Annotated in this window: 117 protein-coding genes and 1 tRNA gene (2 of these 118 only partly in view); 57 read left to right on the top strand and 61 right to left on the bottom strand. The window is 61.1% G+C overall.

The features are described from left to right. A protein-coding gene (locus JFT44_RS14445) for an MFS transporter (protein WP_057958276.1) crosses the window boundary here: on the top strand, nucleotides 1-229 show its 3' portion. It extends 989 nt beyond the left edge of the window; the window shows 229 of its 1218 coding nt (coding positions 990-1218); its start codon lies off the left edge, out of view; it ends in the stop codon at nucleotides 227-229. 38 nt (nucleotides 230-267) lie between these two features. Here JFT44_RS14445 and JFT44_RS14440 read toward each other — a convergent pair whose 3' ends face one another. Further along, the gene (locus JFT44_RS14440) at nucleotides 268-819 is read right to left on the bottom strand and encodes an RNA polymerase sigma factor (protein ID WP_057437724.1); all 552 of its coding nucleotides are present in this window, start codon (nucleotides 817-819) and stop codon (nucleotides 268-270) included. A gap of 262 nt (nucleotides 820-1081) precedes the next feature. On the opposite strand from JFT44_RS14440, the gene sctW reads away from it, so the two are divergent. Genes sctW through sctU form a run of 11 tightly spaced genes read left to right on the top strand, consistent with a single transcriptional unit; the run spans nucleotide 1082 to nucleotide 11284 of the window. Further along, entirely contained in the window at nucleotides 1082-2173 is a 1092-nt protein-coding gene (gene sctW, locus JFT44_RS14435; RefSeq protein ID WP_169990135.1) for a type III secretion system gatekeeper subunit SctW, read from the top strand. Then, nucleotides 2170-4266 (top strand): type III secretion system export apparatus subunit SctV, encoded by a 2097-nt coding sequence (gene sctV, locus JFT44_RS14430; protein ID WP_198830825.1) that lies wholly within the window; start codon nucleotides 2170-2172, stop codon nucleotides 4264-4266. Before sctW ends, sctV begins: the two co-directional genes overlap by 4 nt. Before the next feature lie 57 nt (nucleotides 4267-4323). Beyond that, complete coding sequence (locus JFT44_RS14425; RefSeq protein WP_164844827.1) at nucleotides 4324-5229, top strand: FHA domain-containing protein; 906 nt, start codon at nucleotides 4324-4326, stop codon at nucleotides 5227-5229. Next, nucleotides 5226-6584 (top strand): FliI/YscN family ATPase, encoded by a 1359-nt coding sequence (locus JFT44_RS14420; protein ID WP_057958280.1) that lies wholly within the window; start codon nucleotides 5226-5228, stop codon nucleotides 6582-6584. The genes JFT44_RS14425 and JFT44_RS14420 overlap by 4 nt, the downstream gene beginning before the upstream one ends. Beyond that, nucleotides 6571-6996, top strand: a complete 426-nt coding sequence (locus JFT44_RS14415) for a YscO family type III secretion system apparatus protein (RefSeq protein ID WP_057958281.1) — start codon at nucleotides 6571-6573, stop codon at nucleotides 6994-6996. The genes JFT44_RS14420 and JFT44_RS14415 overlap by 14 nt, the downstream gene beginning before the upstream one ends. Continuing rightward, the gene (locus tag JFT44_RS14410; RefSeq protein ID WP_057958282.1) at nucleotides 6993-7451 is read left to right on the top strand and encodes a type III secretion system HrpP C-terminal domain-containing protein; all 459 of its coding nucleotides are present in this window, start codon (nucleotides 6993-6995) and stop codon (nucleotides 7449-7451) included. The genes JFT44_RS14415 and JFT44_RS14410 overlap by 4 nt, the downstream gene beginning before the upstream one ends. Continuing rightward, nucleotides 7448-8470, top strand: a complete 1023-nt coding sequence (locus JFT44_RS14405) for a FliM/FliN family flagellar motor switch protein (RefSeq protein WP_057958283.1) — start codon at nucleotides 7448-7450, stop codon at nucleotides 8468-8470. The genes JFT44_RS14410 and JFT44_RS14405 overlap by 4 nt, the downstream gene beginning before the upstream one ends. Continuing rightward, entirely contained in the window at nucleotides 8467-9120 is a 654-nt protein-coding gene (gene sctR / locus JFT44_RS14400) for a type III secretion system export apparatus subunit SctR (protein ID WP_057958284.1), read from the top strand. The genes JFT44_RS14405 and sctR overlap by 4 nt, the downstream gene beginning before the upstream one ends. A gap of 7 nt (nucleotides 9121-9127) precedes the next feature. After that, the gene (gene sctS, locus JFT44_RS14395) at nucleotides 9128-9391 is read left to right on the top strand and encodes a type III secretion system export apparatus subunit SctS (RefSeq protein WP_057958285.1); all 264 of its coding nucleotides are present in this window, start codon (nucleotides 9128-9130) and stop codon (nucleotides 9389-9391) included. A gap of 10 nt (nucleotides 9392-9401) precedes the next feature. Next, the gene (sctT, locus tag JFT44_RS14390) at nucleotides 9402-10190 is read left to right on the top strand and encodes a type III secretion system export apparatus subunit SctT (protein WP_198830824.1); all 789 of its coding nucleotides are present in this window, start codon (nucleotides 9402-9404) and stop codon (nucleotides 10188-10190) included. Beyond that, a complete protein-coding gene (gene sctU, locus JFT44_RS14385) occupies nucleotides 10187-11284 on the top strand; it encodes a type III secretion system export apparatus subunit SctU (RefSeq protein WP_169990137.1) in 1098 nt (365 codons plus the stop codon). The genes sctT and sctU overlap by 4 nt, the downstream gene beginning before the upstream one ends. Here sctU and JFT44_RS14380 read toward each other — a convergent pair. The 19 genes from JFT44_RS14380 to JFT44_RS14290 all read right to left on the bottom strand — a co-directional run bounded on the left by JFT44_RS14380 (nucleotide 11281) and on the right by JFT44_RS14290 (nucleotide 25690). Further along, complete coding sequence (locus tag JFT44_RS14380; RefSeq protein WP_057958288.1) at nucleotides 11281-11652, bottom strand: hypothetical protein; 372 nt, start codon at nucleotides 11650-11652, stop codon at nucleotides 11281-11283. The two genes, sctU and JFT44_RS14380, sit on opposite strands and share 4 nt — an antisense overlap. Further along, nucleotides 11649-11852: an HrpT family type III secretion system protein gene (gene hrpT, locus JFT44_RS14375; RefSeq protein ID WP_057958289.1), complete on the bottom strand. Its 204-nt coding sequence runs from the start codon at nucleotides 11850-11852 to the stop codon at nucleotides 11649-11651. The genes JFT44_RS14380 and hrpT overlap by 4 nt, the downstream gene beginning before the upstream one ends. Beyond that, on the bottom strand, nucleotides 11849-13990 hold the full coding sequence (gene sctC / locus JFT44_RS14370; RefSeq protein WP_198792288.1) for a type III secretion system outer membrane ring subunit SctC: 2142 nt from the start codon (nucleotides 13988-13990) through the stop codon (nucleotides 11849-11851). The genes hrpT and sctC overlap by 4 nt, the downstream gene beginning before the upstream one ends. Nucleotides 13991-14005: 15 nt before the next feature. Further along, nucleotides 14006-14398: a CesT family type III secretion system chaperone gene (locus JFT44_RS14365; RefSeq protein WP_057437726.1), complete on the bottom strand. Its 393-nt coding sequence runs from the start codon at nucleotides 14396-14398 to the stop codon at nucleotides 14006-14008. A gap of 1 nt (nucleotide 14399) precedes the next feature. After that, nucleotides 14400-14618 (bottom strand): hypothetical protein, encoded by a 219-nt coding sequence (locus JFT44_RS14360; protein WP_057958291.1) that lies wholly within the window; start codon nucleotides 14616-14618, stop codon nucleotides 14400-14402. Between the two features lie 105 nt (nucleotides 14619-14723). Continuing rightward, nucleotides 14724-15314 (bottom strand): type III secretion system stator protein SctL, encoded by a 591-nt coding sequence (gene sctL, locus JFT44_RS14355; protein ID WP_057438025.1) that lies wholly within the window; start codon nucleotides 15312-15314, stop codon nucleotides 14724-14726. Further along, entirely contained in the window at nucleotides 15298-15879 is a 582-nt protein-coding gene (locus tag JFT44_RS28670) for a hypothetical protein (protein ID WP_057958292.1), read from the bottom strand. The genes sctL and JFT44_RS28670 overlap by 17 nt, the downstream gene beginning before the upstream one ends. Next, nucleotides 15872-16660, bottom strand: a complete 789-nt coding sequence (gene sctJ / locus JFT44_RS14345) for a type III secretion system inner membrane ring lipoprotein SctJ (RefSeq protein WP_057958293.1) — start codon at nucleotides 16658-16660, stop codon at nucleotides 15872-15874. Before sctJ ends, JFT44_RS28670 begins: the two co-directional genes overlap by 8 nt. Before the next feature lie 6 nt (nucleotides 16661-16666). Beyond that, complete coding sequence (locus tag JFT44_RS14340; RefSeq protein ID WP_057958294.1) at nucleotides 16667-17041, bottom strand: hypothetical protein; 375 nt, start codon at nucleotides 17039-17041, stop codon at nucleotides 16667-16669. Between the two features lie 63 nt (nucleotides 17042-17104). Further along, nucleotides 17105-17284 (bottom strand): hypothetical protein, encoded by a 180-nt coding sequence (locus JFT44_RS14335; protein WP_081044173.1) that lies wholly within the window; start codon nucleotides 17282-17284, stop codon nucleotides 17105-17107. Nucleotides 17285-17461: 177 nt separating this feature from the next. Beyond that, nucleotides 17462-18385: a sigma 54-interacting transcriptional regulator gene (locus JFT44_RS14330; protein ID WP_057958295.1), complete on the bottom strand. Its 924-nt coding sequence runs from the start codon at nucleotides 18383-18385 to the stop codon at nucleotides 17462-17464. 396 nt (nucleotides 18386-18781) lie between these two features. Further along, on the bottom strand, nucleotides 18782-19882 hold the full coding sequence (gene ychF / locus JFT44_RS14325) for a redox-regulated ATPase YchF (RefSeq protein ID WP_057437736.1): 1101 nt from the start codon (nucleotides 19880-19882) through the stop codon (nucleotides 18782-18784). A 22-nt stretch (nucleotides 19883-19904) separates the two neighbouring features. Beyond that, nucleotides 19905-20489 carry an aminoacyl-tRNA hydrolase gene (pth, locus tag JFT44_RS14320; protein ID WP_032857782.1) on the bottom strand — a complete coding sequence of 195 codons (585 nt, stop codon included), beginning with the start codon at nucleotides 20487-20489 and terminating at the stop codon, nucleotides 19905-19907. 168 nt (nucleotides 20490-20657) lie between these two features. Continuing rightward, nucleotides 20658-21257: a 50S ribosomal protein L25/general stress protein Ctc gene (locus JFT44_RS14315; RefSeq protein WP_057958296.1), complete on the bottom strand. Its 600-nt coding sequence runs from the start codon at nucleotides 21255-21257 to the stop codon at nucleotides 20658-20660. Nucleotides 21258-21395: 138 nt separating this feature from the next. Beyond that, on the bottom strand, nucleotides 21396-22337 hold the full coding sequence (locus JFT44_RS14310) for a ribose-phosphate pyrophosphokinase (protein WP_003171603.1): 942 nt from the start codon (nucleotides 22335-22337) through the stop codon (nucleotides 21396-21398). 45 nt (nucleotides 22338-22382) lie between these two features. Then, nucleotides 22383-22457, bottom strand: a tRNA-Gln gene (locus tag JFT44_RS14305). Nucleotides 22458-22493: 36 nt separating this feature from the next. Further along, on the bottom strand, nucleotides 22494-23342 hold the full coding sequence (gene ispE / locus JFT44_RS14300) for a 4-(cytidine 5'-diphospho)-2-C-methyl-D-erythritol kinase (RefSeq protein WP_115127432.1): 849 nt from the start codon (nucleotides 23340-23342) through the stop codon (nucleotides 22494-22496). Between the two features lies 1 nt (nucleotide 23343). Next, nucleotides 23344-23961 carry a lipoprotein insertase outer membrane protein LolB gene (gene lolB, locus JFT44_RS14295; RefSeq protein WP_057437742.1) on the bottom strand — a complete coding sequence of 206 codons (618 nt, stop codon included), beginning with the start codon at nucleotides 23959-23961 and terminating at the stop codon, nucleotides 23344-23346. A 4-nt stretch (nucleotides 23962-23965) separates the two neighbouring features. Continuing rightward, on the bottom strand, nucleotides 23966-25690 hold the full coding sequence (locus JFT44_RS14290; RefSeq protein ID WP_128593274.1) for a tetratricopeptide repeat protein: 1725 nt from the start codon (nucleotides 25688-25690) through the stop codon (nucleotides 23966-23968). Nucleotides 25691-25872: 182 nt separating this feature from the next. Here JFT44_RS14290 and hemA point away from each other — a divergent pair, with 182 nt between their 5' ends. From hemA to JFT44_RS14260, 6 genes are all read left to right on the top strand, one after another. Beyond that, nucleotides 25873-27162 carry a glutamyl-tRNA reductase gene (gene hemA / locus JFT44_RS14285; protein ID WP_057958299.1) on the top strand — a complete coding sequence of 430 codons (1290 nt, stop codon included), beginning with the start codon at nucleotides 25873-25875 and terminating at the stop codon, nucleotides 27160-27162. Beyond that, nucleotides 27159-28241, top strand: a complete 1083-nt coding sequence (prfA, locus tag JFT44_RS14280) for a peptide chain release factor 1 (RefSeq protein ID WP_057437746.1) — start codon at nucleotides 27159-27161, stop codon at nucleotides 28239-28241. The genes hemA and prfA overlap by 4 nt, the downstream gene beginning before the upstream one ends. Further along, on the top strand, nucleotides 28242-29072 hold the full coding sequence (gene prmC / locus JFT44_RS14275) for a peptide chain release factor N(5)-glutamine methyltransferase (protein ID WP_198830823.1): 831 nt from the start codon (nucleotides 28242-28244) through the stop codon (nucleotides 29070-29072). Next, a complete protein-coding gene (locus tag JFT44_RS14270) occupies nucleotides 29066-29821 on the top strand; it encodes a molybdopterin-synthase adenylyltransferase MoeB (protein WP_057958301.1) in 756 nt (251 codons plus the stop codon). Before prmC ends, JFT44_RS14270 begins: the two co-directional genes overlap by 7 nt. After that, nucleotides 29814-30608 carry a glutamate racemase gene (gene murI, locus JFT44_RS14265; protein ID WP_057958302.1) on the top strand — a complete coding sequence of 265 codons (795 nt, stop codon included), beginning with the start codon at nucleotides 29814-29816 and terminating at the stop codon, nucleotides 30606-30608. Before JFT44_RS14270 ends, murI begins: the two co-directional genes overlap by 8 nt. Nucleotides 30609-30721: 113 nt before the next feature. Next, nucleotides 30722-31240 carry an acyloxyacyl hydrolase gene (locus JFT44_RS14260; protein ID WP_057958303.1) on the top strand — a complete coding sequence of 173 codons (519 nt, stop codon included), beginning with the start codon at nucleotides 30722-30724 and terminating at the stop codon, nucleotides 31238-31240. 161 nt (nucleotides 31241-31401) lie between these two features. Here JFT44_RS14260 and JFT44_RS14255 read toward each other — a convergent pair whose 3' ends face one another. The 12 genes from JFT44_RS14255 to JFT44_RS14200 all read right to left on the bottom strand — a co-directional run bounded on the left by JFT44_RS14255 (nucleotide 31402) and on the right by JFT44_RS14200 (nucleotide 41394). Continuing rightward, on the bottom strand, nucleotides 31402-31707 hold the full coding sequence (locus tag JFT44_RS14255; RefSeq protein ID WP_057958304.1) for a YkgJ family cysteine cluster protein: 306 nt from the start codon (nucleotides 31705-31707) through the stop codon (nucleotides 31402-31404). 54 nt (nucleotides 31708-31761) lie between these two features. After that, the gene (locus JFT44_RS14250; RefSeq protein WP_198830822.1) at nucleotides 31762-32241 is read right to left on the bottom strand and encodes a DUF2878 domain-containing protein; all 480 of its coding nucleotides are present in this window, start codon (nucleotides 32239-32241) and stop codon (nucleotides 31762-31764) included. Further along, nucleotides 32234-33505 (bottom strand): cyclopropane-fatty-acyl-phospholipid synthase family protein, encoded by a 1272-nt coding sequence (locus JFT44_RS14245; RefSeq protein WP_057437758.1) that lies wholly within the window; start codon nucleotides 33503-33505, stop codon nucleotides 32234-32236. The genes JFT44_RS14250 and JFT44_RS14245 overlap by 8 nt, the downstream gene beginning before the upstream one ends. Continuing rightward, nucleotides 33492-34295, bottom strand: coding sequence for a DUF1365 domain-containing protein (locus tag JFT44_RS14240; RefSeq protein ID WP_057958306.1), 804 nt, complete (start codon nucleotides 34293-34295; stop codon nucleotides 33492-33494). Before JFT44_RS14240 ends, JFT44_RS14245 begins: the two co-directional genes overlap by 14 nt. Next, nucleotides 34292-35539, bottom strand: coding sequence for an NAD(P)/FAD-dependent oxidoreductase (locus tag JFT44_RS14235; protein WP_057958307.1), 1248 nt, complete (start codon nucleotides 35537-35539; stop codon nucleotides 34292-34294). The genes JFT44_RS14240 and JFT44_RS14235 overlap by 4 nt, the downstream gene beginning before the upstream one ends. After that, nucleotides 35536-36318 (bottom strand): SDR family oxidoreductase, encoded by a 783-nt coding sequence (locus JFT44_RS14230; protein ID WP_057958308.1) that lies wholly within the window; start codon nucleotides 36316-36318, stop codon nucleotides 35536-35538. The genes JFT44_RS14235 and JFT44_RS14230 overlap by 4 nt, the downstream gene beginning before the upstream one ends. Then, nucleotides 36315-36737 (bottom strand): nuclear transport factor 2 family protein, encoded by a 423-nt coding sequence (locus JFT44_RS14225; RefSeq protein WP_057437765.1) that lies wholly within the window; start codon nucleotides 36735-36737, stop codon nucleotides 36315-36317. Before JFT44_RS14225 ends, JFT44_RS14230 begins: the two co-directional genes overlap by 4 nt. After that, nucleotides 36730-38175, bottom strand: a complete 1446-nt coding sequence (gene phrB, locus JFT44_RS14220; RefSeq protein ID WP_057958309.1) for a deoxyribodipyrimidine photo-lyase — start codon at nucleotides 38173-38175, stop codon at nucleotides 36730-36732. The genes JFT44_RS14225 and phrB overlap by 8 nt, the downstream gene beginning before the upstream one ends. Further along, on the bottom strand, nucleotides 38175-39110 hold the full coding sequence (locus JFT44_RS14215) for a MerR family transcriptional regulator (protein WP_198830821.1): 936 nt from the start codon (nucleotides 39108-39110) through the stop codon (nucleotides 38175-38177). The genes phrB and JFT44_RS14215 overlap by 1 nt, the downstream gene beginning before the upstream one ends. A 3-nt stretch (nucleotides 39111-39113) precedes the next feature. After that, on the bottom strand, nucleotides 39114-40073 hold the full coding sequence (locus tag JFT44_RS14210; protein ID WP_057958357.1) for a DUF523 and DUF1722 domain-containing protein: 960 nt from the start codon (nucleotides 40071-40073) through the stop codon (nucleotides 39114-39116). A gap of 122 nt (nucleotides 40074-40195) precedes the next feature. After that, on the bottom strand, nucleotides 40196-40411 hold the full coding sequence (locus tag JFT44_RS14205; RefSeq protein ID WP_057437771.1) for a TIGR02450 family Trp-rich protein: 216 nt from the start codon (nucleotides 40409-40411) through the stop codon (nucleotides 40196-40198). After that, on the bottom strand, nucleotides 40408-41394 hold the full coding sequence (locus JFT44_RS14200) for an NAD(P)/FAD-dependent oxidoreductase (RefSeq protein ID WP_057437773.1): 987 nt from the start codon (nucleotides 41392-41394) through the stop codon (nucleotides 40408-40410). The genes JFT44_RS14205 and JFT44_RS14200 overlap by 4 nt, the downstream gene beginning before the upstream one ends. Nucleotides 41395-41591: 197 nt before the next feature. On the opposite strand from JFT44_RS14200, the gene JFT44_RS14195 reads away from it, so the two are divergent. Continuing rightward, nucleotides 41592-42491, top strand: a complete 900-nt coding sequence (locus JFT44_RS14195; protein WP_057437775.1) for a TIGR01777 family oxidoreductase — start codon at nucleotides 41592-41594, stop codon at nucleotides 42489-42491. Nucleotides 42492-42505: 14 nt separating this feature from the next. After that, nucleotides 42506-43528 carry a ferrochelatase gene (gene hemH / locus JFT44_RS14190; protein WP_057958311.1) on the top strand — a complete coding sequence of 341 codons (1023 nt, stop codon included), beginning with the start codon at nucleotides 42506-42508 and terminating at the stop codon, nucleotides 43526-43528. Nucleotides 43529-43591: 63 nt separating this feature from the next. On the opposite strand, the gene JFT44_RS14185 is transcribed toward hemH, so the two are convergent. The 3 genes from JFT44_RS14185 to algW all read right to left on the bottom strand — a co-directional run bounded on the left by JFT44_RS14185 (nucleotide 43592) and on the right by algW (nucleotide 47662). Beyond that, a complete protein-coding gene (locus JFT44_RS14185; protein ID WP_057958312.1) occupies nucleotides 43592-44311 on the bottom strand; it encodes a DUF4198 domain-containing protein in 720 nt (239 codons plus the stop codon). Nucleotides 44312-44323: 12 nt separating this feature from the next. Continuing rightward, nucleotides 44324-46432, bottom strand: coding sequence for a TonB-dependent siderophore receptor (locus JFT44_RS14180; protein ID WP_057958313.1), 2109 nt, complete (start codon nucleotides 46430-46432; stop codon nucleotides 44324-44326). A gap of 75 nt (nucleotides 46433-46507) precedes the next feature. Then, nucleotides 46508-47662, bottom strand: coding sequence for a Do family serine endopeptidase AlgW (gene algW, locus JFT44_RS14175; protein WP_057437778.1), 1155 nt, complete (start codon nucleotides 47660-47662; stop codon nucleotides 46508-46510). A gap of 102 nt (nucleotides 47663-47764) precedes the next feature. On the opposite strand from algW, the gene JFT44_RS14170 reads away from it, so the two are divergent. The 3 genes from JFT44_RS14170 to cysN all read left to right on the top strand — a co-directional run bounded on the left by JFT44_RS14170 (nucleotide 47765) and on the right by cysN (nucleotide 51508). Then, nucleotides 47765-48523 (top strand): Nif3-like dinuclear metal center hexameric protein, encoded by a 759-nt coding sequence (locus JFT44_RS14170; protein WP_057958314.1) that lies wholly within the window; start codon nucleotides 47765-47767, stop codon nucleotides 48521-48523. A 159-nt stretch (nucleotides 48524-48682) separates the two neighbouring features. Beyond that, nucleotides 48683-49600 carry a sulfate adenylyltransferase subunit CysD gene (gene cysD, locus JFT44_RS14165; protein ID WP_057437780.1) on the top strand — a complete coding sequence of 306 codons (918 nt, stop codon included), beginning with the start codon at nucleotides 48683-48685 and terminating at the stop codon, nucleotides 49598-49600. 9 nt (nucleotides 49601-49609) lie between these two features. Beyond that, nucleotides 49610-51508, top strand: coding sequence for a sulfate adenylyltransferase subunit CysN (cysN, locus tag JFT44_RS14160; protein ID WP_198830820.1), 1899 nt, complete (start codon nucleotides 49610-49612; stop codon nucleotides 51506-51508). Nucleotides 51509-51675: 167 nt separating this feature from the next. Here cysN and JFT44_RS14155 read toward each other — a convergent pair whose 3' ends face one another. Genes JFT44_RS14155 through JFT44_RS14145 form a run of 3 tightly spaced genes read right to left on the bottom strand, consistent with a single transcriptional unit; the run spans nucleotide 51676 to nucleotide 55074 of the window. Continuing rightward, entirely contained in the window at nucleotides 51676-52575 is a 900-nt protein-coding gene (locus JFT44_RS14155) for an acyltransferase (protein WP_120731668.1), read from the bottom strand. Further along, nucleotides 52576-54675: a phosphate acetyltransferase gene (gene pta / locus JFT44_RS14150; RefSeq protein WP_198830819.1), complete on the bottom strand. Its 2100-nt coding sequence runs from the start codon at nucleotides 54673-54675 to the stop codon at nucleotides 52576-52578. Between the two features lie 60 nt (nucleotides 54676-54735). Further along, nucleotides 54736-55074 (bottom strand): DUF3565 domain-containing protein, encoded by a 339-nt coding sequence (locus JFT44_RS14145; RefSeq protein ID WP_081044174.1) that lies wholly within the window; start codon nucleotides 55072-55074, stop codon nucleotides 54736-54738. Between JFT44_RS14145 and JFT44_RS14140 the strand changes: the two genes are divergently transcribed. From JFT44_RS14140 to JFT44_RS14130, 3 genes are all read left to right on the top strand, one after another. Next, entirely contained in the window at nucleotides 55043-55528 is a 486-nt protein-coding gene (locus JFT44_RS14140) for a peptidylprolyl isomerase (RefSeq protein ID WP_017476012.1), read from the top strand. The genes JFT44_RS14145 and JFT44_RS14140 overlap by 32 nt on opposite strands. A gap of 136 nt (nucleotides 55529-55664) precedes the next feature. Next, on the top strand, nucleotides 55665-56147 hold the full coding sequence (locus JFT44_RS14135) for a glutathione peroxidase (protein WP_057958318.1): 483 nt from the start codon (nucleotides 55665-55667) through the stop codon (nucleotides 56145-56147). A 154-nt stretch (nucleotides 56148-56301) separates the two neighbouring features. Then, complete coding sequence (locus JFT44_RS14130; protein WP_057437784.1) at nucleotides 56302-57405, top strand: NADH:flavin oxidoreductase; 1104 nt, start codon at nucleotides 56302-56304, stop codon at nucleotides 57403-57405. 62 nt (nucleotides 57406-57467) lie between these two features. On the opposite strand, the gene JFT44_RS14125 is transcribed toward JFT44_RS14130, so the two are convergent. From JFT44_RS14125 to cysZ, 4 genes are all read right to left on the bottom strand, one after another. Then, complete coding sequence (locus JFT44_RS14125) at nucleotides 57468-57884, bottom strand: hypothetical protein (protein ID WP_169960577.1); 417 nt, start codon at nucleotides 57882-57884, stop codon at nucleotides 57468-57470. 116 nt (nucleotides 57885-58000) lie between these two features. Beyond that, nucleotides 58001-59179 carry a glycosyltransferase family 1 protein gene (locus tag JFT44_RS14120; protein WP_198792282.1) on the bottom strand — a complete coding sequence of 393 codons (1179 nt, stop codon included), beginning with the start codon at nucleotides 59177-59179 and terminating at the stop codon, nucleotides 58001-58003. A gap of 78 nt (nucleotides 59180-59257) precedes the next feature. Then, a complete protein-coding gene (locus JFT44_RS14115; RefSeq protein WP_162947782.1) occupies nucleotides 59258-60235 on the bottom strand; it encodes a cytochrome-c peroxidase in 978 nt (325 codons plus the stop codon). Nucleotides 60236-60333: 98 nt separating this feature from the next. After that, the gene (cysZ, locus tag JFT44_RS14110; protein WP_029295586.1) at nucleotides 60334-61089 is read right to left on the bottom strand and encodes a sulfate transporter CysZ; all 756 of its coding nucleotides are present in this window, start codon (nucleotides 61087-61089) and stop codon (nucleotides 60334-60336) included. 294 nt (nucleotides 61090-61383) lie between these two features. Between cysZ and trxB the strand changes: the two genes are divergently transcribed. Then, nucleotides 61384-62346 carry a thioredoxin-disulfide reductase gene (trxB, locus tag JFT44_RS14105; protein ID WP_057958322.1) on the top strand — a complete coding sequence of 321 codons (963 nt, stop codon included), beginning with the start codon at nucleotides 61384-61386 and terminating at the stop codon, nucleotides 62344-62346. An 87-nt stretch (nucleotides 62347-62433) separates the two neighbouring features. Here trxB and JFT44_RS14100 read toward each other — a convergent pair whose 3' ends face one another. The 5 genes from JFT44_RS14100 to JFT44_RS14080 all read right to left on the bottom strand — a co-directional run bounded on the left by JFT44_RS14100 (nucleotide 62434) and on the right by JFT44_RS14080 (nucleotide 64841). Then, nucleotides 62434-62772 (bottom strand): HopJ type III effector protein, encoded by a 339-nt coding sequence (locus tag JFT44_RS14100; protein WP_057437794.1) that lies wholly within the window; start codon nucleotides 62770-62772, stop codon nucleotides 62434-62436. Further along, nucleotides 62765-63061 carry a DUF1244 domain-containing protein gene (locus tag JFT44_RS14095; RefSeq protein ID WP_057437796.1) on the bottom strand — a complete coding sequence of 99 codons (297 nt, stop codon included), beginning with the start codon at nucleotides 63059-63061 and terminating at the stop codon, nucleotides 62765-62767. Before JFT44_RS14095 ends, JFT44_RS14100 begins: the two co-directional genes overlap by 8 nt. Nucleotides 63062-63084: 23 nt before the next feature. Continuing rightward, the gene (gene folX, locus JFT44_RS14090) at nucleotides 63085-63456 is read right to left on the bottom strand and encodes a dihydroneopterin triphosphate 2'-epimerase (RefSeq protein WP_057437798.1); all 372 of its coding nucleotides are present in this window, start codon (nucleotides 63454-63456) and stop codon (nucleotides 63085-63087) included. A gap of 55 nt (nucleotides 63457-63511) precedes the next feature. Further along, complete coding sequence (gene folM / locus JFT44_RS14085) at nucleotides 63512-64219, bottom strand: dihydromonapterin reductase (RefSeq protein WP_198830818.1); 708 nt, start codon at nucleotides 64217-64219, stop codon at nucleotides 63512-63514. Between the two features lie 61 nt (nucleotides 64220-64280). Then, the gene (locus JFT44_RS14080) at nucleotides 64281-64841 is read right to left on the bottom strand and encodes a hypothetical protein (protein WP_057958325.1); all 561 of its coding nucleotides are present in this window, start codon (nucleotides 64839-64841) and stop codon (nucleotides 64281-64283) included. Between the two features lie 213 nt (nucleotides 64842-65054). Here JFT44_RS14080 and JFT44_RS14075 point away from each other — a divergent pair, with 213 nt between their 5' ends. Beyond that, nucleotides 65055-66014 (top strand): MerR family transcriptional regulator, encoded by a 960-nt coding sequence (locus JFT44_RS14075; protein WP_057437810.1) that lies wholly within the window; start codon nucleotides 65055-65057, stop codon nucleotides 66012-66014. A gap of 2 nt (nucleotides 66015-66016) precedes the next feature. Here JFT44_RS14075 and JFT44_RS14070 read toward each other — a convergent pair whose 3' ends face one another. Continuing rightward, a complete protein-coding gene (locus JFT44_RS14070; RefSeq protein WP_115127440.1) occupies nucleotides 66017-66622 on the bottom strand; it encodes a hypothetical protein in 606 nt (201 codons plus the stop codon). 58 nt (nucleotides 66623-66680) lie between these two features. Continuing rightward, nucleotides 66681-67148 carry a PAS domain-containing protein gene (locus JFT44_RS14065; RefSeq protein WP_057437813.1) on the bottom strand — a complete coding sequence of 156 codons (468 nt, stop codon included), beginning with the start codon at nucleotides 67146-67148 and terminating at the stop codon, nucleotides 66681-66683. A 103-nt stretch (nucleotides 67149-67251) separates the two neighbouring features. Between JFT44_RS14065 and JFT44_RS14060 the strand changes: the two genes are divergently transcribed. Continuing rightward, complete coding sequence (locus tag JFT44_RS14060; protein WP_057444540.1) at nucleotides 67252-67707, top strand: flavodoxin; 456 nt, start codon at nucleotides 67252-67254, stop codon at nucleotides 67705-67707. On the opposite strand, the gene JFT44_RS14055 is transcribed toward JFT44_RS14060, so the two are convergent. Beyond that, entirely contained in the window at nucleotides 67688-68584 is an 897-nt protein-coding gene (locus JFT44_RS14055) for a LysR family transcriptional regulator (protein WP_169990145.1), read from the bottom strand. The genes JFT44_RS14060 and JFT44_RS14055 overlap by 20 nt on opposite strands. Nucleotides 68585-68676: 92 nt before the next feature. Here JFT44_RS14055 and JFT44_RS14050 point away from each other — a divergent pair, with 92 nt between their 5' ends. The 8 genes from JFT44_RS14050 to JFT44_RS14015 all read left to right on the top strand — a co-directional run bounded on the left by JFT44_RS14050 (nucleotide 68677) and on the right by JFT44_RS14015 (nucleotide 79101). Next, nucleotides 68677-69069 (top strand): CidA/LrgA family protein, encoded by a 393-nt coding sequence (locus JFT44_RS14050; RefSeq protein ID WP_120731676.1) that lies wholly within the window; start codon nucleotides 68677-68679, stop codon nucleotides 69067-69069. Beyond that, the gene (locus JFT44_RS14045; protein WP_057958328.1) at nucleotides 69059-69745 is read left to right on the top strand and encodes an LrgB family protein; all 687 of its coding nucleotides are present in this window, start codon (nucleotides 69059-69061) and stop codon (nucleotides 69743-69745) included. Before JFT44_RS14050 ends, JFT44_RS14045 begins: the two co-directional genes overlap by 11 nt. 153 nt (nucleotides 69746-69898) lie before the next feature. Continuing rightward, nucleotides 69899-70681 carry a class II aldolase/adducin family protein gene (locus JFT44_RS14040; RefSeq protein ID WP_057958329.1) on the top strand — a complete coding sequence of 261 codons (783 nt, stop codon included), beginning with the start codon at nucleotides 69899-69901 and terminating at the stop codon, nucleotides 70679-70681. Beyond that, nucleotides 70681-71625: an alpha/beta fold hydrolase gene (locus JFT44_RS14035; RefSeq protein WP_198830817.1), complete on the top strand. Its 945-nt coding sequence runs from the start codon at nucleotides 70681-70683 to the stop codon at nucleotides 71623-71625. Before JFT44_RS14040 ends, JFT44_RS14035 begins: the two co-directional genes overlap by 1 nt. Nucleotides 71626-71823: 198 nt before the next feature. Further along, the gene (locus JFT44_RS14030) at nucleotides 71824-72735 is read left to right on the top strand and encodes an SDR family oxidoreductase (RefSeq protein WP_057958331.1); all 912 of its coding nucleotides are present in this window, start codon (nucleotides 71824-71826) and stop codon (nucleotides 72733-72735) included. Nucleotides 72736-73218: 483 nt separating this feature from the next. Beyond that, on the top strand, nucleotides 73219-75009 hold the full coding sequence (locus JFT44_RS14025; protein WP_198799883.1) for a DUF1302 domain-containing protein: 1791 nt from the start codon (nucleotides 73219-73221) through the stop codon (nucleotides 75007-75009). A gap of 30 nt (nucleotides 75010-75039) precedes the next feature. Then, entirely contained in the window at nucleotides 75040-76407 is a 1368-nt protein-coding gene (locus tag JFT44_RS14020; RefSeq protein ID WP_169990148.1) for a DUF1329 domain-containing protein, read from the top strand. Nucleotides 76408-76560: 153 nt separating this feature from the next. Beyond that, entirely contained in the window at nucleotides 76561-79101 is a 2541-nt protein-coding gene (locus JFT44_RS14015) for a LuxR C-terminal-related transcriptional regulator (protein ID WP_057958334.1), read from the top strand. Nucleotides 79102-79245: 144 nt separating this feature from the next. Here JFT44_RS14015 and JFT44_RS14010 read toward each other — a convergent pair whose 3' ends face one another. Then, nucleotides 79246-80034, bottom strand: a complete 789-nt coding sequence (locus tag JFT44_RS14010; protein WP_198830816.1) for an IclR family transcriptional regulator — start codon at nucleotides 80032-80034, stop codon at nucleotides 79246-79248. Between the two features lie 119 nt (nucleotides 80035-80153). Here JFT44_RS14010 and hmgA point away from each other — a divergent pair, with 119 nt between their 5' ends. The 4 genes from hmgA (at nucleotide 80154) to JFT44_RS13990 (ending at nucleotide 84819) form a co-directional block, all read left to right on the top strand. Further along, a complete protein-coding gene (gene hmgA, locus JFT44_RS14005; RefSeq protein ID WP_057958336.1) occupies nucleotides 80154-81437 on the top strand; it encodes a homogentisate 1,2-dioxygenase in 1284 nt (427 codons plus the stop codon). 3 nt (nucleotides 81438-81440) lie between these two features. Further along, nucleotides 81441-82739 (top strand): fumarylacetoacetase, encoded by a 1299-nt coding sequence (gene fahA / locus JFT44_RS14000; RefSeq protein WP_057958337.1) that lies wholly within the window; start codon nucleotides 81441-81443, stop codon nucleotides 82737-82739. Nucleotides 82740-82751: 12 nt separating this feature from the next. Continuing rightward, nucleotides 82752-83396: a maleylacetoacetate isomerase gene (gene maiA, locus JFT44_RS13995; protein WP_057958338.1), complete on the top strand. Its 645-nt coding sequence runs from the start codon at nucleotides 82752-82754 to the stop codon at nucleotides 83394-83396. A gap of 67 nt (nucleotides 83397-83463) precedes the next feature. Next, nucleotides 83464-84819 carry an aromatic acid/H+ symport family MFS transporter gene (locus JFT44_RS13990; protein ID WP_057437836.1) on the top strand — a complete coding sequence of 452 codons (1356 nt, stop codon included), beginning with the start codon at nucleotides 83464-83466 and terminating at the stop codon, nucleotides 84817-84819. 77 nt (nucleotides 84820-84896) lie between these two features. Here JFT44_RS13990 and JFT44_RS13985 read toward each other — a convergent pair whose 3' ends face one another. Next, complete coding sequence (locus tag JFT44_RS13985) at nucleotides 84897-85700, bottom strand: SirB1 family protein (protein WP_057437838.1); 804 nt, start codon at nucleotides 85698-85700, stop codon at nucleotides 84897-84899. Nucleotides 85701-85885: 185 nt separating this feature from the next. Between JFT44_RS13985 and JFT44_RS13980 the strand changes: the two genes are divergently transcribed. Further along, entirely contained in the window at nucleotides 85886-86926 is a 1041-nt protein-coding gene (locus tag JFT44_RS13980) for a Glu/Leu/Phe/Val dehydrogenase dimerization domain-containing protein (RefSeq protein ID WP_057958339.1), read from the top strand. 32 nt (nucleotides 86927-86958) lie between these two features. Here the strand turns inward: JFT44_RS13980 and JFT44_RS13975 are convergent, their stop codons facing one another. Further along, nucleotides 86959-87219 carry a YebG family protein gene (locus JFT44_RS13975; RefSeq protein ID WP_003188807.1) on the bottom strand — a complete coding sequence of 87 codons (261 nt, stop codon included), beginning with the start codon at nucleotides 87217-87219 and terminating at the stop codon, nucleotides 86959-86961. Between the two features lie 429 nt (nucleotides 87220-87648). On the opposite strand from JFT44_RS13975, the gene JFT44_RS13970 reads away from it, so the two are divergent. From JFT44_RS13970 to JFT44_RS13965, 3 genes are all read left to right on the top strand, one after another. After that, the gene (locus tag JFT44_RS13970) at nucleotides 87649-87978 is read left to right on the top strand and encodes a DUF6124 family protein (RefSeq protein ID WP_164844828.1); all 330 of its coding nucleotides are present in this window, start codon (nucleotides 87649-87651) and stop codon (nucleotides 87976-87978) included. A 66-nt stretch (nucleotides 87979-88044) separates the two neighbouring features. Then, nucleotides 88045-88233, top strand: coding sequence for an antitoxin (locus JFT44_RS28665; protein ID WP_081044175.1), 189 nt, complete (start codon nucleotides 88045-88047; stop codon nucleotides 88231-88233). Nucleotides 88234-88393: 160 nt separating this feature from the next. Further along, entirely contained in the window at nucleotides 88394-88843 is a 450-nt protein-coding gene (locus JFT44_RS13965) for a phosphate-starvation-inducible protein PsiE (RefSeq protein WP_032857668.1), read from the top strand. A gap of 1 nt (nucleotide 88844) precedes the next feature. Here JFT44_RS13965 and JFT44_RS13960 read toward each other — a convergent pair whose 3' ends face one another. From JFT44_RS13960 to JFT44_RS13950, 3 genes are all read right to left on the bottom strand, one after another. Further along, entirely contained in the window at nucleotides 88845-89162 is a 318-nt protein-coding gene (locus JFT44_RS13960) for a DUF3509 domain-containing protein (protein ID WP_057444533.1), read from the bottom strand. A 269-nt stretch (nucleotides 89163-89431) separates the two neighbouring features. Next, entirely contained in the window at nucleotides 89432-90721 is a 1290-nt protein-coding gene (locus tag JFT44_RS13955; protein WP_057437841.1) for a serine/threonine transporter, read from the bottom strand. 60 nt (nucleotides 90722-90781) lie between these two features. Then, entirely contained in the window at nucleotides 90782-92158 is a 1377-nt protein-coding gene (locus JFT44_RS13950; protein WP_198818078.1) for an L-serine ammonia-lyase, read from the bottom strand. A 138-nt stretch (nucleotides 92159-92296) separates the two neighbouring features. Between JFT44_RS13950 and JFT44_RS13945 the strand changes: the two genes are divergently transcribed. Continuing rightward, entirely contained in the window at nucleotides 92297-93244 is a 948-nt protein-coding gene (locus tag JFT44_RS13945; RefSeq protein WP_057437845.1) for a LysR substrate-binding domain-containing protein, read from the top strand. Nucleotides 93245-93456: 212 nt separating this feature from the next. Then, complete coding sequence (locus JFT44_RS13940; RefSeq protein WP_057437847.1) at nucleotides 93457-93864, top strand: HPF/RaiA family ribosome-associated protein; 408 nt, start codon at nucleotides 93457-93459, stop codon at nucleotides 93862-93864. 123 nt (nucleotides 93865-93987) lie between these two features. Here JFT44_RS13940 and fecA read toward each other — a convergent pair whose 3' ends face one another. The 3 genes from fecA to JFT44_RS13925 form a co-directional block, all read right to left on the bottom strand. After that, a complete protein-coding gene (fecA, locus tag JFT44_RS13935) occupies nucleotides 93988-96333 on the bottom strand; it encodes a TonB-dependent Fe(3+) dicitrate receptor FecA (RefSeq protein WP_057958343.1) in 2346 nt (781 codons plus the stop codon). 90 nt (nucleotides 96334-96423) lie between these two features. Continuing rightward, nucleotides 96424-97368: a FecR domain-containing protein gene (locus JFT44_RS13930; protein ID WP_057958344.1), complete on the bottom strand. Its 945-nt coding sequence runs from the start codon at nucleotides 97366-97368 to the stop codon at nucleotides 96424-96426. Next, entirely contained in the window at nucleotides 97365-97853 is a 489-nt protein-coding gene (locus JFT44_RS13925) for a sigma-70 family RNA polymerase sigma factor (RefSeq protein ID WP_057958345.1), read from the bottom strand. Before JFT44_RS13925 ends, JFT44_RS13930 begins: the two co-directional genes overlap by 4 nt. Before the next feature lie 211 nt (nucleotides 97854-98064). Between JFT44_RS13925 and JFT44_RS13920 the strand changes: the two genes are divergently transcribed. The 8 genes from JFT44_RS13920 (at nucleotide 98065) to dacB (ending at nucleotide 106134) form a co-directional block, all read left to right on the top strand. Continuing rightward, nucleotides 98065-98367, top strand: coding sequence for a DUF3649 domain-containing protein (locus tag JFT44_RS13920; RefSeq protein ID WP_057958346.1), 303 nt, complete (start codon nucleotides 98065-98067; stop codon nucleotides 98365-98367). Continuing rightward, nucleotides 98364-99938, top strand: a complete 1575-nt coding sequence (locus tag JFT44_RS13915; protein WP_120731693.1) for a PepSY domain-containing protein — start codon at nucleotides 98364-98366, stop codon at nucleotides 99936-99938. The genes JFT44_RS13920 and JFT44_RS13915 overlap by 4 nt, the downstream gene beginning before the upstream one ends. After that, nucleotides 99938-100264 (top strand): DUF3325 domain-containing protein, encoded by a 327-nt coding sequence (locus JFT44_RS13910; RefSeq protein ID WP_057437857.1) that lies wholly within the window; start codon nucleotides 99938-99940, stop codon nucleotides 100262-100264. The genes JFT44_RS13915 and JFT44_RS13910 overlap by 1 nt, the downstream gene beginning before the upstream one ends. A 7-nt stretch (nucleotides 100265-100271) precedes the next feature. Further along, nucleotides 100272-100850, top strand: coding sequence for an RNA polymerase sigma factor (locus tag JFT44_RS13905; RefSeq protein ID WP_057958348.1), 579 nt, complete (start codon nucleotides 100272-100274; stop codon nucleotides 100848-100850). Beyond that, nucleotides 100847-101824 (top strand): FecR family protein, encoded by a 978-nt coding sequence (locus tag JFT44_RS13900; protein ID WP_198830815.1) that lies wholly within the window; start codon nucleotides 100847-100849, stop codon nucleotides 101822-101824. Before JFT44_RS13905 ends, JFT44_RS13900 begins: the two co-directional genes overlap by 4 nt. A gap of 102 nt (nucleotides 101825-101926) precedes the next feature. Then, nucleotides 101927-102076, top strand: coding sequence for a type B 50S ribosomal protein L36 (gene ykgO, locus JFT44_RS13895; protein WP_020297337.1), 150 nt, complete (start codon nucleotides 101927-101929; stop codon nucleotides 102074-102076). Nucleotides 102077-102186: 110 nt separating this feature from the next. Continuing rightward, nucleotides 102187-104610, top strand: coding sequence for a TonB-dependent receptor (locus JFT44_RS13890; RefSeq protein ID WP_198830814.1), 2424 nt, complete (start codon nucleotides 102187-102189; stop codon nucleotides 104608-104610). A gap of 69 nt (nucleotides 104611-104679) precedes the next feature. After that, on the top strand, nucleotides 104680-106134 hold the full coding sequence (gene dacB / locus JFT44_RS13885) for a D-alanyl-D-alanine carboxypeptidase/D-alanyl-D-alanine-endopeptidase (RefSeq protein WP_198830813.1): 1455 nt from the start codon (nucleotides 104680-104682) through the stop codon (nucleotides 106132-106134). Nucleotides 106135-106165: 31 nt separating this feature from the next. Here the strand turns inward: dacB and JFT44_RS13880 are convergent, their stop codons facing one another. Beyond that, the gene (locus JFT44_RS13880) at nucleotides 106166-107041 is read right to left on the bottom strand and encodes a helix-turn-helix domain-containing protein (RefSeq protein ID WP_198830812.1); all 876 of its coding nucleotides are present in this window, start codon (nucleotides 107039-107041) and stop codon (nucleotides 106166-106168) included. A gap of 136 nt (nucleotides 107042-107177) precedes the next feature. On the opposite strand from JFT44_RS13880, the gene JFT44_RS13875 reads away from it, so the two are divergent. Next, entirely contained in the window at nucleotides 107178-108089 is a 912-nt protein-coding gene (locus tag JFT44_RS13875; RefSeq protein WP_057437865.1) for a DMT family transporter, read from the top strand. A gap of 57 nt (nucleotides 108090-108146) precedes the next feature. Here the strand turns inward: JFT44_RS13875 and norR are convergent, their stop codons facing one another. Beyond that, nucleotides 108147-109688, bottom strand: a complete 1542-nt coding sequence (gene norR, locus JFT44_RS13870) for a nitric oxide reductase transcriptional regulator NorR (RefSeq protein ID WP_057958352.1) — start codon at nucleotides 109686-109688, stop codon at nucleotides 108147-108149. 156 nt (nucleotides 109689-109844) lie between these two features. Between norR and hmpA the strand changes: the two genes are divergently transcribed. Further along, nucleotides 109845-110327: the 5' portion of an NO-inducible flavohemoprotein gene (gene hmpA, locus JFT44_RS13865; protein ID WP_057958353.1), read on the top strand. Its footprint extends 699 nt past the window's final position; the window shows 483 of its 1182 coding nt (coding positions 1-483); its start codon is at nucleotides 109845-109847; the stop codon falls past the right edge of the window.

The raw sequence follows: 110327 nt of genomic DNA, 5'->3' as shown, positions 1-110327 counted from the left end.
CTCGGCGTTCTCGGCGATTGTGGTGTACGCGCAGGAATTGGTACCGGGCAATGTAGGGATGATCGCCGGGGTGTTCTTTGGCCTGATGTTTGGGTTTGGCGGGATTGGCGCGGCGTTGCTGGGGTATCTGGCAGATATTCATGGCATCGAGTACGTGTACACGTTGTGCTCGTTCCTGCCATTGCTCGGGGTGCTGGCGATTCTGTTGCCTCGCACGAAAAAAGCGTAAAGCCGTAAGGTTTGCCCTATCCCTGGGCGACACCTTTCCTACTGGTAGGGGTGAGACTTTGTCGCGCGTTTGAGCTGTTCCCGCGCCCGGGACAGTCGGGAGCGGACGGTACCAATCGGGATCGCCAGGGCGTCGGCGGTGTCCTGGTAGCTGCCGTCGGTTTCCAATGAGGCATACAAGGTATTGCGCATTTCCAGGGGCAGGTGCTGGATGGCACTCAGAGTATTTTCCAGGCGGCGGCTGATCTCAAATTGGCGCGCCAGATCCTGTTCTTCGTTCTGCCCATGGGAGAGCGCTTCGTCGAACTCGCAATGCACCGGCTTGGCATAGAGGCGGCGGAAGTGATTGCGGATCAAGTTCAGCGCGATCCCGCACATCCAGGTGCTCAGTGACGCCTGCGCGCTGAAGTGATGGCGGTTGCGCCAGGCCTCCAGATACGTCAGTTGCAGGATGTCGTCCGCATCCTCTGGGTTCAGTACGCGTTTATGAATGAACCGGCGCAGGCGCTTGTGGTGGTCGTCGGACAGATCTTGGATGGATTGGCTAGGGTCACGGGGTAAATTAACTAAAACACTGATAGGGATATCCATGATTTTTCCTCAGGGTAGAAGCAGTCGAAATGGTTTCGACGAGAACCCTGTTAGCACCGCTTGTGCCAAGCGCGGAAAGTCTCTATCTGGTTGATAAATATAAGGAAATATCTTGTTTTAGGTGTTTTTCATGCAAGGCCTTGCACAAAGCATCATGAGTTTGTGCAGGTATTTTCATTGCCCTGGGAAATGACGGCGAAGATGGAACTGTATCGGGTGCTGTAGCCACACAAGGATACGAATCTCTTGTCCTGGCACTCCCATGAAAGTCGATCCCAACCTTGATGTGCAAAATCACCCGCAGTTGAATCAGCCGGCATCTACACGGTTCGAGAGTGGGCCGTCGTCGCTGATAAACGCCCCCATCGCTGACGATTTCAGTGAGATGTTCAGCCAGGAGGTCGCACGCAACGCCACGTCCCTGAGCGAGCGTCAACTGGGCTTGCGTACGCCTCCGGCCGAGCAGTTGGTCCAGCTCTATGAGCAACTGGGTCATCCGGCCCAGGCGAAAATGGCGACCATTGCCCGTAATGTCAGGGGGCAATTGCTGCTCCGCGCCGGCGTCGGCAAAATCATGCAGATCACCGGCAACGACCCGGCGCGGGCCTATGTGGTGCTCAAGCACGTGGCGCTCCAGGCGGATGCTGAGGGGCGTACTGCGGAGGCTAGCCTGGCACGCAGTTCCCTGACTGATCTGGAGAACCACTACCAGCCGCAGATCCAGGCGGGCCTGAACACGGCGATGGCGCTGCAGGCCGGCAGCGATGACCCACAGATGCGCCAGGCGGTGCGCAGCCTGTATTACACCAGCGTGGTCACGACCCAATCGCTGGCGACCCTGATGCAGTCGCTGCTGGGGCTGTATGGTGAAGGTGACTTCGAGACGGGGCTGAAGCTGATCCGCCGGGCCCTGGCCGATGATATTGCCGCGCAGACCTCGTCGGTCGATCGGGGCCAGTTGCGCACTTTGCTGTTGGGCCTGAACGACTGCAGCCGGCTGAGCGGCGTGCTCGCGCGCTGCAAGGAGCTGATCGGGCGCTCCCTGCTGTTGTACCCCGAACTGCATCTGGATCCGCTGGGTCTGTTGCAGCGCTTGCTGGGGTATGCGGCCAATGGTCTTACGCCCCACGAAATCAAGCACCTGGCCAGGGACCTGGGGGGGAGTGAGCTGTCTCACCAGTTGAGTTCCCTCGGCGCCTTTTTTCCCGAGCTCAAAGCCTTGCCCCTGGCCTGGTGGTGCGATGCAAGACGGCGCGAAGAGGCCGTGAACAGCTACAAGCAGGTGCTGCTTGAATACGCCATGCAGGAGCGAGGCGCGCGACATACCCACACGTGGCCAGGGCTCAAGGCATGAGTGCGTTGCGGGCAATCAACGGGGTGCTGTTGAAGGTTGCACAGCGTGCCGAGGTGCTGGGCGCGGTGGTCGTCATGGCCATTGTGTTTATCTTTATCGTGCCGTTGCCCACCTGGCTGGTGGATATCCTGATTGCGGTCAATATCTGTATTTCGTGCCTGCTGATCGTGTTGGCGTTGTACCTGCCGGGGCCGCTGGCCTTTTCCTCGTTTCCGTCGATCCTGCTGCTGACCACGATGTTTCGCCTGGCGTTGTCGATTGCCACCACGCGTCTGATCCTGCTGGAGCAGGACGCCGGTGACATTGTCGAGGCGTTCGGCAACTTTGTGGTGGGCGGCAACCTGGCGGTGGGGTTGGTGATCTTTATGATCCTGACCCTGGTGAACTTCCTGGTGATCACCAAGGGCTCGGAACGGGTTGCGGAAGTGGCCGCGCGTTTCAGCCTCGATGCCATGCCCGGCAAGCAAATGTCCATTGACAGTGACCTGCGTGCCGGCCTGATTGATGGCAACCAGGCCCGGGACAAGCGTGAGCAACTGTCCCGTGAAAGCCAGTTGTTCGGGGCCATGGACGGGGCGATGAAGTTCGTCAAGGGGGACGCTATCGCCGGGCTGATCATTGTGGTGATCAACTTGCTGGGCGGTTTTGCCACCGGCATGTTCCAGCATGGCATGAGCGCCGGCGACTCCATGGCGTTGTACTCGGTACTGACCATTGGTGACGGCTTGATCGCGCAGATCCCGGCCCTGCTGATCTCGCTGACGGCCGGCATGATCATCACCCGTGTGGCGCCGTCCGGTCGCAACAAAGGCAGCAACAACATGGGCGCCGAGATTGCCCGGCAAATGACCAGTGAGCCCAAGAGCTGGATGATCGCCTCGGTGGGCATGCTCGCGTTCGCGACGCTGCCGGGGATGCCCACGGTGGTGTTTATCCTTATTTCGCTGATGACCGGCAGCCTGGGTTATTACCTTACGCGCCAGCGTCAGCGTGAGCAGCAGGCGCAGGAACCGGTCGCCGATACCCTCCCGCCGGAGCAGAACGGGGTGGAGGACTTGCGTGGTTTCGATCCGTCGCGGCCTTACCTGTTGCAGTTTCCGCCGGCCCTGCAGGATAGCCCGCTGGTCACTGAAGTGATCCACGGGGTGCGCCAGAGCCGCAATAGCCTGGTGACCCAGATTGGCTTGACGCTACCGCCGTTTGAAGTCGAGTTTGCGCCTACGCTGGCCGACGATGAGTTTCGCTTCTGCGTGCATGAAGTGCCCATATTGAAAGCCACCCTAGGTCACTGGGTCGGCGTGGAGCTGGCGGCACTGTCGGCCGAGCCTGAAAGCGGCAGCAGGGGCCTGGTGGAGCGTGATGAACAGGACTGGGTCTGGTTCACCCCCGATGACCCGGTGCTGGCGGACGAACACCTGGCGCGCTCGACGGCGTACAGCTTGCTCCAGGAGCGGATGACCCGGGCGATGTTGCTCAGCGGCCCGCAGTTTCTCGGGATTCAGGAGAGCAAGGCGATTCTCAGTTGGCTGGAGTTCAACCAGCCGGAGCTGGTGCAGGAGCTGCAGCGGATCATGCCGCTGTCGCGGTTTTCATCGGTGTTGCAGCGCCTGGCCGGTGAGGGCGTACCCCTACGGGCGGTGCGGCTGATTGTCGAGGCGCTGATCGAACACGGTCAGCATGAGCGTGAGCCGGATGCCCTGGCTGACTATGCACGCATAGCCCTCAAGTCGCAGATTCTCCACCAATACAGCGAAGTCGACGGTCTGCATGCCTGGCTGCTGTCGCCCCACACCGAAAACGTATTGCGCGATGCCCTGCGCCAGACCCAGACGGGGGTGTTCTTTTCCCTGGATCACGAAAGCAGTGCGGCGCTGGTCAGCCTGCTCAAGCAAGCCTTTGCCGTGCGCCCCAAGAGCAAGAGCGTGCTGCTGGTGGCTCAGGATTTGCGCAGCCCCTTGCGCACCCTGCTGTTGGAAGAGTTCAACCATGTGCCGGTTCTGTCGTTCGCCGAGCTGAGTGCTTCATCCAAGGTCAAGGTGCTGGGGCGTTTTGATCTGGCCCGGGACGATCTGATGCGCGAGGAGGTGGCATGAGGGCGCTAGTGAGTCTTGCGCGGGCCAATGTCGTTCCAGCGGTGATGAGGCTCGATGATGTTTGAATTGCGCGTGCTTGATGGTCTGCACCAGGGGGCTGCGCTGCCACTGTTTGGCGGGCAATGGCTGATTGGGGCCCACCCGGATGCTGATCTTTCGCTGTATGACGAAGGTATTGCCGAGCGGCATGTGCTGTTGCGTTGTATCGAGCAGCGCTGGTCGGTGCAGGCCGAAGAAGGGCTGGTGCGGGCCGGCGACGGTCGGCTTCTGGCGCAGATTGCCGACCTGGCACTGGGTAGTCCTTTTACGATTGGCAATGTTCGCCTGTGTGTCACCCTGGCCGACCAGCCTTGGCCGCAAGCAGCGACGCCTGCTGCCGATGCGCCCGCGCCCAGGCCGGCCGGCCAGGCGGTGCCGGCGTTAACGTTGTCCTCGATTTCCGGGCCGCAACAGAAGCGCATGCTCAGCCTGGTGCTGGTGATTGCCGTCATCATTACGGCGGTGGGCTTGGCCACCACGGGCGACCACGAGGCACAGGCATCGCTGATGCCGGTGAAAAGTCAAAAAAGCGAGCTGGACTCACCCTACGAAGTCCGCCAGCAACTGTTGAAAATGCTCAACGAGCGTGAGCTGGGTCATCGGATCCGCCTGCAGGTGATCAATGGCCAGGTGGCTCTGGACGGTGACGTTTCCCTGGACGAGGTGGGAGTGGTGTCGCGCATGCTCAGTCGTTTTGGCGAGCAGTTCGAGACCTCCGTGCCGGTGATCAGTCGGGTCAAAGAGCGCAGCGCCGTGTTCCCTTTCAAGATCCTGCAGATCGTTGGCGGGCCCAATGGGCATGTGGTCCTGGATGAAGGCAGTCGGCTGTTTGTCGGGGATGAAGTGGATGGCTTACGGCTGGTCCTGATTGATAACAGCAAGGTGGTGTTCGACGGCGTGCAGCGCTATGAGGTGCGCTGGTGAGTGGCGAGCTGCAGGCACGCCTGGAGGCCTGGCAGCAGGACCGATCGCAGGCCCTGGCCAATTTTGCGCCGGTCTCGGTACGTGGGCGTATTCAGCGGGTCAACGGCATGTTGCTGCAATGCCGCTTGCCCGACGCGCGTATTGGCGATTTGTGCCAGGTGGAAAAGTCCACGGGCGACTACATGCTGGCCGAGATTATCGGTTTCGATCAGCAGGATGCGGTGCTCAGTGCCCTGGGCAACCTGGAAGGCGTGCGCGTGGGGGCCAGTGTCGAGCAGTTGGGGGTTGCGCATCGGGTGCGGGTCGGCGATGACCTGTTGGGCCAGGTGTTGGACGGCTTTGGCCGCCCGATTACGGGGGAGGGGGCCAGCGCCTTTGTCGAGGCGCACGCCCACGATACCAGCCTGGTGTTGTGCGAGGCGCCGTTGCCCACCGAGCGGCCGCGGATCCACCGCGCATTGTCCACCGGGGTGCGTTCGATCGACGGCCTGCTGACCCTGGGTGAAGGCCAGCGCGTTGGCCTGTTCGCGGGGGCCGGCTGTGGCAAGACCACCTTGCTCGCGGAGATCGCCCGAAACGTCGACTGTGATGTGATTGTGTTCGGCCTGATTGGCGAGCGGGGCCGCGAGTTGCGCGAGTTTCTCGATCATGAACTGGATGAGCAACTGCGGGCCAAGGCGGTGCTGGTGTGTGCGACGTCCGACCGTTCAAGCATGGAGCGCGCCCGGGCTGCCTTCACCGCCACGGCACTGGCCGAAGGCTACCGACGCAAGGGCAAACGGGTCCTGTTGCTGATCGACTCCCTGACCCGTTTTGCCCGGGCCCAGCGCGAAATCGGCCTGGCCGCCGGCGAACCGCTGGGGCGTGGCGGCCTGCCGCCGTCGGTGTACAGCTTGCTGCCGCGTCTGGTAGAGCGCGCAGGGCTGACCCGCGAGGGGGTGATCACGGCGATCTATACGGTGCTGATCGAGCAGGACTCCATGAGCGATCCGGTGGCCGATGAAGTGCGCTCGCTGCTCGATGGCCATATCGTCTTGTCGCGCAAATTGGCCGAGCGCGGCCACTACCCGGCGGTGGATGTGCTGGCCAGCCTGTCACGGATTTTGAGCAACGTCGCCGAGCCCGCGCATATCCAGGCCGGGACGGCACTGCGTCGCTTGTTATCGGCGTACCAACAGATCGAGCTGATGCTCAAGCTGGGGGAATACCAGCCCGGCAACGATGCCCTGACGGACCTGGCCGTGGACAGCCGCCAGGCGGTGGATGGCTTCCTGCGCCAGGACTTGCGCGAGCCGGCACCGATGCCGATGACCCTCGATCAATTGATGAGCCTGACCACCCATGTCCCTTTCTGAACTCGACACCTTGCGGCGTCTGCGCAGGCATCGCGCCGACCGCGCCGAGCGCGCGTTGCGTGAAGCCAAGCGGCACCAGCAGGCCTTGTTGGCGCAAATCCAGCAGGCCCAGCAAGCCCTTGAGCAGACCCGCCTGGAGGAAATCCAGAAAACCGCAGAGCTGTTGGAGAAGCACCAGGGGCAGGTGCTCTCGCTGTCCCAGCTCAAGTCCTGGGGGACCCAGGAGCGCACTTTGTCCGCCGGAACCCGGCGCGAAGAAGGGCAGTTGCATGAGCTGCATGGCCGGCGTGAGGAGCAGGTGGTGCAGGTCGCCAGTGCGCAGCAACAGGTGAGCCAATGCCTTAAAGAGGTCGAGAAACTTCAGGAGTTGTCCGTTTTGTTGGCTCAGGAAGCAATACAGGAAGAAATATGACGCAAGTTCCAGCAAGCAAACCCGAACGCCCGCGTCTGCGTGAGCCTCGGGACGACAGGGAGCCGGTGATGGTGGGCGGCTTGGCCAGGGAGCTGGGGCAGTTGTTTACTCATCTGCTTGGCGACACCGACGAGAGCGCCGGTTACGGCCCATCGGCCACGGGTGCTGCGGCGTCCGCCGATATCTTGATGATTGAAGCCATGACCGGCCAGTTGCTCCCCCAGATCCGTGGGGGAGTGCAGTGGCCCCTGCAGGCGTTGCTGTATCTGCCGCGCCTGGGCCGGATCAATGCCAGTGTGCGTCGTGAACAGGGGGCCTGGAGCATAGAGTTGGCGGCAGAACAGGAGCTGACCGCCCGTTGGCTGGGGGGCGTGCGCCAGTGCTGCGAGGAGCGTTTGGCCGAAGGGTTGGGCCAGCCGGTCAATGTGCATCTGGTGCATGTGGGGACGGCATGATCCTGCCGACCTTGCTCATTCCATCGGTCAAAAGCGGCACGGTGGCGGCGAGGCTTCGTTTGGGGCGCGGCTTGCGCATGGGGTTTACGGTCCAGGACCAGCAGGGAGAGTTGCTGCTGGAACCCGGGCGCGCGCCCAGAAGCGCTGCCCCCCTGTATTTCGACAGTGCTTGCGGCCTGCTGGCCTTCAGCGAGCCGGGGCCGATGTTCAGCCTGCTGGGGGAGTGCCCGGTGACGCTGGCAGAGGCTGGCAATGATCCGGATTCCTGGTTCTGGGAGCTGTTCCAGCACCACTTGAGCCCTCAGGTGCGAGCGCTGTTCGGTTACCTGCGCCTTCGCACGCCTCCTGGAAAACTGAATTTCGGTTGCCGGCTTACGGTGACGCTGGGGCCCTCCAGGGTGGTGGGGTATCTGTTGCTGACCCCTGAAAGTCTGTTGGCGCTGTGCGAGGCGGGGCAATGGCAGCCGACGGCCCAGCCATTACCGGCCTCGTTTCAACTGGCGATTGCCGTGACGCTGGGGCGCTTGCAGCTACCCCTGACCCAGGTTCGCAGCCTGCGTGTCGGTGATGTGGTGATGCTGGAACAGGCCTTTTTCGATGTGCACGGCAATGGTCGGTTGCGGATGGGAAGGCATCGCGTGCATGGGCGCCTTGATGATGAATCGGGGTCTGTGTGCCTGACACTTATATCTATCGAGGAGACGTCTGTGGACGAGGATCTTTCAGCACAACATTACTCAGGGTATGACGAGCATGATCTTGATGAACCCGTGGTAGATGTTTTTGGCCATGAGCCTTTCGATGAGTTGAGCATGGCCTTGAATGTGCGCTGTGGGACCCTGAACCTGACCCTCGGGGAGCTGCGCAATCTGGCCCCCGGCGCGGTGTTGAGCATCGCGGGCTACGCCCCGGGCATGGCAGGGCTTTACTACGGCGATCGACCGATTGGTCAGGGCCAGTTGGTGGAGGTGGATGGACGCCTCGGCTTGCAGTTGTCCCGTGTGATTTTCGCGCGATGACTTTTCAGGGGATCGACCCCATTGTCCTGGCGTTGTTTCTCGCGGCATTGTCGTTGATGCCTATGTTGTTGATTGTCTGCACGGCCTTTCTGAAAATCGTCATTGTGCTGATGATCACCCGCAACGCGATTGGCGTGCAGCAGGTGCCGCCCAGCATGGCGTTGAACGGCATAGCGCTGGCGGCAACCCTGTTTGTCATGGCGCCCGTGGGATATGAAATGGCACAGAATGCCAAGCAATTCCCCGTGGACATGAGCAGCGTGCAGCGCCTGCAAGAAACGGGGCTAGAGGCGATAAAGCCGCTGCGCACCTTTATGAGCCGCAACACCGACCCGGACGTCCTGACCCATTTGGTGGAAAACACCGCGCGCATGTGGCCGCCGGAGATGGCGCAAAACGCCCATCGCGATGACCTGTTGCTGCTGATCCCGGCTTTTGTGCTTTCGCAGTTGCAGGCAGGGTTCGAGATCGGCTTCCTGATCTATGTGCCCTTTATCGTCATCGATCTGATTGTTTCCAACCTGTTACTGGCGCTGGGCATGCAGATGGTCTCACCCATGACCATTTCCTTACCCCTCAAGTTGTTGTTGTTCGTGCTGGTGTCCGGGTGGTCGCGCCTGCTCGACAGCTTGTTCTTTTCTTATCTCTGAGTGGCCTATGGAACCGATCCTACTCTTCAAACAGGGCATGTTGCTGGTGGTGGTGCTATCGGCACCTCCGTTGATCGTGGCAGTGATCGTCGGCGTGATGACATCTCTGGTACAGGCCCTGATGCAGATACAGGACCAGACGCTGCCCTTTGGCATCAAGCTGGTGGCGGTTGGCATTACCCTGATCCTGACGGGGCGCTGGATTGGCGTGGAGTTGATCCAACTGATCAACCTGATGTTCGACATGATCGCCCGTTCGGCCTTGAACTGAGGTACGACCGGTGCTGCCTTATCTCGACTTCCTGGTCAGCCTGGTGATCGCCATGGCACGCATCTACCCTTGCGCGTTCCTGGTGCCGGCCTTCTGTTTTCAACATATACGCGGTATGCCCCGGCATACCATTGTGATCGTCATGGCGTTTATGCCGGCGCCGATGATCCATGCTGCGCTGGCGGGCAACGAATACTCGGTGCTGATGCTCGGTGGGCTATTGCTCAAGGAGGTGGGCCTGGGGGTTTTGCTGGGTGTCTTGTTGTCCATGCCATTCTGGATGTTCGAGTCGGTAGGCGCGCTGCTGGATAACCAGCGTGGGGCCCTGGCGGGCGGGCAACTGAACCCCTCGCTCGGCCCGGACGCCACGCCCGTGGGGCATTTATTCAAGCAGGTGGTGATTTTCCTGTTGATTGCCACCCTTGGGCTGGGCGTATTGACCCAGGTTATCTGGGATAGCTACCTGATCTGGCCCGCCACGGATTGGCTGCCGGTGGTGGCCGTCAACGGTTTCAGCGTGTTCGTTGGGATGCTTGGCGAAACCTTCACACACATGATGCTTTACGCTGCGCCTTTTATCGCGGTGCTGCTGTTACTGGAGTTCGGTTTCGCCTTACTCGGGTTGTACAGCCCGCAGTTGCAGGTCAGTACCCTGGCAATGCCGGCAAAGAGCCTGGCGGGACTGGCCTTTTTACTGCTGTATTTTCCATTGCTGCAAGATCTGATTGTAGGGCGCATGGGGCTGCTGGGCGACCTTAAGCATGCCCTTGGCCTGATGTTCCGGGGCGTGAACCAATGAGCGATTCCGGCGAGAAAAAACACGCGGCAACGCCCAAGAAGCTCAAGGACCAACGCAAGAAAGGCCAGGTTGCACAAAGCCAGGACGTGCCCAAGTTGCTGGTGCTCACCGCGATCAGCGAGATCGCGTTGCTCACCGCCGAAACCAGCATGCAGCGCTTCCAGCAGTTGATGGTGTTGCCGTTTTCGCGCTTGGACCAACCGTTTGTTCGCGCCCTGGAAGAAGTGTTGCTCGATGGCCTGGTCGTTTTTTTCTCGTTTGGTCTGTTGATGTGCGCGGTGGCGATCGCGACGAAACTGATCAGCAGTTGGATGCAGTTCGGCTTCCTGTTTGCCCCGGAAAGCCTGAAGCCGGATTTCAATCGCCTCAATCCGCTGAACCAGCTCAAGCAGATGTTTTCCGCCCAGTCGGTGATCAACCTGTTGATGGGGCTAGGCAAGGCATTGCTGCTCTCGCTGATTCTGTATGTGGTTATCACCCCCTCTTTGCAGGTGTTGATCAACCTGGCCACCAGCGATCTGCAAAGCTATATCGTGGCGCTGATCACCTTGTTCCGCCACTTGCTGCATGCCTGCCTGGGGCTGCTGCTGGTGCTCGCGCTGATCGACCTGGCCATGCAGAAGCACTTCTTTGCCAAGCGCATGCGCATGACCCAGGTGGAGGTGGTCAAGGAGTACAAGGACATGGAGGGCGACCCCCACGTCAAGGGGCAGCGGCGTTCCCTGGCTTACCAGCTCGCCCAGGAAGAACCCAAGATCAAGCTACCCAAGCTGGAAGAGTCCGACATGCTGGTGGTCAACCCCACGCACTATGCCGTGGCGTTGTACTACCGCCCCGGCAAAACCCCGCTGCCGATGCTGGTGGACAAAGGCACGGATGCCCTGGCCCGTAAGTTGATTGAACGGGCCAAGTCCGCCGATGTGCCGGTGATCCAGTGTGTGTGGTTGGCGCGCATGCTGTATGAGCGCAAGCTGGGCGCGCCGATTCCCCGGGAGACCCTGCAGGCAGTGGCGCTGATCTATCGCACCTTGCGTGAACTGGATGATGAAGCCAAGCGCCAGACCCTGGAGTTGCCGGAGCTTGCGCGCCGCTAGGGCGCGCGGTGTACATCCAGCGCTTCGAGCCGGGCCAGGGAAAGCATGCGGCTGAGGGTGTCAGCGGGCGAGTGGCCACAGGAGGGCAGTGCATGCCAGATCACCAGGCTGCCCTTGGCATCGAGGAACACAAAGCACCCATCGAACGCCGTTGCGTGTTCAAAGCGCCGCTCCAGCACCCGTTCCAACTGGCCGACCTGCAACGCCTCAGGCGCAATCTGCAAGGCCAGGCCGGGTTGCGAGCCGGGATTCAAACGGCACAGGCCAATGCCCGGGTGCAGCGAGTGGTAAGCGACACGGCCGCTCACCAGGTTCTGCAGAAACTCCTGGTCATGCGAACCAGCGTCGGGTAATGGCATGACCGTCATCGCTCCAGGGAGATTGTCTGGTAATCCGAGCGCTCCCCCGAGGGGCCGGGTTCGACACGCATTTGCGGCGGCCACCACACCACCAGTTTGTCGGCGCTCGATTGGGGGCGGGAGCAGGAGTCGCCTCGACATGTCGGTGTACACCCCTCCAGCAGCAGGGTCAGGCCGAGGAGGGTGATGCAGGCGATTCGCTGTTTCATGGCGCAGTTTTCCGTGTTGGGGTGAGCAGGGAGGGGCGGGTCACACCGATATGTTCATCCTTCACCACCGGGCGCATGGCGATGAATACCTCGGCCTCTTCACCGGGCTTGAGCCAGGCCCGCGGCCAGACACCGACGGCCAGGGTCTGGGAGTTGCTGCATTCCTTCTCATCGATACGCACGTTGCGCTTGAACTGGTTACGCAGCACGACCACCGCCACGTTGAACTGCGGGCCGGTGTACCACTGGCTGCGTTCGGTATTGAGCGCCAGCAGATCACGGGTGCTGCACAAGGTGTTCAGGCCTAGCGGCATAGGCTCAGCCTTGAACGTGTGGGGCACTTGACCGGTGACCAGGTGTGCAAGGGCGCTGGTGATATCGCTGCGCTTGATCACGGGCTGATGCTCGGCATAGCGCCTGGCCAAAGGCTTGAGGGCGGCCTGCAGTTCCGCCTGGTCGTCCTGGGGCAAATAGCGCGACGGGTCCGCCTGGTCGCCGATCACCCGCGGGGTCAGGATAAACAGGCGTTCACGGCGGTTGTTCTTGCGCTCGGTGGAGGAGAACAGCGTCTTGCCCAGCAAGGGAATATCGCCCAGCACCGGCACTTTATTGCGTCTGTCGGCGCTTTCGCTGACATGGAACCCGCCGACCACCAGCGAGCGTTTTTCCGCCATCACCGCCTGGGTGCTGACCTTGCCGCGGCGTACATCGGGGCCGATGCGTTCGGGGTTGGTTTCGTCGAAGTTGCCGTCTTCAATATCCACCGCCAGATGGACCTGATGGCTGCCGCGCGAGGTGATGACCCGTGGCACCACCTGGAAACTGGTGCCCACGGTGATGGGCAAGATGGTCGCGTTTTCGACGCCAGCGGTCAGGTACTGGGTGCGATTGAAATCAATCACAGCGGGCTGGTTTTCCAGGGTCAGCACCGACGGGTTGGACACCATGGTCGCCAGGCCCTTGGCCTCCAGGGCGCGGATATCGGCGTAGAAGCGGTCGCGGTTTCCAATCGACATCTGTGCGGAGGTACCCGGCGCCATGTTCACCCCGCCACGAAAGCGGCTGTTCTGGAAACCCCAGTTGACCCCGAACTCACGCAGCTGCGTGCGCTCGATATCGAGAATGATCGCATCGATCTCCACCAGCTTGCGTGCCACATCGAGCTGGGCGATCAGCTCGCGGTACATTGCCTGGCGCTCTGGCACGTCATAGATCAATACGGCGTTGTTACGCACATCCGCTTCAACGCGGATCCGGCCTCTTGCAACCGGGGCTCTGGTGGTGAGAGGCATGCCTGGATTCATCTGCCCGAGGGGAGCTGGCGCGCCGAGCATCTGGTCCAGCATCGGGTTGCTCAGGCGGGGCAGGATCGGGGTGACAGGCGAGGGCTGCGATGACGAGGCGGGACGTGAGGTCCTCGACGAAAGCACTGAGGTGTCCCGAGGCTCCAATAAGCCTCGCAACATGCTGGCAACCCCAGGGATGGCCAACTTTTCGCCACGATAATCAATCGGGCGGTCTGCCGCGTTGGCGAACTTCAGCGGGAATGTCAGCACACTCTGTTTTTCATCGGGAGATTTACGCTGACTGCTGAACTGCTTGATCTGGTCGATATAGCGCTTGGGGCCCGACACCAGCACCACACCTTCGTCGGGTAATTCTCCCCAGCCGAAACGGCTATCGAGCAGGCCAATGTCAGTCAAGGCCTGCTTCAAGTCCGCCACGGTTTCGGAGGAGACTTCCAGGCGCGCGGACTCCTGTTGGTCCAGGGTGCTGATGTACAGCGTGTTGTTGTACATGTACCACTGGAAACGATGTTCTACTCCCAGCCTATCGAGCAGTGACTGGGGGGTATCAGCGCGGATCTTGCCATTGACGTTGCCCTCCAGCAGGCCGTCGATCTGCAATTGCGTGCCAAAGGTCTGGGCGAAATCCTCCAGGACTTCTTGCACCGGCTTATGTTCGGCTTCATAGGCATACGCGGTGTTTTTCCATTCACTGGGGATAGCCGCGAGCGTACTTTGCAGGGGCATAAGCAACCAGGGTAACGCTAGCAGGCAGCGCCAATCGGCTATTTTTCGCGGACCTGCAGGCGAGACGGCGCGCAAGCGATTGCGCTTGTCGATCTTGTTATACATGGGGGAACTCTCTGATTAGTACGGCAGCGAGCGTAGTGACAGGGGCTTGTGTTTCAGGTTTGGCTTTGCGAGACGCTTGATCATTGCGCGCCAGGTGTCGCGCTGGTTGAGCAGCGTTTCGAGTGTGTTGCACAACTGTTCTGGACTGCACCCACTGATCAATTGTTGACGCAGCCAGAGCGCACCACTTTCCGGTGATTGGGCCAGCGCTCCTTGGAAGTGGTTCAGGCTGGCGCGTCCCAATCGCATCCAGTTTTGCAGGGTGGATTTGTCGGGCCGTTCCTGAGTCAGTTGCACACTTAACAGCAGCACTGGGCCAGAGCGCCGTAAGACAATCTCATCGTTGCCCTCCATCAGGCTGATGTGTTCAGTTTGGTCGTTCATCCAGCGGGCAATCAGCGCATCCACCTTACTGCACGCCGTCAGCAACTATTTTGAGAATGGTATGGCTGGCGCGAACGGCCTCGTTGTAGGCGATCAACGAGTAACGCTCCTGTTTCATCAACTCAGCGAACAAATACTCATCGAAATCTGTGTTGGCAAAATCTTCGTTTATATCGGCTGCCTTGTTTATGCTGCTCTGCAGTTGTCTGAGCAGGTTCTTTTTCACGTCGTGGTGGAAATCCATATATTTTTCTCCTGATGTGTCTGAGCTATGTGGTTCCCCTCAAATTTCAGTTCCATTTGTTTCGGTGTTTATTGATACATCTGTTCGGCAACGCTCCCTGACCCGTCAGGCACCTGGTGTTTGCACGTCACGGACCAGTACTGTTTCGCACAGGCTGGCCCAGTTGATACAGAAGTCCCCTTCCTCCGTTTCCAATACCAGGGATTGAGGACGGACCCGGTCATCAGGACGTAGTGTCCAAAACGTGGCGTGCTGCCTGGAAAGACAGCGTTCTACCTCGGCACACTCAAGTGGGTGACAGAGGAGTGTTGCCTTGCCTGATGGAACTTGAGTCGCCAGTAATTGCTTGACCAAGGCGCTAAGGCGCTGTGCCACAGGTGCCTCTTCAAGCAGGCAGAGGATGGTCTGGTTGGCAATAGAGGTGGCATATTGCTCCAGGTTGTCGCACATAACGTGCTGTTGTTTTTCCCATTCCTTGAGTTGCGCATTGGCCCGCCGCCAGAACTCCAGTGTGAGCTTTTCAAGGGCTTTTTCCCGGTGTTCGGTTGCCTGGCGCAGCAGTTCCTTGGCTTGGACCTTGGCACGGCTCAACAATTGACTGGCCCTGCGGCAATCCGCCAGCATTTCCTGGGAAATCAGGGTTTGCGGTAATCCTGGAGCACCGGTGCGCAACTCGATTTTACGTATGTTCAACATCATCCGTTCTCTGCTCAGTTTGATAAGTGAAGGATTGCTCGCTTGGCATGGTGGTTGCTCGCCAGACTATGGCCTGCCACAGCGTGTCCAGGCGGTTTCGAGCGTCATTGAGTGCGGGTGTGTGCTCTTCAGGGGGGTGGGTCCGACGGCGCTCAAACCGCAATCGAAGGCGTTGCCAGATGGCTGGGGTTACCCAGGCACGTAGCAATTGCAGTGGGTCTTCTTTACCGGACAACAGCGTGTCTGGGCGTAGTGCCTTGGACAGGCGCTGACACCACTCGTATTGGTCTTGGCTCAACTGGCTATCGGTGGCGGGGCGACAAACGTTGTCCAGCAGCGCCAGCATGCTCTCGAGTTGCTCCTGGGGGGCCAGCGCCAAGCGAAGGATTGTGGAGTGGGGCGTGGGCGGCAGGCAGGGTTCGATACCCAGCCGGGTATTCACGAAAACGTGCCGTGGGTGGTACAGGGCGCTCTGTGCATGATATTCGTCGAAGTTGCCCCAGTCGCTGTGTGAAAACTTCCACGGGAAAGCCCACCATCGGGCCCACTCCAACTGCTCACTCATGGGCCGGGGTGGCCGTGGTGAGTGTCTCACGCCGCAGGCGTTGACCACGCCTATGCCAGAACAGGGCGCCAGCCGGTACAAGTACTATGACGGCGGCTATCAACGCGAGGGTGCTGCGCCAAAAAACAAGGTCATCGCCCGGTATCAGAAACGGGCCGAAATAGCTCAGGCGTTGCTGCTCCTGGTAAGCCGTTGCGGGTACGAATACCACGGTCAGTTTTTGTGAGTTATCGACGGCCGTGGCCATGCCGGGAATGCTACTGGCGACCATCCGCCGGACGCGTCCGTGGATACTGTCAGGCTCCAGTCGCGGATCGTGTTTGATAAAGACCGAAGCGGATGCAGGTTGCACGGGTTCTCCAGGTGCAACGCGTTCTGGCAACACTACGTGGACCCGGGCGACAATCACCCCATCGATATTTGACAAGGTCGCCTCCAACTCCTGGGACAAGGCGTAGATGTAGCGGGCACGTTCCTCCAGTGGGGTGGAGATGACGCCTTCCTTGCGAAAGGTATCGCCCATTGTGGCGCGGGCCATCTTGGGCAAACCGACGGCATCAAGTGTACGCACTGCACGACTGATATCGGCGCTGTTCACTCGTACAACCACACCATCTTTGGCGGGGATTTTCTGGGCGCGTATGTGTTTGTCTGCCAGTTCCGCAATCACCTCATTGGCTTCCTGCTCGGAAAGCTGGCGATGGAGTTCGACACTGTCATTACACCCCGTGAGCACTAATGTCAGAGATAAAACCAACCCGGTGACCAGGAGACGAATCATGTTTACCTACTGCAGGTTGCTGATTTTTTCGATGAGCTGGGCACCCTTTGAGAGGCCCTTGACCAGCATCTGTGTTCCCAGCACCGTAGTGGACAGTTGGGTGGAGTAGCCGAGCGAGAAGTTTTCTCTCGTGCCGTTCCCCATCGCTTTCAGGGCTCTGCCCATATAGTTTGACGATTTGAGCAACTGGTTGGACATGTCCGTGAGGGCGTTCGGTGTAACCGTTGGGGCTACGGCTATTGCAGCTTGGCCTGAGTGCTCCAGGCTTGAGATGAAAAAGTTCACATCCTCGCTTTGGAACACAGGAGATGTAGCCATTGTGGAGGTTTTCAGGCGCTTTTCATCGGTTGATGAAAACGCCTGTAGCGCTTCTGTACGCATATAAAATCCCGAAGCCAGACAGTGAGGCTGCGTCCCCTGCCAGGAGGCAGGGGACGCAGTGGGTTATCGCATTGCTTCAATATTTTTTTTCTGTTCACTCAGCTTGAAGGATTCGTTACCTTCCTTCAGGGATTCACGCTGGATGGCTCTACGTTGTGCTTTCAGGTCTGCGTTATCTCCGTCGCCAAAACCAAAATTTGAAGAGCCGCCACTATTACTATTACCAACGCCACTGACACCCATATTTGTTTACTCCATGATCATTAACGTAAAAGGTGGTTGCTGACAGTGTTTCAAATGCCCCTTGACGTTGGGCAGTCAAAGCCTGTAGCCATTATCTATGTGGTTGCAAATAGCATGTCGTTCCAAAGCCTGTGGGAGCAGCTGTATCGAAATATGTCCTTGTTGAGCAGTCTTCATTCACTCCAGCGATATTCCCAGTTGCTTCATTCGATGGTAGAGCGTGCGTTTGGCGATATTCAGTTCGGTCGCCACACTGTCCACGTTATAAACATGGCGGCGCAGGGATTCTTCAATCAGAAGTTTCTCTATTTGCTGCAAGCGTTCTTTTAAGTTCAAATTATTGTCTTCGGTGCTCATTAAAGGCACTGAAGTTGGAGGCAGTCCCAGCACGAAACGCTTGGCGGTTGAGCGCAACTCTCGGACGTTACCGCGCCATGGGTGACACAGCAATTGTTGAATGAGGGTGCTGGGCGGTTGTGGAACTGGGCACTTAAAGTACTCTGCCTCTTGCCGGATCATGTTAAAAAATAACGGAATAATCCGCTCGGGGCGTTCACGTAAGGGGGGGAGGGTGATGTTGACGACATTCAGGCGAAAGTACAGGTCTCGTCTGAACGCACCTTGTTCCACCATGTCGTGCAGCGAATGTTGGGCTGAAGCTATGATGCGTATGTCCAGCGGGATAAACCGCGTAGAGCCCAGCCGCTCGACACCCCGAGCCTCCAGCACACGCAGCAACTTCGCTTGCAAAGTGAGTGGCATGCTATCGATTTCATCCAGGTATAAAGTGCCCAGATGGGCGGCTTCAATAAATCCTGCACGTGATTGTATGGCCCCGGTATAGGCGCCACTGTTGACTCCGAACAGTTGGCTTTCTGCAAGGCTTTCCGGTATCGCTGCGCAATTGATGGCAACAAAGTTACCTTTTCGATGAGATAAACGGTGCACACGTTGCGCCAGTGTATCTTTACCAGTGCCTGTTTCGCCCAACAGCAATATATCGATGTTCTGCGTGGCGGTATTGTGGATTGTGCTTTCGATATCCGGGCACTCGGTTAGCGATGTGTCAGTCTCGAACTCGTACTGATAGGAGGTCGACATATTGCTGTTGCTCCAATAATGTGTCGCTTCACTATTGTGGGACTAAAGTTTGTTATATGTTGGTAAGTAGATAGTAAAATTTCTGGATTGTCATCGTGGTTAAAAATGGGAAATGGCGGCTTTGTTGTGCGAGAGGCTTGGCGGCCTGGGGTTTTATATAAGTCAAGTGTCTGGTTGTGTGGATATGCTTATTCTCGGCAGGAATAGTCTACAAGTAGCTGTGAGTTTTCTGTTGAGAAGATTTTTTGTCTGCGGAGTGGGATATTTGTATTTGAATCTTTTGATTTATAAGGTAAGTGATTGTTTCGTTGTGATGGGTAACAGAAATCATCGCCCACAAAAAAGCCGATGCAGAGCATCGGCTTTTTGTTCTACCGCTTGGATCGTACAGCCAGCTTACACGTTGAAGCGGAAGTGCATCACATCGCCATCCTTGACGACATATTCCTTGCCTTCCAGGCGCCATTTACCGGCTTCCTTGGCCCCGGCTTCACCCTTGAACTGGATAAAGTCGTTGTAGGCGATCACTTCCGCGCGGATAAAGCCTTTTTCGAAGTCGGTGTGGATCACACCGGCAGCCTGTGGCGCGGTGGCGCCGACCTTGACGGTCCAGGCACGTACTTCTTCGACGCCGGCGGTGAAGTAGGTCTGCAGGTGCAGCATTTCGTAGCCCGCACGGATCACGCGGTTCAGGCCAGGCTCTTCCAGGCCCAGGGCCTCGAGGAACATGTCTTTCTCTTCGCCGTCTTCAAGTTCGGCGATTTCCGCTTCGATCTTGTTGCAGACCGGTACAACCATTGCGCCTTCTTCTTCGGCAATGGCCAGGACCACGTCGAGCAGCGGGTTGTTCTCGAAACCGTCTTCAGCCACGTTGGCGATGTACATCACAGGCTTGGTGGTCAGCAGGTGGAAGCCCTTGATCACGGCCTTTTCGTCGACGCTCATGTTCTTCATCAGGCTGCGTGCCGGCTTGCCCAGGGTGAAGTGTGCGATCAACTGCTCCAGCAGGGCCTTCTGGACCACTGCGTCCTTGTCGCCGCCTTTGGCGTTGCGCGTGACCTTTTGCAGTTGCTTCTCGCAGCTGTCGAGGTCGGCGAAGATCAGTTCCAGGTCGATGATCTCGATGTCGCGTTTCGGGTCGACGCTGTTGGAGACGTGAATCACGTTCTCGTCTTCAAAGCAGCGGACCACGTGGGCGATGGCATCGGTCTCACGGATGTTGGCGAGGAACTTGTTGCCCAGGCCTTCACCTTTCGACGCGCCAGCCACCAGGCCGGCGATGTCGACGAACTCCATGGTGGTCGGCAGGATGCGCTTGGGATTGACGATGGCCGCCAGGGCCTCCAGGCGCGGATCGGGCATTGGCACGATACCGGTGTTGGGTTCGATGGTGCAGAAGGGGAAGTTCTCCGCCGCAATACCGGACTTGGTCAGGGCGTTGAACAGGGTGGACTTGCCGACGTTAGGTAAGCCGACGATGCCGCAATTGAATCCCATGGTGTTTCCCCTCGCAAAAAAGTCAGGCCTTCTGGCTGTGCAGGTTTTTCATCGCACGGTTCCATTCACCGGCGAAGATATCCGGCAGCACGCCGAGGGCAAAGTCGATGCTGGCATCGAGTTTTTCCTGTTCGGCGCGTGGCGCACGACCCAGGACGAAATTTGAAACCATACTGGCAACGCCTGGGTGGCCAATGCCGAGCCGCAGGCGGTAAAACGTATTCTGATTGCCCAACTGCGCAATGATGTCGCGCAGGCCATTATGACCGCCGTGGCCGCCGCCTTGCTTGAGCTTGGCAACGCCGGGTGGCAGGTCCAGTTCGTCATGGGCCACCAGGATTTCTTCGGGTTTGATCCGGAAGAAGCCCGCAAGCGCCGCGACAGCCTGGCCGCTGCGGTTCATGTAGGTGGTGGGAATCAGCAGACGAACATCCTGACCCTGATGCGAGAAGCGTCCGGTCAGGCCAAAATATTTGCGATCGGCCACCAGGTTGATGCCTTGGGCGTGGGCGATGCGCTCAACAAAAAGGGCCCCCGCGTTGTGCCGGGTCTGTTCGTATTCGGCGCCTGGATTTCCCAGGCCAACGATCAGTTTAATGGCAGTCACGACAGGGGCCCTTCCTTTGGAGTTGTGGATAACATCGCCGCAACCTCATTGCGGCGAAAGTGGACGACAGGAGCTCACTTATCCAGAGATAAACTTCGCGTTATCGCCCGCTTTCTCGCTACGTTTCGGTCCGCGATGTTTCCTCAAGCTCCGGCATTACAGAGTGAATTACTCTGCAGCGCCTTCTTCAGCTTCTGGAGCAACACGTGGAGCGTGGACGTTGGCAACAGCCTTGTCATCACCGTGAGCCAGAGCAACGAACTCAACGCCTTTAGGGGCCTTGAGGTCGGACAGGTGAACGATGTCACCGATTTCCAGAGCCGACAGGTCGACTTCGATGAACTCAGGCAGGTCTTTAGGCAGGCAGGTCACTTCGATCTCGGCGATAAGGTGCGAGACTTCGCCGCCTTTCTTGACCGGAGCTTCTTCACCAGCAAAGTGCACAGGTACGATAGCGGTCAGTTTCTGACCTGCTACGACGCGTACGAAGTCAGCGTGCAGCACGTGACCTTTAGCTGGGTGACGTTGCAGGGCCTTGATGATGACGTTCTGCTTTTTGCCGCCAACGTTCAGCTCGATGATGTGGCTGTAGGCCGCATCGTTTTCGAGCAGTTTGGCAATTTCTTTAGCCAGCATGCTGATGGACTCAGGGGCTTTTTCGCCACCGTAGACTACAGCTGGAACCAGGCTTGCGAGACGACGCAGGCGGCGGCTCGCACCTTTCCCCAGGTCGGAACGCAGTTCAGCATTCAAAGTAAAATCGTTCATGTTGTATCTCCAAAATAACCACATTCGCCCCAGCGTTTGCGACCAGCGCTAAAGGCGATATGGGCAAAAAAGCCCCGCCCCAGCATTGTGCTGGGGCGGGGCGCTTTTCGTCAGGTTGATGCCGCCAGGGTTTGACCCTTAGCGGAACATCGCGCTGATCGATTCTTCATTGCTGATACGGCGAACCGCCTCAGCAACAACCGGTGCGATATCCAGTTGACGGATACGTGCACAGGCTTGAGCAGCAGCGGACAACGGGATGGTGTTAGTCACCACCAGTTCGTCCAGCACAGAGTTCTCGATGTTCTCGATCGCTCGGCCCGACAGCACAGGGTGTGTGCAGTAGGCGAAGACTTTAGCCGCACCGTGCTCTTTCAAGGCTTTTGCCGCGTGGCACAAGGTGCCGGCGGTATCAACCATGTCATCGACCAGAATACAGGTACGCCCTTCGACATCACCGATGATATGCATCACTTCAGAGTGATTGGCTTTCTCGCGGCGTTTGTCGATGATCCCGAGGTCCACGCCCAGGGATTTGGCAACAGCCCGTGCACGCACGACGCCACCAATGTCCGGGGACACGATCATCAGGTTTTCAAAGCGCTGGTCTTCGATGTCATCCACCAGAACGGGGGAGCCGTAGATGTTATCTACCGGAATATCGAAGAACCCCTGGATTTGGTCAGCGTGCAGGTCAACCGTGAGAACACGGTCGATACCTACCACGGTCAGCATGTCAGCGACGACTTTCGCGCTGATAGCCACACGTGCGGAACGCGGACGGCGATCCTGACGGGCATAACCAAAGTAAGGGATTACAGCTGTGATTCGAGTCGCTGAGGAGCGGCGGAAGGCATCAGCCATCACGACGAGTTCCATCAGGTTATCGTTGGTCGGAGCGCAAGTCGGCTGAATAATGAAAACATCTTTACCGCGGACATTTTCATTGATCTCGGCTGTAATTTCGCCGTCGGAAAACTTACCGACAGAGATGTCACCGAGAGGGATATGCAGCTGACGTACGACACGTCGAGCCAGATCGGGGTTAGCGTTCCCCGTAAAGACCATCATCTTGGACACGCGCAGTACCTAGAGGCTGAGGGTAACCTGGATGAGTATAGAAAATGGCAGGGGCGGCTGGATTCGAACCAACGCATGGCAGGATCAAAACCTGCTGCCTTACCGCTTGGCGACGCCCCTGTATCTGTTGCAACGAGTACCCAGTACTCGGTTCCTTTAGAGCAGACTTTGCAGCTTGCGATGCAACATCGAAACGTTGCTTCCCTTTGCTACAAACCCTGTAAGGGTCTCTGTAAGAAGGGCCGAGACTTTATCAGCTTCAGCTTTGCTTGGGAAGCCCCCAAACACACAACTTCCAGTTCCGGTGAGTTTTGCTTCGGTAAATTTACCTAACAAATTCAATGCGTTACGTACATCTGGATAACGCCTTGCTACCACCGGTAAGCAGTCATTTCGACTGTTTCCCTTGGGAACGGGGCGCACTTTAATGGGAGAAGAGTTACGTGTCAACAACGGATCTGAAAAAATTTCTGCTGTACTTACAGATACTTGCGGAACAAGCACGACATACCACGGCTCTTCGGGGTCTACAGGGGTGAGTTTTTCCCCTACACCCTCAGCAAATGCGGCGTGTCCACGCACAAAAACCGGGACGTCGGCGCCCAGGGTCAGGCCCAGTGCGGCCAGGCGATCTTCATCCCAGCCAAGCTGCCACAAGTGATTGAGGCCGAGCAGGGTGGTCGCGGCATTCGAGCTGCCACCACCGATACCGCCACCCATGGGCAGGATTTTGTCGATCCAGATATCAATGCCCAGCGGGCAACCGGATTGTTCCTGAAGTTTTTTTGCGGCCTTCACGATCAGATTGCTGTCATGGGGCACGTCGGCAAATTCGGTGTGCAGCTGAATCACGCCATCGTCGCGCACGGCGAAGGTCATCTCATCGCCATAATCGAGAAACTGAAACAGCGTCTGCAACTCGTGGTAGCCGTCTTCACGACGCCCGAGGATGTGCAGCATCAGATTGAGCTTGGCCGGGGAGGGCAGGGTCAGGCGTTCGCTCATGTCACTGCCCCAGCTTGCGTGGTTGCCAGTCCTTGATCACCAGCGTGACGTCAAGGTTGGAGCCGTGCAGCTTGATGCGTTCGGGCAGCCAGTAGCCGCTTTGTTCCACATAGCTGAGGTATTCGACCCGCCAGCCATCCTGCTCCAGGGTGGCCAGGCGGCTGTCGCCATTGAGGCTCAGACGGCTCTTGCTCTCGGGCGCGGGCAGGCCGCGAACCCACCAGACCAGATGGGAGACCGGCAGCTTCCAGCCGACCTGCTCTTCAAGCAAGGCTTCCGGCGATGGCGCTTCGTAGCGGCCCTGGTTGGCCACTTCCAGGCTCACTTGCCCCGGTCGGCCGGTCAGGCGCGCAGCACCGCGACCCAGGGGGCCAGAAAGGCGGATGTCGTAATAGTCCTGGCGTTGCAGCCAGAACAAGGTGCCGCTGCCCGAATCCTTCGGTGCGCGAACCCCGATCTTGCCCTCGATCTGCCAGCCATCAATGCTGCTGAGCTGATCCTTATGCTGCCGCCACTGTGCCGGGTTGCCCTGGCCTTCGACGGACTCACGGGCACCGAAGCCCGCACAACCGGCGAGCAGGGCGATAAAACTGAAAACGATGGCGTGGCGCAAAAACATAGAATTAAAGAGTCTCGGATCCGGTCAGGCGCTTGATGGTGCTGCGCAGGATAGGGCTGTCGGGTTGTTCCTTGAGGAACTTGCCCCAGATTTGTCGGGCTTCGCGTTGTTTGCCCTGGGCCCAGAGCACTTCGCCCAGGTGCGCGGCGACTTCCTGGTCGGGGAATCGCTCCAGGGCCTGGCGCAGCAGGCGTTCGGCTTCATCGAGGTTGCCCAGGCGGTAATTCACCCAGCCCAGGCTGTCGAGCACTGCCGGGTCTTCCGGGTTGAGCTGGTGCGCCTGTTCGATCAGAGCCTTGGCCTCGGCATAGCGCGTCGTACGGTCTGACAAGGTGTAACCCAGGGCGTTCAGTGCCATGGCATTGTCCGGGTCGCGCTTGATGATCAGGCGCAGGTCTTTTTCCATCTGCGCCAGGTCGTTGCGTTTTTCGGCCAGCATGGCGCGGGTGTACAGCAGGTTCAGGTCGTCGGGGTATTGCAGCAGGGCCTGGGCGAGGATTTTCCAGGCGCGCTCCCCCTGATTGTTGGCCGACAAGGTTTCGGCCTGGATCAGATACAGCTGGATGGCGTAGTCCGGCTCGGCATCGCGGGCGGCGGCCAGGCGTTTTTCGGCTTCGTCGGTGCGGCCGTTATTCATCAGGATATCGGCCTGGCGCAGTTGTGCCGGCAGATAGTCATTGCCGGGGCCGACCTGGGCGTACTCGATCAGCGCGCCTTGCGGGTCATCCCGTTCTTCGGCGATGCGCCCCAGGTTCAGGTGGGCCGAATCGACATGGCTTTCCCGCGCGATCAGGTCTTCCAGGTAGCCCTTGGCCTCTTCCCAGGCCTTGGCTTCCAGGCAGACCAGCGCCAGGGAATAACGCAATTCGTCATCGTCCGGGTATTGCTGGACCAGGCTGGCGAACTCCACCTTGGCGCCTTCCATGCGGTCCTGTTCTACCAGCATGCGCGCATAAGTCAGGCGCAGACGCTTGTCGTCCGGATACTTCTTGATGCTTTTTTGCAGCAGCGGCAAGGCTTCCTTACCGCGGTTGAGGCTTTGCAGCAGGCGCGCGCGCAGCAGCAGCGGGGCGATCTCACCTTCTTCCGGCGGGTTTTGCTCCAGCAGCTTGAGGGCCGCTTGCGGTTCGTCATCCTGTTGCAGCAGCAGCGCCTTGCCAAATACCAGTTGGCCATTGCTCGGGTGCTTTTGCAGCAGGCGGTCGAAACTCTTCATCAGACCATCGCGGGTGTCCTGGTCGGTGTCGGCAGCAGACAGGGCGAGGAAGTCGAAATGGGTATCGCCCTTGCCCTGCAAGACTTTCTCCATATAGACCATGGAGTCGTCGTAGCGCCCGGCACGCGCCAACTGGATTGCCGCAGCGCGTTGGGCTTCGAGGTCGTCCGGGGCGTTTTTCGCCCAGATCAGTGCGGTGTCCAGGGCGGCCTGGTCGGCGCCCAGGTATTCGGCGATGCGAAACGCGCGCTCGGAAATCCCCGGGTCCTGGGTGTTGATGGCCTGGGTCACGTAGTTATCCAGGGCAATGTCGAAACGATTGCGCTGGCCGGCCAGCTCCGCGCTCAGCAGGCTGAACACCGTTTCTTCGCTGAACGAGGAATAAACCTTGGGCTTTTCAGGGGCGGGGGTGTTGTCTTCCACCGGCGCAGGACTCTGCGGCGATACGGGGGCCATGGACTGGCAGCCGCCTAGGAAGGCAAGGGCAAGGAGCAACGCGGAAGATCTATTCATATAGGAAGAGGACGACTAACCTGCGGTCGGATCATCATGACACAAGCCCTCGGCCAAACATAACCGAGTCTCAATTGGCGCCTTTATAGGCATAGGGCATTAGGACAATAGACGACGGTGGTTGTTCTGAATCAGTCGAAGTAGGACAATTGTCGGCTTCTCGACATCATCAGCGATATTGAATGGCCTTCCTTGCTCTGGGTATCAACCACAAGACTGCTTCTGTAGACGTCCGCGAGCGCGTGGCGTTTACCCCGGAGCAGTTGGTTGAGGCTTTGCAGCAGCTGTGCCGGCTCACCGACAGCCGCGAAGCTGCGATCCTTTCCACCTGCAACCGCAGCGAGCTCTATATAGAGCAGGAACATCTTTCGTCGGATGGGGTGCTGCGCTGGCTGGCTGATTACCACCATTTGAGCCTGGATGACCTGCGCGCCAGCGCTTATGTGCATGAAGATGATGCGGCAGTTCGTCACATGATGCGTGTGGCGTCCGGGCTCGATTCGCTGGTGTTGGGCGAACCGCAGATCCTCGGCCAGATGAAATCGGCCTACGCCGTAGCCCGCGAAGCCGGGACCGTGGGGCCGTTGTTGGGGCGTTTGTTCCAGGCCACTTTCAACTCGGCCAAACAGGTGCGCACTGATACGGCCATCGGTGAAAACCCGGTCTCCGTGGCGTTTGCCGCCGTCAGCCTGGCCAAGCAGATTTTCAGCGACCTGCAACGCAGCCAGGCCCTGCTGATCGGCGCGGGCGAGACCATCACCCTGGTCGCCAGGCACCTGCATGACCTGGGCGTGAAGCGCATCGTGGTGGCCAACCGGACCCTGGAGCGCGCCAGCATCCTGGCCGAAGAGTTCGGCGCCCACGCCGTGTTGCTGGCCGATATTCCGGCCGAACTGGTGCGCAGCGATATCGTCATCAGTTCCACCGCCAGCCAGTTGCCGATCCTCGGCAAGGGCGCAGTGGAAAGCGCCCTGAAACTGCGCAAGCACAAACCGATTTTCATGGTGGATATCGCCGTTCCCCGGGATATCGAGCCGGAAGTCGGCGAGTTGGACGACGTTTACCTCTATAGCGTCGACGATCTGCACGAAGTGGTCGCCGAAAACCTCAAGAGCCGCCAGGGCGCTGCCCAGGCGGCCGAGGAAATGGTCGCGATCGGCGCCGATGACTTTATGGTGCGCCTGCGCGAGCTGGCCGCCGTGGATGTGCTCAAGGCCTATCGCCAACAGGGCGAGCGCTTGCGTGACGAAGAATTGATCAAGGCCCAGCGCCTGCTGGCCAATGGCGGCAACGCTGAAGACATTTTGATGCAATTGGCCCGTGGCCTTACCAACAAGCTGTTGCATGCTCCCAGCGTACAGCTTAAAAAACTGACAGCCGAAGGCCGCCTCGATGCGCTGGCCATGGCCCAGGAACTCTTTGCCCTCGGAGAGGGCGCGTCAGACAGCTCTTCGGATAAAAAACCGCAATGAAAGCGTCACTGCTCAATAAACTGGACGTGCTCCAGGACCGTTTCGAAGAACTGACTGCCTTGCTCGGCGATGGCGAGGTTATTTCCGATCAGACCAAGTTCCGTGCCTATTCCAAGGAATACGCCGAAGTTGAGCCGATTGTCACCACCTATTCGCAACTGCTCAAAGTGCAGGCCGACCTCGAAGGTGCCCAGGCACTGCTCAAGGACAGCGACCCGGACATGCGTGAAATGGCCGTGGAAGAAGTCCGCGAAGCCAAAGATAAGCTCATCGAGTTGGAGGGCGACCTGCAACGCATGTTGCTGCCCAAAGACCCCAACGACGGGCGCAACGTATTCCTGGAAATCCGCGCCGGTACTGGCGGTGACGAGGCGGCGATCTTCTCCGGCGACCTGTTCCGCATGTATTCGCGCTATGCCGAGCGGCGCGGCTGGCGCGTGGAAATCCTCTCGGAGAACGAAGGGGAGCACGGCGGCTACAAGGAAATCATTGCCCGGGTCGAAGGCGAGAACGTCTACGGCAAGCTGAAATTCGAGTCCGGCGTGCACCGCGTACAGCGTGTGCCCGCCACCGAATCCCAGGGCCGTATCCATACCTCGGCCTGCACCGTGGCGGTATTGCCCGAGCCGGACGAGCAGGAAGCCATTGAAATCAACCCGGCAGACTTGCGGGTCGACACTTACCGCTCGTCGGGCGCCGGTGGCCAGCACGTCAACAAGACCGACTCGGCGATCCGCATCACCCACTTGCCGTCCGGCATTGTGGTGGAGTGCCAGGAAGAACGCTCCCAGCACAAGAACCGTGCGCGGGCCATGTCCTGGTTGTCGGCCAAGCTCAACGACCAGCAGACCAGCGCCGCCGCCAACGCCATTGCCAGTGAGCGCAAGTTGCTGGTGGGCTCGGGTGACCGTTCCGAACGCATTCGCACCTATAACTACGCCCAGGGCCGGGTTACCGACCATCGGGTCAACCTGACCCTGTATTCCCTGGACGAGATCCTTGCCGGTGGCGTGGACGCAGTGATCGAGCCGTTGCTCGCCGAATACCAGGCGGACCAACTGGCCGCGATAGGTGAATAAATGACCATTATTGCCAGCTTGCTGCGCGCCGCCGACCTGCCGGACTCGCCTACCGCGCGCCTGGATGTGGAGTTGTTGCTGGCCGCTGCCTTGGGCAAGTCCCGCAGTTACCTACACACCTGGCCGGAAAAAATCGTCAGCAGCGAAGACGCGCTGCGCTTTGCCGACTACCTGCAACGTCGCCGCAGCGGCGAGCCGGTGGCCTATATCCTCGGCCAGCAAGGTTTCTGGAGGCTTGACCTGGAAGTCGCGCCGCACACCCTGATCCCGCGCCCGGACACCGAACTGCTGGTGGAAGCGGCCCTGGAGTTGTTGCCCGCGACCCCGGCCAATGTCCTCGACCTGGGCACTGGCAGCGGCGCCATCGCCCTGGCCCTGGCCAGCGAGCGCCCGGCCTGGCGCGTGACGGCGGTGGATCGCGTGCTGGAAGCCGTGGCCCTGGCCGAGCGCAATCGCCAGCGCCTGCACCTGGATAACGTCACGGTGCTCAATAGTCACTGGTTCAGCGCCCTCAAAGATCACACCTATCACCTGATCATCAGCAACCCGCCCTATATTGCCGACAGCGATCCGCACCTGGCGGCGGGCGATGTGCGTTTCGAGCCGGCCAGCGCATTGGTGGCCGGCCACGACGGCCTGGACGACCTGCGCCTGATCATCGCCCAGGCGCCGCAGCACCTGGAGGCCGGTGGCTGGTTGTTGCTCGAGCATGGTTACGACCAGGCTCCGGCCGTGCGCGACCTGCTGCTGGCGCAAGGTTTCGAAGAGGTCCACAGCCGTATCGACCTCGGCGGCCATGAGCGCATCAGCCTGGGACGCCGGCCGTGCTGACCGATCAGGAGCTGTTGCGCTACAGCCGGCAGATCCTGTTGCAACAGGTCGATATCGACGGCCAGTTACGCCTGAAAAACAGCCGCGTGCTGATTGTCGGCCTTGGCGGCCTGGGCGCTCCGGTGGCCTTGTACCTGGCAGCGGCTGGCGTCGGTGAGCTGCATCTGGCGGACTTTGACACCGTCGACCTGACCAACCTGCAACGCCAGATCATCCACGACACCGACAGCATCGGCCTGAGCAAGGTCGATTCCGCCATCGGCCGCTTGAGCGCGATCAACCCCGAGATCCGACTGATTGCCCACCGCACGGCGCTGGACGCTGATTCGTTGGCCGCCGCCGTGGCCAATGTGGACCTGGTGCTCGACTGCTGTGACAACTTCGCCACCCGCGAAGCGGTGAACGCGGCGTGCGTGGCAGCTGGCAAGCCCCTGGTCAGCGGCGCGGCGATTCGCCTCGAAGGCCAGCTCTCGGTGTTTGATCCGCGGCGCCCGGAAAGCCCGTGCTACCACTGCTTATATGGGCACGGCAGCGATACCGAGCTGACCTGCAGCGAAGCCGGCGTCGTCGGCCCGCTGGTGGGGTTGGTCGGCAGCCTGCAAGCCCTGGAAGCCCTGAAGCTGCTGGCTGGCTTTGGCACACCGCTGGTTGGGCGCCTGCTGTTGATCGACGCCCTGGGCACACGTTTTCGCGAACTGCGGGTCAAGCGCGATCCCGGTTGCAGCGTCTGCGGCAGCCAGCATGGTTAAGGATGCACCGATTGGTGTGTTCGACTCCGGCGTTGGCGGCCTGTCGGTGCTGGACGAAATTCATCGTTTATTGCCCCATGAGTCGCTGCTGTACGTGGCGGATTGCGGGCATATCCCCTACGGCGAGAAAACCCCGGCGTTCATTCGCGAACGTTCGCGGGTGGTCGCGGAGTTTTTCCGCGAGCAGGGCGCCAAGGCCTTTGTGATCGCCTGCAACACGGCAACCGTAGCCGCGGTTGCGGACTTGCGTATTGATTATCCGGATTGGCCCCTGGTGGGCATGGAGCCGGCAGTCAAACCAGCCGCCGCCGCGACCCGCAGCGGGGTGATCGGGGTGCTCGCCACCACGGGCACCCTGCAAAGCGCCAAGTTCGCCGCGTTACTGGACCGCTTTGCCAGCGATGTGCGGGTGGTCACCCAACCCTGTCCGGGGCTGGTGGAGTTGATCGAGGCCGGCGACCTGGGCAGCCCGGCGCTGCGCCAGTTGTTGCAGGGGTACGTCACGCCGCTGGTCGAGGCCGGGTGCGACACCATCATCCTCGGTTGCACTCATTATCCTTTCCTCAAGCCATTGCTGGCGACGATGCTGCCACCGACGGTCATCCTGATCGACACCGGGGCGGCCGTGGCGCGTCAGTTGCAGCGTCTGCTGGGCGAGCGCCAACTGCTGGCCGAGGGCAATCCTCGGGCTGCGCAGTTCTGGACCAGCGGTGATCCGCAGCATCTAAGAAATATCCTACCCACACTGTGGAAGTTCAGCGGCGTTGTGCGAAGCTTCGGCCTGTGAAAAATTCGTGAAATAGCGGGTTTTTTAGCTGAACTTCTGCGTAGTCCGTGATTTCTATAGCTCTTGATTAGCGGTACACAACCATACAACTTCGTTTGGAAAGGATGTTTCTTATGAAGCGCTTGTTCTATTTGGCTGCGATTGCAGCCGCTGTGTTGGGACACTCGGTTTCGGCCCAGGCTGCCGGCCTGGAGTTTGCGGTAGGGCATACCAGCGATTCGACCATGACTTATCGTCTGGGCCTGCAATCGGACTGGGACAAGAGCTGGTGGCAGAGCGATGTGGGGCGCCTGACCGGCTACTGGAGCGGCGCTTATACCTTCTGGGACGGTGATGAGCGGGCGAGTGTCAGCAGCCTGTCGTTTTCGCCGGTGTTTGTGTACGAATTCGCCGGCGAGTCGGTGAAACCCTATATCGAAGCGGGGATCGGCGTGGCGCTGTTCTCACGCACCCGGATCGAGGACAACAACATCGGCGGGGCCTTCCAGTTCGAAGACCGCCTGGGCTTCGGCTTGCGTTTTGCCGGCGGGCATCAGGTGGGGATCCGTGCCACGCACTATTCCAACGCAGGCATCAGTAGTCACAACGATGGTATCGAGAGCTATTCGTTGAACTACACCCTGCCGCTCTGATATTCCCGGCACAGCAGAGCCCATGTGGAAGCCGGGCTTGTGTGGGAGTCGGGCTTGCCCGCGATGCAGATGGCTCGGTGCTTCAGACAAACCGAAGTGATGCTATCGCAGGCAAGCCCACATAAGCCCGCTCCCCCATTTGAGCTCGGCAGTTTTCACGGTCAGCGGTAGACCGTCGCAATCCCCTGGCGCTCTTCAAGGCACTCCGGCGCGCCCATCTCGAACTCCCGGCAAATCAGCGGTCGCTTCTCATAGATGGTGCACATCATCGTGTCGCGATCCAGCGCCGCGCACCAGCCGTCGTCCAGGCGCAGCATGACTTCGCCGCCCCAATCGTCCGTGTCGATAAAGCGATCAGGCACGCCAGTGTCAGTGATCAACATGACTTCCAGTTGGCAGCAGCAAGCTGCACACGTGGAGCACGTCACGGCGGGTTCGGCGATTTGAATGTGGGGAATGGTGGTCATAGGCGCGCAGTGTAAGGCAAGCCGGTCGGGCGCGTGTGAAAGCTCTGACGGACGTCAGCGCGCGAGCCGGTGCAGGCCAGGAAATACCACAGCCCACAGCAGTGCGATGGCCGCCAGGGTCGGGGCCGTGGCAAACCCGAAGCTCACGCCTGCCAACTGGCTACCGGCGTAGTACGACAGCGGCCCGCCCACTGCTCCCAGCAGGCTTGCGCGCCACCAGGGCCGGGCGCTCCAGGCCAGGCAGTGGCGCAAGGTAGTCGCCAGCAGCGCCCACAGCAAGATTAACCACAGAGGAATCAACGGGCCTGGATCACTGAATTCAAATACACCGGCCGTGCGCAACAGTGTGTCGAGCAGGGTGCCCGGCACGGTCACGCTCAAGATCAACCGCCCTTCAACGGCCCACGAAGTTATCCACAGCAGGTGGATTGCCAGCACGCCCAGCCCGAGCAATAACCACAGGCTGTCGCCACCCATCACACAGGCAAACCAGCCGCACTGGAACAGCGCGGCATTGGCCAGGTTTTTAAGCATTGAAGCGCCCGAGCAGTGGTTGTGTCACCGCGCCAGGTTTGGCCAGGAGCAATTGCGCGGTGCCGATGGTGCGTTCCATAAAACCACCTTCGCAGTAGCACAGATAGAACTCCCACAACCGCAGGAAGTATTCGTCGTAGCCCAGTTCCGTGAGGCGGCCATGGGCACGGCGAAAATTCTCATGCCACAAGCGCAGGGTTCGCGCGTAATGCAGGCCGAAGTCTTCCATGTGCAGCAGGTTCATATCGGTGTCGCGACTGACGATCTGCAACATCTTCTGTACACAGGGCAGGGCGCCACCGGGGAAAATGTAGCGCTGGATAAAGTCGACGCTGCTCTTGGCCTGTTCATAGCGCTGTTCGCGGATGGTGATGGCCTGCAGCAGCATCAGCCCGTCGCTCTTGAGCAAGTGCGCGCATTGCTTGAAGTAGGTGGGCAGGAAACGATGGCCCACGGCCTCGATCATTTCAATGGACACCAGTTTGTCGTACTGCCCGCTCAAGTCGCGGTAGTCCTGCAACAGCAATGTCACCTGATTCTGCAAACCCAGGGCCTGGATGCGCTGTTCGGTGTAGGCAAACTGCTCTTTGGACAAGGTGGTCGTGGTGACCCGGCAGCCATACTGCTGCGCCGCGTACAGGGCCATGCTGCCCCAGCCGGTGCCGATTTCCAGCAGGTGGTCCGAAGGCTTGAGCGCGAGTTTCTGGCAGATGCGTTCGAGCTTGTTGAGCTGCGCCTGTTCCAGGGTGTCGTCGGCGGTGAGGAACTGCGCCGCCGAATACATCATGGTCGGGTCGAGAAACTCCTGGAACAGGTCGTTGCCCAGGTCGTAGTGAGCAGCGATGTTCTTTTGCGAGCCCTTGCGGGTATTGCGGTTGAGCCAGTGCAGGCCCTGGGTGAATGGGCGGGCCAACTTGGCCAAGCCGCCTTCCAGGGCATCCAGTACTTCAAGGTTGCTGACCATCACCCGCACCACCGCGGTCAGGTCCGGGCTGCTCCAGTAACCATGAATAAACGCCTCGCCGGCGCCGATGGAACCGTTGGCGGCTACCAGGCCCCACACCGCCGGGTCGAGGATCTGGATTTCCCCCAGCAAGTGCGCCTCCCGTGCGCCGAACACCTGGCGCTCACCGTCCTCGACCACCACCAGTTGGCCGTGACGCAGGTTGCCGAGTTGACGCAGCACGGCCTTGCGCAACAACGCGCCGGTCAGGCCATTGACGTTCAGGCGATTGGATTTGACCGATAAGCTAGGGGATTTCATGGCGGCGATCCTTGGGATACCCAGTTGCACAGGCGCCATCGGCGGCCTGATGGGGGAAAATCGGTGTGCGTTTAAGCAGCAAGCGCAGGGCTTGCCAGTAAATTGCCAGGCCGGTCTTGGCGGTCATCCACGGGAAGCGCCACAAGTAGCGATGCAGGCTGGCGCGGTCCAGGGCTTCGCGTTGCAGGCTCAAGGTGGCGTCGAACACCTTGGTCTCGCCCTGCCAGTCGGCCATATGCACCCCCAGGCGCTGGCCGGGTGGGCTGAAGCTCATGCGGTATTCCAGGTCCCGGGGCAAGAACGGCGACACATGAAACGCCTTGGCCACCGCGAAATGCTGGTGCTCGCCGCCCGCCAGGGCGCGGGCCGGCAGCACGTAGTGATAGCGTTCGCGCCATGGGGTGTTGGTCACTTCACAGACAATCGCCGCCAGTTGCCCATCAGCCTCGAAGCAGTAAAAGAAACTCACCGGGTTGAACGCCAGGCCCCAACTGCGGACCTGGGTCAGCAGGCAGACAGTGCCCTGTGGGGTATGCCCCAACGCCGTACTGACCACCTGGCGCACGGCATCAGTCAAACAGGTGCCGTCGCGGGTCAATTCAGGCAGGTAGTCCTGCTGGCGCAATGAAAACGGCGCGAAGCGGCCACGGCCGGCGAACGGCGACAGCCCCAGCACCTGCTCCTGTTCGCTGAGGTCCAGGTACAGCAGGCCGATGCGATAGCGAAACGCATGCCCCTTGGCGGTAAATCGCCGATGGGCGATCCAGCCACTGTAGAGGGCGCTGTTCACAGGGTTTCCCCGAAGGCCTGGGCCACGCGCAGGGCACTGACCACGCCGTCTTCATGAAAGCCGTTGGCCCAGTAGGCCCCACAATAATAGGTGTGCTGGGCGCCATGCAGTTCTTCCCAGCGCGCTTGCGCCGCCACCGCCGCCAGGCTGTATTGGGGATGGGCATAGGTGTAGCGGGCAAGGATTTTCAGCGGGTTGATAATTGCTGTCTGATTGAGGCTCACGCAAAAGGTGGTGGGGCTGTCGATGCCTTGCAGGATGTTCATGGCGTAGGTGACGGCCGCTGGCTTGTGCATACTGGCGTCCAGTCGATAGTTCCAGCTGGCCCAGGCCAGTGGGCGATCGGGCAGCAAGCGGGTGTCGGTGTGCAGGGCCACGTCGTTGTCGGCGTAGGTTATCGCCCCAAGAATCTGCTGCTCAGCCTGGCTCGGGTCGTTCAGCAGGGCCAGGGCCTGGTCGCTGTGGCAGGCGAAGACGACCTTGTCAAAAATTTCACGGCCATCGGCACTGTGGATGACCACACCTTCCGGTGTGCGCTCGACTTTTTGCACCGGGCAGTTGAGGCGGATCTGTTGGCGAAACGAATCGGTCAGGGGCTCGATATAACGGCTGGAACCGCCCTCGATCACACACCACTGCGGCCGATTGTTCACCGACAGCAGGCCGTGGTTCTTGAAGAAGCGCACGAAGAACTGCAGCGGAAACCCCAGCATGTCCGCCAGGGGCATCGACCAGATCGCCGCGCCCATGGGCACGATGTAGTGCCGGATAAAGCGCGGGCCGTAGTTGCCCGCCTGCAGGTATTCGCCCAGGGTCGTCTGTGCGCTGATGCGTTGCTCCTGCAAATCCAGCGGCGCCTGGCGATTGAAGCGCAGGATATCGCGCAACATCCCCCAGAAGCCGGGGGACAGGATATTGCTGCGCTGGGCGAACAGGCTGTTGAGGTTATTGCCGTTGTACTCGAGGTTTTCCTCTGGGGCACAGACCGAGAAGCTCATTTCGGTCGGTTTGAACGGCACGCCGATCTGCCTCAGCAAACGGATGAAGTTGGGGTAGGTCCAGTCGTTGAACACAATAAAGCCGGTGTCCACCGCGTAATGTCTGTCATCGACGGTCACGTCTACCGTATGGGTATGGCCGCCAATCCGGTCGGCGGCTTCGAACAGGGTGATGTCGTGGCGGCGACTGAGCAGGTAGGCACTGGTCAGCCCGGAAATCCCACTGCCGATAATGGCGATCTTCACAGGTCGTCCTTTTGTGGCGGTGGGCTGCGCAGCATGCGCTTGCCGATGATCAGTTGCGCGCGGTTCGGCAGTTTCGACAGCGGCCAGAGGGTGGCAATAAACAGTGCCGGGAAGGCGATTTCCAGTGGGCGTTTTTCCAGTTTGCCGAAAATATGCCGCGCCGCCTTGTCGGCCGGCCAGCTCAAGGGCATCGGGAAGTCGTTGCGTTCGGTCAACGGCGTATCGACGAAGCCGGGGCTGACCACCGTGACATCAATGCCTTCGGGAGACAGGTCGATGCGCAGCGATTCAAACAAATAGCGTAGGCCCGCCTTGGACGCACCGTAGGCTTCTGCGCGGGGCATCGGCAGGTAGGTGACGGCACTGGCGACGCCCACCAGATGCGGGGTTGACCCGGCGCGCAGCAGCGGCAATGCGGCTTCGATGCAATAACTGCTGGCCAGCAGGTTGGTGCGCACCACGTGTTCGATAATCGACGCGTCGAACTGCTTGGCATCCACATATTCGCAGGTACCGGCATTCAGGATCACGGTGTCCAGGGCACCCCAGGTTTGCATGATGTGCTCGCCGATTTCCCGGACCACCTGGCTGTTGGTCAAGTCACCGGGGACCACCAGCACTTGCCCGGGGTAACGTTGCGCAAGTTGCTCCAGCGGCGCCTTGGTGCGCGCACTCAGCGCGACCTGCGCCCCACTGCCGAGCAACTCTTCGGCCAGGGCCGCACCGATACCACTGCTTGCCCCGGTCAGCCAATAACGGCGTGGCGATGTCAGGCTCATGCCATTCTCCCTTTCAACCAACGGATCAACCGGCCGAGTACCGGCAGGTGTTCGTAAAGCAGCGCTCCGGCATCAAAGTAATCGCGGTGCCGGTAAACCTTGTCGTGCCATAACAGGTGAGAGCAGCCTTGCACCTGAATCTGTTGGCCGCCCGCCAACCGCGGGTGGCAAAAGCTCATGGTCCAGCGCAGGTAACCTTCGCCTTCGGCCACGTGGTCGAAACCGTGGAAGTCAAAATGCAATGGGTCGACGTTGCTGTAAAGCTCGGCAAAGTACGCCTTCAGCGCGCTGATGCCGTGGACCTGGTGCAGTGGATCGGTAAACGCTATGTCCTGGCTGTACAGGCTGTCGAGCCGGTGCAGGTTGTGTTTGTCCAGGGTGGCGAAGGACTCGGCGAACTGGCGCAGGAAATCACTCATACACACCCCCTGCCGCCTGGCGTGAGGGCAGGGCACGAAAGGCCGCCAGCGCCCGCTCGCGGGAAGACTTCAGATCGACGATGGGCCGTGGGTAGTCGGCCACGCCAAACAGCCCGCCGACAGCGTCGGGGTTGTGCACTTCCTTTTTGTTCAATCCCGCCAGTTGTGGCAGCCACTGCTTGATAAAACGCCCTTCGCCATCGAATTTCTCGGACTGGCTCAACGGGCTGAAAATGCGGAAGTACGGTGCCGAGTCGGTGCCGGTGGACGAACTCCATTGCCAGCCGCCGTTATTGGCCGCCAGATCACCGTCGATCAAGTGGCGCATAAAAAAGCGCTCGCCTTCGCGCCAGTCGATCAGCAGGTTCTTGGTCAGAAACATCGCCACCACCATGCGCAGGCGGTTATGCATCCAGCCGGTTTCCAAGAGCTGGCGCATCGCGGCATCAATGATCGGCAGGCCGGTGCGTGCCTCTTGCCAGGCGGCCAGATCAGCGGGAGCGTGGCGCCAGGCCACAGCTTCGGTTTCCGGGCGAAAGGCACGATGGCGCGACACCCGTGGGTAACCCACCAGGATATGTTTGTAGAACTCGCGCCACAGCAATTCGTTGATCCAGGTGATTGCGCCGATGTCGCCGCTTTCGAATTCACCCTGGTTACTTTGCAGCGCCGCATGCAGGCACTGGCGTGGCGAAATCACGCCGGCGGCGAGGTACGCAGACAGTTGGCTGGTGCCGGGCTTGGCCGGGAAGTCGCGTTCATCCTTGTAATAGCTGATTTGTGCGTCGGCAAACTGGGCAAGGCGTCGCTGCGCCTCGTCTTCACCGGCCGGCCAAAGGGCGCGCAGGGTGTCGCTGGGCGGGGCAAATCCCTTGACCTGCTCGGGAACTGCATCACTGGCGAACGGCAGCGCGGCCTGCGCCTTGGGCGTCGCCACCCGGCGCGGCAGGGCACTGTGCAGGCGGTTGTAACAGACCTTACGAAACTGGCTGAACACCTGGAAGTAAGTGCCGGTCTTGGTCAATACGCTGCCAGGCTGGAACAGCAGTTGGTCCAGATAGCTGTGAAACCCTACCCCGTGTGCTTCCAGAGCCTGGGCCACGGCGGCATCGCGCCGGCTTTCGTGGATCCCGTATTCTTCGTTGGTGTGCACGCTCTCGACTGACAGGGCCTGGCACACCTGCACCAGTACCTGTGGCACCTGGTCCCAAGTGTCGGCATGGCGGATCAGCAGGGGAATATTCAGCTCTCCCAGGGCCAGGCTCAGGGCCTTGAGGTTGCGCAGCCAGAAGTCCACCTTGCACGGCGCATCGTCATGGGCCAGCCACTGATCGGCGGTAATCAGGTACACCGCCGCTGTCGGGCCGCGCTGGCAGGCGGCAGCGAGGGCGGTGTTGTCATGCAGGCGCAGGTCGCTGCGCAGCCAGATCAGATGCATTAGAGAAGCCCACGCTGGATCAGGAGCTGATGGGCCGACAAGGGGTCTTCGGCCAGCACCAATTGAGGGGTGTCCTGAGTTAATACGGATAACTCGGCTTGATGGATGCACACCGTTGGTCCGGCAATCAGGATCGGGCAGTGGGTGCCGCTCAGCAGTTTCGGCAAGGTCGCTAAATGGAGGGCCTTGCTCGAGTACAGCAGCACGGCGCGCGGTTGCAGGTGCTCGACGGCCAGGGCCAGTTCGCCGGTAGGCAACGGCCAGTCGAAAACTTCCACCGGGCAATCGGCGCTGCTGGCCAGCCAGGCGCTCAGCCACAGGTGCGGTTCGAGCGGCAGGTCGGAATGGTTGATCAGCAACAATGGCGGGCCGTTGAGCTGGCGGTTGTTGTGATACATCCGTGCGCCGAACTTGCTGCGCAGCCAGGAATGGAAAAACACCCGCTCCATCTGCGCGCCGAACTGGCCTTGCCAGCGCTGCTCCAGCTCCTTGAACAGTGGCAACAGCAGTTGCTCGCACAGGGTACGCGGTGGGTAAAGGGCCATGGCCTGGTTGAACACGTCGTCGACCCGGCGCTCGGCCAGTTGACCGATGGCCTGGATCAAGGTCTGGCGCAGGTTCTGCCATTCGTTTTCGACGCTGTCGTCCACCGGCTGGGCGTTGTCGATCAACTGCTTGACCTGGCTTACCGGTACGCCTCGGTTGAGCCACGTCAGGATAGTCTGGATGCGCTGCACATGGTCGGCGTTGAACAGCCGATGGCCCTTGGGCGTACGCTGCGGCACGATCAGGCCGTAACGCCGTTCCCAGGCGCGCAGGGTCACCGCGTTGACCCCGGTCTGGCGGGCCACTTCGCGAATCGGCAGCCAGCCTTGTTCCAGGGCCAGGGCCACATCTTCGACGGGTTGGGCAGGGGGTTGCGGGGAAACATTCATGGGTTAGATCGCATTACGCAGGCTGAGATTTTCCGGATGCGGTTGCAGGTAGGCCTGCTGCGCGATGTAGCGGTCCGGGTGTTGGCGAAAGTGATGCTTGAGCAAGGTCAGCGGCACGACCAGCGGCACGATGCCTTGCCGGTATTGGCTGATCAGCGCCTGCATTTCCTGTTTGTCTGCGGCGCTCAGGGCCTGCTTGAGGTAACCGCTGATGTGCTGCAACACATTGGAATGGGTGCCACGGGTGGCGCACTTTTTCAGGGCCGTCATCAGCTCGCTGAAATACTCGGCGGCCAGCACTGGCAGGTCACAGTCCTTGCTCATGCTGCCCAGCAGGTTGCCCAGGCTTTTGTAGTGGGCCGGACTATGGGCCATCAGCAGGTATTTATAGCGCGAGTGGAAGGCCAGCAGTTGGTGACGGGTCAGACCCTGCGCCAGCAATTGTTGCCATGTGGCATAGACAAAGACCCGGGTCAGGAAATTTTCCCGCAGCACCGGGTCGTGCAGGCGGCCATCTTCCTCCACCGGCAGGTTGGGATGGCGTGCGCAGAATGCCTGGGCATAGATGCCGCGCCCACCGCCCTCGGCCGGGGTGCCGTTGTCGCGGTAGACCTTGACCCGTTCCAGGCCGCAGGACGGTGATTTCTGCATGAAGATATAGCCGCACAGGTCCGTATGTTCGGCGGCCATGCGCTGGCCGTACTCATCCAGTGCGCCGGTCACATTCAGTTCGCGGTGGACCGTGCCCACGGCTTGCGGCTGGAGTGGGTCGCCCACCAGGCGAATCGGCTCACGGGGGATGCCCAGGCCAATAGCGACTTCGGGGCACAGTGGCACGAAGTCGAAATAGTCACTGAGTGTCTGGCTGCACAAGGGGGATTGTTTGTGCCCGCCGTTGAAGCGCACGTTTTCGCCGAGCAGGCAGGCGCTGATGGCGATTTTTGGTTTGCCGGTGACGGACACGTTGCAGGACATGGCAAAGCCTCGACAAGATTCCTGTACAGTTTATGTTTTCTGTACAACTAATCTCATCATAGGTTTTACACTGTACAAGTCAAATAGTTTGTACAAGTTTTTTGATGAGGTTATTGCCAGCCCATTTTCCAGCGCTCGGCATCTTGCAGGCTTTGCCAAGTCAGGCGTTCTCCGCGCCGGGTCAAGACGGCTTGCAGTTCAATCTCCAGTACGTTGTCTTCTTCATCGCGAAACAACTCGGTGACCAGGAAATGTTTTTCCTTGTTTCGCGGGTGGGTTGCTGTCCATTTGGAGAGCAGCAGTTTTGTTGGATTGATGCGGTTCATTGCAGGTGTCCGAGCAAGCGCCGCGCGGCTTCCTGGCCGCTGAGCCACGCGCCTTCGACCCTGCCTGACAGGCACCAGTCGCCACATACGTACAGGCCCAGGTCGGCATCCGCCAGTACTCCCCATTCATGGCTGCCCGCCGGTCGGGCGTACAGCCAGCGGTGGGCGAGGCTGAAGGAGGGCGCCGGCATGCTGCAATGCAGCAATTCGGCAAAGGCGCCGTGCAGCAATTCGATGATGGCTTCCTTGGGCAGGTCCAGGTGCTGTTTGCTCCAGGCACTGGTGGCGTGCAGGATCCAGGTATCTGGCGTGGCGTCACGCCCTGGTTTGCTGCGGTTGCGGGCCAGCCAGTCGAGGGGGCTGTCTTGTACAAAGCAGCCTTCCATCGGCGTATCCAGCGGCGTGTCGAAGGCCAGGGCAATGGCCCAGGTCGGGTCCATTTTTACCCCGGCTGCCGTGCTCGCCAGTTTCGGCGCCGCGGCCAGCAGGGCCGTGGCCTGGTGCGCCGGGGTGGCAATGATTACGTGGCTGAAGGGGCCATGGTTGCCACCGTCGGCGTCCAGCAGGTTCCAGTGTTGCTGGCCCTGGAACACTTCGGTGATACGGCAGCCGAACTCCACCGGCAGGTCGTCCAGCAGTGCGCGGGTGATGGCGCTCATGCGCGGGGTGCCGACCCAGCGGGTCTGCTCATCGGGAGAAGGGCTCAGTTGGCCGGATTGGCAGTTGTAGAGTTGCGGTTCCCACTCGGCAACCCAGCCATTGGCTTGCCAGCGTTGCACTTCATCGACGAAGCGTCGGTCGCGGGCGGTGAAGTACTGTGCGCCGAGGTCCAGTGTGCCGGCCTCGCTGCGCTTGCTGGACATGCGCCCGCCACTGCCGCGGCTTTTATCGAAGAGTTGTACAGCGTGCCCGGCATCTTTTAACGCTCGGGCGGCAGAAAGTCCGGCGATGCCGGTACCGATGATCGCGATGGGAACAGTCATGGGAGGCCTCGTTTTACCTTTGGGTACAGACTACGCCGACACCAATAGCTGTACAATATTGTTTTTTGGTATAAGTTTCGGCATGCCTTAACGTGTGGCGTGGCCTATGGTTAAACGTAGGTCGCGCCCGATTAAAAAGATCCCTGCTTATAAAATAGACCAGCGATGCCCGGCCAACGTTACAGGAGGAAGATCTCATGCATATTTTGCTGACCGGCGGTACCGGTCTGATCGGCCGCCAGCTTTGCCAGTACTGGAGCGCCCAGGGGCATCAGTTGACGGTATGGAGCCGCAATCCCGCGCAGGTCGCCACCCTGTGCGGTGCGCAGGTGAAGGGCGTTGCCCGTTTGCAGGATGTAACGCAGCCGGTGGATGCTGTTATCAACCTGGCCGGCGCGCCGATCGCCGACCGGCTCTGGACCCATAAACGCAAGGCATTGCTGTGGAGCAGTCGGATCAGCCTGACGGAAACCTTGCTGGCCTGGCTTGAAGGCCTGGCGGTGAAACCTGCGGTGTTGATTTCCGGGTCGGCGGTGGGTTGGTATGGCGATGGCGGTGAGCGCGAGCTGACCGAAGCCAGCGGCCCGGTGCTGGACGATTTTCCCAGCCAGTTGTGCATTGCCTGGGAAGAAACCGCCCAGCGCGCCGAGGCCTTCGGCCTGCGGGTGGTGCTGGTGCGTACTGGCCTGGTGCTAGCGGCCGAGGGCGGCTTTTTGTCGCGGTTGTTACTGCCCTTTAAACTGGCGCTGGGCGGGCCTATCGGTAACGGTCGGCAGTGGATGCCGTGGGTGCATATCAAGGATCAAATCGCCCTGATTGATTTTCTTCTACACAAACCTGACGCCAGCGGTCCTTATAATGCCTGCGCGCCCCAGCCGGTGCGTAACCGCGAGTTTGCCAAGACCCTGGGCCAGGTGCTGCACCGCCCGGCGTTTATGCCGATGCCGGCGTTTGCCTTGCGGGTGGGTTTGGGCGAGTTGTCCGGCCTGTTGCTGGGCGGGCAGAAGGCGCTACCCGAGCGGTTGTTGGCCGCCGGTTTCACTTTTCAGTTCACTGAGTTGCACGCGGCCCTGGACGACTTGTCCAGCCGCCTCTAGAGATAGGATGTTGCATGACGGATCACGCGTTGTTACTGGTCAACCTGGGCTCGCCGGCGTCCACTTCGGTGGCCGATGTGCGCAGCTACCTCAATCAGTTCTTGATGGACCCGTATGTGATCGACCTGCCATGGCCGGTGCGGCGCTTGCTGGTGTCGCTGATCCTGATCAAGCGTCCCGAGCAGTCGGCCCACGCTTACGCCTCGATCTGGTGGGACGAAGGCTCGCCGCTGGTGGTCCTCAGTCGCCGCCTGCAGCAGCAGATGACCAGCCAATGGACCCATGGCCCGGTGGAACTGGCGATGCGTTATGGCGAACCGTCGATTGAAAGCGTGCTGACCCGCCTGGCCGGCCAGGGCATCCATAAGGTCACGCTGGCGCCGTTGTATCCACAGTTTGCCGACAGCACCGTGACCACGGTGATCGAAGAAGCGCGGCGGGTGGTGCGCGAGAAGAAACTCGACCTGCAGTTCTCGATCCTGCAACCGTTCTACGACCAGCCGGAATACCTCGATGCCCTGGTGGCCAGTGCCAGGCCGCATTTGCAGCAGGATTACGATCACCTGCTGTTCAGCTTCCACGGCCTGCCGGAACGGCATCTGAATAAACTCAACCCCGGGCATTCCCTGGACGGTGCGGGCGACTGCTGCGCCAATGCGTCGCCTGAGGTGCGTACCACCTGTTATCGCGGGCAATGCTTCAGCGTCGCCCGCGACTTTGCCGCGCGCATGGGCCTGCCTGAGGGTAAATGGTCGGTGGCGTTCCAGTCGCGCCTGGGGCGGGCGAAGTGGATCGAACCCTACACCGAGGCCCGCCTGGAGGCCCTGGCTCAGCAGGGGGTGAAGAAGTTGCTGGTGATGTGCCCGGCGTTTGTCGCCGATTGCATCGAGACCCTGGAGGAGATCGGTGATCGCGGCCTGGAACAGTTCCGCGAAGCCGGGGGCGAGGAGTTAGTGCTGGTGCCGTGCCTCAATGATGATCCGCAGTGGGCGGCGGCACTTAACACCTTGTGCGAAAGAGCGCCCGTCAGCCTCTAAGGTGGCGGCTTGTGTGGGAGCTGGCTCCCATACAAGCCAGTTCCCACATGGCTTCAGCGGGCTTTACTCGTGATGGGGCTGGCCAAGGAAGGTCAGTGAGCTGAACAGCGCGCGGATGTGGACCTCGCCGTTATCTTTGACCGGCACTTGTGCCTGCGCCGCAATCACATTCAGCGCTTCATTGCGCACCAGTACCTGGGCCCGGCCATCCTTGTCGGTCTCGGTACTCAAGGTGTTCGGCGCGCTGCGGTAGTCGCCAATCAACTTGATTCCGGCGGCGGGCTTGCCGTCGATCAGCACCCGTACAGGCAGCGATTGGCCTGGGCCGACGGTCAGCGGGTCGACTTCGGGCACGATCACCATCCTCAACTGATCCAGCTTGGGCAGTTTTGCCCCGGCCTGATAGATCGCCAGGCTGTACTTCAGGGCCTGGGTCGTTTCGACGGCGCCCGGCACCTGGCTGTGGCCCTTGTTCACCCATTTCTTGTCTGGGGTTTGCGTCCACAGGCCGTTATCAAACGCCACGGCCAGCACCGCAGGAGATTTGAGCGGTTGCAGGCGCGCCTGGTCGTCCAGGCGTTGTACGGTCACCGGGATCATCCGGCCACTGGCGTCATAGGCCCAGGCGCCGCTGACTTTCCTGGCCTTGAAGGCTTCGTCTTCGGCACCGTGGCCATAGACCACCTCGATATGCCCCCGGCGTTGCTCGGTCCACAGACCGTGGGCCGATACCTGGGTGGCGAACAGCAGGCCGAGCACGGCCAATGATTTGAGCGCTTGCATGTTGAGGTCCTTTTACAGATTGAGGGTCAGGCTGACGGTGAAGTTGCGCGGCTCTCCGGGGGTTACCCAGTAGTTGCTGTAGGAGCGCTCGTAGTACTTTTCATCGAACAGGTTGTTGAGGTTCAGGCCCACGGTGAGGTTGTCGCTGGCCTTGTAATGGGCCAGCAGGTCGACCGTGTGGTAGGCCGGCAACTCGAAGCTTTTACCGGCCTCGCCCGAGCGGTCGCCGACGTAGGTAAAGGCCGCGCCCAGATCCGAACCCCGCAGGGCGCCATCCTGGAACTCATACACGCCCAACAGGCTGCCACTGCGCTTGGCCACGCCAGGGACGCGGCTGCCGGTGGGGATGTCTTTGTCACCCTTGGTCACTTGCGCATCGATGTAGGCCAGGGCACCAATCACCCGCACAGCGTCAGTCAATTGCCCGCTCAGTTGCAGGTCAACCCCCTGGCTGCGGGCCTTGCCAATGGCGCGCTTGAGGTCGGTGGCCGGGTCGGTGGCCAAGGTGTTTTCTTTATTGATATGGAAGGCGGCGACGGTGGCGCTCAGGCGGTCGTCGAACAGCTCTGTCTTGATACCGACTTCATAACCAACGCCTTCTTCGGGCTCGAGGAATTTACCGGCTGCGTCCAGGTCACTTTGCGGCTTGAACGAGGTACTGGCGTTGGCAAACAGCCCCACCTGCGGGGTCAGTTGATACAGCAGGCCGGCCCGCTGGGTCATGACATCGTGGGTTTTCTGGCTCTTGGCGCCGTTGCGGGTGAAGTCCTCTGAGCTTTGCTCGACGTGCTCCAGGCGCACGCCCACCAGGCCGCGCAGGCGGTCGGTAAATACGATCTGGTCTTGCAGGTTCAGCGCCTGGCTTTTCACCTGGGTGAAAAAATCAGTGCCCGTGGGCTTGCCATTGGGCTTGGGCTGGCCATAGACCGGTTGGTAGATATCAATCGGGTAGCTGCCGGTGATGGCGGTCACCCGTTCTTTCTTGCGGTAGTCCTCGTACTCGGTGCCGATCAGCAATTCATGCTGCCAACTGCCGATATCGAACAGACCGCGCAGCTCCAACTGGGTGATGCTGTCGTGCCAACCCGTGGAGCGTTCGCGGTAACGGCGGTTGACGGTATGCCCATCGGCATTCAGCGGGCGGCTTTCCGAGGCGTGGCCCCAGAGGCTGCCTTGTTTGTAATGGCTGGCCAGGCGCAGCTTCCAGGCATCGTTCAAGTGATGCTCGAGGGTGGCTTGCAGGCGGTTGTTGTGGTTGTCGATATCGCCGTCGTTGGGCTCGCCGAGGAAGGTCGAGCGGGACATGCCGCTCCAGCGGTCATTCGGCGCGACGATGCCCCGGTCGAACGTTGAGCTGTGGCGCACGAACTCACTTTCCACCAACAGGCTGGTGTCCGGGTCCAGTTGCCAACTGAACGATGGGGCGACAAACACCCGCTTGCTCTGCACGTGGTCACGAAAGCTGTGGTTGTCTTCCACTGCCAGATTGACCCGCGACAGCACATTGCCTTCGCTGTCCAGCGGGGTGTTGATATCGACGGCGGTGCGGTAGCGGTCCCAACTGCCGGCGCTGGTCTGCAGGGTGGTAAAGGCTTCGGCTTGGGGCTTTTTGGTGACGATATTCACGGTGCCGCCGGGATCGCCACGGCCATAGAGGCTGGCGGCGGGGCCCTTGAGCACTTCGATACGTTCGATATTGGCCGTGTCCGGCGTGCTCGGGTAGCCACGGTTGGCGCTGAAACCATCCTGGTAGAACGCCGAGGTGGTGAAGCCGCGAATACTGTATTCGTAAAGGGTCAGGCCACCGAAGTTGTTCTGCTTGGACACCCCGCCGGCAAACTCCAGGGCGCGCTCGACGTTGTTGCTGCCCAGGTCCTTGAGCACTGTGGTGGGGATCACGCTGATTGACTGTGGGATATCCCGCAGGGCGGTGTCGGTCTTGGTCCCGCTGGCCGAGCGGGTCGCACGGTAACCCGTGACCGGGCCGGTAGCGGATTCATACGCCTCGCCGGTGATGCTGGTGGTGCCCAGTTCAAGGGTGTTGGTGTCTTCTGCAAACACCGGGTCCACCAGCAATCCCAGGGCGAGACCGGCCAGGGGCGCAAACTTTCGAGACGTCATGGTCTAACATTCCAATATCAATATTGAAATAATATAACATGACTATTGAGAGTGTATATCTTTAAGGATCGCCCTTTATTCCTGCTCTTTCACCGGGGCGGGCGGCGGGCGCAGGCCCACTTCGGCCAGCAGCTTGATCTCTTTGCCGTTGCGCATCACCTGGATCGCGACCTTTTCCGTCGGTTTGATCCGCGCCACCTGGTTCATCGAACGGCGACCATCGCCCGCCGGTTCACCATCGATGCTGAGGATCACATCGCCCACCTGCATCCCGGCTTTCTCCGCCGGGCCGCCGCGCAGGATGCCGGCAATCACGATGCCTGGGCGCCCAGTCAGGCCAAACGACTCCGACAGCTCCTTGGTCAGCGGTTGCACTTCAATCCCCAGCCAGCCACGGATCACCTGGCCGTGCTCGATGATCGACTTCATCACTTCCATCGCCAGCTTCACCGGGATCGCAAAACCGATGCCCTGGGAGCCGCCGGACTTGGAAAAAATCGCCGTGTTGATGCCGGTCAGGTTGCCATTGGCGTCCACCAGCGCGCCGCCGGAGTTGCCCGGGTTGATCGCCGCGTCGGTCTGGATAAAGTCTTCGTAGCTGTTAAGGCCCAACTGATTACGCCCGGTGGCGCTGATGATGCCCATGGTCACGGTCTGGCCGACGCCGAACGGGTTGCCGATCGCCAAGGCCACATCACCGACCCGCAGGCTTTCGGAGCGGCCGATGGTGATGGAGGGCAGGTTCTTCAGGTCGATCTTCAGGACCGCAAGGTCGGTTTCCGGGTCGCTGCCCACTACCCGCGCCAGGGTTTCGCGGCCATCGCGCAGGGCCACGACAATCTGGTCGGCCCCGGTGCTTACATGGTTGTTGGTCAGGATGTAGCCTTCGGGGCTCATGATCACCCCGGAGCCGAGGCTCGACTCCATGCGGCGCTGCTTGGGCGAATTGTCACCGAAGAACCGCCGGAACTGTGGGTCTTCAAACAGCGGGTGCGCCGGTTTATTGATGACTTTGGTGGTGTATAGGTTGACCACTGCGGGCGCAGCGACCACCACCGCATCGGCGTAGGTCACCGGGCCTTGTTGCACCGCGCTGGTTTGCGGTGCCTGTTGCAGGTTGACGTCCAGGCTTGGCAGGCCGACCCATTGCGGATAACGCTGAATAATCAGCATCGCGATCAGCACGCCGGCCAACAATGGCCATCCAAAAAAACGCAGCGCCTTGAGCATCAAGTAAGTCCTGACAGGTTGCAGGGGGCGCGGGAGCGCCCATAATGTCGCGCATTATACGAGGCCGCGAGCGCCTCTGAACGGGATATTTAGGAGTCTTTTATGGCCGTCGCCCTGAGCACCCTGGTTGAAGAAGCGGATCGCTACTTGAACAGCGCGAAAATTGCCGATTACTGCCCCAATGGCCTGCAGGTCGAAGGCCGGCCGCAGGTGTTGCGCATTGTCAGTGGCGTGACTGCCAGCCAAGCGCTGCTCGACGCGGCGGTGGAGGCCAAGGCCGACCTGGTGCTGGTGCATCACGGTTATTTCTGGAAAGGCGAGAGCCCGTGCATCACCGGCATGAAACAGCGCCGCCTCAAGACCCTGCTCAAGCACGACATCAGCCTCCTGGCCTACCACCTGCCGCTGGACCTGCACCCGGACGTGGGCAACAACGTGCAGTTGGCCCGCCAGTTGGACATCACCGTCGAAGGCCCGCTGGACCCGGACAACCTCAAGGTCGTCGGCCTGGTCGGCTCCTTGGCCGAGCCCCTGTCGGCACGGGATTTCGCCCGCCGTGTGCAGGAAGCTATGGGCCGCGAGCCGCTGCTGATCGAAGGCAGCGCGATGATCCGCCGCGTGGGCTGGTGCACCGGCGGCGGCCAGGGCTACATCGACCAGGCCGTGCTGGCCGGGGTGGATTTGTACCTCAGCGGCGAAGCTTCGGAACAGACCTTCCACAGTGCCCGGGAAAACGACATCAGCTTTATCGCCGCCGGCCATCATGCCACCGAGCGTTATGGCGTGCAGGCCCTGGGCGATTACCTGGCCCGGCGCTTTGCCCTCGAGCACCTGTTTATCGACTGCCCCAACCCGATCTAAGCCTCCCAACAGGCCCGTCATTGCAGGCAAACCGAGCGGTATATCCATATACCGTTTCGATCTAGCCAGCTCCCTGATTAGAAGTAGGTGCTGTGCTAGCATGCCTCGCTCGAACACGGCCCGCAGGCCGTCCATAAGATCGTTTTTCCGTGAGTAGCCATGGTCGACAAACTGACGCATCTGAAACAGCTGGAGGCGGAGAGCATCCACATCATCCGTGAGGTTGCCGCCGAGTTCGACAACCCCGTGATGCTCTACTCCATCGGCAAAGACTCCGCCGTGATGCTGCATCTGGCGCGCAAGGCATTCTTCCCGGGCAAGCTGCCGTTTCCGGTGATGCATGTGGACACCCAGTGGAAATTCCAGGAAATGTACAAGTTTCGCGACCGCATGGTCGAGGAACTGGGCCTGGAGCTAATCACTCACGTCAACCCGGACGGTGTGGCGCAGGGCATCAACCCGTTCACCCACGGCAGCGCCAAGCACACCGACATCATGAAGACCGAAGGCCTGAAACAAGCCTTGGACCAGCATGGTTTCGACGCAGCCTTCGGCGGCGCCCGTCGCGATGAAGAGAAATCCCGCGCCAAAGAGCGCGTGTACTCGTTCCGCGACAGCAAGCACCGCTGGGACCCGAAAAACCAGCGCCCGGAGCTGTGGAACGTCTACAACGGCAACGTCAACAAGGGCGAGTCGATCCGCGTGTTCCCGCTGTCCAACTGGACCGAGCTGGATATCTGGCAGTACATCTATCTGGAAGGCATCCCCATCGTGCCGCTGTACTTCGCCGCCGAACGTGAAGTGATCGAGAAGAACGGCACGCTGATCATGATCGACGACGAGCGCATCCTCGAGCACCTGTCCGACGAGGACAAAGCCCGCATCGTCAAAAAGAAAGTCCGTTTCCGTACCCTTGGCTGCTACCCGTTGACGGGCGCGGTGGAGTCCGAAGCCGAGACGCTGACGGACATCATCCAGGAAATGCTCCTGACGCGAACTTCCGAGCGCCAGGGCCGTGTCATCGACCACGATGGTGCAGGCTCGATGGAAGATAAAAAACGTCAAGGTTATTTCTAAGGGGCTGTCATGTCGCATCAATCTGATTTGATCAGCGAGGACATCCTCGCCTACCTGGGCCAGCACGAACGCAAGGAAATGCTGCGCTTTCTGACCTGTGGCAACGTCGACGACGGCAAGAGCACCCTGATCGGGCGCCTGCTGCACGACTCCAAGATGATCTACGAAGACCATCTGGAAGCCATCACCCGCGATTCGAAGAAAGTCGGCACCACCGGTGACGATATCGACCTGGCTTTGCTGGTCGACGGCCTGCAGGCCGAGCGTGAGCAGGGCATCACCATTGATGTGGCCTACCGCTATTTCTCCACCGCCAAGCGCAAATTCATCATTGCCGACACCCCCGGCCATGAGCAGTACACCCGCAACATGGCCACCGGTGCGTCCACCTGTGACCTGGCGATCATCCTGGTGGATGCGCGCTACGGCGTGCAGACCCAGACCCGTCGCCACAGCTTTATCGCCTCGCTGTTGGGCATCAAGCACATCGTCATCGCGATCAACAAGATGGACCTCAACGGTTTCGACGAGAGCATCTTCGAGTCGATCAAGGCCGACTACCTGAAGTTTGCCGAGGGCATTGCGTTCAAGCCGAGCACCATGGCCTTTGTGCCGATGTCGGCGCTCAAGGGCGACAACGTGGTGAACAAGAGCGAGCGTTCGCCGTGGTACACCGGCCAGTCGCTGATGGAGATCCTCGAAACCGTCGAGATCGCCAACGACCGCAACTACACCGACCTGCGTTTCCCGGTGCAGTACGTCAACCGCCCGAACCTGAACTTCCGTGGTTTCGCCGGCACCCTGGCCAGCGGCATCGTGCACAAGGGCGACGAAGTGGTGGTGTTGCCGTCGGGTAAGAGCAGCCGCATCAAATCCATCGTCACCTTCGAAGGTGAACTGGAGCACGCAGGCCCAGGCCAGGCCGTGACCCTGACCATGGAAGACGAGATCGACATCTCCCGTGGCGACCTGCTGGTGCATGCCGACAACGTGCCGCAAGTGACCGACGCCTTCGACGCCATGCTGGTGTGGATGGCCGAGGAGCCGATGCTGCCGGGCAAGAAATACGACATCAAGCGCGCTACCAGCTACGTGCCGGGTTCCATCACCAGCATCGTGCATCGTGTGGATGTGAACACCTTGGAAGAAGGCCCCGCCAGTGCCTTGCAACTGAACGAGATCGGTCGGGTCAAGGTCAGCCTCGACGCGGCCATTGCCCTGGACGGTTACGCCAGCAACCGCACCACCGGCGCCTTTATCGTGATTGATCGCCTGACCAACGGCACTGTGGCCGCGGGCATGATCATCGCACCACCGGTCAGCCATGGCAGCGCGGCGCAGCACGGCAAGTTGGCCCACGTGGCCACCGAAGAGCGCGCCCAGCGTTTCGGCCAGCAGCCGGCCACCGTGTTGTTCAGCGGCCTGTCGGGCGCAGGCAAGAGCACCTTGGCCTATGCAGTTGAGCGTAAATTGTTCGACATGGGCCGTGCGGTGTTCGTACTCGATGGCCAGAACCTGCGCCATGACCTCAATAAAGGTCTGCCACAGGACCGAGCCGGGCGTACCGAGAACTGGCGGCGTGCTGCTCACGTGGCGCGTCAGTTCAACGAAGCCGGCCTGCTGACCCTGGCGGCCTTCGTGGCGCCGGATGCCGAAGGCCGTGAACAGGCCAAGGCGTTGATCGGCAGTGAGCGTTTGCTGACCGTGTACGTGCAGGCCTCGCCGCTGGTGTGTGCCGAGCGTGACCCGCAAGGCCTGTATGCTGCGGGTGGGGATAACATCCCTGGTGAGTCGTTCCCGTACGACGTGCCGTTGAATGCCGACCTGGTGCTCGACACCCAGGCCCTGTCGCTGGACGACAGCGTCAAGCAAGTGCTGGAGCTGTTGCGCCAGCGCGGCGCGATCTAAACCTCGCCGCCACAAAAAAGCCCGCCACCGATCACTCGGTGGCGGGCTTTTCACATTCTTCAGGTTGACACAGTCAGTGTGGGAGCTGGCTTGCCTGCGATGGCAGTGGTTCAGGCAATGCACTTACATCTGACAGACCGCTATCGCAGGCAAGCCACACATGGTGATCACCGATTGCCTGGGTACTCGATGTGAAGCCGGCTCAACAGGGCATCCTTGTCTTCCCACAACTGGTTGATCCAGCCCTGGAACGCCAACCGATACTCCCCATCCTGCTCATAATTCTTGCCAATGAACTCGGCCGGGATCTGCACCTCTTCAAACTGCACCACCACGTCTTTTACATTGCCGCACAACAAGTCCCAGAACCCCGGGCGCCCGCCTGGGTAGTGGATAGTCACATTGACCAGTGACTTCAGTTGCTCGCCCATGGCATCCAGTACAAACGCAATGCCGCCGGCCTTGGGCTTGAGCAGGTAGCGGAACGGCGATTGTTGCTGGGCATGTTTGCCAGGGGTAAACCGCGTGCCTTCGGCAAAGTTGAAAATACCCACCGGGTTATCGCGAAACTTCGCACAGGTCTTGCGGGTGGTTTCCAGATCCTTGCCTTTTTTCTCCGGGTGTTTCTCCAGGTAGGCCTTGGTGTAACGCTTCATGAAGGGGAAGCCCAGCGCCCACCACGCGAGGCCAATCACCGGTACCCAGATCAGCTCCTGCTTGAGGAAAAACTTCAGTGGGCGGATCCGTCGATTGAGCACGTACTGCAACACCATGATATCGACCCAGCTCTGGTGGTTGCTGGTCACCAGGTACGAGTGCTGGTAGTCCAGGCCTTCCAGGCCCTTGAGGTGCCAGCGGGTGCGGCGCACCAGGTTCATCCAGGCCTTGTTATTGCTGATCCACGCTTCATGGGTGTGGTTCATCAGCCACTCGCTGAAGCGCTTGGCGAACGGCAGCGCCTTGAACAGCGCGACGATAAACAGGAATGAACACAGCAGGATGGTGTTCAACGCCAGCAGCAGCGAGGCAATGACCCCACGCAGGGGGGCAGGCAGAAAGTCCAGCATTTAGGCATCCATAGGTCGGTTGGCGGCTTGAATCGCGGTCAGGGCGATGGTGTAGACGATATCGTCCACCTGGGCCCCACGGGGCAGGTCGTTCACAGGTTTGCGCAGGCCTTGCAGCATCGGGCCGAGGCTGACGCAATCGGCACTGCGCTGCACGGCTTTGTGGGTGGTGTTGCCGGTGTTGAGGTCGGGGAACACAAAAACCGTGGCCTTGCCCGCCACCAGGCTGTTGGGCGCCAGTTGCCGGGCGACGTTTTCGTTGGCGGCGGCATCGTACTGCAAGGGGCCGTCGATCAGCAGCGAGCTTTGTTGTTCGTGGGCCAGCAGGGTGGCCTCGCGGACTTTCTCCACTTCTTCGCCACTGGCCGAGTCACCACTGGAGTAGCTGATCATCGCCACGCGCGGGGTGATGCCGAAAGCGGCGGCCGAATCGGCGCTTTGCAGGGCGATTTCCGCGAGTTCCGCGGCGCTGGGGTGCGGGTTCATCACACAGTCGCCGTAGACCAGTACTTGTTCAGGGAACAGCATGAAAAACACCGACGACACCAGGGTGCAGCCCGGCGCGGTCTTGATCAGTTGCAGGGCCGGGCGGATGGTATTGGCGGTGGAGTGGATGACCCCGGAGACCAGGCCGTCCACTTCATCCAGCGCCAGCATCATGGTGGCGATTACCACGGTGTCTTCCAGTTGCTGCTCGGCCATCGGCGCGTTGAGGCTTTTGCTCTTGCGCAGGGCCACCATCGGCTCGACATAGCGCTCGCGAATCAGGTCCGGGTCAAGAATCTCAAGGCCTTCGGGCAACTCGATGCCGTGGGCGCGGGCCACGGCTTCGACGTCAGCCGGCTTGGCCAGCAGCACACAACGGGCAATGCCCCGGGCCTGGCAGATGGCGGCGGCTTGCACGGTCAGCGGCTCGCTGCCCTCGGGCAGCACAATGCGCTTGTTGGCGGCCTGGGCACGCTGGATCAACTGGTAGCGGAACACTGCCGGCGACAGGCGCATCTCCCGTGGCGTACCGCAACGCTGGTGCAGCCAGCGCGCGTCCAGGTGGCTGGCGACGAAATCGGTGATGATCTCCGCACGTTCGCGGTCATCAATCGGGATTTCCTTGTTCAGGCTGTTGAGTTGGTTGGCGGTGTCGTAGGAGCCGGTGCTCACCGACAGCACCGGCAGCCCGGCCTGGAACGCACCACGGCACAGATCCATGATCCGTGGGTCGGGCAGGGTGTCGCTGGTCAGCAGCAGGCCGGCCAGGGGCACGCCATTGATCGCGGCCAGGCTGACGGCGAGGATGATGTCGTCGCGATCCCCCGGCGTCACCACCAGCACGCCGGGCTTGAGCAGCTCCACGGTGTTGCGCATGGTGCGGGCGCAGATGATGATTTTGCTCATGCGCCGGGTTTCATAGTCGCCCGCATTGAGCACTTGTGCGCTCATCAGGTCGGCCACGTCGCGAGTGCGCGGGGCATTGAGCTCGGGCTGGAACGGGATACAGCCCAGCAGGCGGAAATCGCCACTGCGCAGTAACGGTGAATGCTCCTTGAGGCGCGCGGCGAAGACTTCCATGCTTTCGTCGGTCTGCACCTTGTTCAGAATCACGCCCAGCACTTTCGGGTCTTTCGGGCCGCCGAACAGTTGCGCCTGCAATTCCACGCGGCCGGACAGTTCGGTCAGCACTTCGTTTTCCGGGGCCGAGACGAGGATGACTTCGGCATCCAGGCTTTTCGCCAGGTGCAGGTTGACCCGTGCGGCATAGCTGGCGCTGCGGGTCGGCACCATGCCCTCGACAATCAGCACGTCCTTGCCCACGGCGGCCTGCTGGTACAGGGTGATGATTTCTTCGAGCAACTCATCGAGCTGGCCATCGCCGAGCATCCGCTCGACATGGGCCAACCCCAGGGGTTGCGGCGGTTTCAGACCGTGGGTACGCGCCACCAGCTCGGTGGAACGCTCAGGCCCGGTATCGCCGGGGTGCGGCTGGGCAATCGGTTTGAAAAAGCCGACTTTCAGCCCGGCCCGCTCAAGGGTACGCACCAGCCCAAGGCTGATGGAGGTCAGACCCACACCAAAATCGGTGGGCGCGATAAAAAAAGTCTGCATGCGAATTCTCTGAAGGTGCATGGCTTCGGTGGTGCGCTATGGCTGCGCGCCGACCGGGAATCAGTTGCCAAGGGTATCGTTATCCGGGCGCTGCGCACACCAGCCACAGGCAAAGGGCTGGCCTATTTTTGCCAGGCGTTGCGCCGGATCAATCACCCAGCCCCTGGATTGCCAGGGCGGCTGGTGGCGCAGGTGCTGCGTATGGCCGCAGGACAGCGCGGCGACCCAGTGGCCGTCTGCGTCCTGGTGAAATCCGACGACCGTCGAGTCACTGGATCGACTCCGTCTGTCCGGGTTGTGTTCGCTTTCGGGCAAATCCTTGTTTAGACTTGTCCGTTCTTCATTCTTATGCAAAAGGTCTCGCCCCATGCCGATCGCCGCCAACAAGGCTGTCTCCATTGACTATACCCTGACCAACGACGCTGGTGAGGTCATCGACAGCTCCGCCGGCGGCGCGCCGCTGGTCTACCTGCAAGGCGCAGGTAACATCATCCCGGGCCTGGAAAAGGCCCTGGAAGGCAAAGAGGTTGGTGATGAACTGACCGTTGCCGTAGAACCTGAAGATGCCTACGGCGAGTACTCGGCCGAACTGGTCAGCACCCTGAGCCGCAGCATGTTCGAAGGCGTCGACGAACTGGAAGTGGGCATGCAGTTCCACGCCTCCGCTCCGGACGGCCAAATGCAGATCGTGACCATCCGCGACCTGGACGGCGACGATGTCACCGTTGACGGCAACCACCCGCTGGCAGGCCAGCGCCTGAACTTCCAGGTCAAGATCGTTGCCATCCGCGACGCTTCCCAGGAAGAAGTTGCCCACGGCCACGTACACGGCGAAGGTGGTCACCACCATTGATTGACGGGCCACGTCCAGTCAGTTGAAAAGAAAGGCGCCTTCGGGCGCCTTTTTTGATTGGCGGCTATTCTTGCCGGCTGGGCGGCTGTAATCTCGAATGGCCGTTACACAGAATATGGGAAATCTGGAGTTCGTCATGAGTGCTTTCCACGACCTTAAACTCACAGCCCTGGATGGTCAGGAGCTGCCTCTGACGCCCTATAAGGGGCAAGTCGTGCTGGTGGTCAATGTCGCCTCCAAGTGTGGACTGACCCCGCAGTATGCGGCGCTGGAAAAACTTTATCAGCAGTACAAGGGCCAGGGTTTCACCGTGCTGGGCCTGCCGTGCAATCAATTTGCAGGCCAGGAGCCCGGGACCGAAGACGAGATCCAGGCGTTTTGCAGCCTCAACTATGGCGTGAGCTTTCCCCTGGGCAGCAAGCTGGAGGTCAACGGTCCCGATCGTCATCAGTTGTATCGCTTGCTGGCAGGTGAGGGCGCGGAGTTTCCAGGGGATATCACCTGGAACTTCGAGAAATTCCTGCTGGGTAAGGATGGGCGGGTGCTGGCGCGTTTTTCCCCACGTACCGCGCCTGATGATCCGAGTGTTATCCAGGCCATCGAAAAGGCCCTGGCCTGATTTGGCGCTGTGGTGAGGGGGCACGCCCCTTTGCCACAAGTCGATGTACCCTCCCGCTTTTGCACCTTAATCACCGCAATCAATAGTGCTATCCAGTGCGGTCTGCACTCCATATTATCCGCATCATAAAACCCCTTTCATGCGGAGTGCTGCCATGCCTGTCCAAGCCTTGTTCAAACCTTTCCAGCTCGGTGCACTGCAATTGCCGACCCGCGTGGTCATGGCGCCGATGACCCGTTCGTTTTCCCCCGGTGGCGTACCCAATTCCAAAGTCATCGAGTACTACCGCCGTCGCGCGGCGGCCGGCGTTGGCCTGATCATCACAGAGGGCACGGTGGTGGGCCACCAGGCTTCCAACGGCTATCCGAATGTCCCGCATTTCTACGGTGAAGCGGCATTGGCCGGCTGGAAGAAAGTGGTCGACGCGGTGCATGCCGAGGGCGGCAAGATCGTCCCGCAACTGTGGCACGTTGGCAGCGTGCGGCGCATAGGCACAGAACCCGATGCCAGCGTGCCGGCCTATGGCCCGATGGAAAAACTCAAGGACGGCAACGTGGTGGTCCACGGCATGACGGTCCAGGATATCCAGGCGGTGATTGCTGCCTTCGCCCAGGCCGCCAAGGATGCCCAGAGCATCGGTATGGACGGCGTGGAGATCCACGGTGCCCACGGTTACCTGGTCGACCAGTTCTTCTGGGAAGGCAGCAACCAGCGTACCGATGAATATGGCGGCAGCCTGGCCAATCGCTCCCGGTTCGCCATCGAGTTGATTCAGGCCGTGCGGGCGGCGGTAGGTCCCGAGTTCCCGATCATTTTCCGTTTCTCCCAATGGAAGCAGCAGGATTACACCGCGCGCCTGGTGCAAACGCCCGAGGCACTGGGTGAGTTTCTCAAGCCGTTGTCGGACGCGGGTGTGGATATTTTCCACTGCTCCACACGGCGCTTCTGGGAACCGGAGTTTGAAGGCTCCGAACTGAACCTGGCGGGCTGGACCCGCAAGCTCACTGGCAAACCGACCATCACTGTGGGCAGCGTGGGCCTGGATGGCGAGTTCCTGCAGTTCATGGTCAATACTGACAAAGTGGCGCAGCCGGCGAGCCTGGAAAAACTGCTGGAGCGCCTGAATAACGATGAGTTCGACCTGGTGGCCGTTGGTCGTGCGCTGCTGGTCGACCCGGATTGGGCGCTGAAGGTCCGTGAAGGCCGTGAGGGCGATATCTTGCCGTTCAGTCGTGAAGCGCTGATGACCTTGGTGTGACGCTCAGGATGAGCCGGCTGGCCCGGCTCATCCCCATGCTTTAGCTGCGGCTGAAGGGCGGGCTATCCACCCTTGGCGGTGTTCGGAGCGTACATCAAGGGGCGCGATGCAACCTCGGGCGGTAGCGGATTATCCACCCTTGGGGCGGAAGTAAGCTGCTCAAAGGGGCGGGACTCTGCCTTAGGCTGACCCGAGCTGACTTGGCTGGGTGAGTGTGAGGGCTCTTGCGACGATATCCCCAACTGCCGCCGAAGTTGATTGCGCTGCGCTTTTTCCTGCACAGCTGTTTGATCAGGGAGGTCTGCCTCATGTGTGAGTCGATTGAATCGGTCACTGTTCAGCAGTTTCTGCTCGTCGGCGGTGAAGGGTTCGATGTCTCTGCCGTGCTTTTGCCATAAATGATCATACTGCGCGGGATCCTTCTGGCCGTTGTTCGGGGGGATGGCTGAGGTCGGTAAAGGGTTGGTGTTGATTAACATGGTTAAGACTCCATCGCATGATTGTCTGCGCAGACCTGCACGAGCCTGAATCTGCAGCCCTATCTGTATGGCGCTAGAGGGCTGATGGTTCCATGTCTAAAGTAACTGGATATACCTCACACCAGGCGCGAGCTGCCTGTATCGACAGGTTCCTCACCGCACACGCTGCGCAGTTGGTGCTCGAACTGCTCGATAATCGCCGGCCAGCCCTGGCGACTGGCATGTTGGCGGGCATTCAGGCGCATCCGGCGCAGACTCTCGGGTTCTTCCAGTAACCAACTGGCGGCATCGCAAAATGCCTCCTCGTCACCCGGCATCGCCACGGCACCACTGTAGCCATGGCGGATATGCTGGGTGGCGGCCGCCTGGTCGTAGGCCACTACGCCCAATCCGGAGGCCATGGCTTCCAGTACCACGTTGCCAAAGGTCTCGGTGAGGCTGGGGAACAGAAACAAGTCGCCTGACGCATAGTACCGGGCCAGTTCCTCGCCGCGTTGCGTGCCGCAGAAAATCGCCTCGGGGAGGCTCTTCGCCAGTGTCTCCCGCTGTGGCCCGTCACCGACCACGATCAGCTTCAAACGACGCTGTGGATAAGTCGCCTGCAACCCCTCGAAGCAGCGTTTGAGCAAGCCGAGGTTTTTCTCTGGCGCCAGGCGTCCGACATGCAAGATCGCAATATCGTCATTGCCCAGCCCCCACTGCCCACGCAAGGTGTTGTCACGCCTGGCCGGGTGGAACAGTTGGCTGTCGACCCCGCGCGACAACAGGTCCAGGCGCTCGAAGTGGCGGCGTTCCAGTTCCAGGCGTTGGCTGACGCTGGGCACCAGGGTCAGGCTGGAACGGTTGTGGAACCAGCGCAGGTAGTGGGTCAGGATGCGGCTGAGCATGCTTAGGCCGTACTGGCTGGAATACTGCTGGAAGTTGGTATGGAAACCGCTGACCACGCTGATCCCCAGGCGCCGTGCCGCGCGCAAGGCCGACAAGCCCAGCGGGCCTTCGGTGGCAATGTACAGCACGTCCGGACGCTGGCGTTTCCAGCGCCGCAGCAGTTTGTGCATCGAGGACTGGCCCCATTGCAGGCCGGGATACCCTGGCAGAGGCCAGCCGCGACACAACAGTAGGCCGTCGTCGCTGAGGCGGCTCAAGTCGCCACCCTGGCGCGGGCGCACCAACTCCACCTGATGCCCACGGGCGCGCAGGCCGTCACACAGGCGGCCAAGGGTGTTGGCCACGCCGTTGATTTCCGGTGGAAAGGTTTCGGTGATCAGGGTGATATTCAGGGAAGCTGTCGTCATGCAGCCAGTGTCGGCGCGGGCCATGTCGTCATTGTGTCATCGCAATGACGGATTTATGACGACAGGCCCGGTACTGGCTTAGTTGAACGGCGCAGGACGCGGGGTCTTGGCCGAGGACGGTGGCAGGATCGGCAGCTTGAAGTCCGGCTGGTCGCCGGTCAGGGTGTCGAGGAATGCGACAATCTGGCTGACCTCATCGGTGCTCAACTTGCGCCCCAGTTGCAGGCGGGCCATCACGTCCACGGCTTCGCTGAGGTTCCAGTAGGCACCGTCGTGGAAGTAGGGGTAGGTCAGGGCGACGTTACGCAAGGTCGGTACCTTGAACATCATCCGGTCCTGATCCTTGCCGGTCAGGCCCGCCACGCCCTGGGCCGGGTTCTGGGTGGCATAGGGTTCGACCATGCCCATTTTCTGGAAGGTGCTGCCACCGACCGCTTCGCCGTTATGGCACGCCACACAGCCGATGCTCTTGAACAGCTGGTAGCCCTGCGCCGCAGTGGCGCTGATGGCTTTTTTATCGCCCAGCAACCAACGGTCGAATGGGGCGTTGGGGGTGACCAGGGTTTCTTCGAAGGCCGCAATGGCATTGGTCACATCGTCGAACTTGATGCCGTCATCGCCATACACCTTCTTGAACGCCGCCTGGTATTGCGGGATCGAGCGCAGTACGTCCACCGCCAGGTCGTGGGTAAAGCCCATCTCGCCGGGGTTGGCGATCGGGCCGCCGGCCTGCTCCTGCAGAGTCGCCGCGCGCCCGTCCCAGAACTGCGCGACGCTCATGCTCGAGTTGAGCACCGTCGGCGAGTTGATCGGGCCCTGGTGCCAGTTATGGCCGATGGAGGTGGGCAGGTTGTCGCTGCCGCCCATGCTCAGGTTGTGGCACGAGTTGCAGGAAATAAAACCGGACTTGGACAAGCGCGGGTCGAAGAACAATTGCTTGCCCAACTCGACCTTGTTGGCATCGGTGATCTTCGCCGGTTGCACCGGCAGGATGGGTTCATTGGCGGCGGCGGCCCCCCAGGCCTCGCCGCCCAACATCAATCCGAACATCAGCATTAACGGTCTGTACACGGTGTGCTCCCCACAGGCTTATAGTTTTAATAACCATGTGCTCTGTGTGGGCAAATCGCCATGATCCAGGTCAATCGAACAGGTTAGGGCTTTTGCGCCAGCATCGTTTCGGCGCCGCGCTCACGCACCCAGAACAACGTGGCCCCGGCCACCGCCGCCGGCATCATCAGCAGGTTGACCACCGGCACCAACAGCACCAGGTAAACAATCCCGCCGAAGCTCATGCTCTGCCAGCGCTTCTGGCGCAGCCAGGCGAGCATTTCGTTCCAGCCCAGCTTGTGGTTGTCGGCCGGGTAGTCGATGTATTGGATCGCCATCATCCACACCCCGAACAGCAGCCACAGCGGTGCGGCAATCAGGTTGACCACGGGGATGAAGGACAGGATAAACAGGCCGATGGCCCGGGGCAGGAAGTAGCCCAGCTTGCGCATTTCCCGGGCCAGGGTGCGCGGGACCATGGCGAACAGCTCGGCCCAGCTGAAGGCGGGGAAATCATCGGTACCGCGCACCACCACTTCGACTTTTTCCGCGAGGAAGCCATTGAAGGGCGCGGCGATGATATTGGCGAGCATGGTGAAGCTGAAAAACACCATAAAGGCCACCAGCAGCACAAACAGCGGCCACAGGATGTAGCTGAGGAAGCTCAGCCAACTGGGCAGTGTCGGCATCAAGGTGTCGACCCACAGGCTGAACTGATGGCCAGCAAAATAAATCAACCCGACGAACAGTATCAGGTTGATCGCCAGGGGCAGCAGGACGAACAGGCGCAGGCCTGGGCTCAAGACCAGTTTCAGGCCTTCACGCAGGTATTGTGGGCCTGACAGAACGGGGGCGGGCATGGAAAACTCCGGGCAAAAGGGTAAACGCGCCGACCTTACCGGCTTTGCCGGTAGGGTGAAAGCACGGTCAGCAAGCCGACATTAACGGTAACAAACATGTTGATTAATAGGTGCCACGGCATAGAGACCGCCTATGAGCTGGATTGTTAATCCGTATTTCCTTAATCTTGCCCCCCTCTATACGCTGCACCCATTATTTTTAGGGCCTGCGAGTTAAAAAGCCTTCCCCAAGTGCTTCGCGGTCCTTTTTTATTCCAGCCGCTCTGTAGTCCGGGCGGTCGATAGGAGTGAGTCATGTCTGATACCCGTCATTCGCGAGTGATTATTCTCGGTTCCGGCCCTGCCGGTTACAGCGCTGCGGTCTACGCGGCCCGGGCCAACCTCAAGCCGTTGCTGATCACCGGCATGCAGGCGGGTGGTCAGTTGACCACCACCACTGAAGTCGACAACTGGCCGGGCGACGTCCACGGCCTGACCGGCCCGGTGTTGATGGAGCGCATGAAAGAGCACGCCGAGCGTTTCGAGACCGAAATCGTCTTCGACCATATCAATGCCGTGGACTTCTCGAAAAAGCCCTACAGCCTGACCGGCGACAGTGGCGTCTACACCTGTGACGCGCTGATCATCGCCACCGGCGCCAGCGCCCGTTACCTGGGGCTGCCATCGGAAGAAGCGTTCATGGGCAAAGGCGTTTCCGCCTGCGCGACCTGCGACGGGTTCTTCTACCGCAACAAGCCGGTGGCTGTGGTCGGTGGTGGTAACACCGCTGTCGAAGAAGCACTGTACCTGGCCAACATCGCCAGCACCGTGACCCTGGTTCACCGCCGCGAAACCTTCCGCGCCGAGAAGATCCTGATCGACAAGCTGCACGCGCGGGTTGCCGAAGGCAAGATCATCCTCAAGCTCAACGCCACCCTGGATGAAGTCCTGGGCGACAACATGGGTGTGACCGGTGCGCGCCTGAAAAACAACGACGGCAGCTTCGACGAGCTGAAAGTCGACGGCGTGTTCATCGCCATCGGCCACACTCCGAACACCTCGCTGTTCGAAGGCAAGCTGACCGCCAAAGACGGTTACCTGGTGGTGCAGGGCGGCCGTGAAGGCAATGCTACCGCGACCAACATTGAAGGCATCTTTGCCGCTGGCGACGTGGCTGACCACGTCTACCGCCAGGCCATCACCTCGGCCGGCGCCGGCTGCATGGCGGCCCTGGATGCCGAGCGTTACCTCGACGGCTTGAAAGACGCTGCTTTCTAAACCGTTGCAATGAAAAAACCGGCTGCGAGGCCGGTTTTTTTATGGGCGCGATTCAAGCAACGCCAGAGTACAGACGTGTTAACCCGATCAGCGACGGCTCAAGGGCTGGGCGCCGAACTTCACACCCGCCAACCCATGCTCGATCAACGCGCGGATATTGCCGTGATCTGTGCCCTCAGGCGTCGCCAGCACCGAACGATAGTGCTCACCAAACGCCAGCAGGGCCTCTTGGTCGCTCAAACCTTCCAGCAGCGCCAGGCCCAGGGTCTTGCACGAGCCCTCGTTTTGCCCGGCGGCGTTTTCTACACCACCGTTGGTGAAGGCCTGGGGCTGGTAGTCGTAGCCGGCAGCGATAAACGCCAGGGTGTCGGCAAAGACGTGTGCGCCGCTGTTGAGGCTGGCGCGCAGGGTGTTCAGGTCAGTCATGGGGTTTTCCTTTGGCAAACGCCGCTTGTTGTTCGGCGCTGGCTTCTTGCTGGTATTGGGCTTTCCACTCGGCGTACGGCATGCCGTAGACCACTTCGCGGGCGTCATCGAGGCTGACCTCGATCTGGCGTTCGTCGGCTTCGGCCTTGTACCACTTGGACAGGCAGTTGCGGCAGAACCCGGCGAGGTTCATCAGGTCGATGTTCTGCACGTCCTTGCGGCTGTCCAGGTGTGCGACCAGCCGGCGGAAGGCGGCGGCTTCGAGTTCCAGGCGTTGTTGATCAGTCATGGGGTTCACGCAGATTCAGGGGGTTAACGGCTGGCTGCCAGGGTGATCGACACCGACTCGGCAAAACGCAGCGCATGGGGCTTGTCGACTTCGACTTCGGCATACAGCACCGACTCATTGCTCATCACCAGGTCCAGCAGTTCCTGGGTCAGGCGTTCGAGCAGGGCAAAGCGGTTGCCTTCGACGTGGGCGATGATGGCCTTGGTGATGGTGCGGTAGTTCAAGGCGTGGTCAATGTCGTTATCGCGCACCGCGTCTTGTGCGGCATACAGGATGGTCAGGTTGATCAACACATCCTGCTTGTTGAGGATCTCCTCCTCGTTGATGCCAATAAAGGTGCGCAGACACAGGTCCTTGACCCGGATGCGCGCCATACCTGGTTGAAGTTGTGGCATTGCTACTTGCTCCGTCCAATCAGTTGCAGGAACCCCAGGCGGCTGGTGTTCGGGTTTACTTGACATGCCGCCCGCCATTGACGGTCAGGGTGGTGCCAGTCACATAAGGGTTGTCCAGCAGGTAACGCACGCTCTGGTAAATCACCTCAGGCCCGGGTTCGATACCCAATGCAGACTTGGCCAGGACCTTGGCGCGATAGGCCGCGTCGTCGCCTTCGTTGAACATCACCATGGCCGGCGAGATGCCATTGACCTTGATCCGGGGCGCGTATTGGGCGGCGAAGGACAGGGTCAGGCTGTCGAGCCCGGCCTTGGTGGCGCAGTAGGCGATATGCTGGCGGCTGCCCTTGCGGGTCACGTCGTCGCTGATGTGCACAATGTCGGCCAGCGTCGAGCAGCGCAACAAGTCAGCACAATGCAGGTTGATCAGGTACGGCGCAAGCATGTGCACGCTGAACATATCAATAAAGGCGTGGGCTTCGTCGCCAGGTGTTTCTGCGGCCCAGGTCGAGGCATTGTGGATAATCGCCCGCAGGCTATCGGTATGGCTCTTGAGTTCGCTGATAAATGCCAGGATGCCGGCCTCAGAGGAGAAGTCGGCAAACACGCCAATCGCCCCACGTTCGCGCAGGGCCTGCACGCCGGGACGCTCACTGCGATAGCTGAAGATCACCGGCTGGTTGTCGTCCAGCAGGCGCAGGGCGCAGTGCAAGCCGACACGTTGGCCGGCGCCGGTGATCAGGATCGGAGCGGGAGAAGTCATGGGAAGCTCGAGTCGCGGGCAAGCTAAAACTATACCAGCGACCGGCCTGTTGCGGATCGGCTCAAACGGTTGCTTCGGCAGGTTTTACCCGTGGCGGCGCAGGATTGAGCCAGCCTGCCAGCAAATGGGTCGACAGCGGGATGAACAGATAGACCATCAACGGCGTCAGGGCCAGGGTGCTGACCAGCACGCGGCTGAACAGGCCCAGTTCGGCCAGCAAGGGCTCAAGGCCAAAGTTGAACAGCAGCGACACCGGGAAAAACGCCAGCCAGATCGCCACGGCCTGTTTCCAGCGCGGCGGGCGTTGGCCTACGGCACCAAACCAGCCCTCCATGCCGCTGACCCGATGCTCCATAGGGTCGGCAAACAACTCGCTGCCACGGCTCAGCCAGGCGCTGCGCGAGGCCGAGAATTCCCAGGCGTGCAGGGTCTGCTCGTCGGCGAAGCGGAAGATGATCTGGAATTCGCCACCGTCGGCAGGCGGGGCAAGCACGCCGGAGCCCAGGTAACCGGGAAAGTCAGTGGCCAGTTGCTCGCCTTCACGCAGCCAGCTCATCATGTCTTGATAGCGACCTTGGGCAGCGCGGCGCGCGACCATCAAGGTGACGGGGAGGGTAGACATTGTGTATCTCCGAATGTGTGGGAGCGCTGTACCGGGTAGGTGGCGTCCCTGGCGAAACCGCGGGGTAGAGCGGCGACGCAGAAAAAACAGGCAAGGATTATTCCTGATTTGACGAAATACGCCAGCGACATTGGACGGCTGGGCAATTCCCTTGAAAAAGACAGGTATAAAAGCGTTAAATGGGATCCAACTTTGTATAGTTTTGGTCAGCCGATGCCTGTAATCACAGCACCATCCCAAGGTATTGCACCAAGCGCCCACTGTGCGGCAGATGAGTTGTTCCCGATTCGCGAAGTTGCGAGATTGACGGGTATCAACCCGGTCACGCTCCGAGCGTGGGAGCGGCGTTATGGTTTGATCCAACCGGTACGCACCGAAAGCGGGCATCGCCTGTACACGCAGAAGGATATTGAGACCGTCCATCGCATTCTGGATTGGATCGAGCGTGGCGTGGCGGTCAGCAAAGTTGGCAAGATCCTCGCGCGCGACGATTCGCAGGCCTCTTTCGTGCGCCAGTTGCAGGAAGGCGACGCAGAACACGAGTCGACTCAGTGGCAGCAGCAGTTGCAACTTGCCATCGGCGCTTTTGATGAGCTGCAACTGGAACGCCTGTACGGGCAGATTTTTGCGGCATACCCCGTTGCGGTGGTGTTCCAGGACATCCTGATGCCCCTTTGGCAACAGTTGTTGCGTCACCAGGGGCGTTTCGGCCAGGCCAGCGAATGGCTGTTTTTCGACAGTTTCCTGCGGGCGCGGATTTCCCAGCGCCTGCAGATGGCCCGTGCCGGCCGTACGCCACAGGTATTGCTGGCGGCCATTGCCGGTGAGTGCCGAGAACTGGAGTTGCTGGTGGCGGGGCTGATGCTCAGTGGTGATGAACTGGCCGTTCACGTGTTGAGCTTGGGGCATCCCCTGGATGAGTTGACGCTGATCTGCGAGAAGACCCGGCCGCAGGCGCTGGTGCTATTCTCCAACCACTCACCGACCCACGATTTGCCCAATCGGCTGGAGCGCTTGGCCCTGACCCTGGAATGCCCGCTGCTATTGGCCGGTGATGCCTCGGACATGGCCGACAAGCAACTGGCCGGTACTGCCATCGGTTGCCTGGGCAATGAGGGGCGGTTGATGCAGCGACGCTTGCAGCAGTTTCTCAGTGGAACCCTGGATACCTGAGATCAGGCATGCACTTCGGGGTGGGCCAGGCGATGCTGTTGCAGGATGAACTGGCGCAGGCGCTCGGTTTCATCCGCATCACCCTGGCTCAAGCGGTAGGCAAACAGGCCGCGAGCCGTTTCGCGCTCTAACGTGCCACGCACGGCAATCCGTTCGTAGCCGGAGGGGCTGAACCACATCGAGAACGTGCGCGGTGGTTTGCTGCGGCCGCGACACTGCACCAGCAGGCCCTTGAACGACACTTCATGCACCCACAACGCTCCCGGCTGACCCCTGACGTTTTCCAGGGCGACCGGCTCTTCAAGCACCAGGCGCCAGGGCCGGATCATCGGCCCATCCTCGAAAATACTCGGCACCCCAAGACGCAAGTGCACGGCATGGAACTCGTCTTCCACCAGTTGCAGTGGAAAGGTCATTTGCTGGTTATCGAACTGCGCCTGGATCGTCACCTGCTCATGGGCCGCGAGGCGCGTAAGCAGGTCGCGGATCTGCGCGCCACCGTTGACCGTCAGGCTCGACGACACATCCCGCACATTCAGCTGCGGGTTGTGGTGCATGTTCTGGATGAAATCCAGCTCGTCCTGGGTCAAAAGCGCGTCGCGTTGCATTGATGTGGCTCAAGGAAATGCGTGATTAAACTGATTATCACCCTAAAGACCATATTTTCTAAAGTTTGTTAGATCCGCTCGTCGCCCGGAGCGTTGCCAACTCGGCCGTAAGTGCTGCTACCTGGGCTTCCAGCTGGGTCACACGCTGCTGGGCCTTGACCTGAACCGTGACATCTTTCTGCACGCCGACGAAGTAAGTCTGCTGATCGGCCTGGTTATAAACCGTCGATAATGACAGTTCATTCCAGAAATGCGTGCCGTCCTTGCGGTAGTTGCGCAGGATTTCCCGGCATGCGCCGCCACTGTCCAGGGCTTCGCGAATGGCCATCAGGGCCGGCTGGTCGCGGTCACCCGATTGCAGGAAGCGGCAATCCTGATAAAGGACGTCGTCTAGGTTGTAGCCGGTCATGCGTTCGAAGGCGGGGTTCACGTAAATCAGCGGTTTGTCCTTGCCTTCCCGTTCCGCCACGACAATCCCGTCGTTGGAGGCATTGACCACCATTTGCATGAGCTTGGCGTTGATCATTGAGCGATCCATAGCGTGTTTGTGGATTTCTTAGTGTAGGGCAACCCACCCGGCTGCCAACTGTTAATATCCCAGGTTTTCACTCAACTACAGGATCAGATTGATGAAAGTCGCCATCCTTTCCGGCTCGGTCTATGGCACGGCAGAAGAAGTTGCCCGCCACGCCATGGGTATCCTCAATGCAGCCGGTTTCGAGGCCTGGCATAACCCGCGGGCGACCCTGGCCGATGTGCAGGCCTTCGCCCCGGACGCCTTTCTGGCCGTCACCTCCACCACCGGCATGGGCGAACTGCCGGACAACCTGATGCCGCTGTATTCGATGATCCGCGACCAACTGCCCGCCGCCTGGCGCGGTTTGCCTGGCGCGGTGATCGGCCTGGGCGACGCCAGCTACGGCGACACCTTCTGTGGCGGCGGCGAGCAGATGCGTGAGCTGTTCGGCGAATTGGGCGTGCGCGAAGTCCTGCCAATGCTGCGCCTGGATGCCAGCGAAAGCGTCACCCCGGAAGCTGACGCGGAGCCATGGCTGGCAGAGTTGGTCAGCGCACTGCGCGGCTGATCGGGTATTCGCGCAGCAGCGCCAGCCAGGCCAGGGCGGCTTTCGACAGATAGGCGCCCTTGCGCCAGATAAAGGCGATATCCCATCGTAGGAATTGCGGTGCCCTGAGTGTCAGGCGCACCACGCCGGGCCGTTCCAGCCCACGTGCGACCACGCTGGGCAGCAGCACCACGCCCTGGCCGGCGGCCACCAGTGCCACCAGAAAGTCCGCCTGGCCACTGCGCCCACTTTCCCGGGGTGTGAAGCCCAGTTGCTGGCAGGCCTGGAGTAGCCGGTCATTGAGCACAAAGCTGCGCTGGTACATCAAAAATGGCGTGTCGGCCAACTCCTCCAGGCCAATCTCTGTGTGCTGCGCCAGTGGGTGGTCCACGGGCAGCAGCGCATCCAGCGGTTCATCACAGAAGGTTTGCCAGGCGAAAGCCGGATCGGTGGGCAGCAGGCTGCCGCCGACGTCCAGCTCACCCGCGAGGATCGCCTGCTCAATATTGCGGCTGCCGCCCTCGAGCAATTGGATGCTGACATTGGGGTAGCGCCGGCGATATTCGGCAAACAGCCCGGCAAACAGGGTGTCGCCCCCCAACTGCGGCAGGCCCATGCGCAACTCGCCACGGGTGAGTTGATTCAAGTCGTCCAGCTCGCTCAGCAGCTCGGTTTGCAGGCGCAACATGGCTTCGGCCCGTTGCAGCACCACCTGCCCGGCGGCGGTCAGGCGCACCTGGGAGCCAATGCGGTCGAGCAGCGGCGTGCCCAGGCTTTGCTCCAGTTGCGCCACTTGCTTGCTCACGGCGGACTGGCTGATATGCAAGGTTTTCCCGGCCTGGGTAAACCCGCCACGGTGGACCACTTCGATAAAGCTGCGCAGTTGTTTGAATTCCATTGCGGTAATTCCTATTTGGAATGGCTTGCAGTCTAACAATTCGCTTCGGGTATGCCACGCGGCTCTTTAAAATGAAGGCCTGCGAGGAACCTATGTCTACTAAACGCTTAACCTTCAAACATCTGGGCCGGCTGCTGGTTGAGTTGCTGGTATTGCTGGCGATTTACTTGCTGGGCTGCCAAGTGGCCGTGTGGCTGGCCTGGCCGATCCCTGGCGGGGTGATTGGCCTGGGCTTGCTGTTGCTGGTGTTCGCCAGCGGCCTGATCAAACCGGCGGCCCTGCAATTGGGCGCTGGCCTGCTGATGGCAGAGATGCTGCTGTTCTTTATCCCGGCGCTGATGAGCCTGCTCGATTACGGCGGCCTGATGCGCCATGACGGCTGGCGGATCATGCTGGTGATCGCCCTCAGTACCCTGATGGTGATGCTGGTCACGGCGTTTACCGTCGAACTGGTCTGCCGCTGGAAGTTGCGCCATGAAGCTTGAACTGATGCCGCTGTTCTGGCTGGCCCTGACCCTGGTGGCCTATGGTTTCAGCCGCTGGATCTATCGGCGTACCGGGCGCTACCTGCTGTCGCCACTGATTCTGGTGCCCGCGCTGCTGCTGGCGGTGGCCGTGCCACTGAACACCGCCTATGCCGAGTACTCCACCGACACCCATTGGCTGATGCTGGTACTGGGGCCGGTCACGGTGGCGTTCGCCATTCCGATCTGGCAGCAGCGCCAGTTATTGATGCGGCACTGGTCGGCGTTGCTGCTGGGGATGCTGGCGGGTAGCGCGGCATCCATTGGCACCTCATTTGGCCTGGCCAAGGCCCTGGCCCTGGACAGTTCGGTCACGATGTCGTTGGTGCCACGCTCGATCACCACGCCCTTTGCCATGCCCCTGGCCCATGACTTGGGCGGTGTACCGGAGCTGACGGCAGTATTTGTGATGTTCACCGGTGTGTTCGGCGCCATGCTCGGTGGGGTACTGCTCAAGTGGTTGCCGCTGCGCAGTGCCCTGGCGCGGGGCGCGTTGTTTGGCGTGGGCGCCCACGGTGCGGGCGTCAGCCGTGCCCATGAAGTGGGGGGCGAGGAGGGCTCGGTGGCCGGACTGGTGATGGTCCTGACCGGTTTGCTCAACCTGTTTGCCGCGCCTTTATTGGCGTCGCTTCTCTGACACCTTGTTGTACAAATATGAACTATCCTCGTAGTTGACTCGCTCGGTCATCAAGCTGGCTGCCAACGCAACTACGGCTGCCCCGAGGTCTGACTAGACTGGCCCATCACCCTAAAAAAATAATAAGAACACCACCGCGTCGAGGTCATTGCCGTGAGCCTAGCCCCCGTTCAATCGACACAGAGTGTGAAAGACCAGGTCAGCGCCGCCGAATGGCAGGCCCGTATCGACCTGGCCGCCTGCTATCGCCTGGTAGCCCTGCATGGCTGGGATGATCTGATTTTCACCCATATCTCGGCCAAGGTGCCGGGCACCGAAGACTTCCTGATCAACCCGTTCGGGCTGATGTTCCACGAAATCACCGCCTCCAGCCTGGTCAAGGTCGACCAGGCCGGCAACAAGTTGATGGACAGCCCCTACGAGATCAACCCGGCCGGCTACACCATCCACAGCGCGGTACACGAAGTACGCCACGACGTGGTCTGCGTGCTGCACACCCACACGGCGGCCGGCGTGGCCGTGTCGGCGCAGAAGCAGGGCGTGCTGCCCATCAGCCAGCAATCGCTGTTCGTGCTGTCGAGCCTGGCCTATCACGCCTACGAAGGCGTAGCGCTGAACCACGAGGAAAAGGCCCGCCTGCAGGCCGACCTGGGGCCGAACAATTTCCTGATGCTGCACAACCATGGCCTGTTGACCTGCGGTGCGACCATCGCCGATACGTTCCTGATGATGTTCACCTTCCAGCGCGCCTGCGATATCCAGGTGCTGGCGCAAAACGGCGGTGCGGAATTGATCGCCATCGAGCCGCAGATTCTGGCGGGGGCCAAGGCGATGATTGCGGGCGTGACCAAGAGCGCCCAAGGCATGGGCGGCGCGCTGGCCTGGCCGGCATTGTTGCGCAAGCTGGACCAACAAGACCCAGGATACCGACTCTGATGCCACTGGCCGAGATCCCCCTGAGCGCCTGGCGCAAGCGCGGGCAGAGTTTTGTCTTTCGCGGGCAGACCCTGCGTTATTGGGTGGCCGGGCAGGGCGAGCCCTTGCTGCTGATCCACGGTTTCCCCAGCGCCAGTTGGGACTGGCATTACCTCTGGCAGCCCCTGGCCCAGCGTTGTCAGGTGATCGCCTGCGACATGCTCGGCTTCGGCGACTCGGCCAAGCCCCTGGACCACACTTATTGCCTGCTGGAACAGGCCGACCTGCAACAGGCGCTGCTGGCCCATCTGCGGATTCAACAGCCGGTGCATGTCATGGCCCATGACTACGGCGACAGCGTGGCCCAGGAACTGCTCGCCCGGCACTACGAAGGTCGCTTTCAACTGGCCAGTTGTGTATTTCTCAATGGCGGGCTGTTCCCCGAGACCCACCGCGCGGCGCTGGTACAAAAACTCTTGCTCAGCCCCCTGGGGTGGATGATCGGTCGCGCATTCGGGCGCAACGCCCTGGCCGACAGCTTCAAGCAGATCTTCGGCCCCGACACCCGTCCCAGCGAAAGTGCCCTGGATGATTTCTGGAGCCTGATCGAAAACAACGACGGCCCGCGGATCCTGCACAAACTCATCGCCTACATTCCCCAGCGCCGTCGCCAGCGTGAGCGCTGGGTGGCGGCCATGCAGCGCGGCGAAGTGCCGTTGCGGGTGATCGATGGCGAAGTCGATCCGATCTCCGGCGCGCACATGGTCGCGCGTTACCGCGAGTTGATACCGGACGCCGACACGGTGTTGCTGGCCAATATCGGCCACTACCCGCAGATCGAAGCGCCGGTGCAGGTGCTCAAGCATTACCTGGCATTTCGCGACGGCATCGGCAACAGCAAAGACCCGCTATGGGAACTGGCTTGTGTAGGAGCTGGCTTGCCTGCGATGGGTACACCTCGGTAAATCAGTTGTACCGAGGTGATGCAGTCGCAGGCAAGCCAGCTCCCACATAAGCCAACTGCCACACAAGCTATCTCCTGCATCAGTTCAATCATCCCCGTGCCTTATTGCGCACCATTCACCCCCGCCCGTATTTATTGTGACCGCAAGCCCGGTGCCTGACACTCAAGCCATCGTCCACTGTCTTCGCTGGAGTTCCCTATGAGTGAGTCTGTGCAGTTCCAAGATAAAGTCGTGATCGTCACCGGGGCCGGGGGTGGTTTGGGCCGTGCCCATGCGCTGCTGTTCGCCAGGCACGGGGCCAAGGTACTGGTCAACGACCTTGGCGGCTCGACTCAGGGCGAAGGCGCCAACGCCTCGGCGGCCGACCGCGTAGTGGCCGAGATTCGTGAGGCCGGCGGCATTGCCGAGGCCAATCACGATTCGGTGACCGACGGCGAAAAGATCGTGCAACACGCCCTCGACGTGTTTGGCCGCATCGACGTGGTGGTGAACAACGCCGGGATCCTGCGGGACAAGACCTTCCACAAGATGGAGGACAGCGACTGGGACCTGGTGTACCGCGTGCACGTCGAAGGCGCCTACAAAGTGACCCGCGCCGCCTGGCCACATATGCGCGAGCAAGGCTACGGCCGGGTGATTTTCACCGCGTCCACTTCAGGCATCTACGGCAACTTCGGCCAGTCCAACTACGGCATGGCCAAGCTGGGCCTGTATGGCCTGACCCGCACCCTGGCGTTGGAAGGGCGTAAGCACAACATCCTGGTCAACGCCATCGCGCCCACTGGCGGCACGCGGATGACTGAAGGGTTGATTCCGCCGCAGGTGTTCGAGCGACTCAAGCCCGAGCTGGTCAGCCCGCTGGTGGTGTACCTGGGCAGCGAGGCCTGCCAGGAAACCTCGGGGCTGTTTGAAGTGGGCGGCGGCTGGATCGGCAAGACCCGCTGGGAACGCAGCCTGGGCGTAGGCTTTGATCCTGAGGCTGGCTTCTCGCCAGAGGATGTGGCGGCGCACTGGCAGCAGATCTGCGACTTTGAAGGGGCGGCCCATCCCAAGGACAATATCGAAGCCTTGAAAGAGATGATGGACAACCTGCAGAAGTACAGCCTGTGATCGTTACCTGAAAAACATTTAATCCTGCGGGGCGCTGAGAGCGCCCCGCTTTGTTTCAGGCATAAAAAAGGCCGCTGCAAAAGCAGCGGCCGAAGTAAGACGTTGGATCAAGGAGCTACAAATCAACGTCAGTGAACACCGTTAACAGACTGAAAATAAGCTTCAATCCATCCAAAACTGGCTTTCGTGAAGCAGGCTGTTTGCCTTGAAAGCCCGGCAAGAATAGTCCGTTGTAACAGAATGAAAAACACTGATTCAGGACAAGGACTGTTACCAAAACAACAACAGTGGCGCCCCTGCCGGGCGGGGGTATCCATTCTCTTGATGGCGTTCCATCCACTGCGTCCATAGCCCCGCCGATACCCACGCTAGAGCCTGCGCTAATCCTTTCGAGCGACACAACGAATACCTCCTTGGTGCGCTTATCGCTCCTGCTGGCGGGCAGTAGGGTGGGGCCTTCTGTCACACCACCGGGGAAGACGCATGACAAAAACAACAATGCGCGCCATCTTCAGGCCACAGGCGCTGGCCGCTGCGGTTGCTTTGGGCTGCTGCGTTCAGGCGCAGGCTGTTTCATTCAATATCGGCGAGATCGAGGGGCAATTCGATTCATCGCTGTCGGTCGGGGCCAGTTGGGGCATGCGCGATGCCGACCGCAAGCTGGTGGGGACGGTCAACGGCGGCAGTGGCCAGGCTTCCACCGGGGATGACGGGCGCTTGAACTTCAAGAAGGGCGAAACCTTCTCGAAAATCTTCAAGGGCCTGCACGACCTGGAACTCAAGTACGGCGATACCGGTGTGTTTGTGCGGGGCAAATACTGGTACGACTTCGAACTCAAGGACGAAGACCGCGAGTTCAAGCCGATCAGCGACCACAACCGCAAGGAAGGCTCCAAATCCAGCGGTGCGCAGATCCTCGATGCCTTCGTCTATCACAACTATTCCCTGGGCAACCTGCCGGGCACCGTGCGCGCCGGTAAACAGGTGGTCAGTTGGGGCGAAAGTACCTTCATCGGCAACTCCATCAACAGCATCAACCCCATTGACGTCTCGGCCTTCCGCCGGCCGGGCGCCGAGATCAAGGAGGGCCTGATTCCAGTCAACATGCTGTTCGCCTCCCAGGGCCTGACCAACCAACTGACCGTGGAAGGCTTCTACCAGCTGGAATGGGACCAGACCGTGCTGGATAACTGCGGCACCTACTTTGGTGGCGACGTGGCGGCCGATGGCTGCACCGACAACTACACCGTTGGCAGCCCGGCGATCCGCCCGCTGCAACCGGTCGCTGCCGCGTTCGGCCAGGGCTTTGGCGTAACCAATGAAGGGGTGATCGTACGCCGCGCCGCCGACCGTGACGCCCGGGATTCCGGGCAGTTCGGCATGGCCTTGCGCTGGTTGGGCGATGACACCGAGTACGGCCTGTACTTCATGAACTACCACAGCCGCACGCCGACGGTGGGCACCCTCACGGCCAACACCAACCTGGCGACCATCGGCAATATCATCAATACCGCCAACGGCATTGCTCCCGGCAGTGGCGCCGGCCTGGCGCAGAGCGTGATGCTCGGGCGCGGCCAGTACTACCTGGATTACCCCGAAGATATCCGCCTGTACGGCGCCAGCTTTTCCACGACCCTGCCCACCGGCACGGCCTGGACCGGGGAAATCAGCTACCGCCCCAACGCCCCCGTGCAACTCAACACCACTGACCTGACCCTGGCCCTGGTCAACCCCATCGCCGGTAACGCCGCGTCGCCAATCAGCAGCTCATTCGGCGCCGACAACATCGGCTACCGGCGCAAGGAAATTACCCAGTTCCAGACCACCCTGACCCAGTTTTTCGACCAGGTGCTGGGTGCCGAACGCCTGACCGTGGTGGGCGAGGCGGCCATCGTGCGGGTCGGCGGGCTGGAGAACAAAACCAAGCTGCGCTACGGCCGCGATTCGGTCTATGGCCAATACGGCTTTGGCGGTGACACCGACGGCTTCGTCACCGCGACCTCCTGGGGTTATCGCGCCCGGGCGATCCTCGACTACAACAACGTGATCGCCGGGATCAACCTCAAGCCCAACCTGTCCTGGTCCCATGACGTCAAGGGCTACGGCCCCAACGGCCTGTTCAACGAAGGGGCCAAGGCGCTCAGCGTCGGGGTCGATGCGGACTACCGCAACACCTACACCGCGAGCCTGAGCTACACCGACTTTTTTGGCGGTGACTACAACACCCTGACCGACCGTGACTTCCTCGCCCTCAGCTTCGGCGTGAACTTCTGATTCGGCTAAAAAAGAACAAGGACAACAACCATGCGTAAGACGATTTTGCAGTGCGGTGTGCTGGCCCTCAGCCTGTTGGCCGCCAACGTGATGGCCGCGGTGTCACCGCAAGAAGCCGCCAAGCTGGGGACCACCTTGACCCCGGTGGGTGCGGAGAAGGCCGGTAACGCCGATGGCTCGATCCCGGCCTGGACCGGCGGCATCCCGAAAAACGCCGGTGCGGTGGACAGCAAGGGCTTTTTGGCCGACCCGTTTGCCAATGAAAAACCGCTGTTCGTGATCACTGCGGCCACGGTCGACAAGTACAAGGACAAACTCTCGGACGGCCAGGTGGCGATGTTCAAGCGTTATCCCGAGACCTACAAAATCCCGGTCTACACCACTCACCGCACGGTCAACCTGCCCGACGATATCTACGAGTCGATCAAGCGCAGCGCGCTCAACGTCAAGTCGATCAACGACGGCAACGGCCTGGAAAACTTCACCGGCAACCGCTACTACGCCTTCCCGATTCCGAAGAATGGCGTCGAGGTGTTGTGGAACCACATCACCCGTTACCACGGCGGCAACCTGCGGCGCATCATCACCCAGGCCACACCGCAGACCAACGGCAGCTACACGCCGATCCGCTTCGAAGAAGAAGTGGCGGTGCCGCAACTGATCCCGGACATGGACCCGACCAAGGGCGCCAACGTGCTGACCTTCTTCAAGCAGTCGGTCACCGCGCCCGCCCGCCTGGCGGGTAACGTGCTGCTGGTGCACGAAACCCTCGACCAGGTGAAGGAACCGCGCCTGGCGTGGATCTACAACGCCGGTCAACGCCGCGTGCGCCGTGCACCGCAAGTGGCCTACGACGGGCCGGGTACCGCGTCCGACGGCCTGCGCACCTCGGATAACTTCGACATGTTCTCCGGCGCGCCAGACCGCTACGACTGGAAGCTGGTGGGCAAGAAGGAAATGTACATTCCCTACAACGCCTACAAGCTCGACTCGCCATCCCTTAAATATGACGACATCATCAAGGCCGGCCATATCAACCAGGACCTGACCCGCTATGAACTGCACCGGGTCTGGGAAGTGGTCGGCACGGTCAAGCCCAACGAACGGCACATCTATGCCAAGCGCCACATGTACATCGACGAAGACAGCTGGCAAGTGGCGCTGGTGGATCACTATGACGGCCGTGGCCAACTGTGGCGCGTTGCCGAAGGCCATGCGCAGTTCTACTACAACCACCAGACCCCGGCCTACACGGTCGAGACCCTGTACGACATCATCGCCGGGCGCTACATCGCCCTGGGCATGAAGAACGAGGAGAAGAGCAGCTTTGTGTTCGGCTTCAACGCCAAGGCAGCGGACTACACCCCGGCGGCCTTGCGCGCCTCGGGCGTACGCTGACCTGAGGTTGTAAACCCAATCCTGTGCCGGGCTCACATGAAGCCCGGCTTTTTTATGCTCGGCAATCAGCCCGCTGAATACTTCTTCAACAACGCCCATTGACAGGACTACGGTAGTCCGCACGCCGCATAACAATAAAAAAGGGACGCTGTAATGACCGCCATGACTCGTCGCCTGGATCGTCCTGGATTCATGCCACGTCTGTCTTCCCACCATTTGCTGCGCCCACGCCTGGCCGAGCCGTTGCGGGGTACCGAGGCGCGGGTCCGGTTGCTGTGCGCGCCGGCCGGCAGCGGCAAGAGTGCGTTGTTGGCCGAATGTGCCCTGCAGGCCCCGGCGAGCTGCCAGGTGTATTGGTTGCCGCTCAATGGCGCGGCTTTGGCCCCGCTGGATTTCTGCCAGCGCCTGGCCCAGAGCCTGGGCCTGGCGTTTGTCGATGAAGCCAGCTTGCTGCTGGACCTGAGCCGCTGGCAAGCGCCGGCCTGGCTGTTTCTCGATGACTATTGCCGGGTGTCGGCACCGGCCCTGGATGCCTTGCTCGACCGGGTGCTGACGGCCAGCAGCCCGGCCTTGGTCTGGTGGCTGGGGGCGCGGCGCCGACCGGCCTGCAATTGGCCGCGGCTGCTGCTCGATGATGAATTGTGGGAGTGCGGCGGCACCGAGTTGGCGTTCGATCAGCGCGAGGTCCAGCAACTGCTCGAGCATCACGCCGGCGCCGGGCAGACTGCCGACAAGGTCCTGCAATTCAGCGCCGGTTGGTGCGCTGGCGTGCGTATTGCCCTGCTGGAAGGCGACAGCCATCCCGACAGCGGCGCCTGGCATGGGCGTTCCCAGACCCTGCTCGACTATCTGCAGCACGAGCTGTTCAGCACCCTGCCTGAAGAGCTGGAGGAGGCCTGGCGCGTACTGGCGCACTTGCCACGTTTTAACCAGGGGCTATGCGAACACCTGTTTGGCTTTGGCGATGGCGCCGACTACCTGCGCGAACTTCAGGCCCTGGGGGCGTTTATCGAGCCCTGGGAAGACTCGCCGGACTGGCTGCAGGTCTTCACCCCCCTGGCCCAGTTGCTGCGCGACGAACCCTGGCCGGCCCGGCGCTCTTGGCACCGGCGCGCCTGCCAATGGTTCAGCGCGGCCCAGGATTGGCAGGCGGCGTTCGAGCAGGCGCTGTTGGCCGAGGAGTACGAAGCGGCGGTGAGCCTGCTGGAGCACTTCAGTTTCGAAGACCTGTTCCGTCAGCAAAACGCCGTGTTGTTGTTGCGCCTGCATGAGCAGCACGGTGACGAGTTGATGCTCGGTTCGGCGCAACGGGTGGGGCTGGTCACCGCCGCCTTGCTGTTTGCCGGGCGTTTCGAGCAGGCCGCGCAATGTGTTGATCAACTGGCACGTTTCACCCCGCAACCCACGGCCGCCTTGCAACGGCATCTGCTGGCGCGCTGGCAGGCGCAGTGGGGGTGGTTGTTGCATCTGGGGGGCGAAGCGGTGCGGGCCCGCGCGCACTTTCTCGATGCGTTGAATGATCTGCCGGACAGCGCCTGGACGTCGCGCCTGATGTGCCTGTCCGGGCTGACCCAGCAAGCGCTGTTGCGCGGCGAACTGGACGTGGCCCAGGCCCTCAACCGCGAGGCGCTGTGCCTGGCGCGGGCCCATGGTTCGCTGCTGCTGGAGGCGCTACTGGAGCTGGATCATGCGCAACTGCTGGAGCAGCGGGGCGCACCGTACCGGGCCCAGAGCCTGCTGGAAGGCGTGCAGGCCATGTTGATCCAGCAGCGTCTCAAGACCGGGCCGCTGATGGGCCGGATTGCCTTGCGCCGAGGGCATCTGGCACTGCGCCAGGGGCATGACGCCCTGGCCACCGAATGCCTCGAAGCCGGCCTGGGCATGTGCCTGCATAGCCAGGACAAGCGCGTGCTGTATGGCTTCCTCGGGTTGGCAATGCTGGCGGCCAACCGCGGCGACTATGCCCAGGCGTTTATCCAACTGCGCGACGCCGAGCGCCTGATGCAGCGCCGACAGGTGCCCGACACGGTGTACCGGGCGGTGCTGCTGTTGCTCAGCGGGCATTTCTGGCTGCAGCAGGGGCGGGCCGAACTGACCCTGGAAGCGGTCAGCCGGGTGCTGCGCCATTATCACGGCCCCCACGCCAAGCAGGCGCCGCCGGCGACCCTGGAGTTGATCCCCCGGCTGGAGTACCTGTTGGTGCTGGCCCAGGTCAAATTGCGCCGTGCCGAGCACCCCATCCAGCGGCTCACCGCCTTGCTCGACAGCGCCCGCGAGTCTGGCATGCAGTGCCTGGAAGTGGAGTTGCAGTTGGTGCTGGGCGAGGTGGCCTGGCAACTGGGGGAGAAAGCGCTGGCAGTGCGTGCGCTGCAAACCGGTCTGGCCCTGGCGGCGCGCTGTCAGGTGCAGCAGGCGGTGCGTGAACTGCGCCTGCGCCAGCCGGGGTTGCTCAGTGAATTGGGGCTTGAACCTCAGGAGGCAGTGGCGGCGCCGGGGGAAAACCCGTTGAGCCAACGGGAGCTGGAAGTGTTGCAACTGATCGCGCTGGGCAACTCCAATCTGGAAATTGCCGACCTGTTGTTTATCTCGCTGCACACGGTGAAAACCCATGCACGGCGGATTCACAGCAAATTGGGGGTGGAGCGGCGCACCCAGGCGGTGGCCAAGGCCAAGAGCCTGGGCCTGATGGCCTGATTACTCCCAGCAACGCCGATCAACAGGTGGGAGCTGGCTTGCCTGCGATGGCGGTGTATCAGTCGCAGAATGTATCAACTGACCCACCGCCATCGCAGGCAAGCCAGCTCCCACATTAGCCCGCATGCATTCAGTTCCAGCGAGTCAGGGTTGATAACCCATCCGCCAACTCACCGCCTGGCTCGCTGCCAGTAATTGCCGGGCCGCCGGTCCATCTTCATCGGCATGGAACAACGAGGTCGGCCCCACCACCGTCATCACCGCCACCACCTGCCCCAGCGCATTGAATACCGGCGCCGACAGCGCATCGACCCCCGGCATCAGCAAACCATGCACAAAGTGCAGGCCACGCTGGCGAATCTGCTCACAGGCCTGCACATACGCCTGGTCGTCCGCCAGCGCATGGGCGATGCCGGCCTGGATCTCCTGCGCGCGCAGGTCAACGGTTTCGCGCTCTGGCAAAAACGCGCTGAACACCAGCCCCGTCGAGGAACTGAGCAGCGGCAGCACCGAGCCCAATTGCGTCACCACCGTGACCGCACGCACCGCCGGTTCGATATGCACCACGGTCGCGCCGTGGTTGCCCCATACCGCGAGAAAGCAGGTTTCATTCAACTCGTCGCGCAGATGCGCCAGGGGCAGGGTGGCGACTTTCAGTACGTCCATGCTGCCCAGCGCCGCCAGCCCCACGCGCAAGGCCTCGCGGCCCAGGCCGTAATGGTTGGTGGCCGCGTTCTGTTCGGCAAACCCCGAGGCAATCAGGGCCTGCAAGTAGCGGTGGACCTTACTGGCCGGCATCTGCACGTGCTCGGCCAGGCGCGACAGGGATGTGGCCGGCGACAGTTCGGCCAGGGCCTTGAGGATGTCGGTGCCGACTTCGGCCGAGCGGACTTTCTGTTTACCGGTGTCGCGGGGGGCGGGCGGCTTTTCCATGGAGAGCGTGTGTCCGAAAGACGAATGGCGGTCTTTATAGCTTGACGGTCGATACGGAGCAAATTACGTTATGCGTAACTGGATTACGATAAAAACAACTTCCTTACTGAGGACGATCCATGACCCTCGATTATCAATCGGGCTTTGGCAATGAATTCGCCAGCGAAGCCTTGCCAGGTGCACTGCCGGTCGGCCAGAACTCCCCGCAAAAAGCGCCCTACGGGCTGTACACCGAACTGTTCTCCGGCACCGCGTTCACCATGGTGCGCAGCGAAGCCCGGCGCACCTGGATGTATCGCATCCAGCCGTCGGCCAATCACCCGGCATTCATCAAGCTGGACCGGCAACTGGCCGGCGGCCCGCTGGGCGAGGTCACGCCCAACCGCCTGCGCTGGAACCCGCTGGATATACCTGCAGAACCCACCGACTTTATCGACGGCCTGGTCGGCATGGTGGCCAACGCCGGCGCCGAGAAGCCCTCCGGCATCAGCATCTATCACTACCGTGCCAACTGCTCCATGGAGCGGGTGTTCTTTAATGCCGACGGCGAACTGTTGATCGTTCCCGAGCATGGCCGCCTGCGCATCGCCACCGAACTGGGGGTGCTGGAGGTCGAGCCGCTGGAAATCGTCGTGTTGCCACGGGGCCTGAAATTTCGCATCGAGCTGCTGGATGCCCAGGCTCGCGGCTACGTCGCCGAAAACCACGGCGCGCCGCTGCGCCTGCCGGACCTGGGGCCGATTGGCAGCAATGGCCTGGCCAACCCCCGGGACTTCCTGACCCCGGTCGCCCACTACGAACATCTTTCGCAACCCACGCCCCTGGTGCAGAAGTTCCTCGGCGAGCTGTGGGGCTGCACCCTCGACCACTCGCCGCTGAACGTGGTGGCCTGGCATGGCAATAACGTGCCGTACAAATATGACCTGCGCCGCTTCAACACCATCGGCACGGTGAGCTTCGATCACCCGGACCCGTCGATCTTTACTGTGTTGACCTCGCCCACCAGCGTTCACGGCCTGGCCAACCTCGACTTCGTGATCTTCCCGCCGCGCTGGATGGTGGCCGAGAACACCTTCCGTCCACCCTGGTTCCACCGCAACCTGATGAACGAATACATGGGCCTGATCCAGGGTGCCTATGACGCCAAGGCCGAAGGCTTCCTGCCCGGCGGCGCGTCGTTGCACAGTTGTATGAGTGCCCACGGTCCGGATGGAGAGACCTGCACCAAGGCCATCGCCGTCGACCTGGCGCCGCACAAAATTGATAACACCATGGCCTTTATGTTCGAGACCAGCCAGGTGCTGCGCCCGACCCGCTTCGCCCTGGATTGCCCGCAATTGCAAAACACTTACGACGCTTGCTGGGCCACGCTGCCGGCAACCTTCAACCCGAATCGGAGATAAGCCATGACGCAGTCCACTCTCACCCGCAGTTGGGTGGCCTCGGCCAACGGTCACACGGATTTCCCCCTGCAGAACCTGCCCCTGGGCATCTTCAGCCACAACGGTTCGGCACCGCGCAGTGGCGTGGCGATCGGCGAGCACATTTTTGATCTGCAAGCGGCCCGTGACCTGTTTGACGGTGAAGCGCGCCGCGCCATCGACGCTATGGCGGACGGCCAACTGAACGCCTTCTTCGAACTGGGCCGCGGCCCACGGGTGGCACTGCGCGAACGCCTGCTGGAACTGCTCGCCGAGGGCAGCAGCCAGCAAGCCCAGCTGCAAGCCCTGGGCGCCCAGGTGTTGCCACTGGCCGCCGATTGCCAGATGCACCTGCCGGCGAAAATCAACGATTACACCGACTTCTACGTCGGCATCGAACACGCGCAGAACGTCGGCAAACTGTTCCGCCCGGACAACCCCTTGCTGCCCAACTACAAGTACGTGCCGATTGGTTATCACGGCCGCGCCTCGACCATCCGTACCTCCGGCACCGAGGTGCGCCGGCCCAAGGGCCAGACCCTGCCAGCCGGCCAGACCGAACCGACCTTCGGCCCGTGCGCACGCCTGGACTACGAGCTGGAACTGGGCATCTGGATCGGCCAGGGCAATGCCATGGGCGACTCGATTGCCATTGGCGATGCCGCCGAGCATATCGCTGGCTTCTGCCTGCTCAACGACTGGTCGGCCCGCGATATCCAGGCCTGGGAATACCAGCCACTGGGGCCGTTCCTGTCGAAAAGCTTTATCACCAGCATCTCGCCCTGGGTGGTCACGGCCGAAGCCCTGGAACCGTTCCGCAAGGCCCAGCCCGCACGCCCGGCCGGCGATCCACAACCGCTGCCGTACCTGCTGGACCCCCGTGATCAGGCCGCTGGCGGCTTTGATATCGAACTGGAAGTGCTGCTGACCACCGCCGCGATGCGCGAGCAGAACCTGGCGCCCCATCGCCTGACCCTGAGCAACACCCAACACATGTACTGGACCGTGGCGCAAATGGTCGCGCACCACAGCGTCAACGGCTGCCAGCTGCAGGCCGGCGACCTGTTTGGTTCGGGCACCCTGTCGGGCCCCGAGGCCGGTCAGTTCGGCAGCCTGCTGGAAATCACCGAAGGCGGCAAAAAGCCGATCGAACTGGCCTCCGGCGAAGTGCGCAAGTTCCTTGAAGACGGCGATGAAATCATCCTGCGCGCCCGCTGCCAGCGTGAGGGGTTTGCCTCCATTGGTTTCGGCGAATGCCGTGGCACTGTGGTCGCCGCGCGCTAAGGGGGCGAGGGGATGGAGCTCTATACCTACTATCGTTCCACGGCGTCTTATCGGGTGCGCATCGCCCTGGCGCTCAAGGGCCTGGACTTTACCGCGCTGCCGGTCAACCTGCTGGTGCCCAAGGGCGGCGCCAACCGCCAGCCCGAGTACCTGGCGATCAACCCCCAGGGCCGTGTCCCGGCGTTGCGTACCGACGAGGGCGAACTGTTGATCCAGTCGCTGGCGATCATCGAATACCTGGACGAACGTTATCCACAGGTACCGCTGCTCGCCAAGGACCTGGCGGCCCGCGCCCATCAGCGTGCAGTGGCGTCGATCATCGGTTGTGACATCCACCCGCTGCACAACTCCAGCACTCAGAACCTGCTGCGTCAGTGGGGGCATGACGAGGCGCAATTGCTGGAGTGGATCGGGCACTGGATCAGCCAGGGCCTGGGCGCCGTGGAGCAATTGATCGGTGACCAGGGCTATTGCTTCGGTGACCAGCCAGGGCTGGCGGATGCGTTTCTGATCCCGCAGTTGTATGCGGCAGAGCGCTTCAAGGTGGCGCTGGAGGGTTACCCGCGAATCCAGCGTGTCGCGGCATTGGCGGCCAAACACCCCGCCTTCATCCAGGCCCACCCCTCCAACCAACCTGACACACCTGACACCCCCTAGATCCATGTGGGAGCTGACTTGCCAGCTCCCACAAGTGATACCCCATAAAAATAAAAAGGTCCTTGCGATGCACAATCAGATTGCCAGCTTTCGCGCGGCACTCGACGCCCGTCCGGTGTCGCGCTACCAGTGGTTGATTCTCCTGTTGTTAGCGTTGTTGCTGGTCACCGATGGTTACGACGCCCAGGTGTTGGGTTACGTGGTCCCGGCCCTGGCCCAGGACTGGGGCCTGGAAAAGGCCGCCTTCGGCCCGGTGTTCAGTGCCAACCTGCTGGGGCTGACCTTGGGCTCCCTGGCTGTGACGCCCCTGGCCGACCGTTTCGGCGTGCGCCGCATCCTGCTCGCCTGCGTACTGATCTACGCCAGCCTCACGGTGCTGATGGTATTCGCCAATTCCCTGAATACCCTGATGGCCGCGCGCTTTATCTGCGGCATTGGCATGGGCGGCGCGATGCCCAGCGCCATGGCCTTGATGTCGGAATATTCGCCACCGCGTATGCGCACGTTGATGGTGACGCTGGCGGCCTGCGGGTTCTCGTTCGGTGGGGCAGCAGGTGGTTTTGTCGCGGCGGGGTTTATCGATAGCTTTGGCTGGCAGGCGGTGTTCCTCGCCGGTGGCGTGACGCCGTTGCTGCTGTTTCCCTTTCTGGTATGGCTGCTGCCTGAATCCTTGCCGCGTTTGTTGCGCGATGCACCGCCCTATACGCGCCTGCAGAAAGTCACGGCGCGCATGCTGCCCGGTTGGCAGGCACCGGCAGCCAGCGAAGAACAGAATCGCCAGGAGCAGGGCAGCAAGCTGACTGTCGTGGAGTTGTTTCGTAATGGCTATGCACGGCCGACGCTGCTGATCTGGTCGACCTTTTTTGTCAGCCTGATCCTGCTGTATTTCATGATCAGTTGGTTGCCGTCACTGCTGCTGGAAAGTGGCATGGCCTTGAACAAAGCCAACCTGGTGACCTCGATGTTCCTGTTCGCCGGCACCCTGGGCGCGATTGGCATGGCCTGGTTTGCCGACCGCCTGAAAAGCAAAGTGCGCCTGCTTTCCGGTGTATTGGCGGCAGCGGCGGTGTGCACGATTCTGTTGGGGCTCAACCATGACAACCCGCGTTACCTGGTGGCGTTTGTGTTTGCGGCGGGCTTTTGCATCATCGGCGGCCAGTTGACCCTCAATGCATTTGCCAGCAACTTCTACCCGGCCCATGTACGTGCCACGGGCACCGGCTGGGCACTGGGTGTCGGGCGGTTTGGTTCGATCCTGGGGCCGTTGTTTGGCAGCATGCTGCTGGCGATGCACGTGCCGGTGCAGCAGATTTTCTTCTTCTGCGCGATTCCGGCGGTGATCGCCGCGTTGTTGATCATTCAGGTGCGCTCGCCCGAGGCCAAGGCGCCGGTTGAGATCCTTCAGCACCCGCTTGAATCCTGAGGGGCAACCCCCTTACTTGTGGGAGCTGTCGAGCCCCAGCGGGGCTGCGATGGGGGCGGCGCGGTTCAAGGTCTCCGTCAATGCACCACCGCCCCAGGCGGCAAATGCCCCAGCCGCTCCGTCAGGCGCAGCCGCTGCACCGGGTCTTCACTGAGCAACAGCGCATGCTCAAGATCGAAGCGCTCGGCATTCGGGCAATCCAGGTGCTTGTACAGACTGGCCCGCGCCAGATAGTCGGCGGCGCTGGCGTCGCCCAGCTCCAGCACGCGCTCGGCGTCGATCAGCGCCGCCAGGTGATGGTCATTGGTCAGGTGCAGTTGCCGCAGGTTGCGCGACAGCCGCTGCAGGATCAGTCGCGGCTCGGCGCTGCGCAGGTGTTCGGCTTGCAGCTTGAGATTGGGGCCGTACTGGCGTTGCAGCAGTTCGCGGCAGTCGTTGGGGTACAGCCGCCGCCCGCCGCAGGGGTCGAGCAAATGATCGGCACCGCTTACCCGCAGCAGGAAGTGCCCCGGAAAATTGACCCCCACCATAGGGATCTCCAGGCGCCGCGCCAACTCCAGGGCGATCAGGCCCAGGGCCAGGGGTTGTCCACGGCGGCGCTGCAACACCTTGTCCAACAGGGCGGCGGCGGGGCGCAAGGGGGTGAAGTCATCCTGGGCGAACCCCAGGTCATTCATTATCCGCAGCAACGGCTGGCCCAGCTCATCGGCCGGCAGCAGCGGCATGCCGAGGCTGACTTGCTGTTGCAGCACCGTGAAGTCAGCCAGGATCGCCTGCGGGTCCACGGCAGGGTCGTGCTCGGCAGCGATCCATAACGCGGCTTCAAACAGCGCCGGAGGCGAGCGGTGCAGGCATTCGAAAAAGGCTTGGCGGGGATTCATTGCATTCTCCGTCGGATGTCCCGTTTTAGCCTTGCCAAGAACTTTCGTCCAGCTTCTTGAGAACCGGCCTACCTGGATATGTCGCAAAGCCTGTAATTACGGGCTGCTTATTCCTGCACGCTCCGGCAACCTTTTCCCGGCAGCCTATACTTGGCGACTACAAGAAGTGATTCGGGAGCTTGACGATGTTTGCTCTCATGCACAGCACCCGCCTTGAATCCCTGCACCTGAGCGTTGACCCGGTGACCGGGTTGAAGGCGGTCATTGCCATCCACAGCAGTCGCTTGGGGCCGGCCCTGGGTGGCTGTCGCTACCTGGCCTACCCCGACGATGAAAGCGCCGTGGCCGATGCCGCGCGCCTGGCCCAAGGCATGAGTTACAAGGCCGCGCTGGCCGGTCTGCCGGTGGGCGGTGGCAACGCGGTGATCATCCGCCCGGCCCATGTGGAAAGCCGCGCCGCGCTGTTCGAAGCTTTCGGCCGGTGTATCGAGCAGCTCGATGGCCGCTATATCACCGCCATCGACAGCGGCACCTCTGTGGCCGACATGGACTGCATCGCCCAGCACACGCGCTTTGTCACCAGCACCACCGCCGCCGGCGACCCGTCACCCCATGCGGCCATGGGCGTATTCGCCGGCATCCGCACCGCCGCCATGGCCCGCCTGGGCAGCGACAACCTGGAAGGCCTGCGTGTGGCAATCCAGGGCCTGGGCAACGTCGGCTACGCCCTGGCCGAACAGCTGCACGCCGCTGGCGCCGAATTGCTGGTGAGCGATATCGACCCTGGCAAAGTGCAACTGGCCATGGAGCAACTGGGCGCCCACCCGATTGCCAACGAAGCCTTGCTCAGCACCCCCTGCGACATTCTCGCGCCGTGCGGCCTGGGCGCCGTCCTCAACCGCCAGAGCGTCGCCCAACTGCGCTGCGCCGCCGTGGCCGGCTCCGCCAGCGCGCAACTGACCCACCTGCAAGTGGCCGACCAATTGGAGGCGCGTGGGATCCTCTACGCACCGGACTACGTGATCAACTCCGGCGGCCTGATCTATGTCGCCCTCAAGCACAACGGCGCGGACCTGGCGACCATCACCGCGCACCTGTCCAACATCGGCACCCGCCTGACCGAAATCTTCGGCCACGCCCAGGCCGAAAAACGCTCACCTGCCCGAGTGGCCGATGAGCTGGCCGAACGGCTGCTGTACGCCGAGCCCTTATTAAAAAGGCCCTGAATCAATGATTCAGGGCCTGTTCAATTCGGGCTTTATTCCGCCGCCGGGTTCAGCAACTCGGACAACGCATCCGGCTGGCTCTTGAACGCCTTGGCAAACACATCGCGATTCTTCGCCATGTAGATCCCGGCTTCCTCCACCTGCTGCTCGCTCAGGGACGGCACGGCTTTTTGCAACACTTCTGCGAGCAACTCAGCGAGTTCAAGCATCTTGTCATGACGGTCAGCTTCGGCTTTATCCATGAACAAACGCTCCAGATCTCGGCTGCTGCGGTATACCACTTCGACGGCCATTCACCACCTCACATGCCTTCACGATAGTTTTCTATTGCGACTACTGTATTTATATACAGCTAAAAGGATAAGCCAATCCATGGGGTTTGGGTAGCAGCTTTTTAATGTAGTTGGGAAATGGGGGTTTGCTACAACGGAAATTTCTGACAACTTGCCGGGGTTGCGCTGGATTTGTCCGGTGGCTTACCTTCCTCGGGCGCTGCGTATGCAGCGAGTGGGCTTGGCGGCCCGGTAGAAGATAGCGCAACGACCCCCAACAAGATTGCTGGCGTTTTAACGCCTGCTTTCCTATGTCATGGCGGGTTGCGCAGGGACCCTTCGGGGTGCTGGGTTTCTTCTTACCGGTCCGCCAACCTTGTGCAATCCGTCACCCAATCTGCTTGGCGGCAGACGGCGGTGGATCTCCATTCGATCAAGAAGAGATACGCCATGAAAAAGAACTCCCCCAACCCCCCAGACAACTCACGCAATGACGCTCGGCTGCAAGCGGCTGCCAATCGGGCCATTGATCACTACTTGCGGTCTGAATCGCTTCAACCTGCTCCGGAGCCCCCCGCGACGCTTTTCAGCGTAACGCCTCGGGCTGACACGCAAACCTTACTGGTCAACGCCAGCGAAACCTTGAATAGCGCCCGTGAAATGGCAAGCACACTGGCTTTTGATCTTGATGGCTCACAGCGCAGCTTGCTGTTGGCAATTCACCAGTTGGTGGAGATGGGTGGTTTACTGGTTGACCGCGCGCTAGAGCAGGTGGCATAGGCCGATCCCAATACACAGGAGCTGGCAAGCCAGCTCCTACAAAATCGGCATAGGCTTTGAATTTTTATCGAGACTTCTTTTCCCTCAGATATCCCCGCAGATACCCAAGAGCCCGCCGCCAGTTATGACCGCTGGTTCCGTTCCCAGGTGAACGCTGCCCTTGATGATCCAAGCCGTGGCGTCCCTCATGATCACGTCATGGCAGAAATGCGGGCGCTGATTGACGCCAGGGTCGCAAGACATTCAATTGATTGAAGTGCCTCATATCAAGCCGCCATCATCTCACTCTGCAATCCCTGGCCTTTTTTCTGCATGCCTAACTATCGTCACGCCGAACGGGCATTATCCGATCCGCCGTGAGGCACGACGCAGGTATTGGCCGGGTTGGCTATTTTTTAAACAGTGGTGGTGAGCAATGACAGAAATGAAGTGGGCCGACAAAGTGCGCAAAAGCCTGCACGCGAATGCAGATTCCCTGGGCAACCTGGCAGTGGAGGCGTTTCACTATCTGGCGCTTTTTGGTATCGGTGCAATCACCGCCTATGCGGCAATAATGACCTTTATCGACATGTTGCAAAAAGGTGGTATCAGCGTTGATGACATCCTGCTGCTGTTTATCTACCTGGAGTTGGGCGCCATGGTGGGGATCTACTTCAAGACCAACCACATGCCCATCCGCTTCCTGCTCTACGTGGCGATCACGGCGTTGACCCGCCTGCTGATCGGCGACGTGTCCCACCACAATGCCCCGGACCTGGGCATCATTTACTTGTGTGGCGGGATTCTGTTGTTGGCGTTCGCCATCCTGGTGGTGCGTTTTGCTTCGTCGCGCTACCCATCGGTCAAGGAAAAGTCCGAATCCTGAGTCAGAGCCCGGCCGCGATGGGCGGCCGGTTGCTCGGCGGGCGCTGCAGCAGTTTGTGACTGTCGCCGTCGGTCATCACTGCCAAAATCTCCATGGCGCTGTGCCCTTGTTCAATGGCAATGCCAAATTGCACGCTTTGCACCAGGCGTTTGAGGCGTTGCGGGTCGTTGCGTTGTTCGGCGCTGATCATGCGTTTGGCGACCACGCCGCTGTCGTCGGAGAGGGTCAGCATGATGCTGCCGTCCAGGCGCTGGATGCTCAGGTTGACCCGGTATTGGGGGGCGAACGTGTCGGTGATCAGTTGAAAAGGATTGTCCATGGTGCGTTACCGCCTGATAAGAACATGCACTGATTGACGACCGGTATGGCGATTGGTTCGTGTTGCCTGACCACCGGTCGCAAGCTCCGTTTTCCTTCAGTGGGTGTACAGCAAGGGGCGTGCCGTACAGCTATCTTTCTGACGACGAACTGCCCCTGTGGGAGCGGGCTTGCCCGCGATTGCGGTGGATCAGCCAACCATTCAGTGACTGATACAGCGCTATCGCGGGCAAGCCCGTTCCCGCAGGTTGATCTGTGCAGTGAGCTGTTTCAGGGCACCAGCGAGAAAATGACCGCCGACAGCGCAATCAGCCCCACCAACACCACAAACACATTCGACACCTGGCCCGAATACTGGCGCAGCGATGGCACGCGGCGGATTGCGTACATCGGCATCAGGAACAGCAAGCACGCGATGATCGGCCCGCCGAGGGTTTCGATCATGCCCAGGATGCTTGGGTTGAACGTGGCCACGGCCCAGCAACTGAGGATCATGAACACCGCGGTGCAGCGTTCCAGCCAGCGCGCCGACAAGGTGCGGTTGCGCCCGCGCAGGGTTTTGACGATCAGGCCCTGGAAGCCTTCGCTGGCGCCGATGTAGTGGCCGAGGAAGGATTTGGTGATGGCCACCAGCGCGATCAACGGCGCCGCGTAGGCGATGACCGGGGTCTGGAAGTGGTTGGCCAGGTAGGACAGGATCGAAATGTTCTGCGCCTTGGCGGCGGCAAGATCAGCCGGTGACAGCGCCAGTACGCAACTGAAGCAGAAGAACATCACCGTCAGCACCATCATGCCGTGGGCCGTGGCCAGGATGCCGCTGCTCTTGCGTTCGGCTTGGGCGCCGTACACGCGTTTCTGGTCCACCGCAAAGGCCGAGATGATCGGCGAATGGTTAAACGAAAACACCATCACCGGAATCGCCAGCCACAGGGTCTTGAAGAACACCGGCAGGGGCATGCCCTCACTGGCGGAGGCGAAGAACGCGCCGTTCCAGTTGGGGATCAGGCTTACGGCCAACAGCAGCAAGGCGGCGACGAACGGGTAGACCAGCACGCTCATGGCCTTGACGATCACGCCCTGGCCGCATCGCACAATGGCCATCAGGCCGAGGATCAGCACCAGAGACAGGATCGCCCGTGGCGGCGCAGTCATGTGCAGTTGGTGTTCCATGAAACTGCCGAGGGTGTTGGTCAGCGCGACGCTGTACACCAGCAGGATCGGGAAGATGGCGAAGAAGTACAGCAGGGTGATCAGCTTGCCGGCGCCGACGCCGAAATGTTCTTCCACCACGTCAGTGATGTCGCCGGATTTGCCCGACAGCACAAAGCGCGTCAGCCCACGGTGGGCGAAGAAGGTCATGGGGAAGGCCAGCAGCGCCAGTACGATCAGCGGCCAGAAGCCGCCGACCCCGGCGTTGATCGGTAGAAACAGAGTGCCAGCACCGATGGCGGTACCGTAGAGGCCCAGCATCCAGGTGGTGTCGTGTTTGCTCCAGCCGGTCGTTACGGTTTGCGTGACAGCAGCGGGATTTTCGGCAGCAGGTGTACGTACATCGGTCATCGTTATTGCCTCATTATTATTTTTGCGCGGGCTCACGTAGGGGGCAGGTAGCAGTGCTCCTCAGCACTCCACCCAGCTGACCGCCAGGCCGCCCCGTGAAGTTTCTTTATATTTGTCATGCATATCGGCGCCGGTATCGCGCATGGTGCGGATCACCCGGTCGAGGGAAATGAAGTGTTTGCCGTCGCCACGCAGGGCCATTTGTGTGGCGTTGATGGCTTTGACGGCGGCGATGGCGTTGCGCTCGATGCAGGGCACCTGGACCAGGCCGCCGACGGGGTCGCAGGTCAGGCCGAGGTTGTGCTCCAGGCCGATTTCGGCGGCGTTTTCCAGTTGCTCGGGGGTGGCGCCGAGAATATCCGCCAGGCCCGCGGCGGCCATGGCGCAGGCCGAACCGACTTCGCCCTGGCAGCCGACTTCAGCGCCGGAGATCGAGGCGTTTTTCTTGCACAGGATGCCGACGGCGGCTGCGGCCAGGAAGAAGTTGACTACATCATCGTCGGACGCGTCGGCATTGAACTTCATGTAGTAGTGCAGCACTGCCGGAATGATCCCGGCTGCACCATTGGTCGGTGCGGTGACCATGCGCCCACCGGCGGCGTTTTCTTCGTTGACGGCGAGGGCGAACAGGTTGACCCACTCCATGGCCGACAAGGTCGAGGTGATCACATTCGGTTTGCCGATTTCCAGCAGGCTGCGGTGCAGTTTTGCGGCGCGGCGCGGCACATCCAGGCCGCCGGGCAAGATGCCTTCATCACGCAAGCCTTGCTCGACGCACTCGCGCATTACCGACCAGATATGCAGCAGGCCACTACGGATTTCTTCAGCGCTACGCCAGGCGCGTTCGTTGGCCATCATCAATTCAGAGACACGCAGGCCATGCTTGTTGCACAGGGCCAGCAGTTCGACGGCGCTGGAAAAGTCGTAGGGCAGTTCTACATCGCTGGTGGGAGCAATACCCGACTCGGCCTCGGCCGCCTCAATGATGAAACCACCGCCCACCGAGTAGTAGGTCTGTTCGCTCAACAGGCCGTTTGCCCCGTAGGCATGCAGGGACATGGCGTTGGGGTGGTAGGGCAGGCTTTCTTCCAGCAACAGGAGATCGTGCTGCCAGTTGAAGGCAATTTCTTTTTGGCCTGCAAGCATTAACCTGGAGGATTCGCGCAACTGTTGGATACGCGGCCCGATCGAGGTGGGGTCAACCCGATCTGGCCATTCGCCCATCAACCCCATCACACACGCGCGATCGGTGGCGTGGCCCACGCCGGTGGCAGACAGCGAGCCGTACAGGCGCACTTCCACGCGTTGGGTGTGCTCCAGCAATTGTTGGTCGGTGAGGGACTGGGCGAAGGTTGCCGCAGCCCGCATAGGGCCCACGGTATGGGAGCTGGATGGACCGATGCCCACCTTGAATAGATCAAAAACGCTGATAGCCATGCTAAAGCCTTACAAGCTATGGAGTAGGAAATCGCTGCCATGTTTTGTAGGACAAGCGGAAGAGGCGCGATACTGAGCCTCTAGATCGGCACTGACCAACGAATTATCCTAAGACACCCTTTAGCAGGACTAAACTCTATGGCTCGCCCCCTGCATGCCCAGACCTATGTCTGGTTGCACGTATTTGCCTGCGCTGCACGGCATTTATCCTTTACCCGTTGCGCCGAAGAACTGCACATCACCCCTGGGGCGGTCAGCCAGCAGATTCGCCAATTGGAGGAGCGTCTGGGCTTTCGCCTGTTCCATCGCCGGGCGCGTGGCGTGGAGTTGAGTGCCGAAGGGCAGCGGCTGGCGACCACGGTAAGCGAGGCCTACGGCAGCATTGATGCCGAGTTGCAGCGCCTGGATGCGGGGATGATCAGCGGCACCCTGCGGCTGCGCTCGATTCCGTCCTTTCTGGGCAAATGGTTGACGCCGCGTTTGCCGCGTCTGCAGCAGCGTTTCCCGGATATCCAGTTACGGTTGGTGGCCGAGGACAGCAGCATTGCCCTGCACGAAGGCGACTTTGACCTGGCCATCGACCTCAACGACGGCAGTTATCCCGGTTTGTTATCCACAGCCTTGCTCGACGAGCAGATATTCCCGGTGTGCGCGCCAAGCCTATTGCGCGGGCGGCCGCCGCTGCACGGTCCGGCCGACCTGGCCCACTTCCCGCTGTTGCACGACATCACGGCCTGGCGTGGGAGTTATGAATACGCCGAGTGGGAGTTTTACCTGAATGCGATCGGCTATCCCGACGCCGACGTGCGACGTGGGCACACCTTTAACCGCAACCACCTGACCATCGAGGCGGCGATTGCCGGCATGGGCGTGGCGATTGCCCGGCGCACCCTGCTCAATGACGAATTGGAGCGCGGCACCCTGATAGTGCCATTCGGCCTTGCGGTACCGAATCACAAGCGCTACGTGCTGCTGTATGCGCCAGGCGCACTGAACCATCCCGGCGTGCGTGCGGTGCATGATTGGCTGGTGGAAGAGGCGGGGATTTTTCGCGGATTGCACCCCTTGGGAGAGGGGCAATTGTGAGGAATTACGCAGGTAGGTGGGGATACCCAACTCCCGACGATAACAGCGCTTTGGGCGGCTGTCAGGCTTAATTTGTAATGTGGGATTTATCTTTGCATAGGGGTTGAATTGTTCCTTCAGGTGCTCAATTGTGTAGTTAAGAGGTCATGGTTTCACCGCATCGGTGTTGCAGTGGTGATCTCTGGCGAGCTAGCTGAAATAAGGGAAACACTATGCAAATCCAAGTCAACAGCGACAACCATATTGAAAGCAGCATCCGACTGGAGGAGTGGGTACGTACTACCATTGAGAGCACGCTCGAACGTTATGAAGAAGACCTGACCCGCGTCGAGGTCTACCTGCGGGATGAGAACGGCGATAAGCCGGGCCCCCATGATTTGAGTTGCCGCCTGGAAGCGCGGCCAAAGGGTCATCAACCGATTTCGGTCATCCATAAAGCCGACACCCTGGAACAAGCGATCGACGGGGCGGCCACCAAGCTGGATAACGCGCTGGAACATCTGTTCGGCAGACTGCAAGGCAAGCCGCGTGCAGAGAAACGCACGCCCAACAACCAAGTCGATGAAGCCGGGCTTGAAGAGGAATTCCTGGAAAACGAACAGGCTGCGCTTAACAGCTGATTGCTGACTGTTTTTCAACCCCATACAAAACGGGCCTGCAGATGCAGGCCCGTTTTTTTTGTGGCTGATAGGTATCAAATGTCGGAGCTGGCCAGCAGTGTATTCAGGATCTTTGCCGGCCCGTCAGAACGCGACTGAGGTCTGCACATACACGGTGCGCGGTTCTCCCACGTATTTGCCCTTGTTGTTATCGTCAAACGAACGGGTGAAGTACTGGGTGTTGAAGATGTTTTTCACCCCCACCGCCACATTCAGATCCGACAACTGCGGGCCGAAGTCGTATGCCGCGCGGCTGCTGAACAGCATGTAGCCGGGGATGCGCCCATTGCTGCCATCCACGCTTTCGGCCTGGGTGTTGGCGTTATCGGCGAATTGGCTGCTCTGGTAGGTGCTGTCCAGGTTCAACTTCCATTGACCTTCGGTGTAGCCCACGCCCAGGGTACCTTTGTGCTTGGACGAGAAGGGCACGCGGTTGCCTTTGTTCGGGCCGTCTTCGCGGATGGTTGCATCGACATAGGCGTAGCTGGCGTACACATCAAAGCCAGCCAGCGCCGGGCTCAAGCCGTCGAGGGCGTAATTGACGCTGGACTCGATACCCTGGTGCCGCGTTTCGCCCCGGGCGATCACCGAGTCGTTGGTCTGGTTGCTTTCGTACTGGTTGTCGAAGTTGATCAGGAACGCGCCGATTTCTGCGCGCAGCGCGCCATTGTCGTAGCGCGTGCCGACTTCCCAGGTGCGGGCCTTTTCTGGCTTGACCGCACCGCTGCTCACACGGTTGGGCATCTGGCTGTACTGCACGCTGCCGAAGGAACCTTCGGTGTTGGCGTACAGGTTCCAGTCGTCGGTCAGGTGATACAGCACGTTCAACGCCGGCAGGGCGGTGTTGTAGTCACCCTTGTATTTGACGTCGGTCAGGTTGTTGGTCTGCTGGGACTTGATCATCTCGTAGCGGATGCCCGGGGTCACGGTCCATTTGCCGATATCGATCCGGTCGTCGATAAAGAACGCGTTGGCTTCGGTGCCACCCCGGGTGTCGCGGTCGTTGCGGCTGTCGGTGTTGGGCAGTTGCTGGTTGGCGCTGATCGGCGTGCGGTAGCGCAATTCATGCCCGGCCTCGTTGATGTAGCGGTAGCCCACGCCCACCTCGTGGCTGCTCGGGCCGAGGTCGAAGCCTTGGGCCAGGCGGGTTTCCAGGCCGCGTACCCAGTATTCGCGCGGCGACAGCGAAAGGAAGCTGCCCTGGTCCAGATAACCGCTGCGCAAGGTCTTGGTAAAGAAGCTGTTGACGGTGAATTCCCGGCGATCTTCCTGGTAGCGATAGCCTACGTTGAACATCGTACGGCGGCCCCAGAACTTGTCGTAGGGCCGGGTGGATTGATACGGGTCGGCCTTGTAGGCCGCCGTGCTCAAGCCACCGGGCATATCGGCCTGACCCTCGTAGTACTGGGCCATGGCATTGAAGCTGTTGGCTTCGTCCAACTGGTAGTGGCCCTTGAGGATCAGGTCGTCGATTTGGGTGTCGCTGTGTTCACGCCAGTCACCGCCGCGGGTGCCGGAATACAGCAGCGCGCCGCCCAGGCCATTGTCGGCGGTGCCGCCGGCCAGCAGGTTGCCGGTGGTCTTGAAGCCATCGTGGCTGGAAGACGGGCTGGTCTCGGTCTGCAGGCCGCCCTTGACCGTCGGTGCATCGGGAATTGCCCGAGTCACGAAGTTGACCACACCGCCGACGTTCTGCGGCCCGTAGCGTACCGCGCCACCGCCGCGCACCACGTCCACGGCATCCATGTTGCCCATGCTGATGGGCGCGAACGACAGCTGCGGCTGGCCATACGGCGCGAAAGGCACCGGAATGCCGTCCATCAATACCGTCGAGCGCGACGCCAGGCGCGGGTTGAGCCCGCGAATGCCGAAGTTCAGCGCCATGTCGTGGCTGCCGGTGCCGTTGTTTTCCGGCGCGTTGACCCCGGGAATACGGTTGAGCACGTCACGGGCCTGGGTTGCGCCCTGGCGCTCGAATTCTTCACGACGGATCACATCACGGGCGCCGGGGTGTTCGAACACATTGATCTGCGCCGCATCGCCGAGCCAGTCGCCCACCACATTGGAGGTGCCCAGCTCCAGGGGGGCCGGCGCGTTCAGGGGTTGTAGGCTATAGGCATTGTCACCTTCGGCGCGGGCTTGCAGGCCGGTGCCCTTGAGCAATGCGTTCAAACCTTGCTCGGTGGTGTAGTTGCCCCGCAGGCCCTGGCTTTGCGCGCCGGCAGTCACTTCGGAGCCAAACGAAATCAGCACGCCAGCCTCACGCCCAAATTGATTCAATGCCGCTTCCAGAGACGCCGGGGCGATGTGATAAGGCTTGGCCTCGGCCGCCAGGGCGTAAGGCAGGGCGCTGAAACTGAGGCTGGCGCCCAGCAGCAAGTGGCGCAGCGTACGGGCAAGTGGCGTCAGGCGAGTCGGTTGCTGGGGCATGAAGAACGTTCCTCAGAGGTGGGAAACAGGGTGGCTTTCCCTCTCTGTCACGCGAGGTACGGAAAACGGCTCACGGGTGTCGAAAATAATTCAGGCGCGGGCTTCGACGCTGACCCAATAGCGGGTAAACCGCCGCACTTTAACCGGCAGGCTGATTTGCAGCAGGTCGAGGATGCGCTCGCTGTCGTCCAGCGGGTAGCTGCCGGAGATCAGCAGGTTGGCCACCTGCGGATCACACTGCAATTGGCCACGGCGATAACGGCTCAGTTCCTCGAGGAAATCTGCCAGGCGCATGTGCGATGCCACCAGCATGCCGTCGGCCCAGGCACCCGTGTTGGCATCGGTGAGGCGCGGGGTATCCCAACCTTTGCGGGTGAGGTTGACCTGGTGGGATTTTTCCAAGGGCAGGGGCAGGCCGCTGTAGGACCTGGGTGCAATCTCCACCTGGCCATCCAGCACCGCGACCTGGGTGTGATCGTTGAACTGACGCACATTCACCTGTGCCGCCTGGGTGCTGACGACGCCCTGGCCGGTGATGATCTGCAACGGGGTGCTGGTGCGCAGCAATATCTCGCCTTCGAGCAGGCGGATCAGGCGCTGTGGGCCATCGAATTGCACATCCACCGCACTGGCAGTATTGAGTTGCAGCTGGCTGCCGTCGGCCAGTTGTACCTTGCGGCGCTGGCCGAGGGGGCTGCGATAGTCGGCGGTCAACGGCGGGATCAAGTGCTGCTGGCGCAAGCCCCACGTAGCCGCCGAGCCGACGCCGAGGATCAGCAGCAGTTTCAGGGCCTGGCGCCGGCTGCTGGATTGCGGTGCGTTCAACGCCGCATGGGCCAGGGGCGAGGGCATGCCGCGCAGGCGTTGGTTGACCCGCTGAATATGCTCCCACGCCCGTTGATGCTCGCTGTGGGCCTCCAGCCAGTGTTGCCATTTGGCCTGTTGGCGCGGGTTGAGCGGGCCTTGCTGCATTTGCATCAGCCACTGCACCGCCTGTTCGGCGACCTGGGTCGAGAAGTGTGTGGTGGGGTTCATAGGGCGAAATAGCAGCGCATGGCCGCTTTGTTCAGATGACGTTTGACGGTGGCGATGGAAATACCCAGTTCGGCAGCGATTTGCGCGTAGGTCAGGCCATCGAGCTGGGCCAGCAGGAAGGCGCGTTTGACCAGCACGGGCAAACCGTCGAGCAGTTGGTCCAGCTCCATCAGGGTTTGCAGGATGATCGCCCGCGCTTCTTCCGATGGCGCAGCAAGTTCAGGCATTTGCGCCAGGGCGTCGAGGTAGGCGCGCTCCAGGTCCTGGCGGCGGTAGTGGTTGAACAGCACGCGCTTGGCGATGGTGGTGAGGAAGGCGCGGGGCTCGATCAACGTCGGGGTTTCGCGGGCGCTTAACACCCGGATGAACGTGTCCTGGGCCAGGTCGGCGGCGCTGTGCGGGCAGCCGAGCTTGCGTCGCAACCAGCCGGTCAGCCAGTGGTGATGGTCGTGATACAGGACTTCGACGGTATTGGACGGCCGCAACGCGAACACTCCGGCAGCATCTGCATGCTTTAGATAACGAGAATTGTTCGCATTGTAGAGTGGCCAGGTGGCATTCGGCAATTAGCACAGGACCGATAGCCGTTTTAAAGTCGCCACAAGACCCTGTGGGTGTTGGCTTCATCCGTTCTCTTTTGCTTATAAGAATAATTATCATTAAACTCCCGCCCCTGATAAACCAGGTGCCACTGGCATGAAAAGCAAAGCATCACTTCCTGTTTCCTATCGTCTCGGCGTGACGTCGCGGCTGCTGGCGGCTGTGGTCGGTGGCTATGTGCTGGCGTCCCTGGCCAGCGTGTGCCTGACCTTGTGGCTGCCAATCTCCCGCGCCGATGCGGTGGTCAGCGGCATGCTCAGTTCCTTTGTGTTCTACCTGCTGGCAGTGATCTGGTGTTTTGCCTGCCGCAGTGCCGCCCGCGCCTGGTTTGGCGTGCTGGTGCCCTGCGCGATACTGGCCACCCTGGCAGGCCTGGCCTATTGGATGGCGCGCCCATGAAAGAGGGTTTCCGTCAGGCCATGGCCTGGTTGCACACCTGGGCCGGGTTGATTTTCGGCTGGTTGCTGTTCGCGATTTTCCTCACCGGCACCCTGGCTTACTTCAAGGGCGAAATCACCCACTGGATGCAGCCGGAAGTGCCCGCCCATGCGGTGGACGATGCGCGCAGTGTGGCCGTGGCGCAAAGCTATCTGGAACAGCACGCCCCCACGGCGGCGCGTTGGTTTATCGGCCTGCCCAACAGCCGCGACCCCGGTTTGTCGGTGATGTGGCAAGACAAGGTCGACCCTGGCCGGCGCGGCAATTTCATTGAGAAAATGCTCGACCCGGTCTCCGGCGAGCAACTCCAGGCCCGGGAAACCATGGGCGGCGAGTTCTTCTACCGGTTCCACTTCCAGTTGCAGATGCCTCACCCGTGGGGTCGCTGGTTGTCGACCATTGCGGCGATGGTGATGTTCGTCGCGCTGATCACCGGGATCATCACCCACAAGAAAATCTTCAAGGACTTCTTCACCTTCCGCCCGCGCAAGGGCCAGCGCTCCTGGCTCGATGGGCACAACGCGGTGGGCGTGCTGGTGCTGCCGTTCCACCTGATGATCACCTACAGCAGCCTGGTGATCTTCATGACCATGGTCATGCCCGCCAGCATCCTTGCGTCCTATGACGGCGATACCCGCGCCTTCTTCAATGAACTGTTCCCGGCCACCAACAACGCACCGGCCCTCGGCCAGCCGGGCAAGCTGCTGCCCTTGGCGCCGCTGGTAGAACAGGCACGGGCGCAGTGGGACGGTGGGCACGTGGGGCGGCTGGCGGTGAACAACCCCGGCGATGTGAATGCCGCAGTCAATGTCTCCCGCGCCGGTTCTGACCGGGTGGTGCATGATTTCGGCAGCACCGTGTCCTTTAATGGCTCCACCGGCGAACTGCTGCGGGTCAGTGCCGAGCAGTCGCTGCCGATGGCAATCGGTGGCAGTTTCTACGGCCTGCACATGGGGCACTTCGCCGGCCCGCTGCTGCGCTGGTTGTACTTTATCTGCGGCCTGGCGGGCACGGCGATGATTGGCACCGGCCTGGTGATCTGGCTGGGCAAGCGTCAGCTCAAGCATGTAAAGACCGGGGTGATGCCGTTTGAATTGCGCCTGGTGGAAGTGCTGAATATTGCCAGCATGTCCGGGCTGGTCATCGCCATTGCCGCGTTTTTCTGGGCCAATCGCCTGCTGCCTGTGAGCTTCGCCGAACGCTCGGACTGGGAAGTGCAAAGTTTCTTTATCGCCTGGGGCCTGACCCTGCTCCATGCCATGTTGCGCCGTGGCCGCCGTGCCTGGATCGAGCAACTGGGCCTGGGCGCCGTACTGTTTATGGCGGTGCCGCTGCTCAATGTGCTGACCACCTCCGAGCACCTGGGCGTGTCAGTGGCCAAGGGTGATTGGGCCATGGCCGGCTTTGACCTGACCTGCCTGGGCAGCGGCCTGTTCCTGGCCTGGGCTGCCTGGAAAATGCAGCACCGCAGCGCCGCCCAGCCCCGGGCCGAGCGCGCCCGCCCACTGACCCTCAAAAGCGAGGTGCACTGATGTTGCTGGCCTTGTTGCTGTGCTATGCGGGCTTTGTTGCACTGTGCCTGTCCCTGGACCGTCACCATGGCGAGTTGCTGCACAGCAAACCTTCGCCACGACGGCGCCTGGGGTTGCGCGTGGGCGGTTGGTTGTTGCTGGGGCTGTCGATCTGGCCGGCGGTACACATGGCCGGCTGGAGCCGGGGCCTGGTGGACTGGTGCGCGGTGCTGATGCTCAGTGGGCTGTTGCTGGTGCTGCTGTTGCCGTATCGGCCAAGGCTGGCCCTGGTTCTCGCAGGCGTCGGCCTGCTGGTCAGCCCCGTTGCGGCTTTCGCGACCCTCTGAGCGCCTTTTGATGATCACCACGCCGCCCGAGTCCCAGGATCAGCCCCACGCAGAAGCGTCGGGCGGGCGCGCACATTTCCTGCAGGTATTTTTGTCCCAGCGTTCACAGATGGAGGCGTTGGTCAGCCGCCGCGTAGGCTGCCGGGCGACGGCAGCGGACCTGGTACAGGATCTGTTTCTGCGTTTCTGGCGCCGGCCCCTGGTGCAGGTCGAAGAACTCAGCACCTACCTGCTGCGCTGCGCCGGCAATATCGCCATCGACCACCTGCGCAGCGAAAACGCGCGGGTGCGCGGCACTGAAGGCTGGATGCCGGAGCAGCACGACCATCACAGTTCCGAGCCCCAGGCCGCGCTGGAAGCGGGCAACGATCTGCGCCATGTCGAAGCGGCGCTGCGCAGCTTGCCGGAGCGTACGCGGCAGATCTTTTTGCTCAACCGCATCCACGGGCGCAAATACGCAGAAATCGCCAAGGCCATGGGCCTGTCCCAAAGTGCCGTGGAAAAACATATGATGCGCGCCCTCGAGGCCTGCAAAGCCAGCCTTCGGCAAGCCCATCCGCCACGCTCGCCAGGGAAAGCACCGTGAACGTCACCCCGACACCCGCCCAGGAACAGGCCGCCCTGGCCTGGCTCAGCCTGCTGCACGATGCGCCGAGCAGTGGCGACCAGGCTACCTTCAGCCACTGGTTGCGCGCCGACCCGGCCCATGTCGAGGCGTATGCCCAGGCCCAGGTGCTGTGGGAACTGAGCGAAGTCCCGGCGAGCACTCTGGCTGACGAAGACGCGTTGGCCTTGCAGCGTTACCTCAAGGCCATGGACGGTGCGAAAGGCTCCCGCATGCGCCGCTGGTCTGCAGCGCTGGCAGTGGCGGCGTGCCTGGTGCTGATGGTGTCGCTGGGCGCGGGGTGGCAGCCGCAGCGCTGGGTCGATGACCTGGGCGCCGATTACGTCAGTGCGCCGGGTGAAGTCAAAACCGTGACCCTGGCTGATCAAAGCCAAGTCACCCTGGATGCCGACAGCGCGATTGCCGTGGATTTCAGTCACGGCGAGCGGCATATCCAATTGCGCCGCGGTGCCGGTTTTTTCAGCGTGGCCCACACCGGGCAAGCCTTTGTGGTGCACGCCGACAGCGGCGAAGTGCGGGTGCTGGGCACCCAATTTGAAGTGCGTCTGCAACCGGCGGGCGCCCAGGTGACGGTGCTGTCGGGGCGGGTAGGGGTTACGCCGTCGGCCCAGGGTCCTCAGCAAATACTGACGGCAGGCCAGCAAGTGGCCTACGCCGAGGGTGTGGCTGATGAGCGGCATGCGGTGGACAGTGAATCGCGCCTGGGCTGGCGCGATGGCTGGCTCAACTACTACAAGACCCCGCTGGCCGATGTGGTCAAGGACCTGGGCCGTTACTACCCCGGCCGCATCCTGCTGCTCAATGACGAACTCGGCGCCCGCCGGGTCAGCGGCAGTTTCCCGAGCAAAGACCCCGAGGCGGTGCTCAAGGCATTGCAAGCGGTGCTGGGCTTTGAGCAGCACAGTGTGTTGGGGCGGTTGATCGTGGTCCGCTAAAAACCAGCCCCACAGGAATCGTGAACGCCTGAAGAGAAAGTTGATAATTATTCTTATTTGCATTTATGATATGTTATTACATTCATGCAAAGGAGCCACCCTATGAAAGTCCTGTCCTCCCTCAAAGAAGCCAAGAACCGTCATCGCGACTGCCAGATCGTCAAGCGTCGGGGGCGGATCTATGTGATCTGCAAATCCAACCCACGCTTCAAGGCCCGGCAGGGCGGGGCGAAAAACAAGAATAAAGGCTGATGTTGAAATTATTTTCAATTTCACCTGAGGTAAAACCCCACGCCATCCGTGTAGTGCTTGAAACTGCGATCAATTCGCATTAACAGCGTTTTCTACACGGGTTCTCAAGCATGAAGTCCAGGGCAAAATCGGCGGTAGGCGGTTCGGTTAAACAGTGGCTGGGTGCCTCCCTTCTGGCCGTTTCAGGCCTGGCATTACAACCCCTGAGCCTGGCGCAAGCGGCGCAGGAGCAGAGCGCAGTCTTCAGCTTTGCGCTGCCGGCCAAGCCGTTGCCCCAGGCCCTGAGCGATTTCAGCCGGGTGACCGGCATCAGCGTGGTCTACACCGACGAAGCCCCCTACACCCTCAACGCCCCGGCCGTCAGTGGGCAGATGAGTGCCGCCCAGGCTCTGCAGCGCCTACTGGGCAACTCCGGCTTGACCTTCCGCCAGATCGACGCCCGCACCCTGGCCCTGGAACCGCTGCCTAGCGAAGGTGCGGTCAACCTCGGCGCCACCACCATCAGTGGCGTCAACCAGCAGCAAACCACCAGCTACCAGCCACCGCCCACCAGCTCGGTGATGCGCTCCCAGGGCTTGCTGCTGGAAACCCCGCAAACCGTGAACATGGTGCCGGCCCAGGTGATGCGCGACCAGGTGCCGCGCAACCTCGACGATGCCTTGGCCAACATCAGCGGCATCACCCAGACCAACACCTTGGGCAGCACCCAGGATGCGGTGATGCTGCGTGGCTTTGGCGACAACCGCAATGGCTCGGTCATGCGCGACGGCATGCCCGTGGTGCAAGGCCGGTCGCTGAACGAAACCGCCGAGCGCGTCGAAGTGCTCAAAGGCCCGGCATCGTTGCTATATGGCATCCAGGACCCGGGCGGGGTGATCAACATTGTCAGCAAGAAACCCGAACTGACCCAATCCACCGCCTTGACCGTGCGTGGCTCGACCTATGGCAGCGGCAAGAACGGCAGCGGCGGCAACCTCGACACCACCGGCCCGTTGGGCGACAGCGGCCTGGCTTACCGCTTGATCGTCGACCATCAGGATGAGGACTACTGGCGCAACTTCGGCACCTATCGCGAAAGCCTGATCGCGCCGTCCCTGGCCTGGTACGGCGACACCACCCAGGTGCTGCTGGCCTACGAGCACCGCGAATTTCTCTCGCCGTTCGACCGTGGCACGGCCATCGACCCCAAGACCAATCACCCGCTTAACATCCCTGCCACGCGCCGCCTGGATGAGCCCTTCAACAATATGGAAGGCCGCTCGGACCTGTATCGCGTCCAAGTCGACCACGACCTGAACGACGACTGGACGGCCCACTTCGGCTACAGCTGGAACCGCGAAACCTACGACGCCAGCCAGGTGCGCGTGACTAAGGTCAATGCCAATGGCACCTTGACGCGCAACATGGACGGCACCCAAGGCGCGCTGACCACCGACCGCTTCACCACTGTGAGCCTTGAAGGCAAGGTGGACGTGGCCGGCATGCGCCATGACCTGGTATTCGGCCTGGATGACGAGTACCGCAAAATCTACCGCGCCGACCTGATCCGCCAGGCCAGCCGCAGCGTGTTCAACTACAACGACCCGGTGTACGGCCGCGAAGTGGCGGGCACCAACGTCAGCGCGCCGGACAGCAACCAGACCGACCTGCTGCGCAGCGATTCGGTGTTTTTCCAGGACGCCATTCACCTCACCGACCAGTGGATCCTGGTCGGCGGTGCGCGCTTCCAGGCATACGACCAATACGCCGGCAAGGGCCGCCCGTTCACGGCCAACACCAACAGCAACGGCCAGAAGTGGGTACCTCGTGCCGGCCTGGTGTATCGCTACACCGATGAGCTGTCGTTCTATGGCAGCTACACCGAATCGTTCAAACCCAACTCCACCATTGCGCCGCTGGACAACAAAATGGTGATCGACGGCAGCATCGCCCCGGAACAGTCCAAATCCTGGGAGCTGGGGGCCAAGCTCGATATGCCGGGGCGTATTACCGCTAACGTGGCCTTGTTTGATATCCAAAAACGCAACGTGCTGGTGTCGATCACCGAGGGCGCGACCTCGATCTACAGCGTCGCCGGCAAGGTGCGCTCCCGGGGCCTGGAAATGGACCTGAGTGGGCAGTTGACCGACCAGTGGAGCCTGATCGGCAGCTATGCCTACACCGATGCCGAGGTCACCGAAGACCCGACCTACAAAGGCAAGGGCCTGCAGAACGTGGCGAAAAACTCCGGCTCTGTTTCAGCCGTGTACGACTTCGGCACTATCGTCGGCGGCGACCAACTGCGCGTCGGTGCCGGTGCGCGTTATGTGGGCGAGCGGGCTGGCGATGCCCTCAACAGCTTCGACCTGCCGGGCTACACCGTGGCCGATGCGTTTGCCACCTATGACACCAAGGTCGACGGGCAGAAGGTCAAGTTCCAGCTCAATGTGAAGAACCTGTTTGACCGTACCTACTACACCTCGGCCGTCAGCCGCTTGTTTGTGTCCATGGGCGATGCGCGCCAGGTGTCGTTGTCCAGTACCCTGGAGTTCTGACCGTCGGCGATGACGCTGGCGGCCTGAGCTGCTAGCGTTGCGCTCTTTGATGATTGCCGGGACGGTTTGATGCAGTTGGGACGATGGATACACACCAGCGCCATGCTGGTGGGCGTGAGCCTGTTATTGGGTGGCTGTGCCACGCCTTCGAAAACCGGCGAACAGGCCCTGGACCAATTGTTGGCTGATCCTGCCTTGGCGGGTGCCAGTGTTTCGCTGATGGTGCGTGATGCTCGCAGCGGCAACACGCTGTACCAGCACAACCCACGCACGCGGCTGGTGCCGGCCTCCAGCCTGAAACTGCTGACCACTGCGGCGGCCATGGATGTACTGGGCCCGCAGTATCGGTTTTCTACGCAGTTGCTGAGCAATGGCAGCCAACAGGGCACGCGCCTGCTGGGCAACCTGTACCTGCGGGGGCTGGGTGACCCGACGATCCAGTGGGCGGATTACCAGGCGCTGGCGGCGAGCCTCGCCGCCCAGGGCATCCGGCAGGTCCAGGGCGATATGGTGTTCGATGACAGCTGGTTCGACGCCGAGCGCTTGGGTGTGGATTGGGCCCATGACGACGAAGACAAGTATTACGGCGCGCAGATTTCCGCGCTGACCGTGTCACCCAATGCTGATTTTGATGCGGGCACCTTGATCGTCACGGCCAAGGCGCCCACAACGGTCGGCCAGTTGGTGAGTGTCACCCTGAGTCCGCCCACCGACTATGTACAGCTCAGCAACCTGGCCGTCAGCGGCCCAGGCAATAGCTATGGGCTCAATCGCCAGCATGGCAGCAACCTGCTGCGCCTGAGCGGCGCGTTACCGCCGGGCAAGCAAAGCCGCCAATGGGTCAGCGTGTGGGAGCCGACGCAACTGGTGGCCAATCTGTTTGCCCAGGCCTTGGCGGAGCAGGGGATCAGCGTGCAGGGGCGGCGGGTGATCGGTGGTGTGAGTCCGGCGACCGCCACTGTCCTGGCAACACACCAGTCGGCACCGTTGCAGGAGCTGATCAGGCCCTTGCTCAAACTGTCCAATAACAGCATGGCCGAAGCGCTGCTCAAGGCCATGGGGCGCCAGCAGGCGAATGCTGGCACGGCGGCGGCCGGGGTTGCGGCGGTGGCCGACTTTATCAAGCGCCAGGGCCTGGCCCCGGCAACATTAAGCCAGGTGGATGGCTCGGGTTTGTCGCGACGTAATCTGGTGTCGGCGCAGAACTTCACCGACCTGTTGCTGGCCATTAACAAGCAGCCGTGGTTCAACGCCTGGTACGACGCACTGCCCATCGCCGGCAACCCGGACCGCCTGGACGGCGGCAGCCTGCGTTACCGCCTGCGCGGGACAGCGGCGCAAAACAACCTGCAGGCCAAGACGGGGTCGATGGGTGGGGTGTCTTCGTTGACGGGCTACATCACCGATGCGGGTGGGCGGCGGTTGGTGTTTTCGATGCTGACCAACAACTATGTGGTGCAGGGGAGCCGGATCAAGGCGCTGGAAGATCGACTGGCCGTGGTCCTGGCACAAAGCCTCGATTGAAACCAGAACGCATTGGTTTTGTGTAAGGCCTCTAGGGCTGGAACGCCTGCCGGTATTCCCCCGGTGTCGCTCCCATTGCCTGGCGAAACCGGTTGGTAAAGTGGCTGGCGCTGGAAAACCCACACGCCAGGGCAATTTCCCCCAGCGGCAGTGAGCCGCTGCGCAACAGGGCCTGGGCCCGGGACAGGCGGCGGGCCAGTAAATATTGATGGGGCGGCAGGCCAAAGCTTGTGCGAAACATCCGCGCGAAGTGGTATTCCGACAAGGCGCACAGCCCCGCCAGTTGCCCAAGGCTGATCGGCTCGGCCAGTTGCTGGTCGATGTACTCCACCAACTGCCGGCGCTGGTGCGCCGCCAGGCCGCCCTTGAGTCGCAACCCCTCACGCAGGCCGACCTGGCTGAGCAGGGTATGGTTGAGCATTTCAAAGGCCAGGCTGCTGGTCAGCAAGCGTTCTGCCGGTTCCTGCCAATTGAGGCGGATCAGTTGATGAAAACGTCGCGCTTGCTGTTCGTCTTCCAGAAAGGTGCTTTCGCGCAGTTGCAGGGCGCGGGGTTCACGGTCCAGCAGGGTGACGCAACCCAGGGCAAATTGCTCGGGGCTGAAGTACACATGGGCCAGGCGGATTTCACCATTGATCACCCAGGCCGACTGATGCTCGGCGGGCAGGATGCACAGCTTGTCGGGGCCGCCCTTGGTGCCGGGCTGGTTGCGCCGGAAAGTGCCGGTGCCGCCGGCCACATAGCAAGACAAGGTGTGATGGCTGGGCGCCTGGTAATCCTGGGCGTCGTGGTGGTTGCTCCACAAAGCTGCAGACAAGCCGTCCCCAAGCTCGGCAGACAGCTCCAGGCGAGCGTTGGGCGAGCTGTTCAGGGCTTTGAAGACTTGCAGGTTTTCCAGTGCAGACATGGGGCTCTCTCCGACGCCTTGCATCCTACTCCCGGCGGCTGGCGCTGTGATCCCTCGGCCCGACAAAAGCGCAAGAATCTGCAAGTGCCCAGCAGCAAGGCGGGGTGAAACTGTGGCTCAACCACCGGAGTGCGCCATGAACCTATCCCTGTATTTACTGACCGTTCTGATCTGGGGCACCACCTGGATTGCCCTCAAGTGGCAATTGGGCGTGGTGGAAATTCCGGTCTCGATCGTCTATCGCTTCGGCCTGGCGGCACTGGTGCTGTTTGGGCTGCTGTTGCTCAGCCGCAAATTGCAGGTGATGAACCGTCGGGGTCACCTGATCTGCCTGGCCCAGGGCTTGTGCCTGTTTTGTGTGAACTTCATGTGCTTCCTCACGGCCAGCCAGTGGATCCCCAGTGGCCTGGTGGCCGTGGTGTTCTCCACCGCGACACTGTGGAATGCGTTGAATGCGCGGGTGTTCTTTGGCCAGAAAGTTGCGCGCAATGTACTGCTGGGCGGCGGCCTTGGGTTGCTGGGGCTGGGGCTGCTGTTCTGGCCGGAACTGGTCGGGCACACGGCCAGCCCCGAAACACTGTTGGGCCTGGGCCTGGCGCTGCTGGGCACCCTGTGTTTCTCGGCAGGCAATATGCTGTCGAGCCTGCAACAGAAAGCCGGGCTCAGGCCGTTGACCACCAACGCCTGGGGCATGGCCTATGGCGCGTCGATGCTGGCGCTGTACTGCGTGGTCCAGGGCATTCCGTTTGAGATGGAGTGGAACACCCGCTATATCGGCTCGCTGCTGTACCTGGTGATCCCCGGTTCGGTGATTGGCTTTACCGCGTACCTGACCCTGGTCGGCCGCATGGGCCCGGAGCGGGCGGCGTATTGCACGGTGCTGTTCCCGGTGGTGGCATTGAACGTCTCGGCGCTGTTCGAGGGCTACCAATGGAGCGCCCCGGCGCTGGCCGGGTTGGTATTGGTGATGCTGGGGAATGTGCTGGTGTTTCGTAAGCCCAGGGCGGTCGCGCCTGTGAGCCCGCTTTTGCAACCGAAGCAAACCTAATGTGCAAGAAGATCTAATGTGGGAGCTGGCAGGCCAGCTCCCACAGTGTGATCCGCGTTACTTCAGGCCCAGGCGCTTGGCCATGCGCCCCAGGTTGGCGCGGTCCAGGCCCAGTTCGCGGGCGGCGCTGGCCCAGTTGTGCTGGTGGCGCTCCAGGCAGGCGCTGATCACTTGCCTTTGGTAGTGCTCGGTGGCCTGGCGCAGATCGCCAGTCACCACGGGGATTTCGCCAGGCTCCTCTATCAAGGGCGCAGAGTCATTGGGCAAGTCCAGGTCCTTGGCACTGAGGCTGAGGATCTTCGGTCGCTCGCGACAATTGCCCAGGGCCTTCAATGCGCTGCGGCCGATCAGGTGTTCCAGCTCGCGCACATTCCCGGGCCACCCATAAGCCAATAATGCCGCCTGGGCATCGCTGGTCAGGCGCAGGCTGCCCAGGCCCATGCGTGAACGGTTCTGTTCAAGGAAAAATCCGGCCAGCAACAACACGTCGCGCCCGCGTTCACGCAGGGCCGGCACTTGCAGGGGGTACACGCTCAAGCGGTGATAGAAGTCGGCGCGGTAGCGGCCGTTGCGCACCTCGGCGGCCAGGTCGCGGTTAGTGGCGGCGATCAGGCGCACGTCCACTTGATGCTCCTTATCCGAACCCAGCCGCTGCAACTGCCCGCTTTGCAGGACGCGTAACAGCTTGGCCTGGACCGTCAGTGACAACTCTCCCACTTCGTCGAGGAACAGGGTGCCACCGTTGGCCAATTCAAACTTGCCCCGACGCTCGTTCAGCGCGCCGGTAAACGCGCCGCGCACGTGGCCGAACAGCTCGCTTTCCACCAGGGTTTCCGGGAGGGCGGCGCAGTTGAGGCTGATCAGCGGCTTCTCCGCGCGGGGCGAGGCAGCGTGGATGGCCTGGGCCACCAGCTCCTTGCCGACCCCGGTTTCACCGGTAATCAACACGGTCAGGTCGCTGCCGCCCACCAGTTTGATTTCTTCCACCAGGCGCTTGTGGGTCTTGCTCTGGCCGATCATTTCCTTGTGCTGCTGGCCGCTGGCCTGGCGATAGATTTCCGCACGCTGGTGTTCGTCTTCGGCGCGCAGGGCCAGGTGCTCCATGCGTTCGGCCACATTGACCGTGGCGGCGGCGAGGCTGGCGAAGGCCTGCAAGGCGTCCAGTTCGACCCGGTCAAACCGCTCGGTGTCCAGGGCATCCAGGGTCAGCAGGCCCCAGGGATGGTCGTCGACAAACAGCGGGCAGCCCATGCAGTCGTGGACCTCCAGATGCCCGTGCAAGCCATCGACCAGGCCGTCGTAGGGGTCGGGCAGTTCGCTGTCACTGTCAAAGCGGGTCGGGCCGGGGCTGCTCAGCAGCACGGCAAAGCGCGGGTGTTCGCTGATCTTGAAGCGCCGGCCCAGGGTATCCGGGCTCAGGCCGTCCACGGCCAGGGGTACCAGCCATTCGCCGTCCAGGCGCAACAGCGCGGCGGCATCGCAGGGCAGCAGGGTGCGCATGGCTTGCAGCAGGCGTCGGTAACGCTCGCCTTCCGGCAGTTCACGGGACAGGTCAGCCACCAGTGGCAGCAGGGTGGTGAGCAGGGAATGTGCAGTCATAATGACTCCTTGTAGTCCTAATGACTATAAGGTGTAGGAAGTCATATTGACTATGTTTAATTTAAGTTGTTGATAAATAATGGTTTGTTAGTTGGCATGAATACTGATTGCTACAGGGTAATCATTCAGAAGCCTTAAAGGCTCAGGAGTCTCCCCATGCTTAGCGTTCAAGACCGTGCCATCATCAAGTCCACTGTGCCGCTGCTCGAAAGCGGTGGCGAAGCCCTGATCACCCACTTCTACCGCATGATGCTCTCCGAGTACCCCGAAGTGCGCCCGCTGTTCAATCAGGCCCACCAGGCCAGCGGCGACCAGCCCCGCGCCCTGGCCAATGGCGTGCTGATGTACGCCCGGCATATCGACCAACTGGATCAGTTGGGCGACCTGGTGGCCAAGATCATCAACAAGCACGTGGCCCTGCAAATCCTCCCGGAGCACTACCCGATTGTCGGCAACTGCCTGCTGCGGGCGATTTCCGAGGTGCTGGGTGACGAAATCGCCACCCTAGAAGTGATGAGCGCGTGGGGCGCGGCTTATGGTCAGTTGGCCGACATTCTGATCGGCGCAGAAAGCGCCATCTACGACGAAAAAGCCCAGGCCGTTGGCGGCTGGCGCGGGGCGCGTGCGTTTCTGCTGGTC

The sequence above is a fragment of the Pseudomonas sp. MF5691 genome (genome assembly GCF_016405645.1).
Taxonomy (GTDB): Bacteria; Pseudomonadota; Gammaproteobacteria; order Pseudomonadales; family Pseudomonadaceae; genus Aquipseudomonas; species Aquipseudomonas shahriarae.
Note: the sequence above shows the minus strand (reverse complement) of the source record. Positions and strands in the feature narration are given on the sequence as shown.

Bases quoted from the DNA above. Each gene is read 5' to 3' on its own strand.
- JFT44_RS14130 (WP_057437784.1), top strand. From the start codon at position 56,302: ATGCCTGTCCAAGCCTTGTTCAAACCTTTCCAGCTCGGTGCACTGCAA.
- ykgO (WP_020297337.1), top strand. From the start codon at position 101,927: ATGAAAGTCCTGTCCTCCCTCAAAGAAGCCAAGAACCGTCATCGCGAC.
- fecA (WP_057958343.1), bottom strand. From the start codon at position 96,333: ATGCCCCAGCAACCGACTCGCCTGACGCCACTTGCCCGTACGCTGCGC.
- JFT44_RS14080 (WP_057958325.1), bottom strand. From the start codon at position 64,841: ATGTCTACCCTCCCCGTCACCTTGATGGTCGCGCGCCGCGCTGCCCAA.
- JFT44_RS14015 (WP_057958334.1), top strand. From the start codon at position 76,561: ATGACCGCCATGACTCGTCGCCTGGATCGTCCTGGATTCATGCCACGT.
- murI (WP_057958302.1), top strand. From the start codon at position 29,814: ATGGTTAAGGATGCACCGATTGGTGTGTTCGACTCCGGCGTTGGCGGC.
- fahA (WP_057958337.1), top strand. From the start codon at position 81,441: ATGACGCAGTCCACTCTCACCCGCAGTTGGGTGGCCTCGGCCAACGGT.
- JFT44_RS14155 (WP_120731668.1), bottom strand. From the start codon at position 52,575: ATGCTGGACTTTCTGCCTGCCCCCCTGCGTGGGGTCATTGCCTCGCTG.
- phrB (WP_057958309.1), bottom strand. From the start codon at position 38,175: ATGCATCTGATCTGGCTGCGCAGCGACCTGCGCCTGCATGACAACACC.
- algW (WP_057437778.1), bottom strand. From the start codon at position 47,662: ATGCTCAAGGCGCTGCGTTTTTTTGGATGGCCATTGTTGGCCGGCGTG.
- JFT44_RS14200 (WP_057437773.1), bottom strand. From the start codon at position 41,394: ATGACTGTTCCCATCGCGATCATCGGTACCGGCATCGCCGGACTTTCT.
- JFT44_RS13975 (WP_003188807.1), bottom strand. From the start codon at position 87,219: ATGGCCGTCGAAGTGGTATACCGCAGCAGCCGAGATCTGGAGCGTTTG.
- hmgA (WP_057958336.1), top strand. From the start codon at position 80,154: ATGACCCTCGATTATCAATCGGGCTTTGGCAATGAATTCGCCAGCGAA.
- JFT44_RS14135 (WP_057958318.1), top strand. From the start codon at position 55,665: ATGAGTGCTTTCCACGACCTTAAACTCACAGCCCTGGATGGTCAGGAG.
- JFT44_RS13940 (WP_057437847.1), top strand. From the start codon at position 93,457: ATGCAAATCCAAGTCAACAGCGACAACCATATTGAAAGCAGCATCCGA.
- JFT44_RS13880 (WP_198830812.1), bottom strand. From the start codon at position 107,041: ATGTCTGCACTGGAAAACCTGCAAGTCTTCAAAGCCCTGAACAGCTCG.
- sctS (WP_057958285.1), top strand. From the start codon at position 9,128: ATGGAACCGATCCTACTCTTCAAACAGGGCATGTTGCTGGTGGTGGTG.
- JFT44_RS14140 (WP_017476012.1), top strand. From the start codon at position 55,043: ATGCCGATCGCCGCCAACAAGGCTGTCTCCATTGACTATACCCTGACC.
- JFT44_RS14180 (WP_057958313.1), bottom strand. From the start codon at position 46,432: ATGACGTCTCGAAAGTTTGCGCCCCTGGCCGGTCTCGCCCTGGGATTG.
- norR (WP_057958352.1), bottom strand. From the start codon at position 109,688: ATGACTGCACATTCCCTGCTCACCACCCTGCTGCCACTGGTGGCTGAC.
- JFT44_RS14230 (WP_057958308.1), bottom strand. From the start codon at position 36,318: ATGAGCCTGACATCGCCACGCCGTTATTGGCTGACCGGGGCAAGCAGT.
- JFT44_RS14330 (WP_057958295.1), bottom strand. From the start codon at position 18,385: ATGTCGACCTCCTATCAGTACGAGTTCGAGACTGACACATCGCTAACC.
- JFT44_RS14170 (WP_057958314.1), top strand. From the start codon at position 47,765: ATGGCCGTCGCCCTGAGCACCCTGGTTGAAGAAGCGGATCGCTACTTG.
- sctW (WP_169990135.1), top strand. From the start codon at position 1,082: ATGAAAGTCGATCCCAACCTTGATGTGCAAAATCACCCGCAGTTGAAT.
- maiA (WP_057958338.1), top strand. From the start codon at position 82,752: ATGGAGCTCTATACCTACTATCGTTCCACGGCGTCTTATCGGGTGCGC.
- JFT44_RS28670 (WP_057958292.1), bottom strand. From the start codon at position 15,879: ATGAGTGAGCAGTTGGAGTGGGCCCGATGGTGGGCTTTCCCGTGGAAG.
- JFT44_RS14065 (WP_057437813.1), bottom strand. From the start codon at position 67,148: ATGATCAACGCCAAGCTCATGCAAATGGTGGTCAATGCCTCCAACGAC.
- hemH (WP_057958311.1), top strand. From the start codon at position 42,506: ATGACGGATCACGCGTTGTTACTGGTCAACCTGGGCTCGCCGGCGTCC.
- JFT44_RS14045 (WP_057958328.1), top strand. From the start codon at position 69,059: ATGAAGCTTGAACTGATGCCGCTGTTCTGGCTGGCCCTGACCCTGGTG.
- JFT44_RS13890 (WP_198830814.1), top strand. From the start codon at position 102,187: ATGAAGTCCAGGGCAAAATCGGCGGTAGGCGGTTCGGTTAAACAGTGG.
- JFT44_RS14415 (WP_057958281.1), top strand. From the start codon at position 6,571: ATGTCCCTTTCTGAACTCGACACCTTGCGGCGTCTGCGCAGGCATCGC.
- JFT44_RS14260 (WP_057958303.1), top strand. From the start codon at position 30,722: ATGAAGCGCTTGTTCTATTTGGCTGCGATTGCAGCCGCTGTGTTGGGA.
- JFT44_RS14405 (WP_057958283.1), top strand. From the start codon at position 7,448: ATGATCCTGCCGACCTTGCTCATTCCATCGGTCAAAAGCGGCACGGTG.
- JFT44_RS14245 (WP_057437758.1), bottom strand. From the start codon at position 33,505: ATGAAATCCCCTAGCTTATCGGTCAAATCCAATCGCCTGAACGTCAAT.
- sctC (WP_198792288.1), bottom strand. From the start codon at position 13,990: ATGTATAACAAGATCGACAAGCGCAATCGCTTGCGCGCCGTCTCGCCT.
- sctR (WP_057958284.1), top strand. From the start codon at position 8,467: ATGACTTTTCAGGGGATCGACCCCATTGTCCTGGCGTTGTTTCTCGCG.
- JFT44_RS13915 (WP_120731693.1), top strand. From the start codon at position 98,364: ATGAAAGAGGGTTTCCGTCAGGCCATGGCCTGGTTGCACACCTGGGCC.
- JFT44_RS14030 (WP_057958331.1), top strand. From the start codon at position 71,824: ATGAGTGAGTCTGTGCAGTTCCAAGATAAAGTCGTGATCGTCACCGGG.
- prmC (WP_198830823.1), top strand. From the start codon at position 28,242: ATGACCATTATTGCCAGCTTGCTGCGCGCCGCCGACCTGCCGGACTCG.
- JFT44_RS14050 (WP_120731676.1), top strand. From the start codon at position 68,677: ATGTCTACTAAACGCTTAACCTTCAAACATCTGGGCCGGCTGCTGGTT.
- JFT44_RS13970 (WP_164844828.1), top strand. From the start codon at position 87,649: ATGAAAAAGAACTCCCCCAACCCCCCAGACAACTCACGCAATGACGCT.
- JFT44_RS14335 (WP_081044173.1), bottom strand. From the start codon at position 17,284: ATGGGTGTCAGTGGCGTTGGTAATAGTAATAGTGGCGGCTCTTCAAAT.
- hemA (WP_057958299.1), top strand. From the start codon at position 25,873: ATGGCCTTCCTTGCTCTGGGTATCAACCACAAGACTGCTTCTGTAGAC.
- JFT44_RS13965 (WP_032857668.1), top strand. From the start codon at position 88,394: ATGACAGAAATGAAGTGGGCCGACAAAGTGCGCAAAAGCCTGCACGCG.
- JFT44_RS13955 (WP_057437841.1), bottom strand. From the start codon at position 90,721: ATGACCGATGTACGTACACCTGCTGCCGAAAATCCCGCTGCTGTCACG.
- JFT44_RS13980 (WP_057958339.1), top strand. From the start codon at position 85,886: ATGTTTGCTCTCATGCACAGCACCCGCCTTGAATCCCTGCACCTGAGC.
- ychF (WP_057437736.1), bottom strand. From the start codon at position 19,882: ATGGGATTCAATTGCGGCATCGTCGGCTTACCTAACGTCGGCAAGTCC.
- JFT44_RS14055 (WP_169990145.1), bottom strand. From the start codon at position 68,584: ATGGAATTCAAACAACTGCGCAGCTTTATCGAAGTGGTCCACCGTGGC.
- JFT44_RS14315 (WP_057958296.1), bottom strand. From the start codon at position 21,257: ATGAACGATTTTACTTTGAATGCTGAACTGCGTTCCGACCTGGGGAAA.
- JFT44_RS14100 (WP_057437794.1), bottom strand. From the start codon at position 62,772: ATGACTGACCTGAACACCCTGCGCGCCAGCCTCAACAGCGGCGCACAC.
- JFT44_RS14125 (WP_169960577.1), bottom strand. From the start codon at position 57,884: ATGTTAATCAACACCAACCCTTTACCGACCTCAGCCATCCCCCCGAAC.
- pta (WP_198830819.1), bottom strand. From the start codon at position 54,675: ATGCAGACTTTTTTTATCGCGCCCACCGATTTTGGTGTGGGTCTGACC.
- JFT44_RS14425 (WP_164844827.1), top strand. From the start codon at position 4,324: ATGTTTGAATTGCGCGTGCTTGATGGTCTGCACCAGGGGGCTGCGCTG.
- JFT44_RS14060 (WP_057444540.1), top strand. From the start codon at position 67,252: ATGAAAGTCGCCATCCTTTCCGGCTCGGTCTATGGCACGGCAGAAGAA.
- JFT44_RS14075 (WP_057437810.1), top strand. From the start codon at position 65,055: ATGCCTGTAATCACAGCACCATCCCAAGGTATTGCACCAAGCGCCCAC.
- JFT44_RS14025 (WP_198799883.1), top strand. From the start codon at position 73,219: ATGACAAAAACAACAATGCGCGCCATCTTCAGGCCACAGGCGCTGGCC.
- JFT44_RS13990 (WP_057437836.1), top strand. From the start codon at position 83,464: ATGCACAATCAGATTGCCAGCTTTCGCGCGGCACTCGACGCCCGTCCG.
- JFT44_RS14070 (WP_115127440.1), bottom strand. From the start codon at position 66,622: ATGCAACGCGACGCGCTTTTGACCCAGGACGAGCTGGATTTCATCCAG.
- hrpT (WP_057958289.1), bottom strand. From the start codon at position 11,852: ATGAAACAGCGAATCGCCTGCATCACCCTCCTCGGCCTGACCCTGCTG.
- sctV (WP_198830825.1), top strand. From the start codon at position 2,170: ATGAGTGCGTTGCGGGCAATCAACGGGGTGCTGTTGAAGGTTGCACAG.
- JFT44_RS14290 (WP_128593274.1), bottom strand. From the start codon at position 25,690: ATGAATAGATCTTCCGCGTTGCTCCTTGCCCTTGCCTTCCTAGGCGGC.
- JFT44_RS13930 (WP_057958344.1), bottom strand. From the start codon at position 97,368: ATGAACCCCACCACACACTTCTCGACCCAGGTCGCCGAACAGGCGGTG.
- JFT44_RS13875 (WP_057437865.1), top strand. From the start codon at position 107,178: ATGAACCTATCCCTGTATTTACTGACCGTTCTGATCTGGGGCACCACC.
- JFT44_RS14410 (WP_057958282.1), top strand. From the start codon at position 6,993: ATGACGCAAGTTCCAGCAAGCAAACCCGAACGCCCGCGTCTGCGTGAG.
- JFT44_RS14095 (WP_057437796.1), bottom strand. From the start codon at position 63,061: ATGACTGATCAACAACGCCTGGAACTCGAAGCCGCCGCCTTCCGCCGG.
- cysD (WP_057437780.1), top strand. From the start codon at position 48,683: ATGGTCGACAAACTGACGCATCTGAAACAGCTGGAGGCGGAGAGCATC.
- JFT44_RS14185 (WP_057958312.1), bottom strand. From the start codon at position 44,311: ATGCAAGCGCTCAAATCATTGGCCGTGCTCGGCCTGCTGTTCGCCACC.
- cysN (WP_198830820.1), top strand. From the start codon at position 49,610: ATGTCGCATCAATCTGATTTGATCAGCGAGGACATCCTCGCCTACCTG.
- folM (WP_198830818.1), bottom strand. From the start codon at position 64,219: ATGACTTCTCCCGCTCCGATCCTGATCACCGGCGCCGGCCAACGTGTC.
- JFT44_RS14250 (WP_198830822.1), bottom strand. From the start codon at position 32,241: ATGCTTAAAAACCTGGCCAATGCCGCGCTGTTCCAGTGCGGCTGGTTT.
- JFT44_RS14255 (WP_057958304.1), bottom strand. From the start codon at position 31,707: ATGACCACCATTCCCCACATTCAAATCGCCGAACCCGCCGTGACGTGC.
- JFT44_RS13920 (WP_057958346.1), top strand. From the start codon at position 98,065: ATGAAAAGCAAAGCATCACTTCCTGTTTCCTATCGTCTCGGCGTGACG.
- sctU (WP_169990137.1), top strand. From the start codon at position 10,187: ATGAGCGATTCCGGCGAGAAAAAACACGCGGCAACGCCCAAGAAGCTC.
- JFT44_RS14035 (WP_198830817.1), top strand. From the start codon at position 70,681: ATGCCACTGGCCGAGATCCCCCTGAGCGCCTGGCGCAAGCGCGGGCAG.
- JFT44_RS14195 (WP_057437775.1), top strand. From the start codon at position 41,592: ATGCATATTTTGCTGACCGGCGGTACCGGTCTGATCGGCCGCCAGCTT.
- JFT44_RS14115 (WP_162947782.1), bottom strand. From the start codon at position 60,235: ATGCTGATGTTCGGATTGATGTTGGGCGGCGAGGCCTGGGGGGCCGCC.
- JFT44_RS13985 (WP_057437838.1), bottom strand. From the start codon at position 85,700: ATGAATCCCCGCCAAGCCTTTTTCGAATGCCTGCACCGCTCGCCTCCG.
- sctL (WP_057438025.1), bottom strand. From the start codon at position 15,314: ATGTTGAACATACGTAAAATCGAGTTGCGCACCGGTGCTCCAGGATTA.
- JFT44_RS14120 (WP_198792282.1), bottom strand. From the start codon at position 59,179: ATGACGACAGCTTCCCTGAATATCACCCTGATCACCGAAACCTTTCCA.
- JFT44_RS14215 (WP_198830821.1), bottom strand. From the start codon at position 39,110: ATGAATGTTTCCCCGCAACCCCCTGCCCAACCCGTCGAAGATGTGGCC.
- JFT44_RS14360 (WP_057958291.1), bottom strand. From the start codon at position 14,618: ATGGATTTCCACCACGACGTGAAAAAGAACCTGCTCAGACAACTGCAG.
- lolB (WP_057437742.1), bottom strand. From the start codon at position 23,961: ATGTTTTTGCGCCACGCCATCGTTTTCAGTTTTATCGCCCTGCTCGCC.
- JFT44_RS14020 (WP_169990148.1), top strand. From the start codon at position 75,040: ATGCGTAAGACGATTTTGCAGTGCGGTGTGCTGGCCCTCAGCCTGTTG.
- trxB (WP_057958322.1), top strand. From the start codon at position 61,384: ATGTCTGATACCCGTCATTCGCGAGTGATTATTCTCGGTTCCGGCCCT.
- JFT44_RS13960 (WP_057444533.1), bottom strand. From the start codon at position 89,162: ATGGACAATCCTTTTCAACTGATCACCGACACGTTCGCCCCCCAATAC.
- dacB (WP_198830813.1), top strand. From the start codon at position 104,680: ATGCAGTTGGGACGATGGATACACACCAGCGCCATGCTGGTGGGCGTG.
- prfA (WP_057437746.1), top strand. From the start codon at position 27,159: ATGAAAGCGTCACTGCTCAATAAACTGGACGTGCTCCAGGACCGTTTC.
- JFT44_RS14145 (WP_081044174.1), bottom strand. From the start codon at position 55,074: ATGGAGACAGCCTTGTTGGCGGCGATCGGCATGGGGCGAGACCTTTTG.
- JFT44_RS13910 (WP_057437857.1), top strand. From the start codon at position 99,938: ATGTTGCTGGCCTTGTTGCTGTGCTATGCGGGCTTTGTTGCACTGTGC.
- JFT44_RS14225 (WP_057437765.1), bottom strand. From the start codon at position 36,737: ATGAGTGATTTCCTGCGCCAGTTCGCCGAGTCCTTCGCCACCCTGGAC.
- JFT44_RS14205 (WP_057437771.1), bottom strand. From the start codon at position 40,411: ATGAACCGCATCAATCCAACAAAACTGCTGCTCTCCAAATGGACAGCA.
- JFT44_RS13945 (WP_057437845.1), top strand. From the start codon at position 92,297: ATGGCTCGCCCCCTGCATGCCCAGACCTATGTCTGGTTGCACGTATTT.
- JFT44_RS14440 (WP_057437724.1), bottom strand. From the start codon at position 819: ATGGATATCCCTATCAGTGTTTTAGTTAATTTACCCCGTGACCCTAGC.
- JFT44_RS14380 (WP_057958288.1), bottom strand. From the start codon at position 11,652: ATGACGGTCATGCCATTACCCGACGCTGGTTCGCATGACCAGGAGTTT.
- folX (WP_057437798.1), bottom strand. From the start codon at position 63,456: ATGCCACAACTTCAACCAGGTATGGCGCGCATCCGGGTCAAGGACCTG.
- cysZ (WP_029295586.1), bottom strand. From the start codon at position 61,089: ATGCCCGCCCCCGTTCTGTCAGGCCCACAATACCTGCGTGAAGGCCTG.
- ispE (WP_115127432.1), bottom strand. From the start codon at position 23,342: ATGAGCGAACGCCTGACCCTGCCCTCCCCGGCCAAGCTCAATCTGATG.
- JFT44_RS14340 (WP_057958294.1), bottom strand. From the start codon at position 17,041: ATGCGTACAGAAGCGCTACAGGCGTTTTCATCAACCGATGAAAAGCGC.
- JFT44_RS13950 (WP_198818078.1), bottom strand. From the start codon at position 92,158: ATGGCTATCAGCGTTTTTGATCTATTCAAGGTGGGCATCGGTCCATCC.
- JFT44_RS14010 (WP_198830816.1), bottom strand. From the start codon at position 80,034: ATGGAAAAGCCGCCCGCCCCCCGCGACACCGGTAAACAGAAAGTCCGC.
- sctJ (WP_057958293.1), bottom strand. From the start codon at position 16,660: ATGATTCGTCTCCTGGTCACCGGGTTGGTTTTATCTCTGACATTAGTG.